The 112,302-nt window shown below is 74.4% G+C and carries 101 protein-coding genes, 1 tRNA gene, 1 pseudogene and 2 riboswitches (1 of these 105 only partly in view); of the genes and pseudogenes, 21 read left to right on the forward strand and 82 right to left on the reverse strand.

The genetic code is table 11. The features are described 5' to 3' along the window. Together ACIBPC_RS12350 and ACIBPC_RS12355 are read right to left on the reverse strand one after the other, a co-directional pair. Positions 1-843, reverse strand: an 843-nt coding sequence (locus tag ACIBPC_RS12350; RefSeq protein WP_398843498.1) for a cyclic nucleotide-binding domain-containing protein, incomplete at its 3' end; no start/stop codon positions are given. A gap of 256 nt (positions 844-1,099) precedes the next feature. Then, entirely contained in the window at positions 1,100-2,521 is a 1,422-nt protein-coding gene (locus ACIBPC_RS12355; RefSeq protein ID WP_398843500.1) for a family 2B encapsulin nanocompartment shell protein, read from the reverse strand. Between the two features lie 394 nt (positions 2,522-2,915). Between ACIBPC_RS12355 and ACIBPC_RS12360 the strand changes: the two genes are divergently transcribed. Then, on the forward strand, positions 2,916-5,348 hold the full coding sequence (locus ACIBPC_RS12360) for a right-handed parallel beta-helix repeat-containing protein (RefSeq protein WP_398843503.1): 2,433 nt from the start codon (positions 2,916-2,918) through the stop codon (positions 5,346-5,348). Positions 5,349-5,364: 16 nt separating this feature from the next. On the opposite strand, the gene ACIBPC_RS12365 is transcribed toward ACIBPC_RS12360, so the two are convergent. Then, positions 5,365-7,764, reverse strand: coding sequence for a hypothetical protein (locus ACIBPC_RS12365; protein ID WP_398843505.1), 2,400 nt, complete (start codon positions 7,762-7,764; stop codon positions 5,365-5,367). A 129-nt stretch (positions 7,765-7,893) separates the two neighbouring features. Between ACIBPC_RS12365 and ACIBPC_RS12370 the strand changes: the two genes are divergently transcribed. The 3 genes from ACIBPC_RS12370 (at position 7,894) to ACIBPC_RS12380 (ending at position 11,086) form a co-directional block, all read left to right on the forward strand. Continuing rightward, entirely contained in the window at positions 7,894-8,730 is an 837-nt protein-coding gene (locus ACIBPC_RS12370) for a DeoR/GlpR family DNA-binding transcription regulator (protein ID WP_362958814.1), read from the forward strand. A gap of 127 nt (positions 8,731-8,857) precedes the next feature. Beyond that, a complete protein-coding gene (locus ACIBPC_RS12375; protein ID WP_398843507.1) occupies positions 8,858-9,307 on the forward strand; it encodes an ATP-binding protein in 450 nt (149 codons plus the stop codon). A gap of 69 nt (positions 9,308-9,376) precedes the next feature. Further along, on the forward strand, positions 9,377-11,086 hold the full coding sequence (locus tag ACIBPC_RS12380; protein WP_398843510.1) for a bifunctional 3'-5' exonuclease/DNA polymerase: 1,710 nt from the start codon (positions 9,377-9,379) through the stop codon (positions 11,084-11,086). On the opposite strand, the gene ACIBPC_RS12385 is transcribed toward ACIBPC_RS12380, so the two are convergent. Beyond that, positions 11,065-12,621, reverse strand: coding sequence for a serine hydrolase domain-containing protein (locus ACIBPC_RS12385; protein WP_398843512.1), 1,557 nt, complete (start codon positions 12,619-12,621; stop codon positions 11,065-11,067). The two genes, ACIBPC_RS12380 and ACIBPC_RS12385, sit on opposite strands and share 22 nt — an antisense overlap. A gap of 73 nt (positions 12,622-12,694) precedes the next feature. Between ACIBPC_RS12385 and ACIBPC_RS12390 the strand changes: the two genes are divergently transcribed. Beyond that, a complete protein-coding gene (locus tag ACIBPC_RS12390) occupies positions 12,695-13,348 on the forward strand; it encodes a TetR/AcrR family transcriptional regulator (RefSeq protein WP_398843514.1) in 654 nt (217 codons plus the stop codon). A 9-nt stretch (positions 13,349-13,357) separates the two neighbouring features. On the opposite strand, the gene ACIBPC_RS12395 is transcribed toward ACIBPC_RS12390, so the two are convergent. Continuing rightward, positions 13,358-14,854, reverse strand: coding sequence for a PLP-dependent aminotransferase family protein (locus ACIBPC_RS12395; RefSeq protein ID WP_362958802.1), 1,497 nt, complete (start codon positions 14,852-14,854; stop codon positions 13,358-13,360). A 99-nt stretch (positions 14,855-14,953) separates the two neighbouring features. Here ACIBPC_RS12395 and ACIBPC_RS12400 point away from each other — a divergent pair, with 99 nt between their 5' ends. Together ACIBPC_RS12400 and ACIBPC_RS12405 are read left to right on the forward strand one after the other, a co-directional pair. Next, positions 14,954-15,679, forward strand: a complete 726-nt coding sequence (locus ACIBPC_RS12400) for a YitT family protein (RefSeq protein ID WP_398843518.1) — start codon at positions 14,954-14,956, stop codon at positions 15,677-15,679. A gap of 168 nt (positions 15,680-15,847) precedes the next feature. Further along, positions 15,848-16,222: an RNA polymerase-binding protein RbpA gene (locus ACIBPC_RS12405; protein ID WP_052850867.1), complete on the forward strand. Its 375-nt coding sequence runs from the start codon at positions 15,848-15,850 to the stop codon at positions 16,220-16,222. A gap of 92 nt (positions 16,223-16,314) precedes the next feature. On the opposite strand, the gene fxsA is transcribed toward ACIBPC_RS12405, so the two are convergent. The 5 genes from fxsA to ACIBPC_RS12430 form a co-directional block, all read right to left on the reverse strand. After that, positions 16,315-16,911, reverse strand: coding sequence for an FxsA family membrane protein (fxsA, locus tag ACIBPC_RS12410; protein ID WP_398843520.1), 597 nt, complete (start codon positions 16,909-16,911; stop codon positions 16,315-16,317). Beyond that, positions 16,908-17,687, reverse strand: coding sequence for a polyprenol monophosphomannose synthase (locus ACIBPC_RS12415; RefSeq protein ID WP_398843524.1), 780 nt, complete (start codon positions 17,685-17,687; stop codon positions 16,908-16,910). Before ACIBPC_RS12415 ends, fxsA begins: the two co-directional genes overlap by 4 nt. Next, entirely contained in the window at positions 17,680-19,359 is a 1,680-nt protein-coding gene (lnt, locus tag ACIBPC_RS12420) for an apolipoprotein N-acyltransferase (protein WP_398844349.1), read from the reverse strand. The genes ACIBPC_RS12415 and lnt overlap by 8 nt, the downstream gene beginning before the upstream one ends. A gap of 498 nt (positions 19,360-19,857) precedes the next feature. Then, positions 19,858-21,507: an amidohydrolase gene (locus tag ACIBPC_RS12425; RefSeq protein WP_398843526.1), complete on the reverse strand. Its 1,650-nt coding sequence runs from the start codon at positions 21,505-21,507 to the stop codon at positions 19,858-19,860. A gap of 57 nt (positions 21,508-21,564) precedes the next feature. Next, the gene (locus tag ACIBPC_RS12430; protein ID WP_129838285.1) at positions 21,565-22,005 is read right to left on the reverse strand and encodes an Lrp/AsnC family transcriptional regulator; all 441 of its coding nucleotides are present in this window, start codon (positions 22,003-22,005) and stop codon (positions 21,565-21,567) included. 194 nt (positions 22,006-22,199) lie between these two features. Here ACIBPC_RS12430 and ACIBPC_RS12435 point away from each other — a divergent pair, with 194 nt between their 5' ends. Then, the gene (locus tag ACIBPC_RS12435; protein WP_362958786.1) at positions 22,200-22,604 is read left to right on the forward strand and encodes a hypothetical protein; all 405 of its coding nucleotides are present in this window, start codon (positions 22,200-22,202) and stop codon (positions 22,602-22,604) included. 58 nt (positions 22,605-22,662) lie between these two features. On the opposite strand, the pseudogene ACIBPC_RS12440 reads toward ACIBPC_RS12435, so the two are convergent. The 3 genes and pseudogenes from ACIBPC_RS12440 to ACIBPC_RS12450 all read right to left on the reverse strand — a co-directional run. Then, a pseudogene (locus ACIBPC_RS12440) lies at positions 22,663-23,826 on the reverse strand (acyl-CoA dehydrogenase family protein); the annotation flags it as partial. Between the two features lie 78 nt (positions 23,827-23,904). Further along, positions 23,905-24,387: a cupin domain-containing protein gene (locus ACIBPC_RS12445; protein WP_398843530.1), complete on the reverse strand. Its 483-nt coding sequence runs from the start codon at positions 24,385-24,387 to the stop codon at positions 23,905-23,907. Positions 24,388-24,389: 2 nt separating this feature from the next. Then, entirely contained in the window at positions 24,390-25,766 is a 1,377-nt protein-coding gene (locus tag ACIBPC_RS12450; protein WP_398843532.1) for a peptidase C39 family protein, read from the reverse strand. 169 nt (positions 25,767-25,935) lie between these two features. Here ACIBPC_RS12450 and ACIBPC_RS12455 point away from each other — a divergent pair, with 169 nt between their 5' ends. Both ACIBPC_RS12455 and ACIBPC_RS12460 read left to right on the forward strand, forming a co-directional pair. Further along, on the forward strand, positions 25,936-26,553 hold the full coding sequence (locus ACIBPC_RS12455) for a hypothetical protein (RefSeq protein ID WP_362958780.1): 618 nt from the start codon (positions 25,936-25,938) through the stop codon (positions 26,551-26,553). A gap of 33 nt (positions 26,554-26,586) precedes the next feature. After that, a complete protein-coding gene (locus ACIBPC_RS12460) occupies positions 26,587-28,443 on the forward strand; it encodes an AAA family ATPase (RefSeq protein WP_398843535.1) in 1,857 nt (618 codons plus the stop codon). Positions 28,444-28,661: 218 nt separating this feature from the next. Here ACIBPC_RS12460 and ACIBPC_RS12465 read toward each other — a convergent pair whose 3' ends face one another. The 8 genes from ACIBPC_RS12465 to ribD form a co-directional block, all read right to left on the reverse strand. Then, positions 28,662-29,129, reverse strand: coding sequence for a PH domain-containing protein (locus ACIBPC_RS12465; protein WP_398843537.1), 468 nt, complete (start codon positions 29,127-29,129; stop codon positions 28,662-28,664). Continuing rightward, on the reverse strand, positions 29,126-29,974 hold the full coding sequence (hisG, locus tag ACIBPC_RS12470) for an ATP phosphoribosyltransferase (RefSeq protein WP_362958771.1): 849 nt from the start codon (positions 29,972-29,974) through the stop codon (positions 29,126-29,128). Before hisG ends, ACIBPC_RS12465 begins: the two co-directional genes overlap by 4 nt. A 71-nt stretch (positions 29,975-30,045) precedes the next feature. Next, a complete protein-coding gene (locus ACIBPC_RS12475) occupies positions 30,046-30,318 on the reverse strand; it encodes a phosphoribosyl-ATP diphosphatase (protein WP_362958768.1) in 273 nt (90 codons plus the stop codon). Between the two features lie 13 nt (positions 30,319-30,331). After that, positions 30,332-30,844 carry a 6,7-dimethyl-8-ribityllumazine synthase gene (gene ribH / locus ACIBPC_RS12480; protein ID WP_362958765.1) on the reverse strand — a complete coding sequence of 171 codons (513 nt, stop codon included), beginning with the start codon at positions 30,842-30,844 and terminating at the stop codon, positions 30,332-30,334. Positions 30,845-30,878: 34 nt separating this feature from the next. After that, positions 30,879-32,201: a bifunctional 3,4-dihydroxy-2-butanone-4-phosphate synthase/GTP cyclohydrolase II gene (locus tag ACIBPC_RS12485; RefSeq protein ID WP_398843540.1), complete on the reverse strand. Its 1,323-nt coding sequence runs from the start codon at positions 32,199-32,201 to the stop codon at positions 30,879-30,881. Next, positions 32,198-32,860 carry a nicotinamide mononucleotide transporter family protein gene (locus ACIBPC_RS12490; protein WP_362958760.1) on the reverse strand — a complete coding sequence of 221 codons (663 nt, stop codon included), beginning with the start codon at positions 32,858-32,860 and terminating at the stop codon, positions 32,198-32,200. Before ACIBPC_RS12490 ends, ACIBPC_RS12485 begins: the two co-directional genes overlap by 4 nt. Continuing rightward, positions 32,857-33,501 carry a riboflavin synthase gene (locus ACIBPC_RS12495; RefSeq protein WP_398843543.1) on the reverse strand — a complete coding sequence of 215 codons (645 nt, stop codon included), beginning with the start codon at positions 33,499-33,501 and terminating at the stop codon, positions 32,857-32,859. Before ACIBPC_RS12495 ends, ACIBPC_RS12490 begins: the two co-directional genes overlap by 4 nt. A 1-nt stretch (position 33,502) precedes the next feature. Continuing rightward, a complete protein-coding gene (gene ribD, locus ACIBPC_RS12500) occupies positions 33,503-34,612 on the reverse strand; it encodes a bifunctional diaminohydroxyphosphoribosylaminopyrimidine deaminase/5-amino-6-(5-phosphoribosylamino)uracil reductase RibD (protein ID WP_398844351.1) in 1,110 nt (369 codons plus the stop codon). A gap of 169 nt (positions 34,613-34,781) precedes the next feature. Continuing rightward, a riboswitch (FMN riboswitch) is annotated at positions 34,782-34,912 on the reverse strand. A 107-nt stretch (positions 34,913-35,019) separates the two neighbouring features. Further along, a riboswitch (ZMP/ZTP riboswitch) is annotated at positions 35,020-35,109 on the forward strand. A gap of 21 nt (positions 35,110-35,130) precedes the next feature. Between ribD and ACIBPC_RS12505 the strand changes: the two genes are divergently transcribed. Continuing rightward, the gene (locus ACIBPC_RS12505) at positions 35,131-36,015 is read left to right on the forward strand and encodes a bifunctional 5,10-methylenetetrahydrofolate dehydrogenase/5,10-methenyltetrahydrofolate cyclohydrolase (protein WP_398843545.1); all 885 of its coding nucleotides are present in this window, start codon (positions 35,131-35,133) and stop codon (positions 36,013-36,015) included. Here the strand turns inward: ACIBPC_RS12505 and ACIBPC_RS12510 are convergent. Further along, positions 36,005-37,207 carry an ROK family transcriptional regulator gene (locus tag ACIBPC_RS12510; RefSeq protein WP_398843547.1) on the reverse strand — a complete coding sequence of 401 codons (1,203 nt, stop codon included), beginning with the start codon at positions 37,205-37,207 and terminating at the stop codon, positions 36,005-36,007. The two genes, ACIBPC_RS12505 and ACIBPC_RS12510, sit on opposite strands and share 11 nt — an antisense overlap. 112 nt (positions 37,208-37,319) lie before the next feature. Between ACIBPC_RS12510 and ACIBPC_RS12515 the strand changes: the two genes are divergently transcribed. Further along, positions 37,320-38,546 (forward strand): MFS transporter, encoded by a 1,227-nt coding sequence (locus ACIBPC_RS12515; protein ID WP_398843549.1) that lies wholly within the window; start codon positions 37,320-37,322, stop codon positions 38,544-38,546. Between the two features lie 46 nt (positions 38,547-38,592). On the opposite strand, the gene ACIBPC_RS12520 is transcribed toward ACIBPC_RS12515, so the two are convergent. From ACIBPC_RS12520 to ACIBPC_RS12530, 3 genes are all read right to left on the reverse strand, one after another. Beyond that, complete coding sequence (locus ACIBPC_RS12520; RefSeq protein WP_362958748.1) at positions 38,593-39,051, reverse strand: phospholipase A2; 459 nt, start codon at positions 39,049-39,051, stop codon at positions 38,593-38,595. A gap of 230 nt (positions 39,052-39,281) precedes the next feature. Beyond that, positions 39,282-39,974 (reverse strand): class I SAM-dependent methyltransferase, encoded by a 693-nt coding sequence (locus ACIBPC_RS12525; RefSeq protein ID WP_398844354.1) that lies wholly within the window; start codon positions 39,972-39,974, stop codon positions 39,282-39,284. 73 nt (positions 39,975-40,047) lie between these two features. Next, positions 40,048-41,487, reverse strand: a complete 1,440-nt coding sequence (locus ACIBPC_RS12530; protein ID WP_398843552.1) for a GuaB1 family IMP dehydrogenase-related protein — start codon at positions 41,485-41,487, stop codon at positions 40,048-40,050. Positions 41,488-41,731: 244 nt separating this feature from the next. Between ACIBPC_RS12530 and ACIBPC_RS12535 the strand changes: the two genes are divergently transcribed. After that, positions 41,732-42,682, forward strand: a complete 951-nt coding sequence (locus ACIBPC_RS12535) for an LLM class flavin-dependent oxidoreductase (protein WP_398843556.1) — start codon at positions 41,732-41,734, stop codon at positions 42,680-42,682. Positions 42,683-43,673: 991 nt separating this feature from the next. On the opposite strand, the gene ACIBPC_RS12540 is transcribed toward ACIBPC_RS12535, so the two are convergent. From ACIBPC_RS12540 to fmt, 4 genes are all read right to left on the reverse strand, one after another. Further along, positions 43,674-44,660: a sugar-binding domain-containing protein gene (locus ACIBPC_RS12540; RefSeq protein ID WP_362958738.1), complete on the reverse strand. Its 987-nt coding sequence runs from the start codon at positions 44,658-44,660 to the stop codon at positions 43,674-43,676. 160 nt (positions 44,661-44,820) lie between these two features. Further along, a complete protein-coding gene (gene rpe, locus ACIBPC_RS12545) occupies positions 44,821-45,495 on the reverse strand; it encodes a ribulose-phosphate 3-epimerase (protein WP_398843559.1) in 675 nt (224 codons plus the stop codon). Positions 45,496-45,539: 44 nt separating this feature from the next. Next, positions 45,540-46,967 (reverse strand): RsmB/NOP family class I SAM-dependent RNA methyltransferase, encoded by a 1,428-nt coding sequence (locus ACIBPC_RS12550; RefSeq protein ID WP_398843560.1) that lies wholly within the window; start codon positions 46,965-46,967, stop codon positions 45,540-45,542. Between the two features lie 116 nt (positions 46,968-47,083). Beyond that, complete coding sequence (gene fmt, locus ACIBPC_RS12555; RefSeq protein WP_362958730.1) at positions 47,084-48,016, reverse strand: methionyl-tRNA formyltransferase; 933 nt, start codon at positions 48,014-48,016, stop codon at positions 47,084-47,086. A gap of 278 nt (positions 48,017-48,294) precedes the next feature. Here fmt and ACIBPC_RS12560 point away from each other — a divergent pair, with 278 nt between their 5' ends. Beyond that, complete coding sequence (locus tag ACIBPC_RS12560; protein ID WP_362958727.1) at positions 48,295-48,801, forward strand: hypothetical protein; 507 nt, start codon at positions 48,295-48,297, stop codon at positions 48,799-48,801. A 66-nt stretch (positions 48,802-48,867) separates the two neighbouring features. Here ACIBPC_RS12560 and ACIBPC_RS12565 read toward each other — a convergent pair whose 3' ends face one another. From ACIBPC_RS12565 to pyrR, 15 genes are all read right to left on the reverse strand, one after another. Next, on the reverse strand, positions 48,868-49,218 hold the full coding sequence (locus ACIBPC_RS12565; protein WP_398843564.1) for a hypothetical protein: 351 nt from the start codon (positions 49,216-49,218) through the stop codon (positions 48,868-48,870). 24 nt (positions 49,219-49,242) lie between these two features. Further along, positions 49,243-51,369, reverse strand: coding sequence for a primosomal protein N' (locus ACIBPC_RS12570; protein WP_398843566.1), 2,127 nt, complete (start codon positions 51,367-51,369; stop codon positions 49,243-49,245). Between the two features lie 73 nt (positions 51,370-51,442). Further along, positions 51,443-52,651 (reverse strand): methionine adenosyltransferase, encoded by a 1,209-nt coding sequence (metK, locus tag ACIBPC_RS12575; protein ID WP_362958721.1) that lies wholly within the window; start codon positions 52,649-52,651, stop codon positions 51,443-51,445. 230 nt (positions 52,652-52,881) lie between these two features. Beyond that, the gene (coaBC, locus tag ACIBPC_RS12580; protein ID WP_362958719.1) at positions 52,882-54,105 is read right to left on the reverse strand and encodes a bifunctional phosphopantothenoylcysteine decarboxylase/phosphopantothenate--cysteine ligase CoaBC; all 1,224 of its coding nucleotides are present in this window, start codon (positions 54,103-54,105) and stop codon (positions 52,882-52,884) included. A gap of 138 nt (positions 54,106-54,243) precedes the next feature. Then, positions 54,244-54,516: a DNA-directed RNA polymerase subunit omega gene (gene rpoZ, locus ACIBPC_RS12585; RefSeq protein ID WP_052850834.1), complete on the reverse strand. Its 273-nt coding sequence runs from the start codon at positions 54,514-54,516 to the stop codon at positions 54,244-54,246. Positions 54,517-54,540: 24 nt separating this feature from the next. After that, entirely contained in the window at positions 54,541-55,092 is a 552-nt protein-coding gene (gene gmk, locus ACIBPC_RS12590; RefSeq protein WP_398843570.1) for a guanylate kinase, read from the reverse strand. A gap of 38 nt (positions 55,093-55,130) precedes the next feature. Continuing rightward, on the reverse strand, positions 55,131-55,454 hold the full coding sequence (locus tag ACIBPC_RS12595) for an integration host factor (RefSeq protein WP_362958712.1): 324 nt from the start codon (positions 55,452-55,454) through the stop codon (positions 55,131-55,133). A gap of 247 nt (positions 55,455-55,701) precedes the next feature. Continuing rightward, a complete protein-coding gene (gene pyrF, locus ACIBPC_RS12600; RefSeq protein ID WP_398843573.1) occupies positions 55,702-56,562 on the reverse strand; it encodes an orotidine-5'-phosphate decarboxylase in 861 nt (286 codons plus the stop codon). Then, on the reverse strand, positions 56,559-57,677 hold the full coding sequence (locus ACIBPC_RS12605; protein ID WP_398843576.1) for a quinone-dependent dihydroorotate dehydrogenase: 1,119 nt from the start codon (positions 57,675-57,677) through the stop codon (positions 56,559-56,561). Before ACIBPC_RS12605 ends, pyrF begins: the two co-directional genes overlap by 4 nt. A 5-nt stretch (positions 57,678-57,682) precedes the next feature. Beyond that, positions 57,683-61,018 (reverse strand): carbamoyl-phosphate synthase large subunit, encoded by a 3,336-nt coding sequence (gene carB / locus ACIBPC_RS12610; RefSeq protein ID WP_398843578.1) that lies wholly within the window; start codon positions 61,016-61,018, stop codon positions 57,683-57,685. Continuing rightward, positions 61,011-62,144, reverse strand: a complete 1,134-nt coding sequence (carA, locus tag ACIBPC_RS12615; protein ID WP_362958701.1) for a glutamine-hydrolyzing carbamoyl-phosphate synthase small subunit — start codon at positions 62,142-62,144, stop codon at positions 61,011-61,013. Before carA ends, carB begins: the two co-directional genes overlap by 8 nt. Beyond that, a complete protein-coding gene (locus tag ACIBPC_RS12620) occupies positions 62,141-62,779 on the reverse strand; it encodes a hypothetical protein (RefSeq protein ID WP_398843581.1) in 639 nt (212 codons plus the stop codon). Before ACIBPC_RS12620 ends, carA begins: the two co-directional genes overlap by 4 nt. Then, a complete protein-coding gene (locus tag ACIBPC_RS12625; protein ID WP_398843582.1) occupies positions 62,776-64,083 on the reverse strand; it encodes a dihydroorotase in 1,308 nt (435 codons plus the stop codon). Before ACIBPC_RS12625 ends, ACIBPC_RS12620 begins: the two co-directional genes overlap by 4 nt. Next, positions 64,080-65,069 carry an aspartate carbamoyltransferase catalytic subunit gene (locus ACIBPC_RS12630; protein WP_398843583.1) on the reverse strand — a complete coding sequence of 330 codons (990 nt, stop codon included), beginning with the start codon at positions 65,067-65,069 and terminating at the stop codon, positions 64,080-64,082. The genes ACIBPC_RS12625 and ACIBPC_RS12630 overlap by 4 nt, the downstream gene beginning before the upstream one ends. A 111-nt stretch (positions 65,070-65,180) precedes the next feature. Next, positions 65,181-65,789, reverse strand: a complete 609-nt coding sequence (pyrR, locus tag ACIBPC_RS12635) for a bifunctional pyr operon transcriptional regulator/uracil phosphoribosyltransferase PyrR (RefSeq protein ID WP_362958690.1) — start codon at positions 65,787-65,789, stop codon at positions 65,181-65,183. Positions 65,790-65,982: 193 nt separating this feature from the next. On the opposite strand from pyrR, the gene bldD reads away from it, so the two are divergent. Beyond that, positions 65,983-66,483, forward strand: coding sequence for a transcriptional regulator BldD (gene bldD, locus ACIBPC_RS12640; protein ID WP_052850825.1), 501 nt, complete (start codon positions 65,983-65,985; stop codon positions 66,481-66,483). 295 nt (positions 66,484-66,778) lie between these two features. On the opposite strand, the gene nusB is transcribed toward bldD, so the two are convergent. From nusB to ACIBPC_RS12710, 14 genes are all read right to left on the reverse strand, one after another. Beyond that, complete coding sequence (gene nusB / locus ACIBPC_RS12645; protein WP_362968471.1) at positions 66,779-67,204, reverse strand: transcription antitermination factor NusB; 426 nt, start codon at positions 67,202-67,204, stop codon at positions 66,779-66,781. 2 nt (positions 67,205-67,206) lie between these two features. Continuing rightward, positions 67,207-67,773: an elongation factor P gene (efp, locus tag ACIBPC_RS12650; protein WP_362968472.1), complete on the reverse strand. Its 567-nt coding sequence runs from the start codon at positions 67,771-67,773 to the stop codon at positions 67,207-67,209. Between the two features lie 72 nt (positions 67,774-67,845). Next, positions 67,846-68,988 carry an aminopeptidase P family protein gene (locus tag ACIBPC_RS12655; RefSeq protein WP_398843588.1) on the reverse strand — a complete coding sequence of 381 codons (1,143 nt, stop codon included), beginning with the start codon at positions 68,986-68,988 and terminating at the stop codon, positions 67,846-67,848. Between the two features lie 89 nt (positions 68,989-69,077). After that, complete coding sequence (locus ACIBPC_RS12660) at positions 69,078-69,860, reverse strand: AAA family ATPase (RefSeq protein ID WP_398844357.1); 783 nt, start codon at positions 69,858-69,860, stop codon at positions 69,078-69,080. Between the two features lie 85 nt (positions 69,861-69,945). Next, positions 69,946-70,386, reverse strand: a complete 441-nt coding sequence (gene aroQ / locus ACIBPC_RS12665) for a type II 3-dehydroquinate dehydratase (RefSeq protein WP_398843589.1) — start codon at positions 70,384-70,386, stop codon at positions 69,946-69,948. Then, on the reverse strand, positions 70,383-71,483 hold the full coding sequence (gene aroB, locus ACIBPC_RS12670; RefSeq protein ID WP_398843591.1) for a 3-dehydroquinate synthase: 1,101 nt from the start codon (positions 71,481-71,483) through the stop codon (positions 70,383-70,385). The genes aroQ and aroB overlap by 4 nt, the downstream gene beginning before the upstream one ends. Then, the gene (locus ACIBPC_RS12675; RefSeq protein WP_362968477.1) at positions 71,480-71,998 is read right to left on the reverse strand and encodes a shikimate kinase; all 519 of its coding nucleotides are present in this window, start codon (positions 71,996-71,998) and stop codon (positions 71,480-71,482) included. The genes aroB and ACIBPC_RS12675 overlap by 4 nt, the downstream gene beginning before the upstream one ends. Further along, positions 71,995-73,179, reverse strand: coding sequence for a chorismate synthase (gene aroC / locus ACIBPC_RS12680; protein ID WP_398843595.1), 1,185 nt, complete (start codon positions 73,177-73,179; stop codon positions 71,995-71,997). The genes ACIBPC_RS12675 and aroC overlap by 4 nt, the downstream gene beginning before the upstream one ends. 126 nt (positions 73,180-73,305) lie before the next feature. Next, entirely contained in the window at positions 73,306-74,127 is an 822-nt protein-coding gene (locus ACIBPC_RS12685; protein ID WP_362968479.1) for a shikimate dehydrogenase, read from the reverse strand. Then, positions 74,124-75,902 (reverse strand): endolytic transglycosylase MltG, encoded by a 1,779-nt coding sequence (gene mltG / locus ACIBPC_RS12690; RefSeq protein ID WP_398843598.1) that lies wholly within the window; start codon positions 75,900-75,902, stop codon positions 74,124-74,126. Before mltG ends, ACIBPC_RS12685 begins: the two co-directional genes overlap by 4 nt. Positions 75,903-75,990: 88 nt before the next feature. Beyond that, complete coding sequence (gene ruvX / locus ACIBPC_RS12695; protein ID WP_362968481.1) at positions 75,991-76,455, reverse strand: Holliday junction resolvase RuvX; 465 nt, start codon at positions 76,453-76,455, stop codon at positions 75,991-75,993. Beyond that, entirely contained in the window at positions 76,455-79,124 is a 2,670-nt protein-coding gene (gene alaS, locus ACIBPC_RS12700; protein ID WP_398843601.1) for an alanine--tRNA ligase, read from the reverse strand. Before alaS ends, ruvX begins: the two co-directional genes overlap by 1 nt. Then, on the reverse strand, positions 79,124-79,438 hold the full coding sequence (locus ACIBPC_RS12705) for a DUF6167 family protein (RefSeq protein ID WP_362968484.1): 315 nt from the start codon (positions 79,436-79,438) through the stop codon (positions 79,124-79,126). The genes alaS and ACIBPC_RS12705 overlap by 1 nt, the downstream gene beginning before the upstream one ends. A 6-nt stretch (positions 79,439-79,444) precedes the next feature. Next, complete coding sequence (locus ACIBPC_RS12710) at positions 79,445-79,885, reverse strand: DUF948 domain-containing protein (RefSeq protein ID WP_362968485.1); 441 nt, start codon at positions 79,883-79,885, stop codon at positions 79,445-79,447. A gap of 220 nt (positions 79,886-80,105) precedes the next feature. Here ACIBPC_RS12710 and ACIBPC_RS12715 point away from each other — a divergent pair, with 220 nt between their 5' ends. Continuing rightward, the gene (locus ACIBPC_RS12715) at positions 80,106-82,397 is read left to right on the forward strand and encodes an AAA family ATPase (protein WP_362968486.1); all 2,292 of its coding nucleotides are present in this window, start codon (positions 80,106-80,108) and stop codon (positions 82,395-82,397) included. On the opposite strand, the gene rpsD is transcribed toward ACIBPC_RS12715, so the two are convergent. Then, positions 82,385-82,996: a 30S ribosomal protein S4 gene (gene rpsD / locus ACIBPC_RS12720; RefSeq protein ID WP_362968487.1), complete on the reverse strand. Its 612-nt coding sequence runs from the start codon at positions 82,994-82,996 to the stop codon at positions 82,385-82,387. The two genes, ACIBPC_RS12715 and rpsD, sit on opposite strands and share 13 nt — an antisense overlap. Before the next feature lie 262 nt (positions 82,997-83,258). On the opposite strand from rpsD, the gene ACIBPC_RS12725 reads away from it, so the two are divergent. Next, positions 83,259-83,918 carry a DUF2470 domain-containing protein gene (locus ACIBPC_RS12725; protein ID WP_398843606.1) on the forward strand — a complete coding sequence of 220 codons (660 nt, stop codon included), beginning with the start codon at positions 83,259-83,261 and terminating at the stop codon, positions 83,916-83,918. Between the two features lie 70 nt (positions 83,919-83,988). Here ACIBPC_RS12725 and ACIBPC_RS12730 read toward each other — a convergent pair whose 3' ends face one another. The 4 genes from ACIBPC_RS12730 to ACIBPC_RS12745 all read right to left on the reverse strand — a co-directional run bounded on the left by ACIBPC_RS12730 (position 83,989) and on the right by ACIBPC_RS12745 (position 88,187). Next, positions 83,989-85,341, reverse strand: coding sequence for a replication-associated recombination protein A (locus tag ACIBPC_RS12730; RefSeq protein ID WP_362968489.1), 1,353 nt, complete (start codon positions 85,339-85,341; stop codon positions 83,989-83,991). Positions 85,342-85,408: 67 nt separating this feature from the next. Beyond that, the gene (locus tag ACIBPC_RS12735; protein ID WP_398843608.1) at positions 85,409-86,050 is read right to left on the reverse strand and encodes a vitamin K epoxide reductase family protein; all 642 of its coding nucleotides are present in this window, start codon (positions 86,048-86,050) and stop codon (positions 85,409-85,411) included. A 137-nt stretch (positions 86,051-86,187) separates the two neighbouring features. Then, positions 86,188-87,468 (reverse strand): histidine--tRNA ligase, encoded by a 1,281-nt coding sequence (gene hisS, locus ACIBPC_RS12740; protein WP_398843610.1) that lies wholly within the window; start codon positions 87,466-87,468, stop codon positions 86,188-86,190. Positions 87,469-87,479: 11 nt separating this feature from the next. Further along, positions 87,480-88,187, reverse strand: a complete 708-nt coding sequence (locus tag ACIBPC_RS12745; RefSeq protein ID WP_362968492.1) for an MBL fold metallo-hydrolase — start codon at positions 88,185-88,187, stop codon at positions 87,480-87,482. A gap of 140 nt (positions 88,188-88,327) precedes the next feature. On the opposite strand from ACIBPC_RS12745, the gene ACIBPC_RS12750 reads away from it, so the two are divergent. Then, on the forward strand, positions 88,328-89,188 hold the full coding sequence (locus tag ACIBPC_RS12750) for a peptidylprolyl isomerase (protein WP_362968493.1): 861 nt from the start codon (positions 88,328-88,330) through the stop codon (positions 89,186-89,188). Positions 89,189-89,395: 207 nt separating this feature from the next. Continuing rightward, positions 89,396-90,625 carry a DUF349 domain-containing protein gene (locus ACIBPC_RS12755; protein WP_398843614.1) on the forward strand — a complete coding sequence of 410 codons (1,230 nt, stop codon included), beginning with the start codon at positions 89,396-89,398 and terminating at the stop codon, positions 90,623-90,625. Between the two features lie 138 nt (positions 90,626-90,763). Here ACIBPC_RS12755 and ACIBPC_RS12760 read toward each other — a convergent pair whose 3' ends face one another. From ACIBPC_RS12760 to pgsA, 15 genes are all read right to left on the reverse strand, one after another. Beyond that, positions 90,764-93,319, reverse strand: a complete 2,556-nt coding sequence (locus ACIBPC_RS12760; RefSeq protein ID WP_398843616.1) for a RelA/SpoT family protein — start codon at positions 93,317-93,319, stop codon at positions 90,764-90,766. A gap of 104 nt (positions 93,320-93,423) precedes the next feature. Next, a complete protein-coding gene (locus ACIBPC_RS12765; protein WP_398843619.1) occupies positions 93,424-94,011 on the reverse strand; it encodes an adenine phosphoribosyltransferase in 588 nt (195 codons plus the stop codon). Further along, positions 94,008-95,213 (reverse strand): protein translocase subunit SecF, encoded by a 1,206-nt coding sequence (gene secF / locus ACIBPC_RS12770; protein ID WP_362967339.1) that lies wholly within the window; start codon positions 95,211-95,213, stop codon positions 94,008-94,010. The genes ACIBPC_RS12765 and secF overlap by 4 nt, the downstream gene beginning before the upstream one ends. Before the next feature lies 1 nt (position 95,214). Continuing rightward, entirely contained in the window at positions 95,215-97,149 is a 1,935-nt protein-coding gene (gene secD / locus ACIBPC_RS12775) for a protein translocase subunit SecD (protein WP_398843621.1), read from the reverse strand. Positions 97,150-97,239: 90 nt separating this feature from the next. Then, positions 97,240-97,710, reverse strand: a complete 471-nt coding sequence (yajC, locus tag ACIBPC_RS12780) for a preprotein translocase subunit YajC (protein WP_362967341.1) — start codon at positions 97,708-97,710, stop codon at positions 97,240-97,242. A 164-nt stretch (positions 97,711-97,874) separates the two neighbouring features. Beyond that, positions 97,875-98,942 carry a Holliday junction branch migration DNA helicase RuvB gene (gene ruvB / locus ACIBPC_RS12785; protein ID WP_362967343.1) on the reverse strand — a complete coding sequence of 356 codons (1,068 nt, stop codon included), beginning with the start codon at positions 98,940-98,942 and terminating at the stop codon, positions 97,875-97,877. Between the two features lie 32 nt (positions 98,943-98,974). Continuing rightward, positions 98,975-99,595 carry a Holliday junction branch migration protein RuvA gene (gene ruvA, locus ACIBPC_RS12790; protein WP_362967345.1) on the reverse strand — a complete coding sequence of 207 codons (621 nt, stop codon included), beginning with the start codon at positions 99,593-99,595 and terminating at the stop codon, positions 98,975-98,977. Next, positions 99,592-100,143, reverse strand: coding sequence for a crossover junction endodeoxyribonuclease RuvC (gene ruvC / locus ACIBPC_RS12795; protein WP_362967348.1), 552 nt, complete (start codon positions 100,141-100,143; stop codon positions 99,592-99,594). Before ruvC ends, ruvA begins: the two co-directional genes overlap by 4 nt. Positions 100,144-100,283: 140 nt before the next feature. Next, positions 100,284-101,036, reverse strand: a complete 753-nt coding sequence (locus ACIBPC_RS12800) for a YebC/PmpR family DNA-binding transcriptional regulator (protein ID WP_362967350.1) — start codon at positions 101,034-101,036, stop codon at positions 100,284-100,286. 72 nt (positions 101,037-101,108) lie between these two features. Beyond that, positions 101,109-101,750, reverse strand: a complete 642-nt coding sequence (gene pdxT / locus ACIBPC_RS12805; RefSeq protein WP_362967352.1) for a pyridoxal 5'-phosphate synthase glutaminase subunit PdxT — start codon at positions 101,748-101,750, stop codon at positions 101,109-101,111. A gap of 16 nt (positions 101,751-101,766) precedes the next feature. Further along, positions 101,767-102,678: a pyridoxal 5'-phosphate synthase lyase subunit PdxS gene (gene pdxS / locus ACIBPC_RS12810; protein WP_362967354.1), complete on the reverse strand. Its 912-nt coding sequence runs from the start codon at positions 102,676-102,678 to the stop codon at positions 101,767-101,769. Positions 102,679-102,923: 245 nt separating this feature from the next. Next, positions 102,924-103,478, reverse strand: a complete 555-nt coding sequence (locus tag ACIBPC_RS12815) for a hypothetical protein (protein WP_362967356.1) — start codon at positions 103,476-103,478, stop codon at positions 102,924-102,926. Between the two features lie 22 nt (positions 103,479-103,500). Continuing rightward, positions 103,501-104,661: a glycosyltransferase family 4 protein gene (locus ACIBPC_RS12820; protein WP_362967358.1), complete on the reverse strand. Its 1,161-nt coding sequence runs from the start codon at positions 104,659-104,661 to the stop codon at positions 103,501-103,503. Positions 104,662-104,730: 69 nt separating this feature from the next. Next, the gene (locus tag ACIBPC_RS12825) at positions 104,731-105,630 is read right to left on the reverse strand and encodes a phosphatidylinositol mannoside acyltransferase (RefSeq protein WP_362967360.1); all 900 of its coding nucleotides are present in this window, start codon (positions 105,628-105,630) and stop codon (positions 104,731-104,733) included. Then, positions 105,627-106,304 (reverse strand): phosphatidylinositol phosphate synthase, encoded by a 678-nt coding sequence (gene pgsA, locus ACIBPC_RS12830; RefSeq protein ID WP_362967363.1) that lies wholly within the window; start codon positions 106,302-106,304, stop codon positions 105,627-105,629. The genes ACIBPC_RS12825 and pgsA overlap by 4 nt, the downstream gene beginning before the upstream one ends. Positions 106,305-106,628: 324 nt before the next feature. Between pgsA and ACIBPC_RS12835 the strand changes: the two genes are divergently transcribed. After that, positions 106,629-108,299: a hypothetical protein gene (locus ACIBPC_RS12835; protein ID WP_362967365.1), complete on the forward strand. Its 1,671-nt coding sequence runs from the start codon at positions 106,629-106,631 to the stop codon at positions 108,297-108,299. A 39-nt stretch (positions 108,300-108,338) separates the two neighbouring features. Here the strand turns inward: ACIBPC_RS12835 and ACIBPC_RS12840 are convergent, their stop codons facing one another. From ACIBPC_RS12840 to ACIBPC_RS12855, 4 genes are all read right to left on the reverse strand, one after another. Continuing rightward, complete coding sequence (locus ACIBPC_RS12840) at positions 108,339-108,899, reverse strand: HIT domain-containing protein (protein ID WP_362967367.1); 561 nt, start codon at positions 108,897-108,899, stop codon at positions 108,339-108,341. 67 nt (positions 108,900-108,966) lie between these two features. After that, positions 108,967-110,946, reverse strand: coding sequence for a threonine--tRNA ligase (thrS, locus tag ACIBPC_RS12845; protein ID WP_362967370.1), 1,980 nt, complete (start codon positions 110,944-110,946; stop codon positions 108,967-108,969). A 210-nt stretch (positions 110,947-111,156) separates the two neighbouring features. Further along, positions 111,157-111,228, reverse strand: a tRNA-Val gene (locus ACIBPC_RS12850). A 46-nt stretch (positions 111,229-111,274) separates the two neighbouring features. After that, positions 111,275-111,748: an SRPBCC family protein gene (locus ACIBPC_RS12855; protein ID WP_398843629.1), complete on the reverse strand. Its 474-nt coding sequence runs from the start codon at positions 111,746-111,748 to the stop codon at positions 111,275-111,277. 159 nt (positions 111,749-111,907) lie between these two features. Between ACIBPC_RS12855 and ACIBPC_RS12860 the strand changes: the two genes are divergently transcribed. Next, positions 111,908-112,302: the 5' portion of an SsgA family sporulation/cell division regulator gene (locus tag ACIBPC_RS12860; protein WP_052850787.1), read on the forward strand. It continues 19 nt past the right edge of the window; 395 of the gene's 414 nt are visible here — the first part of the coding sequence; the start codon lies at positions 111,908-111,910; its stop codon lies off the right edge, out of view.

Below are 112,302 nucleotides of genomic sequence, written 5' to 3' on the forward strand. Positions count from 1 at the left end.
CGTCAGCCGCAGCTGCTCCTCCACCTGGTTCATCGGCTCGTTGTACAGATCAGCCACCCGCGAATGCACCCGCAACACCGTCTGCGCCACACTCAACTCATACTCACGCGGCGACAACTCGTAATCCACGAACGTCCCCGGCAACACCGGCTCACCCACATGCCCCGACACCAACTCGATCGCCGCCTCACCGCGCCGGTTCTGGCGCGGGACGGGGCGCGACGCGACGCCGTCGAGGTGCGCGCGGAGGGCGGCGGAGCGGTCGGCGACGGCGGAGACGGCGTCGAGGGGCAGCGCGAGGACGGTGCAGCGGGTGCGGGCCGTGAGACCGTGCGGCCACTCGGCGGGGCCGCCGGTGAGGGCGCGGTCGCCGTCGTACTCGCCGTCCGCGAGGATGCCGAGGCTGCGCTCGGCGTCGTACGGGCCGGGGGCGAGCCGCTGCACCTTGCCGTGCGCGATCAGCAGGACCTCGGTGACGGGGGTGCCGCCCGCGACGACGACGTCGCCCGCGGCGTACTCGCGCTGGACGCAGCGCTCGGCGAGCGCGGCGAGGGCCTCCTCGTCGTCGAAGCCCTGGAGCGCGGGGAGTTCGGTCAGTTCGGCGGGGATGACGGAGACCTGGCGGCCGGTGGTGACGAACTCGACACGGCCGTTGCCGAGCGTGTGGGTGAGGCGCCGGTTCACGCGGAACGTGCCGCCGGACACCTGCGTCCACGGGAGGATCTTGAGCAGCCACCGGGAGGAGACCGCCTGCATCTGCGGCGGCGTCTTGGTGGTGGTCGCGAGGTTGCGTGCGGCGGCTGTGTCCAGGCTGGACAGCGGCGGGTTCTGCTGGGCGTTCACGGGATGTGCCTTCCATGGGCGGGCCGGGACGCGGCGGTGCGCGGCGGCCGGATGCGCGGTGCTGTGCTGTGTCTGAGGCGTGCTGTGTCGAGCCGTGCTGGGAGATGGGGCGCGAAGAATGCATTCTTCGTACGGTGCGGAACAGGCCCGGGAATTCCCGGCGGCGGACGCACCGGAAATCCGAACAGGGGTGCGCCGGACGGAAATGCGAGCGGAACGGCGGAATGCGCTCCGGGGGAAAAGAGGCGGCCGCGGCTCAGTGGCCGATCTCGACGTCCTCCAGGATGCCGAGGGCGTCGGGCACGAGGACGGCGGTGGAATAGTAGGCGCTGACCAGGTAGGAGATCACCGCCTGGTCGTTCACCCCCATGTACCGGACGGACAGGCCGGGTTCGTACTCGTCGGGGATGCCGGTGCGGTGGAGTCCCACGACGCCCTGCCGTTCCCCGGTGCGCAGGGCGAGCACGGAGCTGGTGCCCTCGGCGGTGACGGGGATCTTGTTGCACGGCAGCACCGGCACGCCGCGCCAGGCCGGCACCGCGTGCCCGCCCAGGGAGACGGTGTCCGGGTAGAGGCCGCGGCTGCTGCACTCGCGGCCGAACGCGGCGATGGCCTTGGGATGGGCCAGGACGACGCTCGGCTCCTTCCAGACGGTCGCGAGGAGTTCGTCGAGGTCGTCGGGGGTGGGCGGGCCGGTGCGGGTGTGGATGCGCTGGCGCACGTCCGCGTTGTGCAGCAGCCCGAACTCCCGGTTGTTCACCAGCTCGTGCTCCTGCCGCTCACGCAACGCCTCGATCGTCAGCCGCAGCTGCTCCTCCACCTGGTTCATCGGCTCGTTGTACAGATCAGCCACCCGCGAATGCACCCGCAACACCGTCTGCGCCACACTCAACTCGTACTCACGCGGCGACAACTCGTAATCCACGAACGTCCCCGGCAACACCGGCTCACCCACATGCCCCGACACCAACTCGATCGCCGCCTCACCCGCGGCGTTGCGCGGCGCGGCCTCGGCGGCGCGTGCGGAGTCCAGGTGGGCGGCCAGCCCCGGGGCGCCGTCCACGACCTCCCGGAGCGCCTGGGCGTCGGCGGTGAGCACGGTGCCGCCGGTGAGGGCCACCAGGCTGTACGGCCAGCCGCCGGGGTCGTCCTCGGTCAGCAGCCGGTCGCCCTCGAAGTCGCCGCCGGCCAGCACGCCGTGCTCGGTCTCGCCGTCGTAGCGGCCGGGGCCGCGCCGGCCGACCTTGCCGTGCGCGACGAGTACCACCTGGTCGGCGGGGTCGCCGGCGCGGGTGAGGACGTCGCCGGGGCGGAAGTCGTGCTGGGTGAAGACCGCGGCGAGCCGTTCGAGCACGGCGGTGTCGTCGTATCCGGCGAGGGCGGGCAGTTCGCCCAGCTCGGCCGGGATGACGCGGATCTCGGTGCCGGTCGAGACGAATTCGACGCGCCCGTTGCCGAGCGTGTGGGTGAGGCGCCGGTTCACGCGGAACGTGCCGCCGGACACCTGCACCCAGGGCAGGACCCGCAGCAGCCAGCGGGAGCTGATCTCCTGCATCTGCGGCGGCGTCTTGGTGGTGGTCGCGAGATTCCGCGCCGCGGCCGTCGTCAGGCTCGACGGGCCGTTCGGCGCGGTGTTCCGCGCCGCGTTCTCCGGCGCGTTACCGGTTGCAGTCGTCATGTGTCGTGTCGCCAATCCACGGTGCTTTCGCCCTTTCCGTTCAAGGGCCAATCGGGGGAGATCCCGCGAAGAAACTAGAGGGTGCGCGCAGACGCGGCAATCACTCGAAAGAGCGGTCAACTACTGGATTTCCCAAGGGAATTGCGGGGTATCCCGGCGCGGCCTTCCTGCACGTCTCCACACAGAGCGACGAGTTGATGACTTATCGTGACGGGCTAGGGTGTGAGGGCGCGCAGGCGCACTTCCGGAGCGCGGAGGCACGCGCGGGGCGCACGCCCAGTGCTGTCGCTCCGGTCATACCGGCAGCCCGCGGCGCGCTACGGTGGAGCGGCCAAGACGCCAGTACGCGTGGTAAAAAGCGCGGTCATCGCACGAGGTTGGGGCACAGCGGTCCATGACTAAGGGCTCGGTCCAGGTGACGCACACCGGTACGGGACGCTGGCGGCGGCGGACCGCCGTCTACAGCACGGTCACCGAAGCCCTCGCCGCCGCGGCCGACGGGGACGTGCTGGTCCTGGCCCCGGGCACGTACCGCGAGAACCTCGTCGTCGAACAGGCCGTCACCCTGCGCGGCCCCGCCGACGACCGGGACGGCCCGGCCCGCGTCGCCCCGCTGGACGGCGTGCCGCTGACCGTGCGCGGCTCCGCCACGGTGCAGGGGCTGCGGATCGAGGGCCAGGACACGACGGCGCCCGCCGTGCTCGTCGAGAACAGCATGCCGGAGCTGACCGGCCTCCAGATCCACACCTCCTCCGCGTCCGGCGTGGAGGTGCGCGGCGGCGCGCGGCCGACCGTGCGGCAGTGCACGGTGAGCAACCCGACGGGCACCGGCATCAGCGTCACGGACGGCGCGGGCGGCCTGTTCGAGGAGTGCGAGGTCACCGAGTCGGGGCAGCCGGGCATCGCGGTGCGCGGCCCGGCGCACCTGCGCCTCGAACGCTGCGCCGTGCGGCGTTCGCGCGGGGCGGGTCTCTCGGTGACCGGCGACGGCTCGGCGGTGGACGCGCTGGCGTGCGTCTTCGAGGAGGTGCGCGGCCCCGGCGTACGGCTCGCGGAGCGCGCCACGGCGCACCTCACCGAGTGCCGGGTCGCCGCGACCACGGGCGACGGCATCACGCTGGACACCGAGGCCGTGCTCACGCTCACCGACAGCGCGGTGACCGACATCCCGGAGAACGCGCTCGACCTGCGGTCCCGCTCGGTGCTGACCCTGGTCCGCACGGCGGTGCACGGCTTCGGGCGCAACGGGATGTCCGTCTGGGACCCGGGCACGCACGCGGACGCGCACGACTGCGAGATCCACGGCAGCACCGGCGACTACCCGGCGGTGTGGGTCAGCGACGGCGCGACGGCCGTCCTGGAGTCCTGCCGGGTGCACGACGTGCCGGACGCGCTGTTCGTCCTGGACGCCGGGTCCAGGGCGGACGTGGTGGACAGCCGGGTGGAGGACGTGCGCGGCTCGGCGGTCTCGGTGAGCGACGGCGCGACGGCCCGCCTCGACGCCTGCCGTATACGGCGGGTGGGGACCGGCGCCTGGTTCCGCGACGAGGGCAGCGGCGGCACGGTGACGGGCACCACCGTCGAGGAGGCCAGGACGGGCTTCATCGTCACGAAGGGCGCCGACCCCTCGGTGGAGGACTGCACGGTCACGGGCCCGTCCGAGGCGGGGGTCTACGTGTCGGCGGGCGGCAGGGGACGGTTCACGCGCTGCCGGATCTCCGGCTCGGGCGGCTACGGCTTCCACATCATCGACGGCTGCAGGACCGAGCTGAACCGCTGCCGCACCGAGCGGTGCGCGCGCGGCGGCTACGTGTTCACGGAGGACAGCCCGGTCCTGACCGACTGCCACAGCGACGAGTCCACCGCGCCCGGGGCGGACGTGCGGCTCAAGACGCCGGAGCCCGCGCCCACGCCCGTCGCGGACACGGCCGTCGCCAGATCGACGGCCGCCGCGCCCCCGGCACGCGCCGCCGCGCCGGTCACGCCCGCGGCCCCGCCGCCCCCGGCGCCCGACGCGCGCTCCTCCGACGACGTGCTCGGCGAACTGGAGTCGCTGGTCGGCCTGGACACCGTCAAGCGCGAGGTCAGGGCGCTGATCGACATGATCGAGGTCGGCAGGCGCCGCGAGGCGGCCGGGCTCAAGGCCGCCTCGCCGCGCCGCCACCTCGTCTTCACCGGCTCCCCCGGCACCGGCAAGACCACCGTGGCGCGGCTGTACGGGGAGATCCTCGCCGCGCTGGGCGTGCTGGAGCGCGGCCACCTGGTGGAGGTCTCGCGTGTCGACCTGGTCGGCGAGCACATCGGTTCGACGGCGATCCGCACCCAGGACGCGTTCGAACGGGCGCGCGGCGGCGTGCTGTTCATCGACGAGGCGTACGCCCTCTCGCCGGAGGACGCCGGGCGCGACTTCGGGCGCGAGGCGATCGACACGCTGGTGAAGCTGATGGAGGACCACCGCGACGCGGTCGTCGTCATCGTGGCCGGCTACACGGCGGAGATGGAACGTTTCCTACTGGTCAACCCGGGTGTCGCCTCGCGTTTCTCCCGCACCATCAGCTTCGGCGACTACTCGCCGGAGGAGCTGCTCAGCATCGTCGGGCAGCAGGCGGGCGAGCAGCAGTACGAGCTGGGCGAGGGCACGCGCGAGGCGCTGCTGAAGTACTTCACGACGCTCGACCGCGGCCCGTCGTTCGGCAACGGGCGCACCGCGCGGCAGACGTTCGAGGCGATGGTCGAGCGGCACGCCGGGCGCGTCGCCCGGCTCGCCGACCCCAGCACGGCCGACCTGTCCGTGCTCTACCCGGACGACCTGCCGCCGCTGCGCTGAGGCGGTCGCGCCGCCCTCACGCGCCGCCGCCCGCGTCCGTCCGCCGCGCCTTGCGCCCCGTGTCCGGCGCGGCCTGCCCCGGCAGGGCGATGGGCGCGGCGGCCTGGCCGCGCAGGAGGCGGCGGAACAGCGCGGAGCGCTCCTCGGCGAAGGCGGGGTCCTCGGGGTAGTCGCCGTGCCCGAGGACGGGTTCGGGCAGCGGGCGCAGGAGGTTGCGGCCGTAGAACAGCGGGTCGGACAGCGGCCCCCGGTCGACGGGCGCCATGCCGGGGCCGCCGAGCACCAGGACGGGCCCGCCGATGGGGTCGGTGGCACGCCACAGGTTGCGCCAGCAGGGCACGTCCTGGTGGAGGGAGCGCAGCGCCGTCGGCCCGAAGTAGGCGGGGAACCAGCGGCCGTAGAGCCGTTCCAGCGGCGAGCCGTGCGTGAGCAGGGCGATGCGGCTGCGCGTGGCGGCGTCGAGCTGCCAGACGGCCGCCGCCGCGAGGACGCTGCCCTGGGAGTGCCCCGAGATGATGAGCCGCCCCGCCGTGGCGTCGATGTAGGTGCCCATGCGCCAGGAGAGGTCGGGCACGGCGCGCTCGGCGTAGCAGGGCGGCGCGAACGGGTGCGCGGCGCGCGGCCAGAACGTGCCGACGTCCCACAGTATGCCGACGGTCCGCCTGGCCCCGCTGTCCGCGTACGCCCGGCGCCCCACCGCCAGCAGGACGACGACTCCTATGCCCATCAGCCACGAGCCGAGCACCTGGCTGATGTCCGTCACGGCGCTGACGAGGGCGGGCGCGCCCTCCACGAGTTCGGCGGGCGACTCGCCGGTGAGGGAGCCGCCCACGACCACGAGGCCCAGCAGGAGGCAGCTCCCGGCGATCCAGCCGACGAGGGCGGGCGCCGAGTCCGTGAGCCGCGCGCGGGCGACGGAGGCGGCGATCCGGGCGCTGCGCTCGCGCAGCGGGGCGCAGCTCTCGTCCGGGTAGCCGCTCCTGACGCCGGGCGCGAGCCGTGCGGCGAGGCGCCGGGTGCGCACGGCGGCGGCGACGGCGAGGACGAGGACGACCGCGAGCAGCGCGGGGATCACGGCGGCCTCCCAGCTGAGGACGACGGGCGGCCCGGTGATCGTGGCGCCCTCCTCGCCCGGCGCGGCCGAGGGGTCGAGCCAGTCGGCGACGCGGTCGGCGACGCCGCCGGTGAAGACGCCGCCGATGCCGCAGGCCAGCATGGCGACGGCCGGGCCGCCGAGGCCGAGCAGCGCGCCGCGTTCGCGCCGGGGGGTGTGGCGGTGCAGCCAGTAGGCGGTCAGCGCGAGGCCGACGACGAGGAAGCCCTGGAGGATCATCAGCGAGGGGAACGTGCCGCCGCCCGCCGGGAGCCGTCCGCCGCTGGTCCACCGGGGGCGGCTCCACGCGGTGTGGAGCACGACGGCGGCCAGCAGCGCGACCGCGCCCCAGGGCAGCGTGCGGGTCATCGGCGGGTCGGGGCGTTCGTCGGGCTCCTGCTCGGTCCTGCCGTGGAGGATCTGCTGGACGAGCACGACGCCCCAGCCGAGGACCGTGAGGACCAGCAGGACGCGGCCGGTGGCGTCGAGTGCCGCGCTGCCGCGCCCGCTCTGGTCGAAGGGGGCGGTGGCCAGCAGCAGCGCGGTGGTGACGGTGAACAGCGCGGCGGCGGTGTGCGTGGCGCGCAGCCGGGCCACCGAACGCCGCCCGTACCAGAAGCCGGGCAGGCTGAGCGCGGCGCGTTCGCCGCCGTCGGGCCGGGGGCGTACGGGGGGCGACGCGGATTCGTAGCTGCTCCAGGTGCGGTGGGAGAGCCACCACAGCAGGGCCGTGAGCGCGACGGGCAGGGCGGCGGCGACGGCCAGGCGGCGTCCCGGCTGGGCCCACCAGCTGTCGCCGGAGACCGGTTCGAGCCAGGACGTGCGCGCGGCGCAGGGCTCGGAACCGGCGCACTGCCAGGCGATGAGGTCGAGCGCGACGGCGCACGCCCCCGCGGTGAACAGGACGGTGAGGGTGAGCGCGACGAGGCGGACGAGGACGGCGTGGACGTCCTGCGCGCGCCGGGCGCCGCCCGGCGCGGTGGGGCGCATCCAGTGGGCGAGGTTCACGATCATGAAGGGCAGCAGGAGCAGCCAGAGGGCGCGGGCGCCGTTGCCCGAGGTGAGTCCTGACCAGCAGTAGGCCTCGCGCTGCGGGTCGTCGTCGTCCCAGGGCCGTTCCGCCAGGTCGTCGGCGCGGCGGTGGATGCTCGCGGTGCCGTCGCCGGTGACGCGGGTGGTCCAGGTGGACTCCAGCATCTCCTGCGGGGTGGTGCCGCCGACGCCGTGGACGAGGAGTTCGAGGGCGGGTTCCGGCGGCGCGTGCCGCGGTTCGGGCGCGGGCCCGGCCGTGTGGCCGCCGTCCGTCGTGTGATCGGTCGTCATGGTCCGCTCCCCCGGGGTCGCGTGCTGTCCCACGTCTGTGTCTCTCCGTTGCCGGGCGGGGTGAACCGTCCACGGTCGGTGGAAGTTGGGGCGTGCGAGGATGACCCTTCCGGAGACGAGGGAGGCCCTGTGAGCGACAACCAGAATCTGCTGGCCGGGCAGCGGCGGGCGCTCATCCTGGAGGAGGTGCGGCGGCGCGGCGGTATCCGGGTGAGCGAACTGACGCGGATGCTCCAGGTGTCGGACATGACGGTGCGCCGCGATCTGGACGTGCTGGCACGGCAGGGCGCGCTGGAGAAGGTGCACGGCGGCGCGGTGCCGGTCGCGGAGCAGCGGACGCACGAGCCGGGGTTCGAGGCGAAGTCGTCGCTCGAACCGTCGGCGAAGAGCGCGATCGCCAGGTCCGCGGCGGCCCTGGCGTCACCGGGCAGCGCGGTGGCGCTCTCCGGCGGGACGACGACGTACGCGGTGGCGCGTGAGCTGCTCGACGTGCCGGGTCTGACGGTGGTCACCAACTCGGTGCGGGTCGCGGACGTCTTCCACGACGCGCGGCGTGCGGACCCGGCGGCGGCCGGGGCGCCGCAGACGGCGACGGTGGTGCTGACCGGCGGGGTGCGCACGCCCTCGGACGCGCTGGTGGGGCCGGTGGCCGACGCGGCGATCGGGTCGCTGCACTTCGACGTGCTGTTCCTGGGGGTGCACGGGATCTCCGTCGAGGCGGGGCTGTCCACGCCCAACCTGGCGGAGGCGGAGACGAACCGGCACTTCATCCGCTCGGCGCGCCGGGTGGTGGTGGTCGCCGACCACACCAAGTGGGGGACGACGGGCCTGAGTTCGTTCGCCTCGCTGGACGAGGTGGACACGCTGGTGACGGACTCGGGGCTGCCGGGCGCCGACCGCGAGGAGATCGCCGAGCACCTGGCGGAGCTGATCATCGCGGGGCCGGGCGAGGGCGCGGGGCGCTGAAGCCTTCCTTCGGGAAGAACCACACGTTCGTGTGACAGGACGCCCCGAAGGGCGCAAGCGGTGCCATAATCGGACACTTCACCCGTTCTTCGAGCCGCCGCGCGGCGGCAGATCGGTGAGGCGCCCCGTGACCCGTCCCCCGGCCGAGCCCGGCCACCACCGTGCAGTCGCCTTCCATGTGCCGCCGGACTGCGAGGAGCGGGCGCGGCGGATCGTTTCCGCCCAGCTCCGCTACTGGCGGGTCCCCGAGGTCGTCGAGGCGGCGGAGGAGGGCATGGGCCTCCTGCTCGCCGCCATGCGGCGGCACGCGGACGCGGCGCCGCGCTGCCGGGTCCAGCTGGTCCTCCTGTGGGACCGGCTCGCGCTGTCGGTGTGCGACCATCCGCCGGACGCCTGCGGCAGGACGGGCGGCGGCCCCGCGGGCCAGGACGGGGTGGCCGGGGTGAGGGACAGCGGCGGGGTGCGGACGTTCCAGGACGAGTCGGGCCGCACGCTGTGGCTGACCGTCCCCGTGCCGGTGCCGGAAGGCCCGGCCGAGGCCCGCGGCCTGCGGCTGCCGTGGTCCGCCCACGCCTGACCCTCCGTCCGGGGGACAGCCGCCGCGCGGCCGGCGGCAGTGTCAGTGCCCGGTGCGAGAATCGCACGCATGAGCGATTCAGGTGCCGGCTCCGGGCGCTGGGCCATGGCGGACTACCCCGACGGCTCGGTCCGCGTGTGCCCGCTCGACGCCCACGGGCGGCAGGCCGGTCCCGTCACCGCCGAGCCAGGACCCGGCGCCGCCGTACGCGCCAGGCCGTGGGTGGCGCGGTGGGTCTGGCGGTCCACGACCGCCGCACTCCCCCGCGTCCTGGACGACGGCGGGTACGTGGACCGGTGCTACGACGTCGAGGCCGCCGAGGCGCTGCTGCTGGGCCACGAGGGCACGCACCACCTCCCCCGCTCGCTCGGCGCCGCCTACGCCAGGCTGCACGGCCTCCCGGTGCCCCCCGATCTCCCGGCGGGCGTCCCCGACTCGGGCCAGCCGTCGCTCTTCGAGGCCGCCCCCGCCCCCCTGCCGGGCGACGCCGACCCGCTCACCGCGCTCCTGGACGTCTACGCGGCCCAGCTCGCCCGTACGGCGGCCGTCGCCGAGTCGGGCCGCATGCGGCTGCTCCTCGCCGCCGAGTCGGCGGGCACACTGGTCGCCGCCGAGATGGGCCGCACGGGCCTGCCCTGGCGGGCCGACCTGCACGAACGGCTGCTGGACGAGCTGCTCGGCGAACGCTTCCCCGGCGGCGCCCCGCCCCGGCGGCTCGGCGAGCTGGCGGCCGAGGTCTCGGCCGCGTTCGGCCCCGGCGTCCACGTGCGGCCCGACCAGCCGGCCGACGTCCTCAAGGCGTTCGCGGGCGCGGGCATCAGGCTGAACTCGACGCGGGCCTGGGAGCTGCAGCGGATCGACCACCCTGCCGTCGAACCGCTGCTCCGCTACAAGAAGCTCTACCGCATCCACACCGCCCACGGCCGCGCGTGGCTCCGCTCGTGGGTGCGGGACGGGCGCTTCCGCTCGGAGTACGTCCCGGGCGGCGCGCCGTCCGGGCGGTGGACGACCAACGGCGGCGGCGCGCTCCAGATCCCCCGCGTGATCAGGCGGGCCGTGGTCGCCGACCCCGGCTGGCGCCTGGTGGTCGCCGACGCCGACCAGCTGGAACCCCGCGTGCTCGCCGCCATCTCACGCGATCCAGGACTGATGGCGGCGGCCGGGGACAGCGGCGACCTGTACACGTCGCTCGCCAGGCGCGGCTTCTCCGGGGACCGGGCCGCCGCCAAGCTGGCGCTGCTCGGCGCCGTCTACGGGCAGACGTCCGGCGACGGCCTGGCGCAGCTCGCCGACCTGCGCCGCCGTTTCCCGCGCGCCGTGGCGTACGTGGACGACGCCGCGCGCGCGGGCGAGCAGGGCCGCCTCGTCCGCACCTGGCTGGGACGCACCTCACCTGCCCCCGGCTCCGGCACGGTCAGCGGCGACCCCGACGAGGTGCCCGACGGCGGGGCGGCCGACCCGCCGCGCGCGGGGACGACACCGGCCGCCCGCGCCTGGGGCCGGTTCACGCGGAACTTCGTGGTCCAGGGCAGCGCCGCCGAGTGGGCCCTGCTGATGCTGGCCGCGCTGCGCCGCTCGCTGCGCGGCATGCGGGCCGAGCTGGTGTTCTTCCAGCACGACGAGGTGATCGTGCACTGCCCCGAGGAGGAGGCGGCGGCGGTCGCCGCGGCGATCACCGCGGCGGCCGACTCGGCCGGGGAAACGGCGTTCGGCCCCACCCCCGTCCGCTTCGCCTGCACCACGGCGGTCGTGGAGTGCTACGCCGACGCGAAGGACTGACGCGCACGGCCGGCCGCCCGCCGCCCGGTCCCGCCGCGCCGGAGCGGCGGGGCGCGGAAGGCGAGGACGAGGCGGAGGACGGCGGTGGCCGCACCGGCGAGGACGGCGGCCCAGAGGGCGAGGGTGACGTCCGGCACCCAGGTCATGAGCTGGTCGCGGCTCATCCGGCTCAGGAGCGGCACGGCGATCCCCCACGGCAGGGCGCCCGCCAGGCACCACAGGAACGTGAGCGTGACGCGGCGCGGCAGCGTGGACGGCGCCGGGCGGCGCAGCAGCAGGGCGGAGCGGACGGCGGCGAGGAGGAGGGCGAGGGCGAGGACGGTGCTGCCCCAGACCGCCGCGCGGTAGAACGACGCGGAGGGGGCGTCCGCGGGGGCCTCGCCGCCCGCCAGGATCCGGGCCGCGCCGAAGGCGACCTGGAGGACGGCCTCGTCCGCGAGGAGGCCGTAGAGGTTCTGCTGGAGGACGAGCGCGGTGTCCTGCTCCGGCAGCAGGAAGAGCGCCGCCGAGTACCCGGGTGTGGCACCGGTGTGCCAGACGGCCGTGTCGAGCGGCGCGTCCAGGCCGCCGGTCCGCCAGCCCATCCCGTAGCCGGTGCGCGTGCCGTCGGGGAGTGTGGCCTCCGCACGCGTCAGCCGTACGGAGTCCGGGGTCAGGACGGCCGCGCCGTCCGCGGTCGTCCCCGACCGGAGCTGGAGGGCGGCGAAGGCGGCGAGGTCGTCCAGGTCGCCGCCCAGGTAGCCGTAGGCCGCGCCGTCGTCGTCCACGCCGTCCGCGACGGCGGCGGGCCTGCCCCACAGCAGCTGGTGGCCCGGCGGGAGTTCCTCGCGCCGGGCGGACGCCTGGTCGGTGACGGCGGAGTCCATGCCCGCCGGGCCGAGCACGGACGCGCGGAGCTGGTCGCCGAAGGACCGGCCGGTCACGGCCTCGACCACCGCGGCGAGGATCAGGTAGTCGGCGCTGGTGTACTCGTACACGCTGCCGGGAGGCCCGAGCGGTGCGACGTCGTCCAGGGCGGAGAGGCGTTCCGCCGGGCCGGGGCAGTCCGCGTCGAAGCAGTCGGTCACGGTGAAGCCGGCCCGCTCGGGCAGGCCCGCGGTGTGCCGCAGGAGGTCGCGGACCGTGACCCGGGAGGCGTGCCCGGCGCCGCCGAACCGGAACCGCGGCAGGTGGTCGGCGACCCGGTCGTCCAGGCCGAGCCGCCCGTCCTGGACGAGGACCATGGCGGCCGTCGCGGCCACCGGCTTGGAGAGCGACCCCCAGAGGAAGGGGGTCTCGGCCGTGACCGGGGCGCCCCGGCCGTCGGTGCCCCAGGCGCGCCGGTGGACGGGGCCGTCGGGACCGACCACGGCGTAGGCGAGCCCGGGGGTGTGGGTGGCTTCCATCCGGTCCTGGATGTACGCGTCGAGGTCCGCGAAGCGGCCGGGTCGTGGGGTCCCGGCTGCGGAGGCCGCCGGGGCCGCCACCGCGCCCAGGAGCAGGCACAGCGGGAGGATCAGCGCGCGCAGGACGGCGCGCCGTGGACGGAGGTGCATGCAGGGCCCGCCGATCGGGAGGAGATAACCATATGACCGTATGGTTTTTACCGTACGGTGGTACGGTTATCAAGTGCCGAGGACAGCCGACCACGACGAACGCCGCCGCCAGATCGCCGACGCCGTCTGCCTGCTGATCGCCGGCCACGGCCTCGACGCGGTCACGGTCGCCCGCACCGCCGCGGCCGCGGGCATGTCGGTCGGACTGGTGCAGCACTACTTCCGCAGCAAGGACGACATGCTGCTCCACGCGTTCCAGGTGGTCAGCGCACGCATCCGCGCCCGCGCCGACGAGCGGGTGAGGGAAGGCGTCGGGCACCGGCGGCCCATCGCGGGAGTGCTGGCCGACGTGCTGGCCGAGATGATCCCGCTGGACGAGACGCGGCGCACCGAGTTCCGCGTCACGCGGGCGTTCGCGGGCCGCGCCCTGGACGCGCCCGCCCTGGCCGAGGTGGACGTGACGACGGCGCGGCAGATCCGCGCGGACATCGAACAGGGTGTGCGCAACGGCAAGGAGTGCGGCGAGGTCGCGCCCGGCCTGGCCACCTGGCCGGCCGCCGTCCGGCTCACCGCCGTGACGGAGGGGCTCGCGCTCCAGGTCTACCGCGACCCCGGCGGCGTGGACGGCACACCGGCCGCCGAGCTGGTCGCGTCCGTCCTCGGCGCCGAGCTGGCCGCCGTCTTCACCGGCGAGTGCCGCCAGTACGCCGCGCGCACCGGCGGCTGAACCGTTCCCTCAGGAGATGTAGCCCGCCGGGGTGGCCAGGCCGATGCCCGCCGCTCCCCCGGCGACCAGGTCCGCCGCCGCCGCGAGCCGGTCCGCCGCCTCCCGCGCGACGGGACCGCCCACGACGAACGGCACCCGCACATACCCCTCGAACGCGCCGTCCACCCCGAAGCGCGGCCCGGACGCGACCCGCACCCCGAGCCGTTCGGCCGCCTCGGCGATCCGCGACCCGGACAGCCCGCCCGTCCGCACCCACAGCGTCATCCCGCCCGCGGGCACGGCGAACTCCCAGCCGGGCAGCCGGTCGCGCAGCGCCGCCACCATGTCGGCGCGGTGCCCCCGCAGCTCGGCGCGCCGCTCGTCGAGCGCCTCGGCCCAGCCGCCCTCGGTCAGCAGCCAGGCGACCGCCAGCTGCTCCATGACGGGGCTGCCCAGGTCGGCCCACGCCCGCGCGGCCACCAGCCGCCGGATCACCTCGGGCGCGGCCCGCAGCCACCCGATCCGCAGGCCCGCCCAGATCGCCTTGCTCGCCGACCCGATGGTGATCACCGTGGACCCGCCGTGGTCGAACGCCGCCATCGGCCTCGGCCGCCCGCCGGGCACGGGATCGAGCCCCAGGTCGACCATGGTCTCGTCGGCGATCAGCACGGTCCCCGACGCCCGCGCGGCCGCGATCAGGCCGCGCCGCCGCTCGTCGTCCGCGAGCGCGCCGGTCGGGTTGTGGTAGTCCGCGACCACGTACGCCAGCCGGGGCGACGCCTCCGCCAGCACGTGGCGCCACACGGGAAGGTCCCAGCCGCTCAGCCCGTCCCCCATCGGGACGGGGACGAGCCGCGCGCCCGCCTCGCGGAAGAGCTGGAGGACGTTGGCGTACGAGGGCTGCTCCACGGCGACGCGTTCCCCTGCCGGGGCGAACATGCGGCAGATCGCCCCGACCGCGCCCATCGCCCCGGTGGTGATCATGATCTGCTCCGGCATCGTCGGGACACCGCGCTCGGTGTAGCGGTCCGCCAGGGCGGCGCGCAGCGCGGGCAGTCCGGCGGGGAAGTCGCCATGGGTACGGGCGGCCTGGGGCAGCGAGCCCAGTGCGGCCTGGAACGCGCGGCTGAGCCACGGCTCGGGGGCCGGGAGCTGGGCGCAGCCGAGGTCGATCGTGGTGCCACCCGCCTCGGGCGGCAGGGGGTCGAGCCCCCTGGCGGGCAGGGCGCGCCCGGCCGGGACGGCGGTCCAGCTGCCGGAGCCGCGCCGCGACCGCAGGAACCCGTCGGCCCGCAGGCTCTCGAACGCGGTGGCGACGGTGGTGCGGCTCACCGCCAGGGCGGCGGCCAGTTCGCGTTCGGCGGGCAGCCGGGCGGCGACGGGCAGCCTGCCTTCGAGGACCAGCAGCCGGATGCCGTCCGCGAGCGCGCGGTACGCGGGGCCGCGCCGCCGCCCGGACGCCGCCTCCTGGGAGCCGAGGAGCCGGGCGAGCTGACCGGCCCCGACCGTGGAGGTCCACTCGCTCATGATTCCGATCCACCTTCCGCGAATTGGCCCTGTGCCGCGCCGCGTTCCAGGCCACAGGCTGTCACGGACCAGGCCGCACGCGCCAGAGGAGACCACCGGATGAAACGGCTGCCACGCCGCCTGACCCAGCTGTACTGCGGTCTGGTGCTCTGTGGGGTGAGCATGGCCATGATGGTGCGGGCGGGGCTCGGCCTCGACCCGTGGGACGTCTTCCACCAGGGCATGGCCGAGCGCACGGGCCTCTCGATGGGCATGGTGACCAACCTCACGGGCCTCGCCGTGCTCCTGCTGTGGATCCCCCTGCGGGAGCGCCCGGGACTGGGCACGGTGTCGAACGTGCTGCTCGTCGGGACCACGATGGACCTCACCCTGCCCCTGTTCCCCCACCCGTCCGAACCGGTGGCGCAGGTGGCGCTGATGCTCGCGGCCGTCCTGCTGAACGGGGTGGCGACGGGCCTCTACATCACCGGCCGCTTCGGCCCCGGGCCCCGGGACGGGGTGATGACCGCGCTGCACCGGCGCACCGGCAGGTCCGTGCGCCTGGTGCGCACGGGCATCGAGATCACGGTGCTGGCGGTGGGGGTGGTGCTCGGCGGCACGGCGGGAGTCGGTACGGTCGTGTACGCCCTCGCCATCGGACCGCTGAGCCAGATCTTCCTCAGGCTGTTCGCCGTCCCGGACGCAGGGTATCCGGAGAGGTACAGGGTGGAACCGGGAGGGGAATCCGGAATGGATTTCGAGGAGCGGCGCAGGGCGGGTATCCTTCGCCTTCGGTCCCGCCGGACGGACCGTTACCCCGAGCCATCCCGCGCGGACGCCGGGTGACATCTCCTACCAGACGTGACAAACCGGACGCCGGTGGGTACAAGGAGGGGCGGCGCGACGGGCGACGCGGAACCCCCTCGGGAATCTTCACCGCCGACCGGACGTTGACCCGATTGATGACGACAGCGACACATGTCCTGTGGGCGACCAGCCCGGGAGGCACGATTCATGAGTGAGCGAGCTCTTCGCGGCACGCGGCTCGTGGTGACCAGCTACGAGACGGACCGCGGCATCGACCTGGCGCCGCGTCAGGCGGTGGAGTACGCATGCGGGAACGGGCATCGGTTCGAGATGCCGTTCTCGGTGGAGGCAGAGATCCCGCCGGAGTGGGAGTGCAAGGTATGCGGCTCCCAGGCCCTGCTGGTGGACGGCGAGGGGCCGGAGGAGAAGAAGGGCAAGCCCGCGCGCACGCACTGGGACATGCTCATGGAGCGGCGTACCCGGGAGGAGCTGGAGGAGGTGCTCGCCGAGCGGCTCGCCGTCCTGCGCTCCGGTGCGATGAACATCGCGGTGCATCCGCGCGACAGCCGCAAGACGGCCTGACCCGGCCGGACGCCCGCCCGGACGGAAGGGGCCGGGACACCACAGCTGTGGTGTCCCGGCCCCTTCGCCGTTCTGCCGTTTTCTCCGCCGCCCTACCGGCCGTCCTGCCCGCGGGGCCCGTCCCCGTCCGGCCGGTCGTCCTCGCGGATGACCTCGCCCTCCACGACCTTTCCGTCGGGACGCCGGGCGCGCATCTGGTCGCGGAGGCCCTGGGCGTCCTGGAACGCCGCGCCGAGCGGCCCGCTCCTGCGCGTCAGGTACCGCCGCGCCCGGCGCCGCAGCAGCCCGGCCGTGGGCGGGAAGACGCACAGCAGCCCGACGACGTCGGAGATCAGCCCCGGGATCATCAGCAGCAGCCCGCCGAGCATCGTCAGCCCGTTGCCGCCCCGCGCCGCCGTGGCACCGCCCGCGCCGTCCGGCGGCGGGGGCCGCAGGCCCTCGGTGAGCCGGGCCCAGGCACGCCGCCCCGCCTGCTTGATCACGATCGCGCCCACGACGACACCGGCGACCAGCAGCAGGAAGACCGTCAGCCCGCCCGCGGCGCGGCCGACGACGATCAGCAGCCAGATCTCCAGCACCGCCCACGCGGCGACGGCGAGCGGCAGCAGCGGACGCGCACGGCGGCGGCGCGGTGGCGGTGACGGCCGCCGGCCGTCGCCTCGGTACGGGTTCGGGGAACCGGTCGTCATGACCCCAGTCTGCCCTGAGCCCGCCCGCGGCGTGCGGCGGGCCGCCTGAGCCTGGCGGCGACGCCCCACACGGTGACGCGCCACAGCGCCTCCACCACGATCTCCCGGCTCATCTTGCTGTCGCCCACCCGGCGCTCGACGAAGGTGATGGGCACCTCGGCCACCCGGTACCCGGCGCGCACCGCCCGGTGGGCCAGGTCGACCTGGAAGCAGTAGCCCTGCGACGCCACCCCGGTGAGCAGCCCGCTCTCCAGGACGTGCCGCCGGAACGCGCGGAAGCCGCCCGTCACGTCGCGCACCGGCACGCCGAGCAGCAGCCGGGCGTACGCGCTGCCGCCCCGGGACAGCAGCTCGCGGTACTTCGGCCAGTGCACGATGCGCCCGCCCGGCACCCAGCGCGAGCCGAGCGCCACGTCGGCGCCGCTCGCCAGCGCCGTGAGCAGCCGGGGCAGCTCCTCCGGCTGGTGCGAGGCGTCGCCGTCCATCTCGACGAGCACGTCGTAGCCGCGGTCGAGGCCCCAGGCGAAGCCCGCCAGGTACGCGGCGCCGAGGCCCTCCTTGCCCGCGCGGTGCAGCACGTGGACGTGCGGGTCGTCCCCGGCGATCTCGTCGGCCACCTTGCCGGTGCCGTCCGGGCTGTCGTCGTCCGCGACCAGGACGTGCACGGCGGGGCATGCGGCGCGCAGCCGGTCGAGGAGGGGCGGCAGGTTGTCGGCCTCGTTGTAGGTCGGGATGATCACCAGCACCCGGCCGAGGGCGTCCACGGCGTCACTCACCGGCCGCTCCCGCGGGGGCGGCCCGGCGCACGTCCCGCCGCGCGGCGCGGCGGCGCACGAGGACGAGGGCCCAGGCGGCGAGCCCGGCCCCGGCCAGCAGCCACTCGGGCAGCGCGCCGACGCGGTCGGCGACCGTCCGGCCGTCGCGCAGCGGCAGGTCGGCGGTCAGCACGTCCTGCGTGAACTCCTCGGTCTGCTGCTCGACGGTCCCGTCGGGGGCGACCACGGCGCTGATGCCGCTGGTGGCGGCGGTGACGATCGCCCGGCCGTGCTCGACGGCCCGCAGCCGCGACATGGCGAGCTGCTGCTCGGGCTGCCCGGTGCGGCCGTACGTGGCGTTGTTGGTCTGGACGACGAGCGCGCGGGCACCGGCGTTGACGGTGTCGCGGACGATGCCGTCGTAGGCCACCTCGAAGCAGATGACGTCGCCCATGCGGGCGGGGCCGATGTCGAGGACGCCGGTGTGGTCGCCGGGGTAGAAGTCGCGGGGGACGCGCTCCAGGCGCGTGATCACGGCGCTGAGCTGCTCGCGGAAGGGCACGTACTCGCCGAACGGCACGGGGTGCTGCTTGGTGTACGACTCGCCGGGGCCGCGCTCGGGGTCCCAGACGATGCCCTGGTTCTCGACGTACCCGTCCTTGGTCGGGTGGTCCACGAGGGCGCCGACGAGGATGGGGACGCCGACGGCCTGCACGGCCCGTTCGATGGCGGCGGCGGCCTCGGCGTCGCGGTACGGGTCGAGGTCCGAGGAGTTCTCCGGCCACAGCACCAGGTCGGGGCGTTCGACACGGCCCGCGTCGATGTCCTCGGCCAGCTGCAGCGTGGCGTCGACGTGGTTGTTGAGGATCATCATCGGGCGCCCGAGGAAGTCCATCCCGGCCTGCTGCACGTTGCCCTGCACCACGGCTATGGACACGGTGTCGTCCGCGTCCGTGGGGATGGGCACCGCGTAGCCCGCGGCGCCGACCGCGACGGCCAGCGCGGTGGCACCGGCGGCGGGCCGCCAGGACAGCGCGGTCCGCGCCTCAGCCGGGGTGCGCAGGCGCGTCACGAGCCGCAGCGCCGCCCAGGCCAGCAGCGCGCCGGAGAGCGCGACGGCGAACGTCACCAGCGGCGCGCCGCCCAGCGCGGCGAGCGGCGTGAAGGGCGTGCCGGTGTTGGCGAAGGCGAGGCGGCCCCAGGGGAAGCCGCCGAACGGCACGCGGTCCCTCGCCCACTCCTGCGCGACCCACAGGCAGGCCGTCCACAGCGGCCACAGCCGCAGCCGGGACGTGGCGGCGAGTCCCGCGCCGAGCGGGAGGAAGAACGCCGCCTCGGCGACGGACAGGCCCACCGTGGCGTCCCAGCCGATCACGCGCAGCCAGCTGAGCAGGGAGACGAAGAACGGCAGGGCGAACGCGAAGCCGAGCCACGCGCCCTGCCGCCCGGTCCTGCCGTGCGTGAGCAGGGAGAGCGCGGCGACGGCGGCCGGCGACAGGAGCCAGACGTCGTACGGCGGGAACGCGGCCGTCAGCGCGAGCCCGGCCACGGCGGCCACCAGGCTCGCCCGCCAGTGCCGCCTGCCGGAGGCGGCGATCCGGCGGAGGCGGCCGGGGCGGCGCGCGCCGGGGGGACCGGCCGTGTCGGCGGCGGCGCCGGGGGCGTCGGCTCTGCCGGCCGCGTCGTCGGCCATGGTCGTCTCGGAGCCCGTTGGCACAGTCGTGGCCTCTCTGCATGAGCGGGCGATGATGAACGACCGTACCTCGTACGGGTGGGTGTCTGCGGACCGGGACCGGCGCTCTTCGGTCCGACCCGGGGCCCGCTGGCTGCGGGTCGTCCGAAAGCCGTTGTCTACTGAGCGTCCGGGCCCGGCCCGGGTCGCACCAGCCGGCCGGACGGAACCTTCCGCCCCCGTGCCGCAGGCGCACTGGACCTGGCTCCCGGTGGCGCGCCTGCGCGGCGCCCCGCCCTCTGGCCCAGCGGCGTTCGACGACTGCGCGGAGGGGAGCGCCGGCCGGACGTCCTGTGGTGGACCCGGCCGAACCTACCTCCCGACGACCGCAGCCTGTCAACAGTCCTCTGACCTGCGATTTCGCCCCACTTTCCGGCAAACCGGCTGGTCAGTGCGGAGCTTGCGGGACGGCGGGCGCGCGGGATCGCACGTCGTTCGGCGGTATCGGCGCGTGCTGGATCACTCGTTCGGCCGGTCGTACACGGTCCGGCCGCCGACGACGGTCCGCAGGCAGGTGGGAAGCGGTTCGCCGGGGGCCAGATCGGGCAGTCCCGGGGTGCCTGAGCGGGGGTCGGTGGACCAGCGGGCGACCCGGTCGTCGGGCGCCTGGACGACGAGGGCGCCGGTCTCCCAGAGCGCGTAGTCGGCGGGGGCGCCGGGGACGAGGACGCCGCCGTCGTCGCGGCCGATCGCGCGCCAGCCGCCGCGCGTGTGGGCGGTGAACGCGGCCCGCACGGAGACGCGGTGCTCCTCCGTGCGGTGGTACGCCGCCGCGCGGACGGCGGCCCAGGGCCCGAGCGGAGTGACGGGCGCGTCGGAGCCGAAGGCCAGCGGGACACCCGCGCGCAGCAGGGCGGCGAACGGGTTGAGCGCGCGGGCGCGGTCCGCGCCGAGGCGGCGCGCGTACATCCCGTCGGGGCCGCCCCAGGCCGCGTCGAAGCCGGGCTGGACGCTGGCGGTGAGCGCCAGGTCGGCGAAGGCGGCGACGGCGTCGGGGCCGAGCAGCTCGGCGTGCTCGACGCGGTGGCGCAGGGCGCGGACGGGGCCGGTGCCGAGGCGGTCGGCGGCGGCCCGTACGCCGCGGACGACCGCGTCCACGGCGGCGTCGCCGATGGCGTGGAACCCGGCCTGCAGCCCGGCCTCGGTGCAGGCGGTGACGTGGGCCGCGACGTCGTCGGCGGACAGGTGGGCCGTGCCGGTGTGGGGGGCGTCGGCGTAGGGGGCGTGGAGGTGGGCGGTGTGGGAGCCGAGGGAGCCGTCGGCGAAGAGGTCGCCCGCGGCGCCGATCGCGCCCAGCGCCCGGACGCGCGCGGCGTCCTCGGGGCCGCCGACGAGGGAGGCCCAGTAGCCGTGGACGCGGGGGCCCGGCTCGGCGGCGGCGAGGGCGAGCAGGGCGGTGAGGTCCTCCTCGCTGGAGATCTCGGGGCCCGCGCACTCGTGGACGCTGCCGATGCCGAGGGAGGCGGCGTGCCGCAGCGCCGCGCGCTGGGCGGCGGCGCGCTGGGCGGGGCCGAGGGCGGCGTCGGCGGCGCAGCGTACGGCGTGGTGGGCGTCGCCCGTCAAGGGGCCGTCCGGGACGTAGCCGGGCAGCGCGGTGATGCCGGGGACCCTGCCGAGGAGCGCCGTGGTGGCGAGCGCCGAGTGGGCGTCCACGCGGACGAGGTAGAGGGGACGGCCGCCGGCGGCGCGGTCGAGTTCGTCGCGCGTCGGGGGGCGCCGTTCCGGCCAGCGGGTCGCGTCCCAGCCCTGGCCGAGGAGGACGTCGTCCGCCGGATGGGCGGCGGCGTGGGCGGTGACGCGGGCGAGCGCGTCGGGCAGGGAGGCGGCGTCCGCGAGGTCGAGGCCGGTGAGGGCGAGCCCGGTGGCCGTCGTGTGCACGTGTGCGTCGGTGAACGCGGACGTGACGAGGGCGCCGTCGAGGTCCACCACCTCGTCCGCCGTCGGGGCGAGGGAGTCGGCGGCGGCCTCGGAGCCGATCCAGGCGATGCGGTCGCCCTCGACGGCCATGGCCGTGGCGAACGGGTCGGCCGGGCTGTGGACCTCGCCGCGGCGCAGGAGGACGGTGCGGGGCCGCTCGCCCGGGGCGCCCGGGGTGGTGCTGTCGGTCATGGGGCCAGTCTTCCGGCCCGGCGGGCGGGCCCCTGCGGCGGGGTGGGGGCGCGGGCGTCAGACGCGCGGCGGGCGTGACTCGTAGGGCGTGGAGAGGACGACCGTGGTGCGCGTGGAGACACCGGCCAGGGAGCGGATGCGTGCGAGCAGCAGCTCCAGCTCCGCCGGCTCGGCGACGCGGACCTTGAGGATGTAGTTCTCGTCGCCCGCGACGCTGTGGCACGCCTCGATCTCGGGGACGCCCGCGAGCCGGTCGGCGATGTCGTCGGGCGCGCTGGGGTCGAAGGGCTTGACGGAGATGAACGCGGTCAGCGGCAGGCCCACCGCCTCCGGCGCGACGATGGCCGCGTAGCCGCGGATGACGCCGCGCTGTTCGAGACGGCGCACGCGCTGGTGCACGGCCGAGGTGGACAGGCCGGTGGCCTTGCCGAGGTCGGTGTAGCTCATGCGCCCGTCCCTGACGAGCAGTTCCACGATGCGCCGGTCGAGTTCCTCCACGGTCCGTAACCTACCCGGCGGAACGGCCCCGCGCGGTGCCGGGCGTACGCGGCGGCGGGGCCGTTCCGGGGGCCGCGCTGTGATGAACGCCACAAACCAGTACCGGTGTCCTGTTCGACTGCGCGATTATCAACGGAAAGGGGCGGGAAGTGCTTGCTGTGGCCAACGCCACTGCGCCGTCCGAGGGGGATTACATGCGCAATGTGAAGGCACTCCACCGTCCCGGGCCCGATCCGGTGCCCGTCGAGGACGACGAGGAGCAGCTCTTCTCCGACGAGGCCGAGGCGGACGACGACCTGCCTCGTGTCCTGTGCCCCGGCTGCGCCCGCCCGGTCGCGCTGGAGGAGCCCGGCGGCCCGGTGCCGCAGCACGCGGTGTGCCCCTCGCCGTTCGACCCGTTCGGGCTGACGGTCTGCCCGGGGTCGGGCCGCGCGGCGGCGGACGACGGCGTGCTGCCGCTGCCCGCCGCGTCGTTCGCCGTCGAGCCGGTGGCCCTGGCGGCGCTGCCGGAGAGCCTGCACTGGCGGCTCCAGCCCTTCTCGCACGCGGTGCGCCACGCGGCGCGGTCCGCGGCGGTCACCCTGCGGCAGGCGGCGTAGCGGCGGCGGCCCGTCCCCCGTCCTGCGCGGTCCCGTCGGGCGCGGCCGTGTGCGGTGCCGGGGGGACGAGGTGGCGTGCGATGACCGAGCGCTGGATCTGGTTGGTGCCCTCCACGATCTGGAGCACCTTGGCCTCGCGCAGATAGCGCTCCGCCGGGAAGTCGGCGGTGTAGCCGTAGCCGCCCATCAGCTGGACGGCTTCGGTCGCCGCCTGCATGGCGGTGTCCGAGCAGAACAGCTTGGCCATCGCCGCGTGCCTGCCGAACGGGCGGCCCTCGTCCCGCAGCCGCGCCGCCTCCAGGTACAGGGCGCGCCCGGCCTCGATCCGGGTGGCCATGTCGGCGAGCGTGAAGCGCAGGCCCTGGAAGTCGGCCACCCGCCGCCCGAACTGCCGCCGCCCCACCGTGAAGGCGAGCGCCTCGTCAAGGGCCGCCTGGGCGAGCCCGACGGCGCAGGCGGCGATGCCGAGCCTGCCCGCGTCCAGGGCCTCCAGCGCGAGGGCGAAGCCCTGGCCCTCGGCGCCGAGGCGGCGCGCGTCGGGGACGCGCACGCCGTCGAGGTGGACCTGGGCGGTGGGCGACCCGTTCATGCCCATCTTGCGTTCGGGGCGGCTCGCGGTGAGCCCGGGGGCGTCGCCCGGCACGAGGAACGCGGTGATGCCCTGCCGCCCGTCCCCGCCCGTCCTGGCGAAGACAGTGCAGAAGTCGGCGACGCCGCCGTGGGTGATCCACGCCTTGGTGCCGTTGAGGACCCACGCGTCGCCGTCCCGTTCTGCGCGGGTGCGCAGGGACGCGGCGTCGGAGCCCGAGGCGGGCTCGGAGAGGCAGTACGCGCCGAGCAGGCCGCCGCCGAGCATGCCGGGCAGGTGCTCGGCGCGCTGGTCCTTGCTGCCGTGCGCGGCCAGGGCGTGGCAGGCGAGGGTGTGGACGCTGACGCCGAGGCCCACGGTGAGCCGGGCGGCGGCCAGTTCCTCGACCACCTGGAGGTAGACCTCGTACGGCTGGCCCCCGCCGCCGTTCTCGGGCGGGTAGGGCAGGCCGAGGAGGCCGGTCTCGGAGAGGAGGCGGAACGCGGCGCGGGGGAACGTTCCTTCCGCTTCCTCGCGGGCGGCGTGCGGCGCGATCTCGCGCCGCGCCAGGTCGCGGGCGAGGCCGAGGAGGTCCCGGGCCTCCTGGGACGGCAGGCGGCGGCTCACGGGCTCACCGGCGGCTTCTGCGGGCATGGTCGGGTCCTCCACTCGTCGGGCACGGCGCTGTGCGCAGCGGCGGGATGGGGGCGGCCAGGGGGCAGCGGTACGGCGTCAGCGGGCGCAGGCGGGCGCGTCGGCGTCGACCGAGAGGGGACTGCCCTCGGGCACCACGTAGGTCGCATGGAGAACGACCGGCTCGTTCCCCAGGTTTCGCCCGATGTGGACGTGCCCGTCGCCGGGGGTCTCCACGAGCGTGTCGCCGGCCGTGGAGACCTCGACCGAGCAGTCGTCGAGGGTGCGGGTCAGGGTTCCCGAGACGACGACGCCGAGGAGCGGGCCGTCGTGGTAGTGCCAGCCGGTGGAGCCGCCCGGTTCGATGACGATCACGCGGACGGTCACGTCGGTGGGGCCTTCGGCACGGATGTCGAGGCCGTGCGGCGCGGCGCCTTCCGCGAGCGTGTGCGCGGTGACGCCCTCGCCGGGTGTGAGGGCGGCGGGCGCGGTGGCGGCGGCCCCGGCGGGCAGGAGTGCCAGGGCCGCCGCGCAGAGGGAGGCCGGAAGTGCCCGTAAGGGCCGTCGGCCGGAGGCGGCCACGGTCACCGGATCCCGGCGGCGGCGAGCGCGGAGCGCTGCGCGGACGAGGGCCTGACCGGGAAGTAGAGGTAGCAGACGCCGCCCGTGCCGCTGCGGACGGCGCCGTTCGCGTCGTACCGCTTGGTCCGCAGCCAGATGTTCTCGAACTGCCGCCGGGGATAGACGCGGCGGACCTCCGCGTTGCTGTCGCTGGCGGGGTCGTTGGCGATGACGTCGCCGTCCGCGGTGAAGCCGACGACCGTCATCAGGTGCCCGGATGTGCCGTAGCCGGCGCCGTCGAGCTCGGCCTCGAAGAACGACTGGGACGTTATCAACGGGATGCCCGCCGCGACGAGCCGCTCGGCGTCGGCCAGCGAGGCGATGCGGGTGACGACGCCCTGGAGGCCGTCGTAGGTCGCGGCGTAGGCGGCGTTGAAGGGCCAGTTGCCGCAGCCGCCGTACTGGTAGTCGTAGGTGAAGCGGGCCGCGTGGCAGACCTGGGGGTCGGCGAAGTCCGGGTTGACCCAGGCGAGTTGCTCGGGGGTCGGGCGCTTGCCGAAGGACTCGATGATCATCTGCGACGAGGTCGGGCTGCACCACGCCTCGCCGCCGTTGTCGTACTCGGGGTACTGGCCGACGTGGATGTTCTGCGAGTAGTCAGGGACGGTCAGCTCGGTACCGGCGGCCGCGCCGGGCGCCGTCGCGGGGACCTCGAAGCGGTCGGGCACGGCGGACGTCATCGCGCCCAGCCGCCAGACCGTCGGCGCCGCGCCGGAACCGGGGGCGCGGTGGAGGGTGAGCCGCAGCCGGTAGGAGGTGAACCGCAGGCCGCTCGCGGCGTCGTCCACGGCGAGGGTGTCGGTCCAGACGGTCGCCTTGCCGTCCTCCTGGCCGTCCACGGAGGTCCGGCGGATGTCCTCGTCCCCGGCCGCCCAGACGCCGAGGGTCCACCAGGGCGTCTGCGTGCCGTCCGAGTAGCCGGCCTGCACCTCGACGCGCAGGAAGGTCCCGGCGGGGGTGTGGGCGTTCCAGGAGGCGATCAGCTCGGTCGCGGGGACGGCGGGCCTGCGGACCGGGGAGAGCCAGGTGGCGTACTGCCAGGAGGCGGTGGTGCCGGTGTGCGGGTCGGTGTAGTCCAGCGTGCCGCGCGGGCGGGTCAGGACGACACCGGCGCGGCCTGTGGTGACGACGGAGACACCCTGCGCGGTACCGGCGCGCCAGTCGGCGGCGGTCACCCAGCCGTGGTAGGCGATGGTCGAGTCCGGGTCGGCGCCGTGGTGGCCCCGGCCTCCGCCGCGGCCCTGCGGCGCGGCCCCGGCGTCCCCGCCGAGGGATACGGACGAACCGACGGCGGCGGCTACGGCGGCGGCGAGTACGGTGCGGCGTGGCGTCGTGGTCACGAGGCGGTCTCCCGGTCGTCTCCGGACATGCGGGGATGCGCCGGACGGGGTGGGCCGGCGCGGCAGGCCACCCCACTATCGCCGCTCCGGCCCGTGACGGCCAGTAATTCCCCCCGAACGCGCGGAAAGAATATTGGTGTCTACCAGTGGCGCCGCTACGCTGACCGCGATGTCCGACACCGCCCCTCCCCCGCCCGCGGGCCCGCTCGCGGACGTGCTCGCGCGGACACGGGCGGCGCCGCCCCGGCTGGGCCGGGTGCGGCTGGTGGGGATCGACGGGCACGCGGGGTCAGGCAAGAGCACCCTCGCGCGGCGCCTGTCGGCGGCCCTGGGCGGGGCGCCCGTCGTCCACCTGGACGACCTGGCGAGCCACGCCTCGTTCTTCGGCTGGACGGAGACCCTCGCCCGCGACGTGCTCGGGCCGCTGGCGCGCGGCGGGACCGCGCGCTACCGGGGGTACGACTGGGAGCGCGGCGGGTTCGCGCGCGACCTGACGTGCTCCGCCGCGCCCGTGGTGCTCCTGGAAGGCGTCGGCGCGGGGCGGCGGGCGGTGCGGCCGTACCTGTCGCTGCTGGTGTGGATGGACGTCCCGGCGCCTGCGGCGTGGGCCAGGGGCCGCCGCAGGGACGGGCCTGGGCTCGCGGATTTCTGGCGCGCGTGGGAGGCGGAGGAGCTGCGGCACTTCGCCGACGACCCGTCATGTCCGCACGCCGATATGCTGATCACTCCCGCTGCCGCCGGTGAGGGATGGACGTCGCAGGAGTCGCGAACCGGTCGGGGTGGGTAGGAAAGGCCCCAGGGGCAGGCGTGGTTACCCGTTGTGGGGGTCGTCATGATTTCTGGCACACACGGCGCACGTGACACTCACGATCACATTCCCCGCCACGCGGCCGACCTCGCCTGGCTGCGCGGCGTGGACGCGTACGCGGCCGGGGCCTACCCGGAGGCGGAGGAGGAGTTCCGCGCGGCCGTGCGGGAGGACCCGGGCATGGCCGACGCCTGGCTGGGGCTGCACGCGCTGCGCACCGACGTGCCGGTGGCGCTGCGGCAGATGCACCGGCACCGCGCGCGGTTCGGCGAGCAGCGGCGGCGGCACGGGCGCCCCCTGACGTCCTGGTACTGGCTCGGCTGGTGGGTGCAGCCCGTGCTGGAGACCGAGCGCGACCTGCTGCTCGCCCACGCGTCGCAGTTGCTCGACGGGCGGCGGATGGCGGAGCTTGACCAGGCGCTCACCGACTGCCCGCCGCCCGAGTCGGACCCGTACGCCCGCTTCCTGCACGCCTGCCGGTGCTACCTGTCGAAGGACTGGGAGGGGCTGTACCGCTACACGGCCTCGCTCACCGAGGATCCGCAACTCGGCGTGGAGGCCGGGCTATTCGCTGGCATGGCCCGCGTGCGGCTGGAGATGTACGACCAGGCGGAGCCGCTGCTCGCCACCGCGCTGACGCGCTGCCGCAGCGAGCTGCCGCAGCGCAAGGAGCTGCGCTACTGGCTCGGCCGCGCCCGCGAGGGCACCGGGCGCACCGCGTCGGCGATACCGCTCTACCGGGCGGTGCACCACGCCGACCCCGAGTTCATGGACACCGCGCTGCGGCTGGCCGCGCTGACGGCGGAGGACCCGGACGCGGCCCAGATGCCCGCGCCCGGCGGGGCCGTGCGCATGCCGTCGCCCGGCACACCGGCGGGCGACGGGCGGTCGCGGACGGCCGCGAACGGCGGCGCGGGCGGCCACGGCGGCACCGCCCCCGCCGCGGCCGCGTCCCCCGCCGCCGACCCGGCGCTGCTGGCACGGACGCTGGACGAGCTGGACCGCATGGTGGGCCTCGAACCGGTGAAGGAGCAGGTACGCGCGCTGTCCGCGCAGCTGCGGATGGCGCGGCTGCGCTCGGGCCAGGGCCTGCCGGTGCAGCCGCCGAAGCGGCACTTCGTGTTCTCCGGCCCGTCCGGCACGGGCAAGACGACCGTGGCGCGCCTGCTCGGCCGGGTGTTCCACGCGCTGGGGCTGCTGGCGTCCGACCGGCTGGTGGAGGCGCAACGGGCGGACCTCGTCGGGGAGTTCCTCGGGCAGACGGCGGTGAAGGCCAACCGGCTGATCGACTCGGCGCTCGGCGGCGTCCTCTTCATCGACGAGGCGTACAGCCTGGCGCACTCGGGCTACAGCAAGGGCGACGCGTACGGCGACGAGGCGCTCCAGGTGCTGCTGAAGCGGGCCGAGGACAGCCGGGAGCACCTGGTGGTGATCCTGGCGGGCTACCCGGAGGGGATGGACCGGCTGCTGGTGGCGAACCCGGGGCTCGGTTCGCGCTTCTCGACGCGGGTGGAGTTCCCGAGCTACCGGCCGTCCGAACTGACCGCGATCGGCGAGCTGCTGGCCGCCGGGCAGGGCGACGTGTGGGACGCGGAGGCGCTGGAGGAGCTGCGCAGCATCGCCGGGCACGTGGTGGCCGAGGGGTGGATCGACGAGCTGGGGAACGGCCGTTTCCTGCGCACGCTGTACGAGACGTCCTGCGCGTTCCGCGACATGCGGCTGTCCGAGTCGAGCGGGGCGCCCACGCGCCAGGAGCTGTCCACGCTGCGGCTGCCCGACCTGATGCAGGCGTACGGCGAGGTGCTCCCGGCGCGCGGCAGGACCACCCGCCCGCCCGAGGGCGAACTCCCGCCGCTCGGCCCGGCGTGACGGAAACGGATGCCGTTCCCCGCCCCTGGGCCCGGACCGGCGGCGGCACCGTCGGTCGCGGAAGCACGCACCGCCCGCCTCGGCCAGAGCGCGCCGTGCAGGGGGCCCGCTCCACCGAGCATGCGCGCGGGTCGGACCGGCGGCGGGAGTGCGTGGCGCCCGTCCCGGTGCATTCCCGCCGCTCGGCCGCCGCGACAGTGCGGCGCCTGTCGGTGCCGTCAGTCCCTGGGGGACGCGCCGCCGGTCTCGGCGAGGGCCCGCAGCGTGCGGGCCTGTTCCATGGAGCGTGCGCGCGAGACGCCCGGCTGGATCGCCATGACGGCGAGGACCGTGCCGTCGGCGAGGTCGAGCGTCACCCAGGGGTCGCCAGGACGCAGCGTGACGCGGACGATCTGGGCCCAGGCGAGCCGCCGGGTCGTGGTGAGGTTGACGACGGTGACGCCGTCGCGGTCGGCGGTGACGCGCGGCCTGGCCAGGAGGAGGGTCACGCCGAGGACGAGCAGCCCGCTGCCGACGAACGCGGCGCGGTCCCCCGTCCCCCAGACGACGGCGCCCTGGGCCGGGAGGAGGAAGGCGATCACCGTCATGACGGCGAGGACGCTGAAGCCGATGGCGAGCAGGACGACCCGCGTCACGGTCGGCCGGAACGTGACGGGCAGCGGTGCGGCGGCGGCCTGGGCGCTCACAGGCGGGCGGCGTGGATGCCGGTGGTCAGGATGGCGCGGGCGCCGAGGTCGTACAGCTCGTCCATGACGCGCTGGGCGTCCTGCACCGGGACCATCGAGCGGACGGCGAGCCAGCCCTGGTCGTGCAGCGGCGAGACGGTCGGGGATTCGAGGCCGGGCGTGAGGGAGACGGCCTTGTCGACCAGTTCGGCGCGGATGTCGTAGTCCATCATCACGTAGCGCCGCGCGACGAGGACGCCCTGGAGGCGGCGCAGGAACTGGCGGACCTTGACCTCCTGCGACTCCCCGCCGACGCGGCGGATGACGACCGCCTCGGACTCCAGGATGGGCGTGCCGATGATCTCCAGGCCCGCGTTGCGCAGGGTCGTGCCGGTCTCCACGACGTCGGCGATGACCTCGGCGACGCCGAGCTGGATGGCCGTCTCGACGGCGCCGTCGAGGTGGACGACGGACGCGTCCACGTGGTGCTCGGCGAGGTGGCCCGTGACGACCCCGGCGAACGAGGTGGCGATCGACAGGCCGCCGAACTCGCGGACGTCGGTCACGCCGCCCGGCCGGGTCGCGTACCGCAGCGTGGAGGCGGCGAAGCCGAGCTGCATGATCTCCTCGGCGTCGGCGCGGGAGTCGAGCAGCAGGTCGCGCCCGGTGATGCCGATGTCGAGGCGGCCGGAGCCGACGTAGATGGCGATGTCGCGGGGCCGCAGGTAGAAGAACTCGACCTGGTTCTCCTGGTCGATGAGGACCAGTTCCCTGCGGTCCTTGCGCTGCCGGTAGCCCGCCTCATGGAGCATGGCCGCCGCAGGCTCGGAGAGAGACCCCTTGTTGGGAACGGCGATGCGCAGCATGGACGGGCTTCTTCCTTCGCGTGGCGGGAACGGGGGTGTGCGGGGCGCGCCGTACGGCTCGGACGGGCGGCTCAGAGGTGAGCGTATACGTCGGCCGGGGAGATGCCCCGGGCGACCATCATGACCTGGAGGTGGTAGAGGAGCTGGGAGATCTCCTCGGCGGTGCGGTCGGCGCTCTCGTGCTCGGCGGCCATCCACACCTCCGCCGCCTCCTCGACGACCTTCTTGCCGATCGTATGGACCCCGGCGGCCACCAGTTCGGCCGTCCGGGAGGTACTGGGGTCCGCGGTGGCGGCCTTGTGCCGCAGCTCGGCGTACAGCTCGTCGAAAGTCTTGTTGGCCATGGTGGGTCCAACCCTACGGCCTGCCGGCGGTCGCGACGCGCGCGGGTCGGGGCAGCTCGCGCAGCAGCGCGGCGGTCGCGACGGCGGCGGTGGCGGCCTCGTGCCCCTTGTCCTCGGCGGAGCCCGGCAGTCCGGCGCGGTCGAGCGCCTGCTCCTCGGTGTCGCAGGTGAGGACGCCGAAGCCGACCGGGACGGCGTGCTCGACGCTGACGCGGGTCAGGCCCTCGGTGACGCCCTGGCAGACGTAGTCGAAGTGCGGGGTGCCGCCGCGGATGACGACGCCGAGCGCGACCACGGCGTCGTACCCGCCGCGTGCCAGCGCCTCGGCGGCGACGGGCAGTTCGAAGCTGCCGGGCACGCGCAGGACGGTGGTCTCGGCGACGCCGATCTCGTCCAGGGCGCGGCGCGCTCCGGCGAGCAGGCCGTCCATGACGGTCTCGTGCCACTGGGCGGCGACGACGCCGACGCGCAGGGGCGCCGCGCCGGTCGTGTCGGGGGTGATCTGGGGGGCTCCCTTGCCGCTCACGGCTTCTCCTCGGGGCTGGGTGGGGTGGATGGGCTCACTGGTTGGCGCAGGCGCAGGCGCCGACGGGGGCGGGCGCCTGGTCGAGCCAGGGCAGGTCGTGGCCCATGCGGTCGCGCTTGGTGCGCAGGTAGCGGAGGTTGTGCTCGCCGGGGGTGACGGGCACGGGCTCGCGGCCCGTGACGCGCAGGCCGTGGCGGGTGAGGGCGGTGGCCTTGTCGGGGTTGTTGGTCAGCAGGCGGAGGGAGCGGACGCCGAGGTCGGCGAGGATGCGGGCACCGGCGGCGTAGTCCCTGGCGTCGGCGGGCAGGCCGAGGTCGAGGTTGGCGTCGAGGGTGTCGCGGCCGCGTTCCTGGAGTTCGTAGGCGCGCAGCTTGGAGAGCAGGCCGATGCCGCGCCCCTCGTGGCCGCGGAGGTAGAGGACGACGCCGCGGCCCTCGGCCTGGACCCGTTCCATGGAGGCGCGCAGCTGCGGGCCGCAGTCGCAGCGCTGGGAGCCGAGGACGTCGCCGGTGAGGCATTCGGAGTGGACGCGGACGAGGACGTTCTCGCCGTCGCCGATGTCGCCCGCGACGAGGGCGAGGTGCTCGGCGCCGTCGGCGGCGGCGCGGTAGCCGTACGCGCGGAACGGGCCGTGCTCGGTCGGCAGGGACGTCTCGGCCTCGCGCCGCACGGCGGGCGTGGCCTCGGCGCCGTCGGCGAGGGCGCGCCGGTGGGCGATGAGGTCCTCGATGGAGATGAGGGCGAGGCCGTGCCTGCGGGCGAACGCGCGGAGGGCGGGCAGCCGCAGCATCGTGCCGTCCTCGCCCGCGATCTCGACGACGGCGGCGGCCGGGCGCAGGCCCGCGAGGCGCGCGAGGTCGACGCCCGCCTCGGTGTGTCCCGGGCGGACGAGGACGCCGCCGGTGCGGGCGCGCAGCGGGAAGACGTGTCCCGGCCTGGCGAAGTCGCCCGGGTCGGCGGCGGGGTCGGCGAGGAGGCGGATGGTGGCGGCGCGGTCGGCGGCGGAGATGCCGGTGGTGACGCCGTGGGCGGCGGTCGCGTCGACGGAGACGGTGAAGGCGGTGGCCATCGACTCGGTGTTCTTGTCGACCATCTGCGGCAGGTCGAGGCGGTCGAGGTCGTCCGGTTCCATGGGCACGCAGATCAGGCCGCGGCACTCGGACATCATGAACGCGACAGTCTCGGGCGTGATCCGCTCGGCGGCGACGACGAGGTCGCCCTCGTTCTCCCGGTCGGCGCGGTCCACGACGACGACGGGGCGTCCGGCGGCGATGTCGGCGACGGCGCGCTCCACCGGGTCGAGGGGGGCCTCGGCCGGGTCGCCCGGGGTGGCGGGGTGCGGGGCTGCGGTGGTCATGCGGGGGCTCCCTCCAGCGGTGCGTGCACGGGCTGTGCGGCGGTACGGGAGCGCCGCCACCAGTCGCGCATGCCCCACAGGACGAGGACGAAGTAGACGATGTAGACGAGTCCTGAGAACGCCAGGCCGCTGTGGAAGTTCAGCGGGACGCCGACGAGGTCGACCAGCAGCCAGGCGAACCAGAACTCCACCAGGCCGCGCGCCTGCGCGACCATCGCGACGAGCGTGCCGACGAAGATGTACGCGTCGGGCCACGGGTTCCACGACAGGTCGGGGTAGGCGGTGAACAGGCCGCCGACCAGCGCCGTCCCGCCCGCGGCTCCGGCCAGGAGCAGGGCGCGCTCGCGCCAGGTGGCGAAGCGTACGGTGATCGCGCCGTCGCCCGTGTCCCGGCGTCCGGCGCGCCACTGCTGCCAGCCCCACAGGGCGAGGGTGATGACGACGAGCTGCTTGCCGACGCCGCCGCCGAGGTTCGCCGACGTGTAGGCGGCGATCAGGATGACGCCGGAGAGGAACTGGACGGGCCAGGTGAGGACGGAGCGGCGCCAGCCGAGGGCGAGCGCGGCGAGCCCGGCCAGGTTGCCGATCATGTCGGACCAGATGACGTGCTGGCCGAACGCCTCGAACGCCGTGGAGTTGAGGGAGTCGACGAAGCTCACCGCGCGCTCCCCTCGGGCACGGCCGCGTCGTACGGGTGGGCGGGCGCCTGCGCGCCGTGGGCCAGGAGGCGTTCGACGTACTTGGCGAGGACGTCCACCTCCAGGTTCACCGCGTCGCCCGGCTGCCTGCGGCCGAGGGTGGTCAGCGCGAGGGTGGTGGGGATGAGGCCGAGGGTGAAGCGGTCGGCGCCCGCCTCGACCACGGTGAGGCTGACGCCGTCCACCGTGATGGAGCCCTTGTCCACGACGTAGCGGGCGAGGTGCGCGGGGAGCGAGACGGTGACGCTGTCCCACTGGTCGCCCGGTGTGCGGTCGAGGAGGGTCGCGACGCCGTCCACGTGGCCCTGCACCAAGTGGCCGCCGAGCCGGCCGCCGAGGGCGACGGGGCGTTCGAGGTTGACGGGGTCGCCGGGCGCGAGGCCGCCGAGCGTGGAGCGGCGGAGTGTCTCGGCCATCACGTCGGCCGTGAACGCGTGCTCGCCTGGCTCGACGACGGTGAGGCAGACGCCGTTGACGGCGATGGAGTCGCCGTGGCCGCTGCCCTGGGTGACGACGCTGCCGCGCAGCCGCAGCCTGGCCGAGTCCCCGATGTGTTCGAGGGCGATGACCTCGCCCAGTTCTTCGACGATGCCGGTGAACAAGTCAGTTCTCCTTGGCGGGCTCGTGGCGGGTGGGAGCGGCGGCGGCGAGCGGGGCGGCGCTGACCCGCAGGTCGGGGCCGACGCGGGCGACGTCGGTCACGCGCAGGCGCAACGCCTCGGTGATCGTCGTGATTCCCGCGCCGTTCAGGACGGTGGGCCCCGCGCCGAGCAGCGCGGGGGCGAGGTAGGCGGTGACGGCGTCCACGGCCCCGGCGGCGGCGAACGCCCCGGCGAGCGTGGGGCCGCCCTCCAGCAGGACCGCGCGGACGTCGCGCTCGTGCAGCGCGGCGAGGAGTGCGGTGACGTCGAGGCCGGGGCCGTGGGCGGCGCGCGGCAGGCGGACGACCTCGGCGTGCGCGGCGAGGTGGTCCGTACGGTCGCTGGGCACGTCGTCGGCGACGGCGACCAGGGTCGGGGCGGCGCCGTCGAGGACGCGGGCGCCCGGCGGGACGGCGCGGGCCTCGGTGTCGGTGACGACGCGCAGCGGCTGGCGGGCGCCGGGGACGCCGCGGACGGCGAGGTGCGGGTCGTCGGCGCGGGCCGTTCCCGAGCCGACGAGGACGGCGTCGGCCTCGGCGCGCAACCGGTGCACGTCGGCGCGGGCCTCGGGGGAGGTGATCCAGCGGCTGGTGCCGTCGGCGGCGGCGACGCGGCCGTCGAGCGTGGCGGCGTACTTCCAGCGCACGTGGGGGCGGCCGAGGCGGACGGCGGTGAGCCAGGCGGCGTTGACGGCCTCCGCCTCGTCGGCGAGCAGGCCGCCGCGCACGTCGATCCCGGCCTCGGCGAGGAGGGCGGCGCCGCCGCGCGCGACCGGGTTCGGGTCGGCGACGGCGTAGACGACGCGGGCGATCCCGGCGTCGGCGAGGGCGCGGGCGCAGGGGCCGGTGCGTCCGGTGTGGGCGCAGGGTTCGAGGGTGACGAGGGCCGTGCCGCCGCGGGCGCGGCCGCCCGCCGCCGCGAGGGCGTGGACCTCGGCGTGCGGGCCGCCGGCGCGCTGGTGCCACCCCTCCCCCACCGGGACGCCGTGCGCGTCGAGCACGACGCAGCCGACGACGGGGTTGGGGCTGGTGGCGCCGAGGCCGCGCGCGGCGAGCGTGACGGCGCGCCGCATCGCCTCGGCCTCCGGGCCTGCGGGGGGCTGCGCTGCTGGGGCGGCCACCGGGTCTCCTGCCTCTCAGGGCACGACTCCGGGGCTTCCTGGACCGACGGAACGGACGCGGGGCCACGCGGGAGCCACCGGGCGGACCCGGGGCGTCACGGCGGACACCGCACCTGTTCCGCCGCGCACTGCCTCCCATCCGGACTTTAACCGTCGGTCCAGGAATCTCACCTGGTCAACCGGCCGCTGGCAGCGGCCGGGTCGCGGACTGTAACCGCCGGTTCGGACTTTCACCGACCCCGGAGTGCGCGTTCGTCACTGGTACGCCTCCAGTCTGCCACGCGCGTCACGCGGCCATGCGGGCGTGTGGTCCGCGTCACAGACGACCTCGTGAGGTCGCGCGTGCGGGGATAGGCTGTGCGGCGGGCCGCGACTGGCGCTGAGGTGGAGCACCACCGGGGAGCGGCCCGGCACCCGACTGCCTGCTGCCGCGCGCCTGGGCGACTCGTGACGAGGCCCGGGAGTACGCCATGACGCTGGATTCCGCACCCCCCACCGCCCGCCTGATGGACGGCACGGGACCGGCCCGCCGCATCGTGGCCGAGAGCGCCGCGGCGGCCGACCGGATCACGCGCCTGACGGGTACCGCGCCCTGCCTGGCGACCGTGCTGGTCGGCGAGGACCCCGCGTCGGTGACGTACGTCCGGATGAAGCGCGCCCGCTGCGCGAAGGCCGGCATCCGCTCCGTGCACGTGGCGCTGCCCGCCTCGGTGACGACGCGTCGACTGGTGGCGGCGGTCGAGGAGTTGTCGCGTGACCCGGCGGTGCACGGCATCCTGCTCCAGCACCCGGTGGGCGCGGGGATCGACGAGCGGGCGGCCTTCGAGGCGATCGCGCCGGAGAAGGACGTGGACGGTGTGACGGCCCGTTCGTTCGCCGCCGCGGGCCTCGGCCTGCCCGGCTTCGCCTCGTGCACGCCCGGCGGGATCATGCGGCTGCTGGACGAGTACGGCGTGGAACCGGCCGGGAAGCACGCGGTGGTGGTCGGGCGCAGCCCGATCCTGGGCAGGCCGGTCGGGATGCTGCTGCTCGGCAGGGACGCGACGGTGACGTACTGCCACTCGCGGACGGTGGACCTCGCCTCGCGCGTGCGGGAGGCGGACGTGCTCGTCGCGGCGGTCGGGAAGCCGCGGTTCCTGCGCGGGGAGGACGTCAAGCCGGGGGCCGTCGTGATCGACGCGGGCTACAACCCGGGGAACGTCGGGGACGTCGACTTCGAGTCGGCGGCCCGCCGGGCGTCGCTGATCACGCCGGTGCCCGGCGGTGTCGGACCGATGACGATCGCCGTGCTGCTGGAGCAGACCGTACGGGCGGCGGCGCGGCAGCTGGGCGTGCCGGAGGCCGTCAGCGGGTGACGGCCGGGCCGAACAGGTCGTCGCGCGCCGCGTCGAGCGCCGTCACGAGGCCGCCGCCGAGCACCGCGCTGCCGCTGACGGTCGCGGGTCGGATCTCCGTCTCCAGCGGGGAGAACGCGCACAGCCGCCGGGCCACGAGGTCCGCGAGCGTCCGCCCTCCCGCACGGCCGATCTCCCCGCCGAGCACGACGCACCCCGGGTCGACGACGGCGACGAGGCCCGCGATGCCCATGGCGACCCGTTCGGCCAGCTCGCCGAGGAACGCCCCGGCCGGTCCTCCGCCCGGCGCGGCGGCGGCCTCGCGGACCAGGGCCTCGGCGGCCGTCACGTGGTCGCCCGGCGCGTCGAGGCCGTGCCCGCGGGCGAGCCGCCTGACGACGGGGGCGGCGGCGAGCGCGTGGAAGCCCGCGTCGCAGTCGACGGCCGACGGCATCCCGCCGGTGCCGGGGACGGGAAGGAAGGCGACCTCGCCCGCGCCGCCCGTGACGCCGCGCCACAGCGTGCCGCGCAGGACGAGAGCGGCGCCGAGGCCGTGCCCGAGCCACAGGAGGGCGAAGGTCTCGCGGTCGCGCGCGGCGCCGACGCGGTGTTCGGCGATCCCCGCGAGGTTGACCTCGTTCTCCAGGTGGACGGGGCCGTCGAGGCGGGCGCGGAGTTCGGCCAGCAGCGCGGAGTGCCAGCCGGCGAGCGAGGTGCACTGCCGCAGGGCGCCCGTGGCCGGGTCGGCGAGCCCCGGGGCGCCGAGGACGGCGGTGTGGACGGTGGGGATGCCGTGGCCCTCCAGGGTCTCCTCCAGCGCGGCCAGGACGGTGCCGACCGTGGACGCGCCCGTGTCGTCGCCGTCCTGGGGAACGGGCAGGGTGCGGCGGGCGACGGTGTGCCCCGCGAGGTCGGCGAGGGCGAAGGCGACGCTGTCGGTGCGCACGTCGAACGCCGCGACGTGCGCGCGTTCCGCCGCCAGTCCGTAGAGCCGTGCCTTGGGGCCGCGGCGCTCCTCCCCCGCCTCGCCGACGTCCCGGACCAGGCCGTCGCGTCCGAGGCGGCCGAGGAGGTCGGCGACGCTGGGGCGTGACAGGCCCGTCAGGTCCCGCAGCCTGGCCGCCGTGAGGGGGCCCTCCTCGGCCAACAGGTCAAGGGCGATGCGGTCGTTGATGGCGCGGGCCGTTCTCGGCGTCGCGGTGCGCGCGGTCATGCGGTGATCCTCGCAGACGGAAACGGGTTTTCTATCAGGAAGCCTTCCTGATAATTTACCTCCGACCGGCGCACCGGTCGCTCCGCGCCCTCACGAGAGAGTCGAACGCCTCATGTCGCAGCCCCTCGCCGCGCCCGACCGGGACCGGATACGCCGTGCCCGGCTGGCCGTCGGCGTCGTGTTCACCCTCCACGGCTCCGTCAGCGGCAGCTTCGCCACCCGCCTCCCCTGGCTCAAGGACCAGCTGGACCTGAGCACCGCCGCCCTGGGCCTCGCCCTGGCCTTCCCCGCCGTCGGCGCCGCCCTCGCGATGCCGCTGGCCAGCAGCGTCATGCACCGCTTCGGCGCACGGGCAGCGGTCCGCGCGCTGCTCGCCCTGTGGACCTGCTCCCTCACCCTCCCGGCGCTCGCGCCGAACATGCCGGTGCTCTGCCTGGCCCTGTTCGCCTTCGGCGCGACCGCCGGCATGGCCGACGTGGCGATGAACGCGCAGGGCGTCGAGGTCGAGCAGCGCTTCGGCCGGTCGATCATGTCAGGACTGCACGGCCTGTGGAGCGTGGGCGCCCTGCTCGGCTCAGCCGTCGGCGTCGGCGCCGTGCACGCCGGTCTCGACGCGCGCGTCCACCTGCCGCTCGTGGCACTCCTGCTGACGGTGGCCGTGCCCCTGGCGTGCCGGAGCCTGCTGGACACACGCCCGGCGCCGGACGAGGAGCCCCCGCCGCGCTTCGCCCTGCCGCCGCGTTCCGCCCTGCTCATCGGGGCCGTCGGGATGTGCGCCATCCTCGCCGAGGGCGCCAGCATGGACTGGTCCGGCATCTACCTGCGGGACATCACCGACGCGTCGGAGACGATCGCGGCGGCGAGCTTCACCGCGTTCGCCTGCACGATGGCCCTGGCGCGGCTGGCCGGGGACGCGGCGGTACGGCGGATGGGCGCCGTGCGCACGGTGCGCTTCAGCGGCGTACTGGCGGTCACCGGCGGGCTGTTGATCGTCACCGCCCGGAACCCGGTGCAGGGCACGGCCGGTTTCGCGCTGCTGGGCATCGGGATCGCGGTGGTCGTGCCGCTGGCCTTCGCCGCCGCCGGGCGCAGCGGACCGAACCCGAGCCAGGCCATCGCCGGTGTGGCCACGGTGACCTACACGACCGGGCTGATCGCTCCCACGCTCATGGGGATGATCGGCGATCTGGCCTCGCTGCGCGCCTCGTTCGCGGTGGTCACGGCGGGGGTGGCGGTCTTCGGGCTGGCGGCGGGCGTCCTGGGCACCGGGTCGCGCGGCGGGGCCCCGGTCGCGTCCGACCGGAGCGCGGCGGACGACGGCCGCCGGGTGGCGGGCTGACGGCAGCGGGGGCCGGCGGTCGTCCGCGCCGGCCCCCGTACCCGCGTCACCCGAAGGCGCGGACCGCCTGGTAGTACGTCCAGGCGAGGCCGTCGCAGGCGGTGCCGGTCGCTCCCGAGTAGCGGTCGCAGACCCGCTGGAGGTCGGCGTAGAAGGCGCTGTCGAGCCGGGACTTGTTGGCGTCGAAGGTGCCGAGCGCCTTGTAGTTCCGGTAGCCGAAGTCATGTCGTGCGCATGACACCTCAAAGGGGAAGCCGAACGGGTTGTCCGGCGAGGTGGAGCAGTAGTCGGTGCTCCAGTCGAAGGCGTAGGACGCCCAGGACGACTGGCTGCCCCTGGCGGAGAGCCAGGAGTTGTAGCTGGCCGCGCTGGTCTGGGTGAAGCCGGACAGCACCTGCGGCTTGTCGGCGGGGGCGGCGGTCGCGGGACCGGTCGAGGCGGCGACGGCCCCGAGGGAGAGGAGTGCGGTCGTGAGAGCGGTGACGAGCCGGCGGCGTACGCGCATGGGGGGACCTCCGGGAGTCGGGACGGCCCGCTGCAACGGGCCGCGCTTCCGGACTCCGAAGCTACGGGGCGGTAACCCGATGCTCAACCCCTTGGACGTGCACAACAGTTGGACTCGCGTAGAACTCCGGGCGCGCGGCACCGGTGCCGTACTCCGCGCAACCGCCGTACGCAGGACCGCCGTTGCTGTCGCGACCGGGTACGCCCCCTCCCCCCGGGGCCGTGCCGCGCTCAGGCGGCCGGGCGCGCCCGCAGCCAGGTGCGGTCGGGCGCGAGGTACCGGTCGAGCGCCAACCCCGCCTCGGCCAGCGCCCGTTCGAGCCCTTCGTCGGTCCAGCGGTAGGACAGGAAGGTCTGCGTCCACGTCGCGTCGGGGAACTCGTACTCCACCCGGACCGATGACAGGGCGGGGCCCGCCGGGTCCGCCGCGGCGACCCGGACGAGCCCGTCGCCGGTGCGGCGCTCGCGCGGCACGTCCAGGTGCCAGTCCGCGCCCTCGCGCTGGATCAGCACGCAGCCGCCCTCCGCCGCGTACCGGCGGCAGGTCCGCAGCATGCCGCGCCGCACGGCGGGGTCGCCGTTGTGGACGAGGAAGGAGCCGAGGACGACGGCGTCGAAGCGCTCCTCCCCCAGGTCGAGCGTCTCGATGGCGGAGCGCACGGTCCTGGCGCCGCGCACGTGGGCCAGCATCTCGGGTGACTCGTCCACCGCCGTGACGGTGAAGCCGCGTTCCACCAGCGGGTGGGTGATCCGGCCGACGCCGCAGCCCAGTTCGAGGAGCGTCGCGCCGGGCGGCACGGCCGACGCGATCACGTCCGGCTCGTCGCCGGGCGCGACGCGGAGGTACATGTCGACGGCGCAGCCGTCCGGTGTGATGGCGCCCGGGCCGGTCCCGCCGTACCCGGGGCGCTGGTTTCCGTCCATGCGCTCCAGCACACCACGGGCCACGCGCGGCACGGAAGTACCGGGCGCGGCCCTGGTGTTCACCGGCGGGGGGTCACTGCCAGCTGGCGTGCAGCGGCTTGCCCTCCGCGAAGCCCGCCGCGCTCTGCACGCCGATGACGGCCCGCTCGGCGAACTCCTCCAGCGTCGCCGCCCCCGCGTAGGTGCACGAGGAGCGGACGCCCGCCACGATCGAGTCGATCAGGTCCTCGACGCCGGGCCGCGCGGGGTCGAGGAACATGCGGGAGGTCGAGATGCCCTCCTCGAACAGGCCCTTGCGCGCCCGGTCGTACGCCGACTCGTCGCTGGTGCGGTTGCGCACGGCGCGCGCCGACGCCATGCCGAAGCTCTCCTTGTACAGCCGCCCGTCCGCCGCCTGCTGGAGGTCGCCGGGCGACTCGTGGGTCCCAGCGAGCCAGGAGCCGATCATCACGTTGGACGCGCCCGCCGCGAGGGCCATCGCCACGTCGCGCGGGTGCCGCACGCCGCCGTCGGCCCAGACGTGCTTGCCGTGCCGCCGCGCCTCGGCGGCGCACTCGAGCACCGCCGAGAACTGCGGGCGGCCGACGCCGGTCATCATCCGCGTCGTGCACATCGCGCCGGGGCCCACGCCGACCTTGACGATGTCGGCGCCCGCCTCGATCAGGTCGCGCGTCCCCTCGGCCGACACGACGTTGCCCGCGACGACCGGGACCGCCGGGTCGAGGGCGCGGACGCCGCGCAGCGTGGAGATCATCGACTCCTGGTGGCCGTGCGCCGTGTCCACGACCAGGGTGTCCACCCCGGCCGCGAGCAGCGCCTCGGCACGCCCGGCGACGTCCCCGTTGATCCCGACGGCGGCGGCGACGCGCAGCCGCCCGCCCGCGTCGGTGGCGGGCGTGTAGAGCGTGGCGCGCAGGGCGCCCTTGCGGCTGAGGATGCCGACGAGGCGGCCGTCGGGGCCGACGGCGGGGGCGATCTTGCGGTGCGCGGCGTCCAGGATGCCGAACGCCTCGCGCGGGTCGAGCGCCGCGTCGATGACGAGGAGATCCTTCGACATGACCTCGCCGAGCTGCGTGAAGCGGTCCACGCCGGTCAGGTCCGACTCGGTGACGATGCCCACCGGCCGCTCGGCGGAGACGACGACGCCCGCGCCGTGCGCCCGCTTCGGCAGCAGGGCGAGCGCGTCGCCGACCGTCTGCGTCGGCGCGAGGGTGATGGGGGTGTCCAGGACGAGGTGGCGCCGCTTGATCCAGCCGATGACCTCGGTGACCACGTCGAGCGGGATGTCCTGGGGAATCACGGCCAGTCCGCCGCGCCGGGCGACCGTCTCGGCCATCCGGCGGCCCGCGACGGCCGTCATGTTCGCGACGACGAGCGGGATGGTGGTGCCGGTGCCGTCCGGGGTGGCGAGGTCCACGGCGAGGCGGGAGCCGACCGCGGAGCGGCGCGGGACCATGAACACGTCGTCGTAGGTCAGGTCGTACGGGGGTGCGGAGTCGTTCAGGAACTTCATGCTCGCTCTCACCTGCTGCTGGTTCGTTCTGGCGGGTGGGGAGCTGCGGCTCCTAGGCCATTATCACCGATGACCGTACAGACGGACGAACGGTTGATATGGCCGATTCGGGACCGGCCGGGCGGAGGGGGCGCCGGCCGTCATCGCCCGTTCGGGTGAGTCTGGCCCGTGGACGCGCCGGGTAGGCATCGGCGGCCGGTGGAACGGCGGCCGGCGCGACCAGGGGACGGAAAGGCGCAGCGACATGAGCGGTACACAGGCACACCCCCGCCGGCTCAGCTTCGGCATCAAGACCACCCCGGCGCACATCGGGTACGAGGACATCGTGCGCGTGTGGCGCGAGGCCGACCGTGTGCCGTCCATCGAGCACGCCTGGCTCTGGGACCACCTGGTGCCGATGTTCGGCCCGGCGGACGGCCCGGTGCTGGAGGGCTGGACGCTGCTGTCGGCGCTCGCCGCGCGCACCGAGCGGCTCGGCCTCGGCCTCCTCGTCTCGGGCAACCGGGTCAGGCCGCCCGCGCTGCTGGCCAAGATGGCCGCGACCGTCGACGTGATCGCGGGCGGGCGGCTGACCGTCGGCCTCGGCGTCGGGGCGACCCGGCGGGCGGACGGCGGCAGCGGCGGCGTTCCGGCGAAGAACGCGGCGGTGGACGAGTACGCGGCGTACGGCATCACGCCGGTGGGTCCCGCCGAGGGCGTCGCCAGGCTCGCCGAGTCCTGCGCGATCCTGCGGCGCCTGTGGACCGAGGAGCGGGTGGACTTCGACGGCGCGTACTACCGGCTCGCCGGTGGCCACTGCGAGCCGCGCCCCGCCCGGCACCTGCCGCTGCTCGTCGGCGGCACGGGCACCCGTACGCTCCGGGTGGCCGCCGAGCACGCCGACGTGTGGAACGCGCCGGGCCCGCCGCACAACGACGTCGCGTTCCTCCGGGAGCGCGCGGCCGTGCTCGACCGGCACTGCGCGGACATCGGCAGGCCGCCGGAGGACATCGTGCGCTCGGTCCAGACCCATGTGTTCTGGGCCGACCCCGAGCGGACGCGCGCGACCGTGCGGGAGCTGGTGGACGCCGGGTTCGGCCACATCGTGCTGAGCCTGACGCTGCCCCTCCCGGCATCCGCCGCGCACCGGGTGGCCGAGGAGATCATCGAGCCGGTCCTCGCCGAGCACCGGACGGTGCCCGCGCACGCAGGCTGAGGCGCCGCCGCGGCGGTGCGCACGGCCGTGGCAAGCGAAGCCGAAGCACGCTGTGTCGAGAACCGGGACCCCCCGAGCGCCGCGCGGCGGCACCCCCACCGGGTGTTCTCCGGAGCACTTGTCCTTGCGGCCGGGGCGGCCCGCCTGGCCTCCCCGCGCCTGGTTTGCGCGGGCGTTGCCTGCGCTGCTGCGGGGATCCGCCCTGCGGGGGTCTCCTGCGGGTCTTCTCTTCCCGGGAGGCGGGGTACGGGGTAGTGCCCGCCTGTGCCGCGCCGCACGCCCCGCAGCGGCAGTCGTACGCAGCGCAACGCCGTTGGGGCGGCCCGGTAATTGACCCGGGCCGGTCCCGTGCGAGAGGCGGGGGCCGCGGCGTGTGCGCCGTACCCTCAGCGGCGCGGCGTCACTGCGGCGGGCCGCCAGTGGGTGCCCTTGGCCGGGCGTGCGCGGGGGAAGGGCGGTGGCGGGTCCGCGCCACACTCCGCAGTGGCCCCCGGCACGCGGCGCAACAGCATTGCGGCCCGGCAGTCGACCTGGGCCGGTCCTGCGCCGACGCCTGCCGCGGGTCCACGGCTTACGGCGGTCTCAGGGGCCGGGCACCGCGACCGCCGGGCCGGCTGTGCGCGGCGGGGCGGGGCGCGCGGTCCCCGACCGCCGCGGCGATCGCCGTCCCGCCGCCGAACGGCTCACGACGTGATCCGGCCCCTGGCACGACAGGCGCCCGGCCACGGCCCCTTCGGCCAGGGCAGCAGTTGCTGTGCCGTCACATCGCGCGTACGCGGGCCGAGTGGGATCCGCGACGCTGCGACGCATCCGACAACGCGGTCCGGCCCGACGAGATCCGGAGGACGGACTCCGGGGCTCGTCTTCCCCCACGCCCCCTCAGGTGCGTGCGAGCGCCCGGCACCGGACCGTCCTCGCAGCGGCCGTACGGGGGGCGATGCGGCAGCACAGCGAAGCGCGTCGCGCACAGGACGCCCCCCGGAGCGGGACCCTAGGCCGCGTCGGGGTCCACGCGTTCCAGCGCCGGGCGGCGGCCGGGCGGCTGGGCCAGCAGCCGGTCGGCCGCGGTGATGTCGGTGACCAGGCTGGTCACCAGGCCGGAACGCAGCACGGCGCCGATCGCGTCCGCCTTGCGCCGGCCCCCGGCGATCGCGACGACCTCGGGTATCCGGCGCAACCGCTCCGCCTCGACGGTGATGCAGCGCTCGCCGAGGTCCCGGCCGATGCGGCGGCCGTCCGCCGCGAAGAGGTGCGCGGACATCTCCGCGGCGATGCCGAGCGACGCGTAGTGCCGCCGCTCGTCGTCGCCCAGCATGTCGAGGACCGTGGAGACGCCCGGCTCCCAGGAGCCGATGGACACGGCCGCGATGGTGACCTTGTCGAAGTACTCGAACGCCGACGCGATCCCGGTCTGCCGCCGCAGCGCCGCCGCCGTGGTCGTGTCGGGCAGCAGCATCGGCGCGTAGATCGGGTGCGCCTCGCCCCCGGAGACCGCCGCCGCGCGGCGCACCGCCTCGACGGAGCCACGCTCGGCGGTGCCCGCGTCGTACACACCCGTCAGCTGCACGACCGTGCAGGGCGGCAGCGAGCGCAGCGCCTGCGCCATGTGGATGGTGGAGCGGCCCCAGGCGAGGCCGAGGACGTCGCCCTCGCTGACCAGTTCGCCGAGCAGCTCCGCCGCCACCTCCCCGAGGTGCTCGGGGTCGGGGGTGTCGTCCGCGGTCTCGGCCTGGGACTCGGCGACGACGACGTGCCGCAGGCCGTAACGGGCGCGCAGGGCGTCGGAGCGCTCCGCGTCCAGCTCGGCGGGGACCCGGATCTCGATGCGGACCAGGTCGTGCTCCACGGCCGATTCGAGGACCCGCGCCACCTTGAACCGGCTCACGCCGAACTCGTCGGCGATCTGGATCTTCGACTTGCCCTCCAGATAGAAGCGGCGTGCCATGGCCGCCGCCTGCATCAGTTCGGCGGGCCCCATCCGTGGGGCTGACCTCCCGGTCGGCACCGCACTCACCTCACTGTCCTCCGCTCCCGTGTCCCCGCTCACACACCGTTTCCTCATCCTCGCAGATCCGGGGAGCGCCTGGTCCGTACCGGGCGCGGCGGGGGCGGCGCGCTGCCGGATCGACGTCCGCCGTTCACCCCCCGGTGGCCCGTGCGGCCGCCTCCTCGGCCTGGCGCCGCAGCGCGCCGACGGCGGCGGCCGGGTCGTCGGCGCCGTAGACGGCCGACCCGGCGACGAAGACGTCCGCGCCCGCCTCGGCGCAGCGCTCGATGGTCGTGGCCGAGACGCCGCCGTCCACCTGGAGCCACAGCGGCAGTCCGTGGCGCTCGATGAGCTGCCGGGTGCGGCGGATCTTCGGCAGCATGACGTCGAGGAACGCCTGCCCGCCGAACCCCGGCTCGACCGTCATGATCAGCACCATGTCCAGCTCGGGCAGCAGGTCCTCGTACGGCTCGATCGGGGTGGCGGGCCGCAGTGCCAGCGAGGCGCGCGCGCCCTTGGCGCGGATCTCCCTGGCGAGCCGCACCGGCGCCGCGGCGGCCTCGGCGTGGAAGGTGACGGACCCGGCGCCCGCCTCCACGAACGCCGGGGCCCAGCGGTCGGGCTCCTCGATCATCAGGTGGCAGTCCAGCGGGATGTCGGTGGCCTTGGCCAGGGCCTCGACGACCGGGACGCCGAGCGTGAGGTTGGGGACGAAGTGGTTGTCCATGACGTCGACGTGGAGCCAGTCGGCGCCCCGGACGGCCTCGGCCTCCTCGGCGAGCCTGGCGAAGTCGGCGGACAGCAAGCTGGGGTTGATCTGTGCCATGGGCCAAGTATCCCCGCAGTGCGCGGCCTTCCGGCGCCGGGTGATCACGCGGTGCGGCGCAGCAGGGTCAGGTGCATCGCGTCGGTGCCGTGGCGGTGGGGCCACAGCTGGATGTCCGGGCCCTCGCCGAGGCCGGGGACGCCGGGCAGCACCGGCCGGGCGTCGATGCGTTCGGCCGCCGTACCGCCGGGCTCGTCCAGCACGTCGGACACGACGAACCGGGTCTCGGCCAGGTGCGGCGAGCAGGTCGCGTAGCCGACGACGCCGCCCGGCCTGACGGCGGCCAGGGCCTCGCGCAGCAGGCGCCGCTGGACGGCGACGAGTCCGTCGATGTCCTCGGGACGGCGGCGCCAGCGCGACTCGGGGCGCCGCCGCAGGGCCCCGAGGCCGGTGCACGGGACGTCCACGAGGACGCGGTCGAACGAGCCGGGCCGCCACGCGGGACGGGTGCTGTCGGCCGTGACGACCTGGTAGGGGCCCGGGTTGCCCGCCAGGGCGCGCGCGACGAGGCGGGCGCGGTGCGGCTGCCGCTCCGCGGCGACCAGGGCGGCGCCCCGTTCGGCCGCCAGCGCGGCGAGCAGCGCGGCCTTGCCGCCGGGGCCCGCGCAGCCGTCGAGCCAGCGGGTGTCGGGGCCGGTCAGCGGCGCGTTGGCGAGCGCGAGGGCGACGAGCTGGCTGCCCTCGTCCTGCACCCCGGCCCGCCCCTCGTGCACGGCGGGCAGCGCGCCCGGCTCCCCGCCGTCCGCGAGCCGCACGGCGTACGGGGACCAGCTGCCGGGTTCGGCGCTCGGCTCCTTCAGCAGCTCGTCCACGGTGCTGCGGCCGGGGCGGGCCGCCAGGGTGACGAGCGGCCGCTCGTTGTCGGCCGCGAGCAGCGCCTCGATCTCCTCCCGGCCGCCGCCGAGCGCGTCCCACAGAGCGGAGACGACCCAGCGCGGGTGGGCGTGGACGAGCGCGAGGTGGGCCTCCGGGTCGTCGTCGTACGGCGGCGCGACGCGGTCGAGCCAGGCGTCGAGGTCGTGCGCGGCGACGCGGCGCAGCACCGCGTTGACGAACTTGGCGCGCCCGTCACCCACGACGCAGCGGGCCAGTTCGACGGTGGCGCTGACGGCGGCGTGGGACGGGATGCGGGTGCCGAGCAGCTGGTGGGCGCCCAGGGACAGCACGTCCAGCACGGGCGGGTCCACGTCGCGCAGCGGCCGGTCCACGCACGCGGCGAGGACCGCGTCGTACGTGCCCTGGCGGCGCAGCGTCCCGTAGACCAGCTCGGTGGCCAGGGCGGCGTCCCGCGCGTCGAAGCCACCGTCGCCCGGCGCCTCCTCCTTCGCCCGCGCGAGCAGCGGCGGGAGCACCAGGTTGGCGTAGGCGCCGCGTTCGGCGACGGCGCGCAGGGCGTCGAAGGCGAGGATGCGGACCGGGTCGCGGCGGGGGCGGCGGTAGGGCCTGGGCTGGCGGCTTTGCCGGCTGCTCACGTGAGGGGTCACTCCGGTGGGTGCGCGGGCTGGTCCCGCTCGGATGGTCAAGCCTACGACCACACGAACGGCGCGGGCTGTGGGGGCGGTGCGGGCGGTGGGGGGCCTTGCCGGGGTCAGCCGCCGAGGCGTTCGCCGGGCTCGACGCGGACGCCGCGCGCCCAGTCGGCGGCGCGCATCGGCTTCTTGCCCTGGGGCTGCACCCACTCCAGCTCGACGGCGTGCGAGCCGGTGCCGACGTGGACGTGCTGTTTGCCCGCCTCGATCTCGCCTGGCGCCCCGCCCGCCCGGTCGGGAGCGGGGGTCACCTGCCGCAGCTTGAGCCGTTCGCCGCGGAACGTCGTCCACGCGCCGGGGGCGGGCGTGCAGGCGCGCACCCGGCGGTGGACCGCGAGGGCGGGCGCCGACCAGTCCACGGCGGCGTCGTCGACCGTGAGCTTGGGCGCCAGGGTGACGCCCTCGGTGGGCTGCGGCACGGCCTGGAGGGTGCCGTCCTCGATGCCGTCCATGGTCGCGGCGAGCAGTCCCGCGCCCGCGAGCGCCAGGCGGGTGAGCAGGTCGCCGCTGGTGTCCTGGGGGCGGATCTCCTCGGTGAGGACGCCGAAGACCGGACCAGAGTCGAGCCCCTCCTCGATGAGGAACGTGCTGGCGCCGGTCACCTCGTCACCGGCCATGACGGCGTGCTGCACGGGGGCGGCGCCGCGCCAGGCGGGGAGCAGCGAGAAGTGCAGGTTGACCCAGCCGTGCCGGGGGATGCCGAGGGCCGGCTTGGGCAGCAGCGCGCCGTACGCGACGACCGGGCAGCAGTCGGGCGCGATGGCGCGCAGCCGCTCCTGGAAGTCGGGGTCGCGGGGGCGCTGCGGGCGCAGGATCTCGATCCCGGCCTCGGCGGCGCGCTCGGCGACCGGGCTGGCGACCAGGCGGCGGCCGCGGCCCGCCGGTGCGTCCGGACGGGTGACGACGGCGGCGACCTCGTGGCGGTCCGACGCGAGCAGGGCGTCCAGGGCGGGGACGGCGACCTCGGGGGTACCGGCGAAGACGAGCCTCATCGGGATGTGCGACCTCTCGTACAGCGGAAACGGCCTGCGGGCACGGGACTTTCCTGGTGGCGGCCGAACGGCCGGCGGACCAGTCTATGTCCGTTCCCCGGCGCGCCTCCCGGCCGTCCGGGCGGGGGACGCGCACGCGGCGCGGACCTCACGGGGTTGACGAAGCGCGCCCTTTGCGTGACTCCTGCACGCATGGCGCGTTGGTCAAAGGAGATTGACCGAGACGGGCCCGGTCAGGCCCGTTCCTTCCCCTAGACACCGGTTCGAGAGGCTTGTTCATGGCCGACAACGCCACCCCCGACGCTCAGGCACGGGCCAGTCTGCACCTGCTGGTGCGGGACATCGAGCGGGTGCGCCGACAGGTTGACGCGCTGCGTACGCTCACCGCACAGCTGGGCAATGTCTACCGCCCCCGCCGCACCGGCCCGTCCGCCGGGTTCGTCGTCTACGGCCGCGCCCCGGCCCCGACGGTCCGGCTCGCGCAGGAACTCCGCGACAGCGTGGAGGCCCTGGTCACGGCCGCGGTGGACTTCGACCGTTCGCTCGGGTTCTCCTGGGACGCCGTGGGCTCGGCGCTCGGGGTGACCAAACAGGCGGTGCACCGCCGCTACGGCGCGCGTCGCGCCCCCGCGCAGGGGCAGGTGCAGGGCCCCGCGCGCGAGGGCGGGCGGACCGAGCAGCTGTCGCCCGGTGTGCCGCAGGCGCGCCCGGTGGCCGGACGGCCGGGCCAGCCGGTGAGCGGCGACAGCAGGGCCGGGGTCTTCCCCGGCCAGCGCAACGCCTGACCCGTACCCCGGAGGTGCCGGGAGCAGCCTGCCGCGCGGGTCGTGCGCGACCCGCGCGGCGGTGCGTCAGAGCCAGCGCCGCGCCGCCTCGACGCTGTCGCCGCCGCTCGTGTTGAACGCGATGGCGGCCCGGGGCGCGTGGCGGCGGACGAGGTTGACGATCAGCTCGAAGAGCGGCAGCAGCTGCTCCGCCTTGCGGATGCCGCCGCCGATCACCACCACGTCCCAGGGCCGCTCGGTCAGCGAGGCGACGACGGCGGGCTCGGCCGCCTCGTCGTACACCACCAGCGCCATGGCCGCTTCGATGCCGTGCGTCGCGAAGCGCGCCAGTTCCGCGTCGAGGGCCGCGCGCAGCGCCGCCCCGTCCACACCGGGTACCGCCTGCGGGTCGTAGCCGATGACGAGTGCGGAAGGCATCCGGCCATCGTAGGCGGGCTCGTGTCAGCCGATGTCGCGCGGGTCGATCACCACGCGCGCCACGGCGGCGTCGCGCCTGGCCAGCCGGGCGGCACGGGCCGCCTTCAGCGCCGCGGCCAGCGCCCCTCCCCCGCCGGGCGGCACGCGGACCAGCGCCCGTTCCCACCGCTCCCCCGGCGGCGGGTCGCCGGTGCGGCGCGGGCGGCCCGGCGGGACGACGGGCAGCGGCACCGGCCCCAGCACCTCGGCGTCCGGCGGCAGCCCGGTCGCCGCGAGCAGGCCCGCGACCGCGTCCGGCGTCCCGCTGACCGCCGCCATCCGGGAGACCGGCGGGAAGCCGAGGGCCGCGCGGTCGGCCAGCTCGCGCAGCGCGAACCCGGCCGGGTCCCAGCGCACCAGCGCCTGCACCGGCCGCAGCACCGGCTCGCCGAGGACGACGACCGTCCCGCCCTCCGCGCGCGGCCGTACGAGCGCGGCGGCGTTCAGCCACAGCCGCAGCGCCTCCTCCCCCGCCCGCAGGTCCTGCCTGCCGAGCAGCGCCCAGCCGTCGAGCAGGAGCGCCGCCGTGTAGCCGGGCCCCTCGGGGACGGGCTCGGCGCCCGGTGTGCTGACGACCAGCGCGGGCCGGTCGGGGACGGTGTCGAGCACGTGGTCGCGGCCCGAGGTGCGCACGGGCACGGCGGGGAACGCCCGGCCCAGCTCCTCGGCGGTGCGCCGCGCGCCGATGACGACCGCGCGCAGCCGTACGCCGCCGCACTCGGCGCAGTGCCAGTCCGGCACCGGGGTGCCGCACCAGGCGCAGCCCAGCGCCTCGGCGGCCCCGCCCGAGGCGAGCGGTCCGTGGCAGCGGTCGCAGCGGGCGGGCGTACGGCAGCGGTCGCACGCGAGCCGGGGCGCGTACCCCCGGCGCGGCACCTGCACGAGCACCGGGCCGTCGGCGAGCCCGTCGCGCAGCGCCTGCCACGCCAGGCTGGGCAGGCGCGCCGTACGGGCCGCCGGGTCGCGTGCCTCGTCGCCGTCGCCGACCGTGCGGACCAGCGGCGCGACGGCCCGCACCGTCTCCCGCGCGGCGGCCAGCGGCCCGGCCCAGCCGGACTCGACGAGCTGGGCGGCCTCGGCGGTGTGCGCGTGGCCGCCGAGGAGGAGCCCGGCGCCCTCCTGCGCGGCGCGGAGCTTCAGGACCTCCCTGGCGTGCGGCTGCGGCGCGTTGATGTCGTGGTGCGCGGCGTCCCCGTCGTCCCAGAGGGCGACGAGGCCGAGGTCCGCGACGGGCGCGAACATCGCCGCGCGCGTGCCGACGACGCAGCGTACGGCGCCCCGGCGGACGGCGAGCCAGCGCCGGTAGCGCGCCTCGGGGCCCGCGTCGGCGGTGAGCAGGACGTGGTGGCCGGGGCCGGTGAGGGCGGTGAGGGCGGCGTCGGCGCGGGCGGCGGCGCGGCCGTCGGGGAGGACGGCGAGGGCGCCGCGCCCGGCGGCGAGCGCCGTCGCGAGGACGCGCGCCAGCTCGTCGGGCCAGTGCGGTCCCGGCAGGGCGGTCCAGACGGCGCGGGGGGCGCCGCCCGTCGCGAGCGAGGCGAGGTATCCGGCGGCGCGGGGGTAACGGGTCCACGTCCCGGGCTCAGGGGCCGGGGGCGGCGCCGGGGCGGGCGGGGAGGCGGCGCGCTCCGCCCTGGCCATGCGCGGGGGGACGGCGAGCTGCACCACGTCGGCGAGCGACCCCGCGTACCGGTCGGCGACCGCGCGGCACAGCCGCAGCAGACCGGGGCCGAGGACCGGTTCGGTGGAGAGCACCTGCGCGAGGGGGGCGAGGACGCCGGGGAAGTCGCTGCTCTCGCGGCGCTCGACGATGAAGCCGTTGATCAGCCGCCCGCCCTCGCGGCGGCCGTCGCGCTGCCCGGCGCCGAAGCGGACCCGGACGCGGACGCCCGGCTGCGCGTCGGCGTCCATGGCGGCCGGGACGGTGTAGTCGAAGAGGTGGTCGAGGTGCACCAGGCCCTTGTCCACGAGGACCCGGGCGACCGGCAGCCGCTCGGCCGGAGCGGCGCCGCGCCAGGTGCGGGGCCTGGCCTTCGGCTCCCCGCCGCGGCGGCCCGCCGCCCTGACGAGGGCGAGCTGTTCACCGCCCGGGGGGGCGCCGGCTTCCTGACTCACGGCGTCCAGTACAGCAGATGGGTCGGACAGGCCCCCCGCCCCGCGTCCCGGGGCCGGGGGGCCGTCGGCGTCGTCAGAGCCCGGTGACGGCCCGCAGGGCGTCCACGCGGTCGGTGCGCTCCCAGGTGAAGTCCGGCAGCTCGCGGCCGAAGTGGCCGTACGCGGCGGTCTGGGCGTAGATCGGGCGCAGCAGGTCGAGGTCGCGGATGATCGCGGCGGGCCGCAGGTCGAAGACCTCGGTGATGGCCTGCTCGATCTTCTCCACCGGGACGGTCGCCGTGCCGAAGGTCTCCACGAACAGGCCGACCGGCTCGGCCTTGCCGATCGCGTAGGCGACCTGCACCTCGCAGCGGGAGGCGAGCCCGGCGGCCACCACGTTCTTCGCCACCCAGCGCATCGCGTAGGCGGCGGACCGGTCCACCTTCGACGGGTCCTTGCCGGAGAACGCGCCGCCGCCGTGGCGGGCCATGCCGCCGTACGTGTCGATGATGATCTTGCGGCCGGTGAGGCCCGCGTCGCCCATCGGGCCGCCGATCTCGAAGCGGCCGGTGGGGTTCACCAGCAGGCGGTAGCCCTCGGTGTCGAGCTTGATGCCGTCGCCGATCAGGGCCTTCAGCTCGGGCTCGACCACGAACTCCTGGATGTCGGGCGCCAGGAGGGAGTCGAGGTCGATGTCCGAGGCGTGCTGGCTGGAGACGACCACGGTGTCGAGGCGGACGGCCTTGTCGCCGTCGTACTCGATGGTGACCTGCGTCTTGCCGTCGGGGCGCAGGTAGGGGATGGTCCCGTTCTTGCGGACCTCGGAGAGGCGGTGCGACAGCCGGTGCGCCAGCCGGATCGGCAGCGGCATCAGCTCGGGGGTCTCGTCGCAGGCGTAGCCGAACATCAGGCCCTGGTCGCCCGCGCCCTGCCGGTCCAGCTCGTCCTCGTCGCCCTCGACCCGGGACTCGTAGGCCGTGTCCACACCCTGCGCGATGTCCGGCGACTGCGAGCCGATGGACACCGAGACGCCGCAGGAGGCGCCGTCGAAGCCCTTCTTCGACGAGTCGTAGCCGATCTCCAGGATGCGGCCGCGCACCAGCGTCGCGATGTCCGCGTACGCCTGGGTGGTGACCTCACCCGCCACGTGCACCAGGCCCGTGGTGATCATCGTCTCGACGGCGACGCGCGAGGTGGGGTCCTCGCGGAGCAGGGCGTCGAGGATGGTGTCGCTGATCTGGTCGGCGATCTTGTCGGGGTGACCCTCGGTCACGGATTCCGAGGTGAACAGACGGCGGGACACATCGCTCCCTGGGTTGCAGCGGCTGCTGACTGGAATGGCTGACGACCGCCCGTGGCGAGCGCCCGGTCGGCGTCAGTCTAACCGGCGGGTGTCCGGCGTGACCCGAAGGCTCGACCGGCACCGTGCGGTGTCCGTACAGTATCCGTCGCGGTGCGCTCACCGGAAGGGAACGACCGCGGTTCGAGACAGCCGGTCCGGTGGGCGGGCACGCGGGGGACGGACGGGCGGGGTCAGCGGGCCGTGCCAGCGGGCGGGAGAAGGCGCACGACGGCGTCCCACACGCGGTCGGCCAGCTCCTCCTTGGGCCCGTGGGGCACCGGGGTCTCGGTGCCGCCCGCCTCGACGATCACGGCCTCGTTCTCCTCGGTGCCGAAGGCGAGGCCGTCGCCGACGCGGTTGACGACCAGCAGGTCGCAGCCCTTGCGGGCGAGCTTGGCCCGTCCGTTGGCCAGGACGTCCTCGGTCTCGGCGGCGAACCCGGCGACCACCTGGCCCGCCGGGCGGCCGGCGGCGAGCCCCGCGAGGATGTCCGGATTGCGTACCAGGGCGAGGGGCTCGGGATCGACGCCGTCGCGCTTCTTGATCTTCTGCCCGGCCCGGACGGCGGGCCGGAAATCGGCCACCGCGGCGGCCATCACGACGGCGTCGGCGTCGGCCGCCGCCTCCCGGACCGCCTTCTCCAGCTCGGCCGCGCTGCCGACCGGGACGACCCGGGCGCCCGCGGGGTCGGGCAGGGCGGTGTTCGCGGCGACCAGGGTGACGCGGGCGCCGCGCGCGACGGCGGTGCGGGCGAGCGCGTAGCCCTGCTTGCCGGAGGAGCGGTTGCCGAGGTAGCGCACCGGATCGAGGGGCTCGCGGGTGCCGCCCGCGCTGATCACGACGTGCCGTCCGGCCAGGTCGGCGGGCACCGGCGCGGTGCCGCGCGCCAGCACGCGGCGGCAGACGGCGAAGATCGCCTCCGGGTCCGGGAGGCGGCCCTTGCCGGTGTCGGCGCCGGTGAGGCGGCCCTCGGCCGGCTCGATGACGACGGCGCCGCGCGCGCGGAGGGTCGCGACGTTCTCGCGGGTCGCGGGGTGCTCCCACATCTCGGTGTGCATCGCGGGTGCGAAGACGACCGGGCAGCGCGCGGTGAGCAGCACATTGGTCAGCAGGTCGTCGGCGCGGCCGGTGGCGGCGCGGGAGAGCACGTCCGCGGTGGCCGGGGCGACGACGACGAGGTCCGCGGCCTTGCCGATGCGGACGTGCGGCACCTCGTGCACGTCGTCCCACACCTCGGTGGCCACCGGGGCGCCGGACAGCGCCGACCAGGTGGGGGCGCCGACGAACCGCAGAGCGGCCGCCGTGGGCACGACCCGGACGGCGTGCCCCGACTCGGTGAACCGCCGCAGCAGCTCGCACGCCTTGTACGCCGCGATCCCGCCGCCCACTCCGAGGACGACGCTGGGCTGATCCATCTCCGGCACCTTCACTGCTCGCTGCGGTACACGACACGACGGGCACGCGCCGTGGCACGGCATGCCTGGGGCCCGGCGGCACACAGGGCCGCCGGGCCCGGGACGAACTGCTTGGGGCGGGCACGCCCCGGTGCCACCTCAGTCGGTGGCGCCTTCGACGGCCTCGGAGGTGAGCAGACCCGCGTTGATCTCGCGCAGCGCGATGGACAGCGGCTTCTCGTGCACGTGCGTGTCCACGAGCGGCCCGACGTACTCCAGCAGCCCTTCACCGAGCTGGGAGTAGTAGGCGTTGATCTGCCGCGCGCGCTTGGCCGCGTAGATCACCAGGCTGTACTTCGAGTCGGTGGCCTCAAGCAGCTCGTCGATCGGCGGGTTGATGATGCCCTCGGGCGTGGTCATGGAGGAGGACACGCGTCGCCTTTCCCTGGTTGTGGCCTAACGAATCAAGGCTAGCAGCTCGGCCGCGACCGCCTCGACCGAGGTGTTCACGAGTGTGACGTCGAACTCGGTCTCGGCGGCCAGCTCGGTGCGGGCGACTGCGAGCCGCCGTTCGATCACCTCGGGGGGCTCGGTGCCGCGGCCGGTGAGGCGGCGGACCAGCTCGTCCCAGCTGGGCGGGGCGAGGAAGACGAGGCGCGCGTCCGGCATCGAGGCGCGGACCTGCCGCGCGCCCTGGAGGTCGATCTCCAGGAGCACCGGCTCGCCGCGCTCCAGCCGTTCGAGCACGGCGCGGCGGGGCGTGCCGTAGCGGTTGCCCGCGAACTCCGCCCATTCGAGGAGTTCGCCGTTGGCGACCAGCTTGTCGAACTCCCCGTCGTCCACGAAGTAGTACTGGACGCCGTGCCGTTCCCCGGGCCGTGGCCTGCGGGTGGTGGCCGAGACGGACAGCCACAGCTCGGGGTGGGCCTTGCGCAGATGGGCGACGACCGTGCTCTTGCCGACCCCGGAGGGGCCGGAGAGCACGGTCAGCCGCGGACGATCGGTCATACGGTGATTATCCCGGTTCCCGGCGGAGCGGGAAAACCTCAGGCGGCACCGGTGCCGAACTCGCGCTCCAGCGCGGCGATCTGGTTGGAGCCGAGACCGCGGACCCGGCGGCTCTCGGAGATGCCGAGCCGCTCCATGATCTGCCGCGCGCGGACCTTGCCGACGCCAGGCATCGACTCCAGGAGGGCGCTGACCTTCATCTTGCCGATGACATCGTTCTCCTGGCCCTGCTTGATGACCTCGTGCAGCGAGGCACCGGAGTGCTTGAGCCGATTCTTGACCTCGGCGCGCTCCCGGCGAGCCGCGGCGGCCTTCTCAAGCGCGGCTGCGCGCTGTTCAGGGGTAAGGGGCGGAAGAGCCACGCCTACGTCACCTCGGTTGTCGAACTGTCGGATACGGAACAAGGAACGGTGAGGAACCTAACGGCACCGCACCGGCGGGGCAACGAACAACGCGCTCGGCAGCCCCGCTCTCGGTGGAGACTAGCGGGGCTCACGGCGTTTAGTCAGCGGTAATCGACAAAAAGTCCTGGTCAGCTGTGAGGTCTTGGCGACATTTCCGACATATGCGCACGACCGTGCGACCCTTCCGCCCCCGCCGCGCGTCCCGCTACGCCCCCGCGCCCGTGAACTGCGCGATCTCCCCGGCCTCCCTGGCGGCCGCGTCCCGCAGCGCGGCGACGCCTGGACCGTGCCGCAGCACGCCCCGGCTGACGCTCGGCAGGACGTCGCCCACCGCGTCGCCGAAGACGCGCGGCAGGTCGGCGGCGGTCGCGCCCTGGGCGCCGATGCCGGGGGCGAGGAGCGGCCCGTTGATCGCCAGGCCGCCGGGTCCACCGCCCGGCCCGGCGGCGAGTGTCGCGCCGACGACGGCGCCGTACGAGCCGAGCGGCACGGCGCCCGCGTTCTCCGCGCGCAGCCGGTCGAGGACGTGGCGGCCGAGCGGTGTCCCGTCGGCGGTGACGGCCGACTGGACCTCGGGGCCCTCCGGGTTGGACGTCAGCGCGAGCACGAAGACGCCGGAGCCCGTCGCGGCGGCCAGGTCGAGCGCGGGGCGCAGGGCGCCGAAGCCGAGGTACGGGCTGAGGGTGACCGCGTCGGAGCGCAGGGGCGCGCCGGGGCCGAGGAACGCGGCGGCGTACGCGGCCATCGTCGAGCCGATGTCGCCGCGCTTGGCGTCCATCAGGACGAGCGCCCCGGCGTCGCGCGCGTCGGCGACCGCGCGCTCCAGCACGGCGATGCCGCGGGAGCCGAAGCGTTCGAAGAAGGCGCTCTGCGGCTTCAGGACGGCGACCCGGTCGGCCAGCGCCTCCACGACGGTGTGCGTGAAGCGTTCGAGACCGGCCACGTCGTCGCCGAGCCCCCAGTCGGCCAGGAGCGCGGCGTGCGGGTCGATGCCGACGCACAGCGGGCCGCGCGTGTCCATGGCGCGGCGCAGCCGGGCGCCGAAGGGTTCGGGCGCGGTGGTCATGCGGCGGCCCTCCGGGCGTCGGCGCCGACGGCGTCGGCGAGTGTGGCGTACGGGCTCGCGGCCAGGTGCCGGGCGAGCCCCTCGTTGATCGCGCGGGCCCATCCCGGACCGGCGTAGATGAAGCCGCTGTAGCCCTGGACGAGGGTGGCGCCGGCCAGGACGCGCGCCCAGGCGTCGTCCGCGTTCTCGACACCGCCGACGCCGACAAGGGTCACGCGCCCGCCGACGCGCGCGTACAGGCGCGCGAGGACGGCGAGGGAGCGTTCCTTCAGCGGGGCGCCCGAGATGCCTCCCGCGCCGAGTGCGGCGACGGCGTCCGCGGGGCTGCGCAGGCCGTCGCGGGAGACGGTGGTGTTGGTGGCGATGATGCCGTCGAGGCCCAGGTCGAGGGCGAGGTCCGCGACGGCGTCGATGTCCTCGTCGGCCAGGTCGGGGGCGATCTTGACCAGCAGCGGGACCCGGCGGTCCGGCACGGAGCGGTCGGCGGCCTCGCGGACGGCGGTCAGCAGGGGCCGCAGGCGGCTCGCGGCCTGGAGGTCGCGCAGCCCGGGGGTGTTGGGCGACGAGACGTTGACCACGAGGTAGTCGGCGTGGCGGGCGAGCCGCTCGGTCGAGGTGACGTAGTCGGCCACCGCGGCGTCGTCGGCGACCACCTTGGTCCTGCCGATGTTGACGCCCACGGCGGGGCCGCCGCGCGGCCTGCCGCGGCGGGCCAGCCGCGCGGCGACGGCGGCGGACCCGTCGTTGTTGAACCCCATGCGGTTGAGCAGCGCGCGGTCGCCGACGAGGCGGAACAGGCGCTTGCGCGGGTTGCCCGCCTGCGGCTGCCCGGTGACCGTGCCGACCTCGACGTGGTCGAAGCCGAGCATGCCGAGGCCGTCGACGCCGACCGCGTTCTTGTCGAACCCGGCGGCCAGGCCGAAGGGTCCCGGCAGGTCGAGCCCGAGGGCGGTGATCCGCAGCTCCGGGTGCGGCGGCGCGTACGCGGCGCGTACGGCCGACCGCAGCCCGGGGACGCGGGCGGCGGCCCTGATGAGGGCGAACGCGGCCCGGTGCGCCTGCTCGGCGTCGATCCGGCGCAGGACGGTGCGATAGAGGGCGTCGTAGGGTGCCACGCCGCTCACCGTTCGCGCGCGGCGGTCAGGTCGCGCGCGTGGTCCTGGAGCGAGCGGACGCCGATGTCGCCGCGCAGCAGCGCGTCGATGCCCTGCACGGCCGCCGCCAGCGCCTGGACGGTGGTGAGGATCGGCACGCCGCGCGCGACGGCGGCGGTGCGGATGTCGTAACCGTCGAGCCGTCCGCCGGTGCCGTAGGGGGTGTTGACGATCAGGTCGACCTGGCCGTCGTGGATGAGCTGGACGATGGTCGGCTGCCCCTCGGGGCCCGGGCCGTCGCTCTGCTTGCGGACGACGGTGGCGTGGATGCCGTTGCGCCGCAGGACCTCGGCGGTGCCCGAGGTGGCGAGCAGCTCGAAGCCGTGCTCCGCGAGGGCGCGCGCCGGGAAGATCATGGCGCGCTTGTCGCGGTTGGCGACCGAGACGAACGCCCGGCCCTTCGTGGGCAGCACGCCGTAGACGGCGGTCTGCGACTTGGCGTAGGCCGTGCCGAAGACGGTGTCGATGCCCATGACCTCACCGGTCGAGCGCATCTCCGGGCCGAGGACGGTGTCGACGCCGCGCCCGTGGATGTCGCGGAAGCGCGACCACGGCATCACGGCCTCCTTGACGGAGATCGGCGCGTCCAGCGGCAGGCTGCCGCCGTCGCCCTCGGCGGGCAGCAGGCCCTCGGCGCGCAGCTGCGCGACGGTGGCGCCCAGCGAGATGCGGGCCGCGGCCTTGGCGAGCGGCACGGCGGTGGCCTTGGAGGTGAACGGGACGGTGCGGGAGGCGCGCGGGTTGGCCTCCAGGACGTAGAGGATGTCCCCGGCCAGCGCGAACTGGATGTTGATCAGGCCGCGGACGCCGACGCCGCGGGCGATCGCCTCGGTGGAGGCGCGCAGGCGCTTGATGTCGTGCGCGCCGAGCGTCATCGGCGGGAGGGCGCAGGCGGAGTCGCCTGAGTGGATGCCGGCCTCCTCGATGTGCTCCATGACGCCGCCGAGGAACAGTTCCTCGCCGTCGTAGAGCGCGTCCACGTCGATCTCGATCGCGTCGTCGAGGAAGCGGTCGACCAGCACCGGGTGTTCGGCGATCAGTCCGGCGTGCTCGCGCAGGTACGCGGCGAGGGCGGGCTCGTCGTACACGATCTGCATGCCGCGTCCGCCCAGGACGTAGCTGGGGCGGACCATGACCGGGTAGCCGATCCCGGCGGCGGTGGCGGCGGCCTCCTCGAAGGAGAACGCGGTGCCGTACTTGGGGGCGGGCAGCCCGGCCTCCTCCAGCACGCGGCCGAACGCGCCGCGGTCCTCGGCCAGGTGGATCGCCTCGGGCGAGGTGCCGGCGATCGGTACGCCGTTGTCCTTCAGCGCCTGCGCGAGGCCGAGCGGCGTCTGGCCGCCGAGCTGCACGAGGACGCCCGCGACGGGACCGGCGAGGGTCTCGGCGTGGACGATCTCCAGGACGTCCTCCAGGGTGAGCGGCTCGAAGTACAGCCGGTCGGAGGTGTCGTAGTCGGTGGAGACGGTCTCCGGGTTGCAGTTGACCATCACGGTGTCGTAGCCGGCGTCGCTGAGCGCGAAGCAGGCGTGGACGCAGGAGTAGTCGAACTCGATGCCCTGCCCGATGCGGTTGGGGCCGGAGCCGAGGATCAGCACGGCGGGCCGCTCCCGCGGGGTGACCTCGGTCTCCTCGTCGTAGGAGGAGTAGAGGTACGGGGTGCGGGCGGCGAACTCGGCGGCGCACGTGTCGACCGTCTTGTAGACCGGCCGGATGCCGAGGGCGTGCCGCACCTGGCGGACGACCTCCTCGCGCAGGCCGCGGATGCCCGCGATCTGGGCGTCGGAGAAGCCGTGGCGCTTGGCGGTGCGCAGCAGCTCGGGGCCGAGCTGGTCGGCGTCGGCGATCTCGCGGGCGATCTCGTGGATCAGGAAGAGCTGGTCCACGAACCACGGGTCGATGCGGGTGGCCTCGAAGACCTCGTCGGGCGAGGCACCGGCGCCGATGGCGCGCATGACGGTGTTCAGCCGCCCGTCGGTGGGGACGGCGGCGAGGCGCAGCAGGGCGTCCTTGTCGGCCGTCTCCCCGGCGGCGGCGCCTGGCGCGAGGGCGGAGAAGTCGAAGGCGGCGTCCTTCTTCTCCAGGGAGCGCAGCGCCTTGTTGAGGGCCTCGGTGAAGTTGCGGCCGATGGCCATGGCCTCGCCGACGGACTTCATGGTCGTGGTCAGCGAGGAGTCGGCCGCCGGGAACTTCTCGAAGGCGAACCGCGGCACCTTGACGACCACGTAGTCGAGCGTCGGCTCGAAGGAGGCGGGCGTCTTCTCGGTGATGTCGTTCGGGATCTCGTCCAGCGTGTAGCCGATGGCCAGGCGGGCGGCGATCTTGGCGATCGGGAAGCCGGTGGCCTTGGAGGCGAGCGCGGAGGAGCGGGAGACGCGCGGGTTCATCTCGATGACGACGATCCGGCCGTCGTCGGGGTTGACGGCGAACTGGATGTTGCAGCCGCCGGTGTCCACGCCGACCTCGCGGATGACGGCGATGCCGATGTCCCGCAGGATCTGGTACTCGCGGTCGGTGAGCGTCATCGCGGGCGCGACCGTGATGGAGTCGCCGGTGTGGACGCCCATCGGGTCGAGGTTCTCGATGGAGCAGACGACGACCACGTTGTCGTTCCGGTCGCGCATCAGCTCCAGCTCGTACTCCTTCCAGCCCAGGATGGACTCCTCCAGGAGCACCTCGGTCGTCGGGGACAGGGCGAGGCCCTGCCCGGCGATGCGGCGCAGCTCGTCCTCGTCGTGCGCGAAGCCGGACCCGGCGCCGCCCATGGTGAACGAGGGGCGGACGACGACCGGGTAGCCGCCCAGCGTCTCCACGCCCGCCAGGATGTCGTCCATCGAGTGGCAGATGACGGAACGGGCCGACTCGCCGTGGCCGAGGAGGCCGCGTACGACCTCCACGACGCCCTTGAACGCCTCGCGGTCCTCGCCCTTCTGGATGGCGTCGACGCTGGCGCCGATCAGCTCCACGCCGTACCGCTCCAGCGTCCCCGCCTCGTGCAGGGCGATGGCGGCGTTCAGCGCGGTCTGGCCGCCGAGGGTGGGCAGCAGCGCGTCGGGGCGCTCCTTGGCGATGATCTTCTCGACGAACTCCGGGGTGATCGGCTCGACGTAGGTCGCGTCGGCGATCTCCGGGTCGGTCATGATCGTGGCCGGGTTGGAGTTGACGAGGACGACGCGCAGCCCCTCGGCCTTGAGCACGCGGCAGGCCTGCGTGCCCGAGTAGTCGAACTCGGCCGCCTGCCCGATCACGATCGGACCGGAGCCGATCACCAGTACGGACTTGATATCCGAACGCCTAGGCACGCCGGTCCTCCATCAGGGAAACAAAACGGTCGAACAGGTAGGCCGCGTCGTGCGGCCCGGCCGCGGCCTCGGGGTGGTACTGGACGCTGAACGCGGGCCGGTCGAGCAGCCGCAGCCCCTCGACGACGTCGTCGTTCAGGCAGACGTGCGAGACCTCCGCGCGGCCGAACGGCGTCTCGGACGGGCCGTCGAGCGGCGCGTCCACGGCGAAGCCGTGGTTGTGCGCGGTGACCTCGACCTTGCCGGTCGCCAGGTCCTTCACCGGCTGGTTGATGCCGCGGTGGCCGTACTTGAGCTTGAACGTGCCGAAGCCGAGGGCGCGGCCGAGCACCTGGTTGCCGAAGCAGATGCCGAACAGCGGCGTCTCGCGCTCCAGCACGCCGCGCATCAGCGCGACGGGGTGGTCGGCGGTCGCCGGGTCGCCGGGACCGTTGGAGAAGAACACCCCGTCGGGCGAGGACGCGTAGATCTCGTCCAGCGTCGCGGTGGCGGGCACGACGGTCACCTCGATGCCGCGTTCCGCCATGCGGTGCGGCGTCATGCCCTTGATGCCGAGGTCCACGGCGGTCACGGCCAGCCGCTTGGCGCCGAGGGCGGGGACGGTGTACGGCTCGGTGACGGCGACCTCGGCGGCCAGGTCGGCGCCGGTCATGGGCGGCGCGGACCGTACGCGGGCGAGGAGTTCGTCCTCCCCGGCGCCCAGCGCGGGCCCGGAGAAGATCCCGGCGCGCATCGCGCCGCGCTCGCGCAGGTGCCGGGTGAGGGCGCGGGTGTCCACGCCGCCGATGCCGACGACGCCCTGGGCGGCCAGCTCCTCGTCGAGCGTGCGGACCGAGCGCCAGTTGGAGGGCCTGCGGGCGGGGTCGCGGACGACGTACCCGGCGACCCAGATGCGGCGCGACTCGGGGTCCTCGTCGTTGACGCCGGTGTTGCCGATGTGCGGGGCCGTCATCACGACGATCTGGCGGTGGTACGAGGGGTCGGTCAGCGTCTCCTGGTAGCCGGTCATGCCGGTGGAGAAGACGGCTTCGCCGAAGGTCTCCCCCACAGCGCCGTACGCCTGGCCGCGGAAAGTGCGGCCGTCCTCCAGGACGAGCAGCGCGGGGGTCGGACTGGCTGTGGTCATCGTGCGCCTTCTTCGCTGTGGTGCGTGCTCGGGGTGGTGGATGGGCCGGGCGGGGCGGCGGCTCCGGCGCCCTCGGGGAGGTAGGTGCCGAGCGCCTCGACCCAGGCGGGGTGCTCGGCGGCGGTGTCCGAGCGGAAGCCGGAGTCGAGCAGCCGGTCGCCGTGCTCCCAGGTCAGCACGAGCAGGCCGCCCTCGGTGAGGACCTTGCCCGCGATGCCCTTGTCGAGGCGGGCGCCGCGCAGGCGTGCCGCCGGGATGAGGAAGTCGCCCGCGCCGGTGCCGCGCACGGTGACGCCCGCGTCCGTCAGGTCGAGCGTGACGCGGCTGCGGGCGCCGAGGCCGCGGGCCACGATCCGGTCGAGCCAGCGGCCCGCGGCGGTCGAGCCGTGGTAGCGGCCGGTCAGCGTCAGCCGGGGCGTGCCGCCCGCGCCGGGCTCCGGAGCCTGCGGCAGCTCCGGCAGGTCGGCCTGGAGCGCGGCGCGCCACTTCCAGCCCTGCCGCATGAGCCAGTAGACCAGGGCGATCAGGAGCACGATGCCGACGACCCAGGCGATGCGCGGGCCCCAGTCCGTGACCTCCTGCGACCTGCGGGTCTCCTCGGCCAGCGGGACGAGCAGCGTGGTGGGCGCGTTCATGCGAGCTTTCCGTCCCGGACGGTGGCCCGCCCGCGCAGGAACGTGTGGACCACCCTGCCCGGCAGCTCACGGCCGCGGTACGGGGTGTTGCGGCTGCGGGAGGCGAAGGCGGCGGGGTCCACGACGGCGCGGTGGCCGGGGTCGACCAGCGTCAGGTTCGCGGGCTCGCCCGCGGCGACCGGCCTGCCCTGGCCCGTCAGCCGTCCGATGGCGGCGGGGCGGTGGGACATCCGGTCGGCGACCCCGGCCCAGTCGAGCAGCCCGGTGTCCACCATCGTGTGCTGGACGACGGACAGCGCGGTCTCCAGGCCGATCATGCCCATGGCCGCCGCGCCCCACTCGCAGTCCTTGTCCTCGTGCGGGTGCGGGGCGTGGTCGGTGGCCACGCAGTCGATGGTGCCGTCCGCGAGCGCGGCGCGCAGGGCGAGGACGTCCTCCTCGGTGCGCAGCGGCGGGTTGACCTTGTAGACGGGGTCGTACGAACGGACCAGCTCGTCGGTCAGCAGCAGGTGGTGGGGCGTCACCTCGGCGGTGACCGGCCAGCCCTTCCCCTTGGCCCAGCGCACCAGTTCGACGGAACCGGCCGTGCTGAGGTGGCAGATGTGCAGGCGGGAGCCGACGTGGGCCGCGAGCAGGATGTCGCGGGCGATGATCGACTCCTCGGCGACGGCGGGCCAGCCGCCGAGGCCGAGGTCGGCGGAGACGGTGCCCTCGTTCATCTGCGCGCCCTCGGTGAGCCGGGGCTCCTGGGCGTGCTGGGCGATGACGCCGCCGAACGCCTTCACGTACTCCAGCGCGCGCCGCATGATCACCGCGTCGTCCACGCACTTGCCGTCGTCGGAGAAGACGGTGACGCCCGCCGCCGAGTCGTGCATGGCGCCCAGCTCGGCGAGCTGCTTGCCGCCGAGGCCGACGGTGACGGCGCCGACGGGCTGGACGTCGCAGTAGCCGGAGGCGCCGCCGAGGCGCCAGACCTGCTCGACGACCCCGGCGGTGTCGGCGACGGGGAAGGTGTTCGCCATCGCGTGCACGGCGGTGTAGCCGCCCGCGGCGGCGGCGCGGGTGCCGGTGAGGACCGTCTCGGAGTCCTCGCGGCCCGGCTCGCGCAGGTGGGTGTGCAGGTCGACGAGGCCGGGCAGCAGCACGAGGCCCGTGGCGTCGACGACCTCGGCGCCGTCCGCGGCGAGGTCCTCGCCGACTGCGGCGACGGTGCCGCCGTCGATCAGGACGTCGGCGGGCGCCCCGCCCAGGAGGCGGGCGCCGCGGATCAGGGTCCGGTTCCGGTCGGTCGTGTCAGCGCTCATGCCAGGGTGCTCTCCTCGGTGCGGGTGGTGCTCACGGCCGGCTCCGCGCCGCCGAGCAGCAGGTACAGGACGGCCATCCGGACGCTGACGCCGCCGGAGACCTGCTCGACGGCGGTGCAGCGTGGCGAGTCGGCGACCTCGGCGGTGATCTCCATGCCGCGGTTCATGGGGCCCGGGTGCATCACGATGGCGTGCTCGGGCATGCGCGCCATGCGGTCGCCGTCGAGCCCGTACCGGCGGGCGTACTCGCGCTCGGTCGGGAAGTAGGCGGCGTTCATGCGCTCGCGCTGGACGCGGAGCATCATCACGGCGTCGGAGTCCGGCAGGACGGCGTCGAGGTCGTAGGAGACCTCGCAGGGCCAGGCGCCCGCGCCGACCGGCAGCAGCGTCGGCGGCGCGACGACGGTGACCTGCGCGCCGAGCGTCGTGAGCAGGTGGATGTTGGAGCGGGCCACGCGGCTGTGGAGGATGTCGCCGACGATGGTGACCCGCCGCCCGGTCAGGTCCTTGCCCATGCCGCCGGCGGGTCCGGCGACGAGGCGGCGGCGGATGGCGAACGCGTCGAGGAGCGCCTGCGTGGGGTGCTCGTGCGTGCCGTCCCCCGCGTTGACGACGCAGCCGCCGATCCAGTTCGAGGTGGCGAGCCGGTGCGGGGCGCCCGAGTCCTGGTGCCGGATCACGACCGCGTCGGCGCCCATCGCCTCCAGCGTCAGGGCGGTGTCCTTCAGCGACTCGCCCTTGGAGACCGAGGACCCCTTGGCCGAGAAGTTGATGACGTCGGCGGAAAGACGTTTCGCCGCCGCCTCGAACGAGATCCGGGTGCGGGTCGAGTCCTCGAAGAACAGGTTGACGACCGTCCGGCCGCGCAGGGTGGGCAGCTTCTTGATCGGCCGGTCGGCGACGCGGGCGAGTTCCTCGGCGGTGTCCAGGACGAGGACGGCGTCGTCGCGCGTGAGATCGGCGGCCGAGATGAGGTGACGCTTCATCAGGTGCCTTCCGTGGGGCCGGGCGGTGCCTGGCCGTGGTCCGGTGGGTCCGGAACGGGTGGGATGCGGCGTGCTGGCATGGCGGGGCTAACGGCCTGTGCGGGACACGGTCTAGCGCCCGTCGGCGTCCTGGGCCTGCCCGCGCACGCCGAGGAGCACGCCGTCGCGGCCGTCCTCCTCGGTGAGCAGGACCCGGACGGTCTCACGCTGCGACGTGGGGATGTTCTTGCCGACGTAGTCGGCCCTGATCGGCAGCTCGCGGTGGCCCCGGTCGACGAGCACGGCGAGCTGGACGGCGCGGGGCCTGCCGATGTCGTTCAGCGCGTCGAGCGCGGCCCTGATGGTGCGGCCGGAGAAGAGCACGTCGTCGAGGAGGATCACCAGGCGGCCGTCGATGCCGTCGCCCGGGATCTCGGTCCTGGCGAGCGCCCGGGTGGGCCGCATCCGCAGGTCGTCCCGGTACATCGTGATGTCCAGGGAGCCGACGGGGACCGGGTGGCCGGTGATCTCGCGCAGCCGGGCGGCGAGCCGCCGGGCGAGGAAGACCCCTCGGGTCGGGATGCCGAGGAGCACCACGTCGTCGGCGCCCTTGGCGCGTTCGACGATCTCGTGGGCGATGCGGGTCAGGGCTCGCGCGATGTCCGGCGCCTCCAGCACGGGGCGGGGGGCGGACGGATCGGCGGCGCCGGAGGGGCCGGGCGTACCGGTGGGACTGTCCATGTGCAGGACCTCCTTCCCCGCCTCACGGGACGGGTGTTAAAGGACGTCGTTCGATCGTCGTCGAGCGTATCAGGCCGTTCGGCACGCTCCGCATCGCCCCAGGTCAGAGGCGACTCTGCGGTCCCGGCTTGACGGGATAAATTACGCTGCGTAACCTCACAGTGAGTTACCAAAAAGCCGTCCGGGGAGATACATGTCCAGCGAATACGCCAAACAGCTCGGAGCGAAGCTCCGTGCCATCCGCACCCAGCAGGGTCTGTCGCTCCATGGGGTCGAGGAGAAGTCGCAGGGCCGCTGGAAGGCGGTCGTGGTCGGTTCCTACGAGCGCGGCGACCGTGCCGTCACCGTGCAGCGCCTCGCGGAGCTGGCGGACTTCTACGGGGTGCCCGTCCAGGAACTGCTGCCCGGCTCGACGCCGGGCGGCGCCGCCGAGCCGCCGCCGAAACTGGTGCTCGACCTGGAGCGGCTCGCCACCGTGCCCAGCGAGAAGGCGGGCCCGCTGCAGCGCTACACCGCGACCATCCAGAGCCAGCGGGGCGACTACAACGGCAAGGTCCTCTCGATCCGCCAGGACGACCTGCGGACCCTTGCCGTGATCTACGACCAGTCGCCCTCTGTGCTGACCGAGCAGCTCATCAGCTGGGGCGTGCTGGGCGCGGACGCGCGCCGCGCGGTCCAGGCCGACGAGAGCTGACCGGCCGCCCAGCGGCACACCGGGTGGCGGGAGGCGCCGGACGGCGCTCCCCGCCACCCGGGGACCGGCGGTGCCGGGAGCGGCCGCTCCCTGCACCGTTGGCCCGAGCATGACCCGGTCCGCGGCGGTCACGGCCACCGGCCGGGGTGCCCGCCGCGGAGCGGGCCGTATGGCAGTACGGGGCCCCACCGCGCGGTGGGGCCCCGTACTGCCATACGGCCCGGTGAGGTCGTCCTGTGCTCGTCCCGTGCCCCTGGGGCCCGTGTGGAGGGCTCCTCGGCGGCTCCGGCGACGCTCAGCGACGCAGGGAGGGCTTGAGGTCCTTCAGACGGCCCAGCAGCCCGTTCACGAACGCCGGGGACTCGTCCGTCGAGAACTCGCGGGCGAGCTGCACGGCCTCGTCCAGCACCACGGCGTCGGGAGTGTCGTCCTCCCAGATCAGCTCGTAGGCGGAGAGCCGCAGGATGTTGCGGTCGACCACGGGCATGCGGTCGAGCGGCCAGCTGACGGCGTACTGGGCGAGCAGCTCGTCGATCCGCGCGGCGCGGGGCTCGTAGCCCTCCACCAGGGTGCGGGTGTACTCGCTGACGGGCGGCTGCCGCTCGTCGGAGCGCGACAGGGTGACCCAGCCGGCGAGCACCTCGGTCGGCGGGACGCCGCGCTGGTCGGCCTCGAAGAGGATCTGCAGGGCTCGTTTGCGGGCCTTGCTGCGGGCGGCCACGGTTAGCTGTTCACCCGGCCGAGGTAGTCGCCGGAGCGGGTGTCGACCTTGATCTTCTCGCCGGTGGTGATGAACAGCGGGACGCCGATCTCGTAACCGGTCTCCAGGCGCGCCGGCTTCGTGCCGCCGGTGGAGCGGTCGCCCTGCACACCGGGCTCGGTGTACTCGACGACGAGTTCGACGGCCGCGGGCAGTTCGACGAACAGCGGGTTCTCGTCGTGGATGGCCACGGTGCAGTCCTGGCCCTCCAGAAGGTAGTTGGCGGCCTCGCCCACGGTCTCCGGGGTGACGTAGAGCTGCTCGTACGTCTCGGTGTCCATGAAGACGAAGTCGGAGCCGTCCTTGTAGGAGAACTGCATCCCGCGCCGGTCCACCGTGGCCGTGTCCACCTTGGTGCCGGCGTTGAAGGTCTTGTCCACCACCTTGCCGGAGAGCACGTTCTTGAGCTTGGTGCGGACGAAGGCGCCGCCCTTGCCGGGCTTGACGTGCTGGAACTCGACTACGGACCACAACTGGCCGCTGTCGAGCTTGAGCACCATGCCGTTCTTGAGGTCGTTCGTGGTGGCCACGGTTGCGGAATCTCCTACGGACTGCTGCTGGGGGAGACCACGGTCCCCCCGCGCGGCTGTCCCCGGACGGGGTCACAGGGCGAGGAGTTCCTTGGTCGTGATGGTGAGTAGCTCGGGTCCGCCGTCCGCCGGTGGGCGGACGACGAGCGTGTCGTCGATCCGGACACCGCCCCGGCCTGGAAGATGGACCCCCGGCTCGACGGTGACCGGCACACAGGGGCCAAGTCTACCCATGGCGGCAGGGGACAGCCGAGGGTCCTCCCCGATCTCCAGGCCGACCCCGCGGCCCGTCACGGGCCCGAGGGCCCCGCCGTGCCCGGCCGCGGTGATGACGTCCCTGGCCGCCCGGTCCACGGCCCGCAGCTCCGCGCCGGGTGTGAGCGCCTCCCTGGCGGCCCGCTGGGCGGCGAAGACGACCTCGTACAGCTCGATCTGCCAGTCGGCCGGCGTCGTGCCGATGACGAACGTCCGTCCGATCTGGCACCGGTAGCCCCGGAAGCTGGCGCCGAGCCGCACGGTCAGGAAGTCGCCCTCCTCGACCCGCCGGTCCGTGGGCCGGTGCCCCGCGAGACCCGAGTGGCCGCCGGTGGCGACGGAGGTGGGGAACGCGGGGCCGTCCGCGCCGTGGTCGACCAGCCGCCGTTCCAGTTCGAGGGCCAGGTGACGCTCCGTCCGGCCGACGAGGATCGACTCCAGCAGCTCTCCCAGGGCGCGGTCGGTGATCTCGGCGGCGCCCCGCAGTGCGGCGATCTCGTCCTCGTCCTTCACGAGCCGCTGCCGCTCCACGGCGCGGTCCAGGTCCGTGAGGGCCGCGCCCGGCGCGACGGCGGCCAGCGCCCGGTGCCGCGCCACCGTCAGGTGGTGCTCCTCGACGGCGACCGAGGTCACGCCCGTCCCGGCGGCCATCCGCACGGCGGCGACGGCCGGGTCCTCGCCCGCCTCCAGGATCACCAGGCGCAGCCCGGAGTCCTCCGCCGCGCCCGGGTCGGGCCACCTGGCGCCCGGCTGGCGGGTGCCGACGGGGTCGACCGTGGGGTCGCGGTGGGCGAGCAGGACGTCGTCACCGCCGGGGCCGAGCAGCAGGACCGCCCCCTCGGGCGCCGGGCCCGCGAGGTAGCGGACGTTGGCCGGTCTTGTCACGACGACGGCGTCTGGGCCCGCCGGAGCGGAGCGGGCACGCAGCTGTGAGCGCCGGCCGGCGAGTACCTCGGACATGCACCGAGCCTACGCAGCGCGCGCCGGGACGGCCGTCCCGACGCGTCCGGACGAGCGGGCGCGCGGGCGCGTGTGCCGTCGTGCGCCCCTCACCACTGCGGCGGGCTGGTGAGGCTGCGGGCGACGGCCTCGTCGAGCATCCTCGCGGTGGTGGCCACGTCGTGCCGCGAGTTGTCGATGATGGGCAGGCCCGAGCCGTACCAGCCGGCCATGCGGCCGTGGATGGTGGCCACCTCCTCGTCGGAGAGGCGGCGGGTGCCGGTGCGGGCGGCGTTGCGTTCGAGGACCACGTCGAGCCCCGGCAGCAGCACGATGGGGATGAGCCCGGGGCCGACGTGCCGCTTCCAGCCGCCGAGGCCGACGGCGGGCCGGTCGGGGAAGACGGCGTCGTCGAGGATGCAGGAGATGCCGTTCGCCATGAAGTTCCGCGCGGCGAAGCCGCAGGTGCGGCGGGCGAGGCGGTACTGGGCCTCGGAGCGGTCGTTCCACCCGGCGCGCGGGTCGGCGAATCCGGCGCGCACCCACTCGCGCACGTCGTCGAGGCTGATGTGCGCGGTCGGGACGGGCCTGCGCTCCGCCCAGTGGCGGGCCACCGTGGTCTTCCCGGCGCCGGCCGGGCCGATCAGCAGGACCGCGACACCGGCGTGCGCGGCATCGGGCACGGCCGCGCCCGGTGCGGTCGCCGCGGCCGGGATCACGGCCCCGGGCGGCAGCTGGACGTGTCCGCTCGTCTGGCCGTCGGCCGGTGCCGCGGGCGGCACCGGCATGGCGCCGGGCTGGTGCATCAGCTCCCCCACCTGGGTGTCCGTGCGCGGCCGGACGGCTCGCGCATGTCTTCGAGCGCTCCACACGGTACCGGGCGTCCGTGTCAGCCCGTGATCGCTGTGATCCCTCTGATTCCCGCTCTCCCGTCCGGATCAACGCGCGGCACGGCCCCGGGGTGCCGCGCCGGGCGGGTCAGTCGGCCAGTTCCTCGGCGACGGCGCGCAGCGCGAGGACGTACGAGCCGATCCCGAAGCCCGCGACGGTGCCGCTGGCGACGGAGGCGACCACCGAGGTGTGCCGGAACTCCTCGCGCCGGTGCGGGTTGGAGATGTGCACCTCGACCAGCGGCGCCGTGCGCTGGGCGGCGGCGTCGCGCATGCCGTACGAGTAGTGGGTGAACGCGCCGGGGTTCAGGACGACGGGGAGCGCGCCGTCGGCGGCCTCGTGCAGCCAGCGGATCAGCTCGCCCTCGTCGTTCGTCTCGCGCACCTCGACGTCGAGCCCCAGCTCCTTCCCGGCCGCCGTGCAGCGCTCGACCAGCCCGGCGTACGAGGTGGAGCCGTAGACGTCCGGCTCGCGGGAGCCGAGGCGGCCGAGGTTGGGGCCGTTGATGACCAGGACGCGGCGGCTCATGCGGCGATCTCCGCGTGCGCGGCCAGCAGCATCGCCGGGTCGGGGCCCTCCAGGACGGCCGGTCTCGCCAGGCCGTCGAGGACGATGAAGCGCAGCCGGTCGCCGCGGGTCTTCTTGTCGATCCGCATGGTGTCCAGCAGCCGGGGCCACTGGTCGCCCCGGTAGGTGACGGGCAGGCCGACCGAGGTGAGGACGGCGCGGTGCCGGTCGGCGGTGGCGTCGTCGAGGCGGCCCGCGATGCGGCCCAGTTCGGCGGCGAACACCATGCCGACGGAGACGGCGGCGCCGTGCCGCCACGTGTAGCGCTCGTTCTTCTCGATGGCGTGGCCGAGGGTGTGCCCGTAGTTGAGGATCTCGCGGCGCCCGGACTCGCGCAGGTCCGCGCTGACGACCTCGGCCTTGACGCGGACCGACCGCTCGATCAGCTCGGCGGTGAACGGGGCGTCGGGCCGCCGCGCCGCCTGCGGGTCGGACTCGATCAGCCGCAGGATCTCCGGGTCGGCGATGAACCCGGCCTTGATGATCTCGGCGAGCCCGGACACGTAGTCGTGCACGGGCAGCGAGTCGAGCGCGGCGAGGTCGCACAGGACCCCGGCGGGCGGGTGGAAGGCGCCGACGAGGTTCTTGCCCTCGGCGGTGTTGATGCCCGTCTTGCCGCCGACCGCCGCGTCCACCATGCCGAGCACCGTCGTCGGGACGGCGATCCAGCGCACGCCGCGCAGCCATGTCGCGGCGACGAAGCCCGCCAGGTCGGTGGTCGCGCCGCCGCCGACGCCCACCACGACGTCGCTGCGCGTGAAGCCGGTCTGGCCGAGCGCCTTCCAGCAGTACGCGGCGACCTCGGCCGTCTTGCTCTCCTCGGCGTTCGGCAGCTGGACGGCGATGGCCTCGTACCCCTGGTCGGCGAGGTCCTGCCGCAGCACCTCGCCGGTCTCGGCGAGCGCCTCGGGGTGCAGGACGGCGACCCGGCGGGCGGCGGGGCCGATCAGCCCCGGCAGCTCGCCGAGCAGGCGCCGGCCGATGAGGACGTCGTACGGGGTGGTCCCGTCCTGGCCGCCGACGGTGACGGCGACCGGCTTCTCCTCGGGGGTGGTCATGCTGTCGTGGGCTCCAATGCGTCGAGCACCGCCTGGACGACCTCGTCCGGGGTGCGGTCGGCGGTCGTGACGACCGCGCGGGCGACCTCGGTGTACAGGGGGCGGCGCTCCTCCATGAGGGCGCGCCAGCGCTGGCGGGGGTTGATGGCCAGCAGGGGGCGGGAGGCGTCGAGCCCGACCCGCTTCATCGCCTCGGCGAGCGGCACGTCGAGGAAGACCACCGGCCGGCCGGTCAGCAGGGCGCGGGTGCCCGGGTCGAGCACGGCGCCGCCGCCGAGGGAGACGACGCCGTCGTGCCCGGTGACGGCGGCGCGGACGGCCGCCGCCTCCAGGGCGCGGAAGCGGGCCTCGCCGTCGTCCAGGAAGATCTCGGAGACGGTCTTGCCCGCGGCGCGCTCCACGTCCGCGTCGGTGTCGCGGACGGTGCGGCCGAGGCGTGCGGCCAGGAGCGCGCCGACGGTGGACTTGCCGGACCCCGGGGGGCCGACGAGGATCGCGGCGGGGCCGGCGGTCACCTGACCTCCAGGGAGCTGAGGAAGCCGGTGACGTTGCGCCGCGTCTCGGGGACGCTGTCGCCGCCGAACTTCTCGGCGACCGCGTCGGCGAGCACCAGCGCGACCATCGCCTCGGCGACGATGCCCGCGGCGGGCACCGCGCAGACGTCGGAGCGCTGGTGGTGCGCGCGGGCCGTCTCGCCGGTGGCGACGTCCACGGTGGCGAGGGCGCGCGGGACCGTCGCGATGGGCTTCATCGCGGCGCGTACGCGCAGGAGTTCGCCGGTGGTGAGGCCGCCCTCAGTGCCGCCGGAGCGGCCGGAGGCGCGGCGGATGCCGTCCGGGGTGGCGACGATCTCGTCGTGCGCCCGCGAGCCGGGGACGCGGGCGAGGCCGAAGCCGTCGCCGACCTCGACGCCCTTGATGGCCTGGATGCCCATCAGCGCGCCCGCCAGCCTGGCGTCGAGCCGCCGGTCCCAGTGGACGTGCGAGCCGAGGCCGACCGGGACGCCGTACGCGAGGACCTCCACAACGCCGCCCAGGGTGTCGCCGTCCTTGTGCGCCTGGTCGATCTCCGCGACCATCGCGGCGCTCGCGCCCGGGTCGAGGCAGCGCACCGGGTCGGCGTCGAGGCGCTCGGTGTCGGCGGGGGTCGGCAGGTCGCCGTACGGGGCCTCGGCCGCGCCGAGGCCGACCACGTGGGAGACGATCTCGACGCCCGTCGTCTCCTTGAGGTAGGAGCGGGCGACCGCGCCGAGGGCGACGCGGGCCGCCGTCTCACGGGCGGACGCGCGTTCCAGGATGGGGCGCGCCTCGGCGAAGCCGTACTTCTGCATGCCCGCGAGGTCGGCGTGGCCGGGGCGGGGGCGGGTGAGCGGCGCGTTGCGGGCGAGCGCGGCCAGCTCCTCCGGGTCCACCGGGTCGGCCGCCATGACCTGCTCCCACTTGGGCCACTCGGTGTTGCCGACCATGACGGCCACCGGGGAGCCGAGCGTCAGGCCATGGCGCACGCCGCCGAGGAAGGTGACCTCGTCCCGCTCGAACTTCATGCGGGCGCCCCGCCCGTAGCCGAGCCGACGCCGCGCCAGCGCGTCCGCCACCATGTCCGTGGTGACGGGGACGCCGGAGGGCAGCCCCTCCAGCGTCGCCACCAGTGCGGGTCCGTGCGACTCCCCCGCGGTCAGCCAGCGCAGCCTGCTCAACGGTGCTCCTTGGGATGCCTCGTGCGATTCCTCGGCCGGGACGACCCTGCCGGTCTTGCCGCACGATCCTCCCATGTCCGCCCGGGCGGCCCGCGGGCTGTCTGACCCGCGAGACGGCCCGGCGGGTCAGTGGGCCGCGAGCGCGCTCCCGCCCGCCTCGCGCATGGCGGCCAGCGGGGCGGCGGGGACGCCCGTCATCCGTTCGACCTGGAGGACGGCCTGGTGGACGAGGAGGTCGAGCCCGCCGACGACCTGGCCGCCCCGTTCCGCCCACGCGGCGGCCAGGGGGGTGGGCCAGGGGTCGTACAGCACGTCGAAGAGCGTGCCGGGGCGCTCGGGCACGGCGGCGGCCAGGGCGTCGGTGGCGCCCGCCGGGGTGGTGGCGACGACGAGGGGGGCTGTCAGGGCCTCGTGGGCGCGGGACCAGTCGGCGGTCGTGACGGGGACGCCGAGGCGTTCGCCCCAGCCGCGCATCTCGGCGGCGCGGGCGGGCGAGCGTACGTACGCGGTGACCTCGCCGTCGCAGACGCCCGCCAGGGCGGCGAGGGCCGAGGAGGCGGTGGCACCGGCGCCCAGGACGGCGGCGCGGCCGACGCGGGTGACGCCCCGTTCGCGCAGGGCGGCGGCGATGCCGGGGATGTCGGTGTTGTCGCCGACGCGGCGGCCGTCGGGGGTGAACAGGACGGTGTTCACGGCCTCGACGGACGCGGCGGCCGGGCCGATCTCGTCCAGCAGCGGTATGACGGCACGTTTCAGCGGCATGGTCAGCGACAGGCCGGCCCACTCGGGTCCGAGACCGGTGAGGAACGGCGCGAGCGTGCCCTCGTCGATCTCGAAGCGGTCGTAGGCCCAGTCGGTGAGGCCCAGCGCGCGGTAGGCGGCGCGGTGGAGCACCGGGGAGAGCGAGTGGGCGATCGGCGAGCCGAGGACGGCGGCGCGGCGGGTCATCCGTCGCCCTGCTGCTGCGCCTCGTTGAAGTCGTCTCGGTTGCGGTCGTGCTCTTCGTAGTCGTCGGTGAAGCGGGTGTCGCCCGGGGTGACGGTGACGAAGTAGAGCCAGGGGCCGTCCTCCGGGTTGAGCGCCGCCTCCAGCGCCTGGTGGCCCGGGTTCTCGATGGGTCCCGGCGGCAGGCCGTACTCCTCGTAGGTGTTGTACGGGGAGTCGACCTCGGTGTCCTCCAGCGAGACGTCGAGCGTGGAGCGGTTCAGCGCGTAGTTCACCGTCGAGTCGAACTGGAGCATCATGTCGATGTCGAGGCGGTTGTAGATCACGCGCGAGACCTTGCCGAACTCCTCGTCCGCCTGCGCCTCGGCCTGGATGAGGGACGCGATGGTGAGTATCTCGCGCGGGCTGCGGTCCAGTCCTGCCGCGGCGTCCTCCAGGTCGATCTCGGTGAACTCGGCCTCGGCACGCTGCACCATCTGCGTGAGCAGGTCCTCGGGGGTGGTGCCCTCGCCGACGTCGTAGCGCGCGGGCCACAGGAAGCCCTCGATGTCGCCCTCGGCCCAGTCGGGCAGGCCGAGGTCGGCGGTCTCCGCGACCTCGGCGGTGGTCCCCTCGTCGAGGCCGAGCCGTTCGTCGATGATGGTGTAGATGTCGGCGGCGCGCTCGCCCTCGGGGATGATGAGCGCGTTGGCGCCCGGCCCTTCGAGCAGCAGCGCGACGGCGGCCTCGGCGGACATCTCGCGGCGCAGCGTGTAGATGCCCACCTCGATGCCCTGGTCCCCGGCGGCGGCGACGAAGGCGTCGTGGCTGGCGACGACGCCCTCGTTGCGCAGCCGGTTGCCGATGTCGGAGAGGGTGTCGCCGTCCTCCACGGTGAACTCGACCTCGCCGGTGCCCTCGCCCGAGAAGTCCGCCGGGGGGCCGAAGCGGTCCTGGTAGAAGCCGTAGCCCCAGTACGCGACGCCGCCGAGGGCGCCGACGACGAGGACGGCGGCGACCATGCAGCCGCAGCCGCCGCGGCGGCGCTTCTGCTTGTCGCCCTTGTCGCCCTTGTCGGTCCTGCTCCCCCTGCGGTCGGCGCGGTCGTCGGTGTCGGACCAGTCGTCGTCGTCCCGCTTGGAGAAGAAGTCGCTCTCGCCCTGGTCCGGTCCCGGGTCCCAGCCCGTGTCGGGGTCGGGGGAGGTGTCGGGCGGGCTGTCGGGCGCGGTGTCGTGACGGCGCGGGGCCGGGGGCCTCGGCTCGGCGGCGGGCGCGCCGGGACCGGCCGCCGCCTCCTCCTGCTGCTGCTGGAACGCGGCCTGCTGGTAGGGATCCTGCGAGTAGGGCTGCTGTCCGTGCTGCTGCGGCTGCTGGCCCTGCTGGCCCTGCTGGTAGCCCTGCGCGGCGTACGGGTCCTGATACGCGTCGGCGCCGTACCCGGCGGCCTGCTGCCCGGCGTACGGGTCGTTGGCGTAGAACTGGCCCGTCTGGTCGTACTGGCCGTCCTGGTACTGGCCGCCGTACTGCTCGGCGCCGTACTGCCCGCCGTTGCCGCCCTGGTCCCAGCCGCCCTGCTGGCCGTAGTACTGCTGCTGGCCGTGCTGGTCCTGCTGCCCGTACTGGGGGTCGTACCCCTGGCCCTGCTGGTACTGCTGCTGGCCGTACTGGTCCCAGCCGTCCTGCTGCCCTGGCTGGGGGACCCCCTGGCCCTGCTCCGCCGCCCAGTCGCGCTCCCCGTACAGCGGATCGTTGTCCGGGTACCACGGTTCGGGGCCAGGCCCCCGGCCATACTCAGTCATCGATCCCCTTGAGACGCAAGACGGCGGTCGGCGCACCCCCCGGAAACCGGCACGACTGCCCTTGGCGCGGAACGTTACCGTACCGCGATCAGACAACCACTTCGACGCACTGCCCCGGCGGCTGCCCCGAAGCCCGTTCGCTCTCCAGCGCGCTCTGCAGGATAACGACCGCCGCGGCCTGGTCGATACGCGCACGGCCCTTGCGGGCGGAGACCCCCGCCGCCCGCATGTCACGGGCGGCGCTGACCGTGGACATCCGCTCGTCCACCAGCCGGACCGGCACCGGCGCGACCCGCCGCGCGGTCTCCCGCGCGAAGGCGCGGACCCGGGCGGCGGCGGGGCCCTCCCGGCCGTTCAGCGACCGGGGCAGGCCCATCACCACCTCGACCGGCTCGTACTCGGCGACGAGTTCCGCCAGCCGCCGCTGGGCGCCCTGGACGTCGCGCCCCGGCACCGTCTCCACCGGCGTGGCCAGGAGCCCGTCGGGGTCGCAGCTCGCGACCCCGATCCTGGCTTCGCCGACGTCGACGCCGAGCCGCCTGCCCCGTCGCATCACGCGGCTTCCGCGACCAGCCGCTCGACAGCGGCGAGCGCCTCGTCCACGGCGGCCGGGTCCTGCCCGCCGCCCTGCGCGACGTCCGGCTTGCCGCCGCCACCGCCGCCGAGCGCCTTCGCGGCGACGCGCACCAGGTCACCGGCCTTCAGGCCCCGTTCGCGCGCGGCCTCGTTGGTCGCGACGACGGTGAGCGGGCGCCCGTTCACCACGGTGAACAGCGCCACGACCGCGGCGCGCTCCCCCGGGATGCGGCCGCGCACGTCGAGGACGAGGCGGCGCAGGTCGTCGGCGGTCGTGCCGTCCGGCACCCGCCCGGCGGCGAACGCGACGCCGCCGATGTCCTGCGCGGCGGAGGCGAGGCCGCCCGCGGCCTCCAGCACCTTCTGGGCGCGGAACCGCTCGATCTCCTTCTCCGCGTCCCGCAGCCGCGTGAGCATCCCCGAGATGCGCTCGGGCAGCTCCTCGGGCCGCCCCTTCACCAGCTCGGTGAGCTGGGCGACCACCGTGTGCTCGCGGGCGAGGAAGCGGTACGCGTCGGCGCCGACCAGGGCCTCGACGCGGCGCACGCCCGAGCCGATGGACGACTCGCCGAGCAGCTTCACGAGGCCGAGCTGCGCGGTGTTGTGCACATGCGTGCCGCCGCACAGCTCCTTGGAGTAGTCGCCGATGGTGACGACGCGCACGCGCTCGCCGTACTTCTCGCCGAACTCGGCGATGGCGCCCTGCTTGCGGGCCTCGTCCATCGACATCACCTCGGCGGTGACGTCCAGTTCACGGGCCAGGACCTCGTTGATCTTCTGCTCGACGTCCGCGAGGACCGTGCCGGGCACGGCGGTCGGGGAGCCGAAGTCGAAGCGGAAGCGGCCGGGGCTGTTCTCCGAGCCCGCCTGGGCGGCGGTCGGGCCGAGGGCGTCGCGCAGCGCCTGGTGCGTCAGGTGCGTGGCGCTGTGGGCGCGGGCGATGGCGCGGCGGCGCGCGAGGTCGATGCGGCAGTCGGCGGCGGCGCCGAGGGTCACCTCGCCGACCTGCACCACGCCCTTGTGCACGAAGACCCCGGGTACCGGCTGCTGCACGTCGCGGACCTCGACCACGGCGCCGGAGGACAGCCGGATGCGGCCCGTGTCGGCGAGCTGGCCGCCGCCCTCGGCGTAGAACGGGGTCCGGTCGAGCACGACCTCCACCTCGTCGCCCTCGGTGGCGGCCGGGGCGGGCACACCGTCCACGAGGACGCCGACGACCGTCGCCTCGCCGCTGGTGTGCGCGTAGCCGATGAACTCGGAGGGGCCCGCCGAGTCCGCGACCTGCCGGTAGGCGGACAGGTCGGCGTGGCCCTGCTTCTTGGCGCGGGCGTCCGCCTTGGCGCGCTCCCGCTGCTCCTTCATCAGCCGCCGGAACCCGGCCTCGTCCACCGAGAGGCCCTGCTCGGCGGCCATCTCCAGGGTGAGGTCGATCGGGAAGCCCCAGGTGTCGTGCAGCAGGAACGCCTTGTCCCCCGCCAGCACGCTGCCCCCGGACGACTTGGTCTCGGTGACGGCGGTGTCGAGGATGTTGGTGCCGGCCTTGAGCGTCTTGAGGAACGCCGCCTCCTCCGCGAGGGCGACCGTCTCGATGCGCCTGCGGTCGGTGAGCAGGTCCGGGTACTGCTCCCCCATGGTGCCGAGCACGACGTCCACCAGGTCGCCGACGACCTCGCCGGTGGCGCCGAGGATGCGCATGTTGCGGACGGCGCGGCGCATGATGCGGCGCAGGACGTAGCCGCGGCCCTCGTTGCCGGGCGTGACGCCGTCGCCGATCAGCATCACGGAGGTGCGCATGTGGTCGGCGACCACGCGCAGGGACACGTCGCTGTCGTCCGCGGCGCCGTACGCGACGCCGGTCAGCTCCACGGCCCGGTCGATGACGGCGCGCAGGGTGTCCGTCTCGTACATGTTGCGGACGCCCTGGAGGACCATCGCCAGGCGTTCCAGGCCGAGGCCGGTGTCGATGTTCTTGGCGGGCAGCTCGCCGAGGATCGGGAAGTCCTCCTTGCCCTCGCCGGCGCCGCGCTCGTACTGCATGAACACGAGGTTCCACAGCTCGACGTAGCGCTCGTCGTTGACGGCGGGGCCGCCCTCGGGGCCGAACTCGGGGCCGCGGTCGTAGTTGATCTCGGAGCACGGGCCGCAGGGTCCAGGGACGCCCATCGACCAGAAGTTGGGGCCCATGCCGAGGCGCTGGATCCGCTCGGCCGGCACGCCGACGACGTCGCGCCAGATGCGCTCGGCCTCGTCGTCCTGCTCGTAGACGGTGATCCACAGGCGCTCGGGGTCGAGCCCGTAGCCGCCGTCGGCGACGGAGGACGTCAGCAGCTCCCAGGCGAGCGTGATGGCGCCCTCCTTGAAGTAGTCGCCGAACGAGAAGTTGCCGCACATCTGGAAGAACGTGCCGTGCCGCGTCGTCTTGCCGACCTCTTCGATGTCGGGCGTGCGCACGCACTTCTGCACGCTCACCGCGCGCGGGTGCGGCGGGGCCACCTCGCCGAGGAAGTACGGCTTGAACGGCACCATGCCCGCGGGGACCAGCAGCAGCGTCGGGTCGTCCGCGATCAGCGACGCCGAGGGCACGACCGTGTGCCCGCGCTTCTCGAAGAAGCTCAGCCAGCGGCGGCGGATTTCAGCCGACTCCATCAGTGGTCCCTCTTCTCGGTGTGACGGCTCGCGGGGTCTGACGACCCGCGGGGTGACGGGGGGAGCGCGCGGGCGGGCCCGGCGGCGTCGGCGCCGAGGCCCAGGGCGTCGTTCAGCTCCGACTCGCGCTGCGCCATGCCGGCCCGCACGTCCAGCGCGAAGCCGCGCGCGCGGCGGCCCGCCGCGGCGGCGCGGTCGGCGGCCCGGACGGCGAGGCTCTCGGGCGCGAGGCCGCGCAGCGTGCGCTGGACCTTGGTGGTGGCCCAGACGCCGGCGGCTGCGCCGGTCGTGAACCAGAAGGCGCGGCGGATCACGGTGGGTCAGTCCTTTCCTGGCCGCCCGGCACGGCGGCGCCGGGGTCCCGGCAGTACGCGGCCGGGCACGGTGCGGAGGGTGGGTGACGGCTCGTCGGCCGCGCGGCGGCGCGCCAGGGCGCGGCGCACGCCGTAGCCGAACGCGGCGACCTTCACGAGCGGGCCGCCGAACGTGGTGGCCACGGTGGCGGAGAGCGCGGAGGCGCTGGCGGCGACGTCCTCGACGTCGGCGGCGATGGTGTCCACCCGGTCCAGCTGCGTCTGCGCCGAACGGACGGTCGCGGACGCCTCGCCGAGGAGCGGCACGGCGCGGTCGGTGACCTCCTCCAGCATCCGCGTCGCGGCGCGCAGCGCCTGTGCGAGACGGACGAGCGCGACGGCGAGGAAGGAGACGAGGATGGCCCAGAAGACGGCCACCAGCAGGCCGGCCACTTCTCCACCGGACACGAGACGCACCGCTTCCCTCGTACGGGTTTCGGACAGGCATCGGGTGATGCCGGGTTCTGTCGCCGTCCGCCGGGGCCCGGCGGGCCGCTCCGCGCGGCGGCGGCAGGCCCCGACCCTATCGCGCCCGCCGCCCGCGCTCGTACCGCATTCCACCCGCCCGGGACAAGCGGCGCGACCAGAATTGTACGTTCTGCATATCGACCAGTACGCTGCGTGTTTCATGCGAGGCTTTCACGACTCAGAGTCGTCGGCCCGGGACGCTCCGGGTATCGGGCGCAGGCCGGGCAACATCCCGGCGGAACTGACGGCCTTCATCGGCCGCCGTGCCGAAACCACCACGGTGAAGCAGCAGTTGACGCGCTCGCGGCTGGTCACCGTGACCGGCGCGGGCGGCGTGGGGAAGACCAGGGCCGCGCTGCACGCCGCCCGCCAGTCCCAGGAGCGCTTCTGCGACGGCGTCTGGCTGGTGGAGCTGGCGTCGGTCCGGGACCCCGACCTGCTGGCGCACACCGTCGTCGAGGCGCTCGGCATCATCGACCATTCGAGGCGGCCGCCGCTCACCGTGCTGACGGACCACCTGGCGGACCGGCGGCTGCTGCTCGTGCTGGACTGCGTCGAGCACCTCGTGGAGCCGTGCGCGGAGCTGGTCCACGAGCTGCTGCGCCACGCGCCCCGGCTGCGGGTGCTGGCCACCGGGCGCAGGCCGCTCGGCGTGGCGGGCGAGACGCTGTTCCCGCTCGGGCCGCTCACCGCGACGCCGCCGGGGCCGCCGCCCGCCGCGGCGGCGGTGAGCGAGCCGGACGGCGGCCGCCCGCTGGAGGAGGCCGCCGAGCTGTTCGCGGCGCGGGCCGGGGCGGTCGTGCCCGGCTTCGCCGTGACGGACGACAACCGGCGGCTGGTCGAGGAGATCTGCCACCGCCTCGACGGCATCCCCCTGGCCCTCGAACTGGCGGCGGGGCGGCTGCGCAGCCTGTCGCTCGAACAGACCCTCACGCGTCTCGACGACCGGTTCCGGCTGCTGGTGGGCGGGGTCAGGGGCGCGCCCGCGCACCACCAGACGCTGCGTACCGCCGTCGGCTGGAGCCACGAGCTGTGCACACCGCAGGAACGCCTGCTGTGGGCCCGGCTCTCGGTCTTCGCCGGCGACTTCGACCTGGACGCGGTGGAGTACGTCTGCGGCGGCCCCGAACTGCCGCCGGACGAGGCGCTCGACGTGCTGTCCGAGCTGGTCGCGCAGTCCATCGTGAGCAAGGAGGAGACGCGCGCGGGGGTCCGCTACCGGATGCTCGACACGTTGCGCGCGTACGGCGCCGACTGGCTGGAGGCCACCGGGGACGCCGCCAGGATGCGCCGCAGGCACCGCGACTGGTGCACGGGGCTCGTCACCTACTGCGAGCTGGAGTGGTTCAGTTCGCGGCAGGCGGAGGTGGCGGTCCGGCTGGACGCCGAGATGCCCAACCTGCGGGCGGCGCTGGAGTACGCGCTGGAGGACGAGGAGGACGGCCGGTACGCGCTGCACCTCGCCGCCACCCTGTGGTTCTGCTGGGTGGGCTGCGGCCGGATCGCCGAGGGGCGGCACTGGCTGGACCGCGTGCTGGAGCTGGAGACCGACCACGAGGACGCCCGGCTGAACGCGCTGTGGGTCTACGGCTACGTCGCCGTCCTCCAGGGCGACACGGTGGGCGCGCTCAGCGTGCTCCAGGAGTGCGGCGAGGGCGCCGAGCGCACGGGCAACCAGCTCGCCGCCGCGTACGCCGTGCACCTCAACGGCTGCCTGGCGCTGATCAGCGACGAGATGCCGCGCGCCGAACTGCTGCTCGCCGAGGCGCTGCGGCGGTACGAGGACATGGGCACGTTCAACAGCAACGTGCTCGTGGGCCGTTCCGAGTACGCGATGGCCATCGCCTTCCAGGGCGACCTGGAGCGGGCCGTGGAGCTGTGCGAGGAGGTCAGGCAGGCGTGCGAGGACAGCGGGGAGCAGTGGGCCAGCGTCTACGCGCTGTACGTGCTCAGCTTCGCGGCCTGGCAGCGCAAGGAAACGGCGGCGGCGCGTGAGCTGATGGAGAACTCGCTGCGCGTCAGCCACACGTTCCGCGACCTGGTCGGCACGGTGCAGTCCGTCGAGATGATGGCGCTGATCACGGCGACCGAGGGCGACGCGGCCGAGGCGGCGGTGCTCCAGGGCGCGGCGAGCAGGCTGTGGCGCTCGGTGGGCATGCCGCTGTTCGGCTCCGAGTACTTCATGTACCCGCACAACGAGTGCGAGCGCATGGTGCGGGAGGCCCTGGGCGCGGCGCGGCAGCGCGAGCTGCAGAAGGAGGGCGAGCGGCTCGGCATGGACGAGGCCGTCGCCCGCGCGCTGTACCGCAGGTCGGTGGCGGGGGCGACGCGCGGCGCCGTGGCGGGGTCGCCGGTACGCCCCTCGCAGCTGGGCGGGAACCGGCTTCCCGCGCCCGCCGCGTCCCGTGCGGACGACGGGGAGGCGGCGGGCGGGGCGGCTCAGCGGGCGTAGTACTCGACGACGAGCTGCTCGTCGCAGATGACCGGGATCTCGGACCGGTTGGGGTCGCGGTCGAGGCGGAAGGCGAGGGCCTCCAGGTTGACCTGGAGGTAGCGGGGGGTCTCGCCCTCGCCCGCGTACCCGCCCTCGCGGGCGACCAGGAACGGGTGCTTCTCGCGGCTGCGCTCGCGGACGCTGACGACGTCCTCGGGCCGGACGCGGAAGGACGGCTTGTCCACCTTGCGGCCGTTGACCGCGATGTGGCCGTGCACGACCATCTGGCGCGCCTGGTAGATGGTGCGGGCGAGCCCGCTGCGCAGCACCAGGGCGTCGAGGCGGCGCTCCAGCTCGATGATCAGGGCCTCGCCGGTCTTGCCCACCACCTTGCGGGCGCGGTCGTAGGCGCGGGCCATCTGGCGCTCGCTGATGTCGTACTGGGCACGGAGCCGCTGCTTCTCCAGCAGGCGGACCTTGTAGTCGCTGTTCTGCTTGCGGCCACGCCCGTGCTCGCCCGGCGGGTAGGGGCGCTTCTCGAAGTACTTGACGGCCTTCGGGGTGAGCGCGATACCGAGGGCGCGCGACTTCTTGACCTTGGGACGCGACTGGTTCACGTTGAACGAACCTCCGTGTAAGTTAGGTGAGGCTTACCTTAGCTGAGGAGTGCGCATGATTCGACCTGGGAGCCCCATGTCCGGCATCGGGAATCGAAGCCGGGAGGAGGGTCAGCCGCGTCCCGGTGGCGAAGCGGTCGCCCGGCAGCCTTCGGCGGCCGAGCGTGTACGCACCCTGGTCGAGTCAACCGCATCCGCGGCCCTCACCATTCCGGGCGCCGACCTCGGAGACCTCGGGCACGGGGTGCCGCAGGCCCGCGTCGTGACCCCCTCGGGAGACGTGTTTCTGCTGGTCCCGGCCGATTCGCCGGTCGCCAGGGCCGTCGCGCACGCCCTGGACGACGACGTGACGGCAGTGATGGAGATCACGGATGTCGCACCCGTCTCGGTGCCCCACCGCATCCGCGGGCGGAGCTGGGTGGCGGGCTGGCTGACGGCCGTCCGCGACCACGAGGAGCACTGCGCCGCCGCCCGGCTGCTGGCCGAGCGGCACCCGGCGGGGCCGGTGCCGGGCGAGGACTGGGCGCTGCTGCGCCTTGAGGTCGGCGAGGCCTACGCGGACGACCTGTGGGGCGAGGCGCACGTGGAGCCCGAGGAGTTCGCCGGGGCCGCGGCCGATCCGCTGGCGCGCCACGAGGCCGAGCTGCTCCAGCACCTCGCCGCGGCACACGCGGAGCAGCTGCGGACGCTGTGCACGCTGCTGGGAGACGTCGAGGGCGCGGACACGGCGGACGGCGCCGGGGGCGCGTGCCGGGCGTGGGACAGCATCGTCCCGCTGAGCCTGGACCGCTTCGGGCTGCGCGTGCGGCTGCGGGCGGCGGACTCGGTGTGGGACGCGCGCTTCGACTTCCCGGAGCCGGTGGGGGACATCACGGCGCTGCGCAGGGCGATGCACCGTCTGTTCGAGGCTGCGGCCTCCTGAAGAGCAGAGGCGGCAGCCTCCTGAGAGACAGAAGCCACGGCCTCCTGACGGCCGGGCGGTGCCCGGCCGGTCAGTCCTCGCCGGACAGGCGGCGGCGGACGCGCGCCAGGACCTCGGTGTACCGCGCCTCGGCGCCGTGCGTCGTCGGACGGTAGTAGCGCTTGTCGCGTACCGCGTCGGGCGCGTACTGCTGGGCGGCGATGCCGCCGGGGACGTCGTGCGGGTACTGGTAGCCGGCACCGTGCCCGAGCTTGGACGCGCCGCCGTAGTGGCTGTCCCGCAGGTGGGCGGGTACGGGTCCGGCGAGCCCGGCCCGTACGTCCGCCTGCGCCTCGCCGATGGCGACGACCGCCGCGTTCGACTTGGGCGCCAGCGCGAGGGCGATGGTGGCGTGGCTCAGCGTGATGGCGGCCTCGGGGAAGCCGATCATGGCCACGGCCTGGGCCGCCGCCACCGCCGTCTGGAGGGCCGTCGGGTCGGCCATGCCGATGTCCTCGCTGGCCGAGATCATCAGCCGCCTGGCGATGAAGCGCGGGTCCTCCCCCGCCTCGATCATCCGCGCCAGGTAGTGCAGGGCGGCGTCCGCATCGGAGCCCCTGATGGACTTGATGAGCGCGCTGGCGATGTCGTAGTGCTGGTCGCCGTCCCGGTCGTACGTGACGGCCGCGCGGTCCACGGCCTGCTCCATGGTGGCGAGCGTCAGCTCCCCCTCACTCTTGGCCAGCGCCGCGCCCGCCCCCGCCTCCAGCGCGGTCAGCGCGCGGCGCGCGTCGCCGCCGCCGATCCGCAGCAGGTGGGCCTCGGTGTCCTCAGGCAGCGACACGGCGCCGCCGAGGCCCCGTTCGTCGGCCACGGCGCGGCGCAGCAGGCCGCGCAGGTCGTCGTCGGTGAGCGGCTCCAGGGTGAGGAGCAGCGAGCGGGACAGGAGCGGGGAGATGACGGAGAAGTACGGGTTCTCCGTCGTGGCGGCGATCAGCGTCACCCAGCGGTTCTCGACGGCCGGGAGCAGGGAGTCCTGCTGCGCCTTGCTGAAGCGGTGGATCTCGTCCAGGAAGAGGACGGTGTCCTTCCCGTACGCCCCCGAGGAGCGCCGCGCGCCGTCGATGACGGCGCGCACCTCCTTGACGCCCGCGGTGATCGCGGACAGTTCCACGAAGCGCTTGTCGGTGGCCTGGCTGACGACGTGGGCCAGCGTCGTCTTGCCGGTGCCGGGCGGGCCCCAGAGGATCACGGACGAGGGGCCGGCCGGCCCTCCCCCGCCCTCGCCGACGAGACGGCGCAGCGGTGAACCGGGCCGCAGCAGGTGCCGCTGGCCCACGACCTCGTCGAGCGTGCGCGGGCGCATCCGTACGGCCAGGGGGCGCGCGGACGGGTCCTTCTCGGCACGTTCCTCGGCCGCGGCGGTGAACAGATCGGGCTCCACGACACCCGACCCTAAGCCACCCCGCTGACAGTCGGGCTCCCGGTGCCGTGACCTGCAGGGACGGCGCTCAGCTCGTCCAGAAGTCCCACCAGCGCGTCAGGATCAGCATGCCGATGATCCCGACGTGGAGCACGGGCAGGAGCCAGTGGAACTCGTCCAGGAACCGCCGGGCACCTGCCGGGGCGGGCAGCACGCCGTGCCGGACGTTGTGCACCGTCGTGTACCAGAACATGGTGATCGTCGCGACCCACGCGAGGCAGCACCACAGGCACAGCGCGTTGATCTCGTACAGCGACTGGTACTGGAGCCAGGTGCAGAAGGCGACGCCGAAGAACGTGCCGCCCTGGAGGCCGAGCCAGAACCAGCGCCCGTACCGCGCGCCCGCCAGGAGGCCCATGCCGATCGCGATCACCGCGCCGTAGGCGGCCAGGCCGAGCATCGGGTTCGGGAAGCCGAAGACCTCGGCCTGGTCGCTCTCCATGATCGAGCCGCAGGAGACGACCGGGTTGAGGCTGCACGCCGGGGTGAAGTCCGGGTCCTCCAGCAGGTGGAACTTGTCCAGCGTGATGACCCAGGACGCCAGCAGCCCGGCGGCGCCGGTGACCACCAGGAGCAGCGCGAGCCAGCGCGGCGCGCCCGTGCCCGGCCGCACGCCGGGCTCCGCCGCGGAACCGCTCGTCCGCACCTCGTCCACAGCCGAAGCCGCCATCCCGCCCATCCGTTCCTTCGACGTCACCGGTCGAGCCGGCCCCCGCCTGGCGGGACCGGGTACGGGGCGGCCGATCCGCCCGTACCCAGCCATTCTGCCCCAGTGACGGAGTGGTCGCGGAACGGTGGCGGCCCCCGTCAGGTGTCCGCGGCGCCGCCGGAGAGCCGGGCCGCCAGCTCGGCGGCGAGGCCGTCGAGCGCGACCGGCGCCTGCTCGCCGCTGTCGAGGTCCTTGACCTGGACGACGCCCTCGGCCAGGTCGCGCTCCCCCGCGACGACGGCGAAGCGCGCGCCGCTGCGGTTGGCGGCCTTCATGAACGCCTTGGCGCTCCGCCCGCCGTACGCGAAGTCCGCCGCGACACCGGCACGCCGCAGCTCCGTGACGACGCCGAACAGCGTCCGCCGTGCCTCCTCGCCCAGCGGCACCGCGAAGACGTCGGTACTGGCCGGCACCGGCAGCTCGACGCCCTCGGCCCGCAGCGCGAGCACGGTCCTGTCGACGCCGAGCGCCCAGCCCACCGACGGCAGGGGCGGGCCGCCGATCAGCTCGGACAGGCCGTCGTACCGCCCGCCGCCGCCGACCGCGGACTGGGAGCCGAGCCCGTCGTGGACGAACTCGAACGTGGTCCTCGTGTAGTAGTCGAGGCCGCGCACGAGCCTCGGGTCGTCGGTGAACGCGACGCCCGCCGCGGTGAGCAGTTCGCGCACCCGCTCGTGGTACTCCTTGCACGACTCGCACAGGTGATCGACGAGGAGCGGCGCGCCGTCGAGCTGACGCTGCACGTCGGGCCGCTTGTCGTCGAGGACGCGCAGCGGGTTGATCTCGATGCGGGCGCGGGTCTCCTCGTCCAGGTCGAGGCCGCGCAGGAAGTCCTGGAGCGCGGCGCGGTACGCCGGGCGGCACTCGCGGTCGCCGAGGGAGTTGAGCAGGAGGCGTACACCGGACAGGCCGAGCGCGCGGTACGCGTCGGCCGCCAGGATGACCAGCTCGGCGTCGAGCGCCGGGTCCTCAGCGCCGATCGCCTCGGCGCCGACCTGCGAGAAGTGGCGGTAGCGGCCGGCCTGCGGGCGCTCGTACCGGTAGTAGGTGCCGGAGTACCAGAGCTTGACGGGCAGGTTCCCGGCCCGGTGGAGGTTGGCCTGGAGCGCGGCGCGCAGGACGGAGGCGGTGCCCTCGGGGCGCAGCGCGAGGTCCGTGCCGCCCTTGGTGGTGAGGGTGTACATCTCCTTGGTCACGATGTCGGTGGACTGGCCGACGCCTCGGGAGAACAGCTCGACGTGCTCGAATCCCGGCGTCTCCACGTAGCCGTAGCCGGAGCGCCGCAGCGGCGCGGCGATGGCCTCGCGCACCGCGAGGAACGTCGCGGAGTCGGGCGGCAGCAGGTCGTACGTGCCCTTGGGGGCGGAGAAGGTGCTCACGGAAGGGGTCTTCACATTCCTCGTCGCGGGGGCGCGGCAGCGCCCTGGCCGGCGGCCGTGTCCCGCAGGTACGGGTTGGTGGCGCGCTCGCGGCCGATGGTGGTCTGCGGACCGTGCCCTGACAGGACCACCGTCGAGTCGTCCAGCGGGAGGCACACGCGCGCCAGGGACCGCAGGATCTCGTCGGGGTCGCCGCCGGGGAAGTCGGTGCGTCCGATGGAGCCGGCGAACAGCAGGTCGCCCGAGAACAGGACCGGCGGGATGTCGGGCCGTTCGGGCAGCCGGAAGGTCACCGACCCCTTGGTATGGCCGGGCGCGTGCGCGACGGAGAACGAGAGGCCGGCCAGGTCGAGGCGCGCGCCGTCGGCCAGTTCCCGCAGGTCGTCGGGCTCGCCGACGGTCAGCTCGCCCATCAGGGGTTGCCCGATGCGGGCGCCGAGGGCCTTCTCCGGGTCGGACAGCATGTACCGGTCCTCCGGGTGGAGCCACGCGGGGACGCCGTGCGCGCCGCAGACCGGGACCACCGAGGCGACATGATCGACGTGCCCATGGGTGAGAATGACGGCGACGGGCTTGAGCCGGTGTCTGGCGACGGCCTCCTCGACACCGGGCGCGGCCCGGTGGCCGGGATCGATGATCACGCACTCCTCGCCGGCGGCGGGCGCGACCAGGTAGCAGTTGGTCCCCCAGGCTCCGGCGGGGAAGCCAGCGATGAGCACGGTCGTCCTTCGGTCGTCGGCGGCGGTCCTGTCGTGACAGGAGCCTACCGGCGGCGGTGCAGCGCGGGCGAACCCGTATACGGTGACGCCACGACGGGTCCAGTCGCCGGTCGAGGACCGGCTGAGAGAGGGAGAGCGCGGTGTCCACCAGAGATCAACGGCGCAAGCAGCTCGCACGGGCCAAATGGGAGCGGCAGCGGCAGCGCAGGGCCGTCAGGGCGCGGCGGAGCCGCCTGTTCCGGGTGCTCCTGTCGGCCCTGCTGGTGATCGTCGTGGCCGGGGGCGTGACCGCCCTCGTGCTGGTGAACCAGGACGACGAGGACCCGGCGCAGGACGCCGCGGCCGCGGCGTCGGAGGAGCCCACCGCCGAGGCGAGCGACCCGCCCGAGGACCCGTGCGCGGCACCCGCCGAGGGCGAGCCGTCCGGGGACCAGTGGGAGGAGGAGCCCGAGATGACGGTGGACACCGACGCCACGTACACGATGGCGCTGTCCACCACCTGCGGCGACATCGAGATCACGATGGACGCGTCCGTGGCGCCCCGCACCGTCAACTCGTTCAGCTTCCTCGCCGGCGAGGGCTTCTTCGACCACACGCGCTGCCACCGTCTCGTCACCGAGGGCATCTACGTCCTCCAGTGCGGCGACCCCCAGGGCACCGGCGCGGGCGGTCCCGGCTACACCATCCCGGACGAGAACCTGGACGCCCCCGAGATCGCCGACAGCGTCTACCCGGCGGGCACCGTCGCGATGGCCAACCAGTACGACCCGACGCAGGACCAGGGCCGCGACACCGGCGGCAGCCAGTTCTTCCTGGTCTACGAGGACAGCCAGCTCCCGCCGGACTACACCCCCTTCGGCACGGTGACGGCCGGCATGGACGTGCTGCAGACCATCGCGGAGACGGGCGCGGCCCCGGCGGACCCGACGTCGGGCAACACCGCGCCGTACGCGACGGTGGTCATCGACCAGGCGACGGTGTCCAGGACCGAGGGCGACTGAGGCCCCTCACCGGGGCGTACGGCGGGTGGTCCGCCCGGAAGTTCCGCCCGGCAAGGTGCGGACAGCCGGGCGGGCTGTCGCCTATGTTGGCCTCTGCAAGGTGTCGGCACCGGCCGGGGGGACCCGGCAGCCGGTGGGACCGGGCGAGAAGTGTGGACGATGCCGGGGGCGTCACGCCCTGTCGTGCGCATCAAACGAGGAGGCGCTGTGAGCAGCGAGCCATGGGGCCGCGTCGATGAGACGGGGACCGTTTACGTACGGACGGCGGAGGGCGAGAAGACCGTCGGCTCCTGGCAGGCCGGGTCGCCCGACGAGGCCCTCGCCTATTACGAGCGCAAGTACGAGGGCCTCGTGGTGGAGATCGACCTCCTGGAGCGCAGGGTCCGGACGACCGATCTGTCCGCGAAGGACGCGACGGCCGCCATCGGGCACCTGCGCGCGCAGGTGGACGAGGGGCACGCGGTGGGGGACCTCGCGGCGCTCGCCGCGCGGCTCGACGGGCTGGTCGCGGTCGTGGACTCCCGGCGCGAGGAGCGCAGGGCCGCCAGGGCACGGCAGACCGAGGAGGCCAGGACCGCCAAGGAGGCGCTGGTCGCCGAGGCCGAGGAGCTGGCCGGGAGCGAGCAGTGGCGCAGCGCGGGCGACCGGCTGCGCGCCCTGGTGGACACGTGGAAGGGCCTGCCCCGGCTCGACCGGAAGGCCGACGACGAGCTGTGGCACCGCTTCTCCCAGGCGCGGTCGGCCTTCTCGAAGCGCCGCAAGACGCACTTCGCCGCGCTGGACTCGCAGCGCGAGGAGACGCGGCGGCGCAAGGAGAAGCTGATCGCCGAGGCCGAGTCGCTCTCGGGGTCGACGGACTGGGGACCGACGGCCGCCAGGTACCGCGAGCTGATGACGGAGTGGAAGGCGGCGGGCCGGGCGCAGCGTGACGCGGAGGAGGACCTGTGGACCCGCTTCCGCGCGGCGCAGGACGTCTTCTTCCAGGCGCGCGGCGGCGCGTTCGCCGAGCGGGACGCCGAGCAGCGGGACAACCTGGCGCGGAAGGAGGAGCTGGCGGCCGAGGCCGAGAAGCTCCTGCCGATCACAGACATGCGGGCCGCGCGTGCCGCGCTGCGGTCGATCGGTGAGCGCTGGGAGGCCGTGGGGCATGTGCCGCGGGACGCGCGGGCCGGGATCGAGGGCCGTATCCACGCCGTCGAGCGCGCCGTCGCCGAGGCGGAGGACGCCGAGTGGCGCCGGAGCAACCCGGAGGCGCGTGCGCGTGCCGCGGGGCTGACCGGTCAGCTGCAGGACGCGGTGGACCGGCTGCGGGAGCAGGCGGAGCGCGCCCGCGCGGCGGGCAACAACGCCAAGGCGGACAAGCTGGAGCAGGAACTGGCCGGGCGGCAGGCGCTGCTCGACCAGGCGCTCAAGGGTCTGCAGGAGTTCGGCGGCTGACGCGGGGGCTCCCCGCGGGGTATACGGAGAACGGCGGTGGGGGGGGGCCCGGGGGGGGGGGCGGCCCCCCCCGCCCCCCCCGCGGGGGGGGGGGGGGCGGGGCGCGGGGGGGGCCCCCCCCCACCGCCGTTCCGCCGCTCAGGGCCTGCGGGGCGAGGTGACGCGGTAGACGTCGTACACGCCCTCCACGCCGCGCACCGCCTTCAGGACGTGCCCCAGGTGCTTGGGGTCGCCCATCTCGAACGTGAACCGCGAGGTGGCCACCCGGTCCCGCGACGTCTGGACGGCGGCGGACAGGATGTTCACGTGCTGGTCCGACAGGACGCGCGTGACGTCCGACAGCAGCCGGGAGCGGTCCAGCGCCTCCACCTGGATGGCGACCAGGAAGACCGACGACTGGGTGGGCGCCCACTCGACGTCCAGGATGCGTTCGGGCTCGCGGGACAGCTCGTCCACGTTGAGGCAGTCCGCGCGGTGCACGGAGACGCCGCTGCCGCGCGTGACGAAGCCGATGATCGGGTCGCCGGGCACCGGCGTGCAGCAGCGCGCCAGCTTGACCCAGACGTCGTCCACGCCCTTGACGACCACGCCAGGGTCGGCCGTGCTGCGCCGCCTGGCACGGGTCGGCATCGGCGGCGCGGACTCGGCGACGTCCTCGTTGGCCGCCTCCTCGCCGCCGACCGCCTGGACCAGCTTCCGCACGACGTTGGGCGCCGAGACATGGCCCTCGCCGATGGCCGCGTAGAGCGACGAGATGTCGGGGTAGCGCATCTCGTGGGCCAGGGTGACGAGCGCGTCGCCGCTGAGGACGTGCTGGATCGGCAGGTTCTGCTTGCGCACGGCGCGGGCGATGGAGTCCTTGCCCTGCTCGATCGCCTCGTCGCGCCGCTCCTTGGAGAACCAGCCGCGGATCTTGTTCCTGGCGCGGGGCGACTTGACGAAGCCGAGCCAGTCGCGGGAGGGCCCGGCGCCGTCCGCCTTCGAGGTGAAGATCTCGACGGTGTCGCCGTTGTCCAGCGTGGACTCCAGCGGGACCAGGCGCCCGTTGACCTTGGCCCCTATGGTCCGGTGCCCGACCTCCGTGTGGACGGCGTACGCGTAGTCCACCGGGGTCGCGCCCGCGGGCAGCGCGATGACGTCGCCCTTCGGCGTGAAGACGAACACCTCGTTGCGCGACAGGTCGAAGCGCAGCGACTCCAGGAACTCGCCCGGGTCCTCCGTCTCCTTCTGCCAGTCCAGGAGCTGCCGCAGCCACGTCATGTCGTCGACCGCGTTGCCGTTGCGCTTCTCGCCCTTGCGCGGCGTGTCCGAGCGGACCTTGGAGGAGCCGGCGACGGCCTGCTGCTTGTACTTCCAGTGCGCGGCGATGCCGAACTCCGCGCGCCGGTGCATGTCGAACGTGCGGATCTGCAGCTCCACGGGCTTGCCGCCGGGCCCTATGACCGTCGTGTGCAGCGACTGGTACATGTTGAACTTGGGCATCGCGATGTAGTCCTTGAAGCGGCCCGGCACCGGGTTCCACCGCGCGTGGACCGTGCCGAGCGCCGCGTAGCAGTCGCGGACGGTGTCCACCAGGACGCGGATGCCCACCAGGTCGTAGATCTCCGCGAAGTCGCGGCCGCGGACGATCATCTTCTGGTACACGCTGTAGTAGTGCTTCGGACGGCCGGTGACCGTGGCCTTGATCCGGGCGCCCCGCAGGTCGGCCTGCACCTCGTCGATGACCGTCGCCAGGTACTCGTCGCGCTTCGGGGCGCGCTCGGCGACGAGGCGGACGATCTCGTCGTACATCTTCGGGTAGAGGATGGCGAAGGCCAGGTCCTCCAGCTCCCACTTGATGGTGTTCATGCCCAGCCGGTGGGCCAGCGGGGCGTAGATCTCCAGCGTCTCGCGCGCCTTCTGCTCCTGCTTCTCCCGCTTGAGGAAGCGCATGGTGCGCATGTTGTGGAGCCGGTCCGCGAGCTTGATCACCAGGACGCGCGGGTCCTTGGCCATGGCGACGACCATCTTGCGGACGGTCTCCGCCTGCGCCGCCTCGCCGAACTTGACCTTGTCCAGCTTCGTGACGCCGTCCACCAGCAGCGCCACCTGGTCGCCGAAGTCGCGGCGCAGCGTGTCGAGGCCGTACTCGGTGTCCTCGACCGTGTCGTGGAGCAGGCCCGCCATCAGGGTGGCCGGGTCCATGCCCAGCTCGGCCAGGATGGTCGTGACGGCGAGCGGGTGCGTGATGTACGGGTCGCCGCTCTTGCGCTTCTGCCCCCGGTGCCACCGCTCCGCGACCTGGTAGGCGCGCTCGATCTGCCGCAGGACGGCGGTGTCGGCCTTGGGGTCGCCCGCGCGCACGACCCGCAGCAGCGGTTCGAGGACGGGGTTGTACGGGCTGGAGCGCTGGACGCCGAGCCGGGCGAGGCGGGCCCGTACGCGGTTGGACGAGCCGGAGCGGCCGGAGACGCCGGAGACGGTCGGGCTGGACGGCGGGGCGGGCGGCTGCGGGCGGCCGTCACCGCCGTCCCTGCGCAGGGACACCGGCGGCTTGGCGGTCTTCCGCTGCGTCGAGGTCTGCGGCTTGGCGTCGTCAGGCAAGGGCACTCCTTTGCGAGGCCCCTCCCCGCCATGGGCGGCCGGGGAGGGAGCGGTCCTCCGGGGCCGCGGCGGCCGTGGGAGAGTCCGGCCGGAAAACGATCGGACTGCCATGGTAACGAGCCCGCGGCGAACCCTCCCGCTCACGTACGCGATCGGCCCGGACCGCCCGCGGGGAGCGGGGGTCCGGGCCGGTGTCCGCGGGTGGCGGCGCGCTGTCAGACGGTGAGCAGCGCCTGGTAGGGCGCCCCGTCGAGGGCCGGCTCGATCCGGGCGCGGCCCGGGAGGAAGCTCAGCTCCATGAGCACGGCCAGTCCGGCGATCCCGGCGCCGGTGCGCCGGATCAGCTGGATGGCCGCCTCGGCCGTGCCGCCGGTGGCCAGGACGTCGTCCACGATGAGGACGCGGTCCTGCGGCGTGAGGTCCTCGGCGTGGATCTCCACCTCGGCGGTGCCGTACTCCAGCTCGTACGACTGGGACAGCGTGGCGCCCGGCAGCTTCCCCGCCTTGCGGACGGGGACGAAGCCGAGGCCGGCGCGGACCGCCACCGGCGCGCCGAGGATGAAGCCGCGTGCCTCCAGGCCGACGACCTTGGTGGCGCCGTGGGCGGTGCCGAACGCGGCGAGCGCGTCGGTGAGCGCCGTGAGCGCGACGGGGTCGGCGAGCAGCGGGGTGATGTCCTTGAAGACGATGCCGGGCTTCGGGTGGTCCCGCACGTCCCGGATGCGGCTGCCGAGCAGGTCCGCCAGCCCGTCCCCGGCGACCGGGGACGGGGACTGGGCGGACTGTGGTTCCGTGCCGGTCATCGGCGCTTCCCCGAGGGGCGGCCGCGTCCGCGGTTGCGGGCGGGCGGCTGCCTGCGGGGGGCGCGCGGCGCGCGCGGGGCTCCCGCGCCCGCTCCGGCGTGCTCCGGCTCGTCGTACTCCTCGGCGTCGGCCGGGGCGGGCACCGCGGAGGTCCCGGAGTCGGCATCCTCCGCGTCGGCGTCGGCCGGCTCGTCCGCGAGGTCGTCGGCGAAGCCGTCGTCGGGGGCGTCGCCGCGCTTGGCACGGCGGCTCAGGACACGGCGGTCCTGCGCCCGGATCAGGGGCTCGCGCGACTTCAGGTCGGAGACCAGCGGCGTCGCGATGACGATGGACGAGTACGCGCCGGCCGTGAGGCCGACGAACAGCGACAGCGCGATGTCGTTCAGCATGCCGCCGCCGAGGAGGCCGCCGCCGATGAACAGCAGCGCGCCGACCGGCAGGAGGGCGACCACCGAGGTATTGATGGAGCGCACCAGCGTGCCGTTGAGGCTCCGGTTGGCCAGCTCGGCGTAGGTGAAGCGCGTCTGCCGCGTGAAGTTCTTCGTCGTCTCCTTGAGGCCGTCGAAGACGACGACGGTGTCGTAGAGCGAGTAACCGAGGATCGTCAGCAGGCCGATGACCGTACCGGGGGTGACCTCGAAGCCGACGAGCGCGTAGACGCCGACGGTGATCGTGATGTCGTGGATCAGCGCGATCAGGGCGGCGACGGCCATGCGCCACTCGAAGGCGATGGCGAGGTAGATCACCACCAGCACCATGAAGATGCCGAGGCCCTGCCACGCCTTGTCGGCGATCTGGTCGCCCCAGCTGGGGCCGATCACCTCGGCGTTGAGGTCGTCCACCGGGATGTCGAGCCGCTCGGCGAGGGCTTCGCGGGTCTCGTTCGACTGGTCGGTGTCCAGGCCGCTGACCTGGATGCGCATCGACCCGTCGTTCCCGAGCGTCTGCACGAGCGCCTCGTGGCCCGCGGTCTCCTCGGCGACGGTCCGCGCCTCCTCCTCGGAGACGGAGGTCGGCGGGGTGGTGAAGACCGCGCCGCCCTCGAACTCGACGCCCATGGTGAGGCCACGCAGCAGCAGGGCCGCGAAGGCGAGGACGGTGATGGCGACCGAGACGAGGTACCAGATCTTCCGGTGGCCGACGAAGTCGAGGCCGACCTCGCCTCGGTAGAGCCTGGCACCGAACGCTCCGAGTCGTGACATCTCACGCCTCCTTCGGGTCGGACGGGACGGGGGCGGGCCGGCCGGTGCGGCGCAGGGGCGGCCTGGCGCCGAGCCGCTTCGGGTCGAGACCGGACCACGAGTGGCCCGAGGAGAAGAACTTCCGGCGGGCCAGGAGCGTCATCAGCGGCTTCGTGAAGAGGAAGACCACCGCGACGTCGAGCGCCGTCGTCAGGCCGAGCGTGAACGCGAAGCCCTGCACCTTGCCGACCGTGACCACGAACAGGACCGCGGCGGCGAGGAACGACACGAAGTCGGAGACGAGGATGGTGCGCCGGGCGCGGGGCCAGGCCCGTTCGACGGCGGGCCGCAGCGTGCGTCCCTCGCGGACCTCGTCCCTGATCCGTTCGAAGTAGACGATGAACGAGTCCGCCGTGATGCCGATGGCGACGATCGCACCGCAGACGGCCGGGAGGTTCAGCGCGAAGCCGATGGCCGGGCCGAGCAGGGCCATGATCGTGTAGGTGAAGATGCTGGAGACCGCGAGGCTCGCGAAGGCGATCAGGGCGAGGCCGCGGTAGTAGACCAGCATGTACAGCACGACCAGCGCGAGGCCGATGGCGCCGGCGATCAGACCGGCGCGCAGCTGCTCGCCACCGAGCGTCGGGGAGACGGTCGAGACGCTGGCCTCGTCGAAGCTCAGCGGCAGGGCGCCGTAGCGGAGCATGTTGGACAGGTCCTCGGCGGACTCCTGCGTGAAGCTGCCGGAGATCTCGGCGCTGCCGCCGCCGAGGCGCGTGGAGACGCTGGGCGCGGAGACGACCTCGCCGTCGAGCACGATCGCGAACTGGTTCTGCGGCTGCGGCTGGCTCGCGAGCTGGCCGGTCACGTCGCCGAACTTGTCGGCGCCCGCGTCGGTGAACCGCATCTGCACGATCCAGCCCTGGCCGCGCTGGGTGTCGAAGACGGCGCTGGAGTCCTCGATGTCGGTGCCGGGGACGGCGACCGGGCCGAGGGCGTACTTCCACTGGCCCTCGGAGTCACAGGTGATGATGCTGTCGCCGTCCTCCGCGGCGGCGGCCGTCCGGTCCGCCTCGAGCCGGGACTCGGGGGTGGAGCAGTCGAGCGCGTCGAGCTGGGCCTGGACGTCGGCCGCCGCGGCGGCCGCGGCGTCGCCGTCCTCGGTCGCGCCGTCGGCCGGGGCCTCCTCGGCGGGCGTCTCCTCGGCGGCGGGGGCCTCGGTGTCGCCCTCGTCGGTGCGGTAGGACGCGAAGCTCGCGGCGTTCGCGGTGGTGGCGCCGCCGGGGGCCGGCATGCCCTGGGCGTCGGGCGACTCCTCGTCGCTCGCGCCGCCCTCGTCCGCGGCACCCTCGTCGGTGGCCTCCTCCCCGGTGGCGCCCTCGTCCGCCGCGCCCTCGTCACCGGTCTCGGCGGAAGGGTCGTCGGAGGGGGTGTCGGCGGAGGGGTCGTCCGTCGGCTCCTCGGCCGGGTCCTCCGAGCCCTCCTCGGGCGCCGGGGACTCGCTGCCGTCCGGCACCGCCTGGGCGGGGACGGCGGTCATGACCGGCCGGAAGCCGAGCTGCGCCGTGGTGCCGACCTGCTCCCGCGCCTGCTGCTCGTCCGCACCCTTGGGGATGTTGACGATGATGTTGCGATCGCCCTGGGTCTGGACCTCCGCCTCCGAGACACCGAGGCCGTTGACCCGGCGCTCGATGATGTTGACGGCGGTGTTCATGTTGGTCGTGTTGATCGCTTCGCCACCGTCCTCGGAGCGGGCCTCGAGCGTGATGCTCGTGCCGCCGGCGAGGTCGATGCCCAGGCGCGGCGTGGTGTGACCGGAGAGGAACATGCCCCCGGTGAGCGCCACGATCGCCAGGAGCACGAACAGCAGGGACCTGCCCGGGTGCCCGTGGGCACCACGGGAGGCGGAGCCCCTTTTCCTCGGGGAGGGCCTGACGCCCTTCTTCGGTGTCGCCACCTTGTCGTCTTCTCTCTGTCCAACGACCGCGCCAGGGGGATCGCCGCGCGGCTCAGCGGGGTGACTGACGAACGGACCGTGCCGTCGTCGTCAGGACTTGGGTCCGTGCTCGCTGTCGTCGTCCGCGCGGGCGGCCGTCTCCTCGGTCTCGGACTTGCCGAGGTCCACGCGCCGGTCACCGGCGGCGGGGGCCGGGTCGGCGTCGTCGGCGGCGGAGTCCTCGGTCAGCGAGGAGGCGTCGTCGGGGACGAGGGGGGCGTCGTCGGCGTCGTAGGCCGGCTCGTCGTTGACGATGCGCTCGTACTCCTCCGCGTCGAGCACGGCGGCGACGGACCCCTTGGCGTAGACGGCGTGCACGCCGGGGGTGATCTCCAGGAGCAGCGTGTCCTCGCGGACCTCCTTGATCTGCGCGTACAGACCGCCGGCCGTGCGGACACCGGCGCCGGGCTCCATCGCGTTCCGCATCTCCATGAACTGGCGCTGCCGGGCTTTCGTGCCGCGCTGCATCATGAAGATGACGCCGACGATCATAATGAGGGGGAACAAAATCGCGATATCCACGATGCAGGAATTTCCTTCGCATGGCCGCTGACGCGGTCCGGCTATGGGGGGTGGGCATGCCGTCCTGTGCAGTGGATGGCATCGGCGGAGTCTAGGCGAGGCTTCGCCGCCGGAACAACGTCCAGGATGCTATCCGAGTTCCGGTACGGCGAAATCCGACGGTGTCACGGTCCGAACAATCCTTCTTGTCCGCCGTTCCCGCCGCCGGGAACCGGTGGTTCCAGGCCCATGTGCCGCCAGGCCGCCGGAGTGGCGACCCGCCCCCTGGGGGTGCGGGCCAGCAGTCCCTCGCGGACGAGGAACGGCTCGGCGACCTCTTCCACTGTCTCACGCTCCTCGCCGACCGCGACGGACAGCGTGGACAGGCCCACGGGCCCGCCGCCGAAGAGGTGCAGCAGCGCGTGCAGCACGGCGCGGTCGAGGCGGTCGAGGCCGCGCTCGTCCACCTCGTAGACCGCGAGGGCGCGGGTGGCGGCGTCCTCGGTGATCACGCCGTCGGCCCTGACCTGGGCGTAGTCGCGGACGCGGCGCAGCAGCCGGTTGGCGATGCGGGGGGTGCCGCGGGAGCGGCCCGCGATCTCGGCGGCGCCGCCCTCGGTGATCCGGACGTCGAGGAGTCCCGCGGAGCGGTGGATGACGCGTTCGAGTTCCGCGGTGTCGTAGAACTCCATGTGCCCGGTGAAACCGAACCTGTCGCGCAGCGGGGGCGGCAGCAGTCCCGCCCTGGTCGTGGCCCCGACGAGGGTGAACGGCGGCAGTTCCAGCGGAATGGCCGTGGCCCCCGGGCCCTTGCCGACGACCACGTCGACCCGGAAGTCCTCCATCGCCATGTAGAGCATTTCCTCGGCGGGACGCGACATGCGGTGGATCTCGTCGAGGAAGAGGACCTCGCCCTCGGTGAGCGAGGAGAGGATCGAGGCCAGGTCCCCGGCGTGCTGGATGGCCGGGCCGGAGGTGATGCGGATGGGCGCGTTCATCTCGGCCGCGATGATCATGGAGAGCGTCGTCTTGCCGAGTCCTGGCGCCCCGGACAGCAGGACGTGGTCGGCGGTGGCGCCCCGGGCGCGCGCGGCGCGCAGGACGAGGTCGAGCTGCTCGCGGACCCGGCCCTGGCCGATGAACTCGCCGAGGTCCCGGGGGCGCAGGGCCGCTTCGACGGCGAGGTCGTCCCCGTCCGCAGCCGACCGGACGAGACGGTCCTCGTCCTCGGTCGCGTACTCGTCCCGGGTCACGGGGATCGCCTCCTGGGGGGTGGGTGTGCGGGTCAGCGGGCGCGGTTGAGGGTCTGGAGGGCGGCGCGCAGCAGGGACGGGACGGACGGCTGGCCGCCCGCCGCCGTGACGGCCTCGGCGTCGGGGGTGACGGCGGTGACGGCCCGGTCGGCCTCGCGCTGGGCGTAGCCGAGGCCGACGAGCGCGTCGAGCAGCTGGTCGCGCCAGCCCGCCGGGGCCTGGGCGGGCAGACCGGCCGGGTGGGTGCCGACCGGTGCGCCGAGCCGGTCCTTGAGGTCGAGCAGGAGCTTCTGGGCGCCCTTCTTGCCGATGCCGGGGACGGCGGTGAGCGCCTTCTCGTCCCCGGTGGCGACCGCGCGCCGCAGCGCGTCGGGGCTGTGGACGGCGAGCATGGCCTGGGCGAGCCGGGGGCCGACGCCGCTGGCGGTCTGGAGGAGTTCGAAGACCTGGCGCTCGTCCTCGTCGGCGAAGCCGTAGAGGGTGAGCGAGTCCTCGCGGACGACGAGGGAGGTGGCGAGCCTGGCCTGTTCGCCCGCGCGGAGTCCGGCGAGGGTGCCGGGGGTGCAGTGCACGGCGACGCCGATGCCGCCGACCTCCACCACGGCGGTGTCGGGGGCCAGGGCGGCGACCGGTCCTGAGACGAAGGCGATCATGACGGGAGGGTGCCCTTCCGAGCGGGGGCCGTGGCGCGGCGGGCGGCGGCGTGGGCCTGTTGGAGGCGGGAGACCGCCGGAGCCCGCCACAGGTGGCAGATGGCGAGGGCGAGGGCGTCGGCCGCGTCGGCGGGCTTGGGGGGCGCGTCGAGCCGCAGCAGGCGGGTGACCATCGCGCCCACCTGGTCCTTGTCGGCGCGGCCCGAGCCGGTGACGGCGGCCTTGACCTCGCTGGGGGTGTGGAGGGCGACGGGCAGGCCGCGCCGGGCCGCGCAGAGCATCGCGACGGCGCTCGCCTGGGCGGTGCCCATGACGGTGCGGACGTTGTGCTGGCTGAACACCCGCTCCACGGCGACCGCTTCGGGCCGGTGGGTGTCCAGCCACTCCTCTATGCCGCGCTCGACGAGGACGAGGCGCCGTGCCGTGTCGAGGTCGGCCGGGGTGCGCACCACGCCCACGCCGACCATGCTGAGCCGGCGGCCCGCGAGGCCGTCGACGACGCCGATGCCGCAGCGGGTCAGTCCTGGATCCACGCCGAGCACGCGCACCGACGGCCTCCCTCGTTCGCCCGTTCCGGCCAGGTCGCGACCGGTCCGTCCGGCTCCTCCGGCCGGTCTGCCCGGCAGGCTACCGGCCCGCACTGACAACGCCGGGCAGCGGCGCGTGACCGGCGCCGCGGCGGGGTGGGTCAGGCCTCGACCTTGGCCATGATCTCGTCGGTGACGTCGAAGTTGGCGAAGACGTTCTGCACGTCGTCGCTGTCCTCCAGGGCGTCGATCAGGCGGAAGATCTTGCGCGCGCCGTCCTCGTCCAGCTCGACCTGCATGGTGGGGACGAAGCTCGCCTCGGCCGAGTCGTAGTCGATACCGGCCTCCTGCAGCGCGGTGCGGACGGCGACCAGGTCGCCTGCCTCGCTGACGACCTCGAACGAGTCGCCCAGGTCGTTGACCTCCTCGGCGCCCGCGTCGAGCACGGCGCCGAGCACGTCGTCCTCGGCGAGGCCGTTCTTTGGGACGAGGACGACGCCCTTGCGGTTGAAGAGGTACGAGACCGAGCCGGGGTCGGCCATCGAGCCGCCGTTGCGGGTCATGGCGACCCGGACGTCGGAGGCGGCGCGGTTGCGGTTGTCGGTGAGGCACTCGACGAGGACCGCGACGCCGTTGGGCCCGTAGCCCTCGTACGTGATCGCCTGGTAGTCGGCGCCGCCGGCCTCGAGTCCCGCGCCGCGCTTGACGGCGCGGTCGATGTTCGTGTTCGGGACGGAGCTGCGCTTGGCCTTCTGGATGGCGTCGTAGAGGGTGGGGTTGCCGTCCGGGTCACCGCCGCCCGTGCGGGCCGCGACCTCGATGTTCTTGATCAGCTTCGCGAACAGCTTGCCGCGCTTGGCATCGATCACGGCCTTCTTGTGCTTGGTGGTTGCCCACTTGGAGTGGCCGGACACAGCGCTGCTCCTTCGATGTCACCGAGTACTTCAACCGACGTGGTGATCCTACCGGCAGCCCGCTACCGCGGGTCACGCACCGTCGGCGCCCGCCGCGCGTCCGACCATCCCGACGAACAGCCGGTGCACCCGGTGGTCGCCGGTCAGCTCGGGGTGGAACGCGGTGGCGAGCAGGTTCCCCTGCCGCACGGCCACCGGGTGGCCCTCGTGCTCGGCGAGCACCTCGGCCGCGGCGCCGGTGGACTCGACCCAGGGCGCCCGGATGAAGACGCCCTCGACCGGCCCGCCCGGCACGCCCGCCACCTCCACCGCGGCCTCGAACGACTCGTTCTGCCGCCCGAAGGCGTTGCGCCGCACGATCATGTCGATGCCGCCGACGGTCTCCTGGCCCGAACGCGGGTCGAGGATCTTGTCGGCGAGCATGATCATCCCGGCGCAGGAGCCGTACACGGGCATCCCGGCCCGTACGCGCTCGCGCAGCGGTTCGAGGAGGCCGAAGGCGGCGGCGAGCTTGGAGATGGTGGTGGACTCGCCGCCCGGGATCACCAGGGCGTCCACGGCGGCGAGTTCATCGGGCCTGCGGACCTGCCGGGGCTCGGCCCCGGCGGCGGCCAGGGCGGCGAAGTGCTCGCGGACGTCCCCCTGGAGTGCGAGGACGCCGACGACGGGCCCCGCGGCGGCGGACGTGGCGGTGGCGGTGGCGGGCTCGGTCACGTGCGCGGGCTTCCCCTCACCAGCCGCGGGTGGCGTAGCGCTCACCCTCGGGCAGGACGTCGATGTTGATGCCGACCATGGCCTCGCCGAGGCCGCGCGAGACGTCGGCGATCACCTTCGGGTCGTCGAAGAAGGTCGTGGCCTTGACGATGGCGGCGGCGCGCTTGGCCGGGTCGCCGGACTTGAAGATGCCGGAGCCGACGAAGACGCCCTCGGCGCCCAACTGGCGCATCAGCGCGGCGTCGGCGGGGGTGGCCACGCCGCCGGCGGAGAAGAGGACGACGGGCAGCTTGCCCAGCTCGGCGACCTCGCGGACCAGCTCGTACGGGGCGCGCAGCTCCTTGGCGGCGGCGAACAGCTCGTTGTTGTCGAGCGCGCGCAGGCGGCCGATGTCGCCCTTGATCTGGCGCATGTGGCGGACGGCCTCGACGACGTTGCCGGTGCCCGCCTCGCCCTTGGAGCGGATCATCGCGGCGCCCTCGGCGATGCGGCGCAGGGCCTCGCCGAGGTTGGTGGCGCCGCAGACGAACGGCGTGGTGAAGGCCCACTTGTCGGTGTGGTTGACCTCGTCGGCCGGGGTGAGGACCTCGGACTCGTCGATGTAGTCGACGCCGAGCGCCTGGAGGACCTGGGCCTCGACGAGGTGGCCGATGCGGGACTTGGCCATCACGGGGATGGAGACGGCCTCGATGATGCCGTCGATCATGTCGGGGTCGGACATGCGGGCCACGCCGCCGTCCTTGCGGATGTCGGCCGGTACGCGCTCCAGCGCCATGACGGCCACGGCGCCCGCGTCCTCGGCGATCCTGGCCTGCTCGGGCGTGACGACATCCATGATCACCCCGCCCTTGAGCTGCTCGGCCATGCCGCGCTTGACGCGGGCGGTGCCGGTCTCGGGGGTACGGGGAGTGCTGGGGGACGTGCTCACGGATTCGACCTCACTCGGCGGTTTCGGCGGTACGGGCGGTGTTCTGCGAGGGGCGCGGCGGTGCGAACGGGACGGACGGCCGCGAACGTGACGGGACGGTCACTCCATCGTAAGCCCGTTCGGATGCCGTCCCGCGGGGCCCGGCGAGGGGCGCGAAACGGCGGACGGCTGATGCCACACGTCCAGGAAACCGCGCGGTGGCCTCCGGGAAAAGGGCCAATCGTCCCCAGGTGGACCGCTGCCGGTCAGGAACCGACGCGCCCGGCCGCGTACTCGACCAGGACGGGCGGCGGCTCGTCGTCCATCTCGAACGCCATGGGGAACGGCGCGTGCCCCGCCAGCCGGAACCACCGGACCATCCGGTGCCGCCGCAGGGCCCGCGCGGCGCGCACCGCGTCGTTGTGGAAGCGGCGGGCCATGGGGACGCGGCGGACGGCGGCGGCCAGTTCGTCGGCGGTGTCGTCGCCGCCGGGCGCGTCCCGTACGACGCGCAGCTGCGTGGTGTCCGCGAGCACGGCGCGCAGGGCCTGGCTGAGCTCGTTCTCGGCGACCTCGCGCTGCTCCTCCGGGGCGAGCCTGGCGCCGTGCGCGGCCTGGTAGAGGACCATCGAGGCGGCGGGGTCGAAGATCCCGGCGGTCGCGACTTCCTGGGCGATGGACGCGCGGCGCAGCAGCTGGGCGTCGAGGGCGGCGCGGGCGGCGTCCATGCGGGCGTGCAGGCGGTCGAGCCGGCCGGCGGTCCAGCTGAGGTAGCCCGCGAAGAGGACGAGCACGACGGCGATCCAGATGACGGTGGTCACGCCGGGTCACCCTAGTGCCAGGTCAGTCGCGGGCGAAGCCGAGCCTCCCCAGCAGGCCCGTCCTGTCGTCGGGCGCGACGGCGCCCGCACCGGCCGCCACCGTCTCGTAGACGGCGAGGATGTCGGCGCCGACCGTGGCCCAGTCGAAGCGGCGGACGTGCGCGCTGCCGCGTTCGCGCAGCTCGGCGAGCCGGTCGGGCGCCCCGAGCAGGCGCACGGCCGCCGCGGCGAGCGCGTCGGCGTCCTCGTTGGGGAACAGCTCCCCCGCCTCGCCGCCGTCGAGCACCTGCGCGAAGGCGTCCAGGTCGCTGGCCAGGACGGGCGCGCCCGCCGACAGCGCCTCGACCAGGATGATGCCGAAGCTCTCACCGCCCGTGTTGGGCGCCACGTACAGGTCGACGCTGCGCAGCAGCCGCGCCTTGTCCTCGTCGCTGATCATGCCGAGGAACTCGACGCGGTCCCGCATCCCGCGGGGCAGCCCGGCGACGGCCTCCTCCGTGTCGCCCCGGCCCGCCACGAGGAGCCGGGCCCCGGGCCGCTCGGCGAGGATGCGGGGCAGGGCGCGCATCAGGACGGGCAGGCCCTTGCGCGGCTCGTCGATGCGGCCGATGAAGCCGATCGTGTCGCCCTGCCACTCCGGCCTGGGCTCGGCGCGGGCGAAGAAGCCGACGTCCACGCCGTTCGGGATGACGACGGCGTCGCCGCCGAGGTGCTCGACGAGCGTGCGGCGGGCGTACTCGCTCACCGCGATGCGGGCGCTGATCTTCTCCAGCGCGGGCTGGAGGATGGGGTAGGCGGCGATCATGGCGCGGGAGCGCGGGTTGGACGTGTGGAAGGTCGCGACGATGGGGCCGCGCGCCGCCCAGCAGGTCAGCAGGGCGAGGGAGGGTGTGGCGGGCTCGTGGACGTGGAGGACGTCGAAGTCGCCCTCGTGCACCCAGCGGCGGACGCGCGCGGCGGAGAGGAAGCCGAAGTTGAGCCGCGCGACGGACCCGTTGTACGGGACGGGCACGGCGCGCCCGGCGCACACGGCGTACGGCGGCAGGGGCGTGTCGTCGTCGGCGGGCGCGAGGACGGAGACCGTGTGGCCGAGTCTGATCAGGTGCTCCGCCAGGTCCCTGACGTGGAACTGCACGCCGCCCGGGACGTCCCAGGAGTACGGGCAGACGATGCCGATCCTCATGCCGTGCTCCCTCTCACCCGCGTCTCACCCGCACCGTCCTGTCCATCCGCTCCGCCCGCCGCCCCCGCCTCATGCTCCGGCACGCGGCGGGATGTCGCCCGGCCACATCCGCTGGAGCATGTGCCAGTCCTCGGGGTGCGCGGCGATGGCTCCGGCGAAGGTGTCCGCCAGGGCCTGCGTCATGACGGCGGTCTTCTCCGCACGCGTACCAGTGTCGGGCACGGGGACGGGCGGGTGGACGCGTCCCTGCATGACCGGTGAGTCGTCGTACCACAGGCTCACCGGCAGGAGCAGCGCGCCGGTCTGCTGGGCGAGCAGCGCGGGCCCGGCGGGCATCCTGGCGGTGTCGCCGAAGAAGTCGACCTCGACGCCGGAGCGGGTCAGGTCGCGGTCGGCGACGAGGCAGACGAGGCCGCCGGTCCGCAGCCGCCGCGCGAGGGTGCCGAACGAGGCGCCGCCGGTGTGCGGCAGCACCTGCATGCCGAGGCCCTCGCGGTAGGCGACGAAGCGGTCGAACAGCGACTCGGGCTTCAGGCGCTCCTGCACGGTCGCGAACGGCGTGCCGAGCGCGGTGACGACCCAGGCGCCGGCGAGGTCCCAGTTGCCCATGTGCGGGAGGGCGAGGACGACGCCGCGCCCGGAGGCGAGCCCGTCGGTGAGCAGGTGCGCGTCGGCGGGCGCGAAGGCGGTCCTTATCCGGTCGGCGCCGTAGACGGGCAGCCGGAAGGACTCGATCCAGTAGCGCAGGTAGCTGCGCATCCCGGCCCGGGACAGCTCGCGCAGGCGGTGGGGGCCCGCGTCGGGGACGACGCGGGCGAGGTTCGACTCCAGCCGCAGGACGCCCTTGCCCCGGCGGCGCCACGCGGTGTCGGCGATGCGGCGGCCGAGCGCCATGGCGGCGGGTTCCGGGAGGCGTTTGACGGCGCTCCAGCCGAGGCCGTAGAGGGCGTCCGAGAGGCGTTCCCTCATGCGGTGCCGTGCCCCTTCGCCGCGGCCTCGGCCGCCTCCGCAGCGTCCGCCTCGGCGGCCTCCCGGCGCACGGTGACCATGCGCTGGACGAGGGTGACCAGGCTGCCCGCCGCGACGACCCACAGCGCGATCGGCAGGAGGACGCCGATGTGCGGCACGTCGAACGTGCGCTCCCAGCCGGCGAAGCCCGCGAGGACGAGAGTGATGACGAGGCGCTCGGCGCGTTCCACCAGGCCGTTGACCTTCACCGGCATGCCGATGCTCTCGCCGCGCGCCTTGGTGTAGGAGACGACCTGGCCGCTGGCGAGGCAGAAGAGGGTGACGGCGCACAGCATCTCGTTGTCGCCCTGGCCCGCGTACCACAGCGCGATGCCGGAGAAGATCGCGGCGTCCGCGACCCGGTCGAGCGTGGAGTCGAGGAACGCGCCCCAGCGGCTGGACGTGCCGATCTGGCGCGCCATGTTGCCGTCCACGAGGTCCGAGAAGACGAACAGCGTGATAACGACCGTGCCCCAGAAGAACTCGCCCCTGGGGAAGAAGGCCAGCGCGCCCGCCATCACTCCGGCCGTCCCTATCAGGGTGACCATGTCGGGGGTCACGCGCAGGCGGATCAGCAGGGCGGCGAACGGCGTGAGGACACGCGTGAAAAAGGCACGCGCGTACTTGTTGAGCATGTCCTTCCCAGGGGTCGGAGCGGCCGCGTGGTCGGGCGGCCACCGGAAGGGCCCATCGTAGTCACGCCGCCGCCGGGCCCGTGCGGCGCCCGTGGGCCGGGCGGGGACATGGCCGGGTGCAGGGGCGGGGACGTGGGCCGGGAGGCGGGTGGGGAGGACGGGGCGGCGGGTGCCGGGAAGTTGGCCGGAGATGGTCCGCGGGCCGGGTGGGGCGGGCCGCGCGCCGCTAGGCTTGCGGCCGTTCAGGTGTGTGCCGCGCCCGGCCCTGGGGAACTGCCCTGTCAGCGGCCGGTGTTCGGCGGCGGTCGAGAGCTGGGGGTGCCCATGGCGGGTCTGGACGGCGGCGGGACGGGAGTCGAGTTCGATTTCGCGCCCGGCGCCCAGGTGCCCCTGTCCGGGGCGAGCAGCGGGCTGACGGGCGTGGCGAACGCCATCGCGTCCGTGGCGTACCGGGACACTCCGCCCGAGGAGATCAGGACGCCGAACGAGGCGGCCGAGGTGAAGACCGGGCGCTTCTCGCTGCTGGAGCCGAACCTGGGCGAGGCGTTCACCCGGGCCGTGGAGAAGCGGATGCTGGCGGACGGCCGCAAGCCGCTCGTCCAGTCGTTCGGCGTCGATCCGCAGACGGTGGTCGAGCACGCGCTCAACGCGAAGCGCATCCGCAAGCAGCGCGACCGGCAGCTGACGGCGATCATGGTGGCGTTCGGCGTGCTGTTCCTGCCGGGTGTGCTGTTCTGGCTGGGGCTGTTCCAGCTGCGGCGGACGTTCGCCGGGTCGCAGGGCCGCCGCGCGGGCGCGCTGGGCACGGTGCTGCTGTTCCTGCTGGCCGGGGTCGCCGTGCTCGCGGTGCTGGCCATCCCGGCGGACGGCGTCGTGCAGCTGTACGTATGGGCCATGCTCCCCGCGCCCGTGCTCGGCTGGTTCCTGGCGCGGGAGGTCTGCGAGCGGACGGCCAAGAACCTGCGGGCCCACTGGTCGGCGCTGCTCGGCGGCGGCGGGGCGGGCGCCCGTATCCCCGAGGCGGTGCCGCGCAACCCGAACGACGCCGAGGCCGAGCGCCTGCGCGTCGGCCTCGCGAAGCTCAGGGCGGAGCAGGCCAGCAACATGGTCCACTACGCCGGGCCCAAGGGGATACTGGGCATGGGCGTGCGCTGGGGCAGCTGGCAGCTGGCGGAGGAGCTGCGGCCGAAGGATTCCGGCCGGGAGATCGACCCGTTCCGCAGCTGGGACGTGGCGCGGGCGATCGGCGACCAGCTCAGGATGCTGGAGCGCGGGCCGCTGCACACGGGCGGGTTCACGCCGCCGTCGATAGTGCACTGGGTCGTGCGGCACGTGGGCGAGGGCGCGGGCGAGGTGTCGCGCCCGGACGGTCCCGCGGCCGACGGGTTCAGCTTCAGCAACATCGAGGTCCAGCGGATCTGCAACGAGCAGCAGTACGACAAGGGCGACCGGCACTATGTCGGCGCGCAGTTCATCCTCTGGGACGGCGAGCTGATCATCACCATGATGATCAGCGTGACCGTGCTGCACCACACGCTGCGCATCGAGGTGACCGGGCACGCGCTCGGGCCGCTGCACGGCTGGTTCAGGAAGGGCCCGGACACGCCGACCCGCGAGTTCCGCGACCCGCTGCGGCCGTGGAAGAAGCGCAAGCAGAACCTGCCGCTGGTCAAACCGCGCGAGGTGGTGCGGCTGGCGGCGCGGGCGCCGCTGACGTGGTTCCCCGACCGGCTGGACAAGTGGGGCGGGACGATCAGCCTGCCGGAGCCGTTCGGCCTGCGGCACACGTGGGCGGAGAAGCCGTGGCGGCACCGCTTCATGGTGGACGACGTGCTGCGCACGGCGACGCCGGTACTGCGCGTGGCGCACGCGGCGGCGATAAAGGTGCTGGCGGAGAACGGCGTGGAGATCGCCCCGTTCGACAGCCGCTCGCAGGCGCTCAGCGGCCAGGTGGAGGCGGCGGAGCCGCGCCAGGCGGACGAGTACAACATGTGACCCCGCGCTCCGGCCGCGCGCGGCCGGAGTCGCGCGGGATCAGGCCGGCGGCCAGGCCGCGGCGAGCATCCGCCGGGTGTCGGCGAGCAGTTGGGGCAGCACGCGGGTGTGGCCGACGACCGGCATGAAGTTCGCGTCACCGCCCCACCGCGGCACGACGTGCTGGTGCAGGTGGGGCGCGATGCCCGCCCCGGCCGCCACGCCCTGGTTGATGCCGATGTTGAAGCCGTGGGCCCCGGAGGCGACGCGGATGGCGGTCATGGCGCGCTTCGTCATCTCCGCCAGCTCGGCGGTCTCCGGGCCGGTGAGGTCGGTGTAGTCGGCGACGTGCCGGTAGGGCACCACGAGGAGGTGCCCGCCGTTGTACGGGTAGAGGTTGAGGACGGCGTAGACGCTCTCGCCGCGCGCCGCGATCAGCCCGTCCTCGTCGCTCTTGCCGGGGATCGAGCAGAACGGGCAGCCGTCGTCGGCACCGGGCCCCGTCGGCCTGCCCTCGCCCTGGATGTACGCCATCCGGTGAGGGGTCCACAGGCGTTGGAACGCGTCCGGCGTCCCGACTCCGATCTGCTGCTCCGGCTCGCTGCTCATGGCGGCCAGCATATGGCGTGCGGGCGGCGCGCGGACCGGGGCCCGGGGACGGCGGACGCCGCCCCGGGCCCGGTGGCGCTCAGACCTGGGCGCGGGTGCTGACGGCCTCGGCGATCTCGCGGAGCGCGTCGGCGCGCGGGATGCCGTTCTTCTGGGAGCCGTCGCGGTAGCGGAAGCTGACCGCGCCCTGGGCGATGTCGTCGTCACCCGCGATGACCATGAAGGGGATCTTGGCCTTCTGCGCGTTCCTGATCTTCTTCTGCATGCGGTCGGACGAGCTGTCGACCTCGACGCGCAGCCCGGCGGCCTTCGCCTCGGCGGCGAACTCCTCCAGGTAGGACACGTGCCCGTCGCCGATCGGGATGCCGACCGCCTGGACCGGCGCGAGCCACGGCGGGAAGACGCCCGCGTAGTGCTCCAGCAGGACGGCGAAGAAGCGCTCGATCGAGCCGAACAGCGCGCGGTGGATCATCACCGGCGTCTGCCGGGAGCCGTCCGCCGCGGTGTACTCCAGGCCGAAGCGCTTGGGCTGCTGGAAGTCCACCTGGATGGTGGACATCTGCCAGGTGCGGCCGATCGCGTCCCTGGCCTGCACGGAGATCTTCGGCCCGTAGTACGCGGCGCCGCCGGGGTCGAGGACGAGTTCGAGGCCCTGCTTGCCGGCCGCCTGGCGCAGCGCCTCGGTGGCCTCGGCCCACTCCTCGGGCTCGCCGATGAACTTCTCCGAGTCGCCCCGGGTGGACAGTTCGAGGTAGAAGTCGTCGAGGCCGTAGTCGCGCAGCAGGTTCAGGACGAAGGTGAGCAGGGCGTCCAGCTCGTCCGGCATCTGCTCCTTGGTGGCGTAGATGTGGGAGTCGTCCTGGGTGAAGCCGCGGGTGCGGGTGAGGCCGTGGACGACGCCCGACTTCTCGTACCGGTAGACGGTGCCGAACTCGAACAGTCGCAGCGGCAATTCACGGTAGGAGCGGCCGCGTGCCCGGAAGATCAGATTGTGCATCGGGCAGTTCATGGCCTTGAGATAATAATCCTGGCCTTCGAATTCCATGGGCGGGAACATGGATTCCGCGTAGTTCGGCAGATGCCCGGAGATCTCGAAGAGCTTCCGCTTGCTGATGTGCGGGGTGTTGACGAATTCGTAGCCGGATTCCTCGTGCCGGCGGCGCGAGTAGTCCTCCATGACCCGGCGGACCGTGCCGCCCTTGGGGTGGAAGACGGCGAGCCCCGAGCCGAGCTCCTCGGGGATCGAGAAGAGGTCCAGCTCGGTGCCGAGCCTGCGGTGGTCGCGCTTCTCGGCCTCGGCGAGGAACGCGAGGTGGGCCTTGAGCTCGTCCCGCGACGGCCACGCGGTGCCGTAGATGCGCTGGAGCTGCGGATTGCGCTCGCTGCCGCGCCAGTAGGCGGCGGCGCTGCGCATCAGCTTGAACGCCGGGATCAGCCGGGTGCTGGGCAGGTGCGGGCCGCGGCACAGGTCCTTCCAGCACAGCTCGCCCGTCTTGGCGTCCACGTTGTCGTAGACGGTCAGTTCGCCCGCGCCGACCTCGGCACCGGCGCCGTCCGCCGCGTCGGCGGCGGCGCCCTTGAGGCCGATCAGCTCCAGCTTGTAGGGCTCGCCCGCGAGTTCGGCGCGCGCCTCGTCGTCGGTGACGACGCGGCGGGCGAAGCGCTGGCCCTGCTTCTGGATCTGCTGCATGCGCTTCTCGATGCGCCCGAGGTCCTCCGGGGTGAACGGCTCGGCGACGTCGAAGTCGTAGTAGAAGCCGTCCTTGATGGGCGGGCCGATGCCCAGCTTGGCCTCGGGGAACAGCTCCTGGACGGCCTGGGCCATCACATGGGCGGTCGAGTGCCGCAGGATGTCCAGTCCGTCCGGGGAGTCGATGGCGACGGGCTCGACGACGTCGCCGTCGGCGGGCTCCCAGGCGAGGTCGCGGAGCCGGTCACCGGTACGGACGGCGACGACGGAGCGGTCGCCCTCGAAGAGCGCGGCGGCCGTAGTGCCCGTGGTCACCACGCGTTCTTCCCGCTCGGAATCGCGCTGGATGACCACACGGACGTCTGACACCGGTCTCTCCTGACTCATGGCTGCTGGGGCGCGGCGTGGGGCCGCGCAGTTCCGCATCGTACCGAGCGGGCGCCCTCGCGGGCGAAGCGGTCGGACGGCGGCCCCGGAGGGCCGGGCGCCGGGCCGCGCGCGGGCGTGCGGAGGGAGGGGACAAAGAGAAAGTGGCCCGTTCCTCACCTTCTCGGTGAGGAACGGGCCACCTCGCACATGTGGGCGATACTGGGATCGAACCAGTGACCTCTTCGGTGTGAACGAAGCGCTCTCCCGCTGAGCTAATCGCCCCTGTGGGCTTGCGCCTTGCGGCACGGGAAGAACCATACAGGGCAGGTCACCCGTCGTCCAAATGCGTCCGCAGCCAGGCGCGCAGGCCCCTCTCCCCCGAGCGCATCATCACCGCGTGGTTGGCGCGGAACACGGGGCGTGCGGGCCGGGGGAAGCGGCGCAGGAGGGGGTGCAGCAGGGCGGTGTCCTGCTCGATGCGCACGTACGCGCCCCCGCCCCCGTCGCCGGTGACGGTCCAGCTCAGCCAGCCGTCGAGGTGGCCGCCGAGCCCGACCAGCAGGACGCCCGCCGCCGCGTCGCGGCGGACCGCCCGCACGGTGACGCGCAGGGCGACGGGCAGGACCGAGCGGAAGCGGCAGCGCCCGCTGTCCGGACCCGTGGGCGTCACCTCCCGCACCTCCCGCCACCACAGCGGGTAGCCCTCCGGCTCCGCGAGGACACGGAACACGGCGGGCGGCGGAGCGGGGAGCGACCACCCGGTGGTGAACCGATAGCGGCCGGCGGACGCGCGTCCGTTCAAGTCGTCTCCTGCTATATCGCTTATCTCTATTCGCCCATTGGAATGAGATTATCCGGCGCATTGAGGGCGGAGGTGTTTACAACCGACGGGTACGTGGCATGTCGATTTGGCCGACGTGCGAATCCCCGAGCGCACACTGAGCGAAAGGCCCTGGCGCTTATGAACACCACGGTCAGCTGCGAGCTGCACCTGCGCCTCGTCGTATCGAGCGAGTCCTCACTACCTGTACCCGCGGGGCTGCGGTATGACACGGCGGATCCCTACGCCGTACATGCGACGTTTCACACCGGAGCCGAAGAAACCGTCGAATGGGTTTTCGCCCGCGATCTCCTGGCCGAGGGGCTGCACCGGCCCACCGGCACGGGAGACGTCCGGGTGTGGCCCTCCAGGAGCCACGGCCAGGGCGTCGTCTGCATCGCCCTCAGCTCGCCGGAGGGCGAGGCACTGCTGGAGGCCCCGGCCCGAGCACTGGAATCGTTCCTGAAGCGGACGGACGCCGCTGTCCCGCCCGGCACGGAACACCGCCACTTCGACCTCGATTCGGAACTCTCGCA

This window comes from Streptomyces sp. NPDC049879 (genome assembly GCF_044461265.1).
Taxonomy (GTDB): domain Bacteria; phylum Actinomycetota; class Actinomycetes; order Streptomycetales; family Streptomycetaceae; genus Streptomyces.

Excerpts from the sequence above, each read along its gene's own strand:
- ACIBPC_RS12355 (WP_398843500.1), bottom strand. The coding sequence starts at position 2,521 with ATGACGACTGCAACCGGTAACGCGCCGGAGAACGCGGCGCGGAACACC.
- ACIBPC_RS12360 (WP_398843503.1), top strand. The coding sequence starts at position 2,916 with ATGACTAAGGGCTCGGTCCAGGTGACGCACACCGGTACGGGACGCTGG.
- ACIBPC_RS12365 (WP_398843505.1), bottom strand. The coding sequence starts at position 7,764 with ATGACGACCGATCACACGACGGACGGCGGCCACACGGCCGGGCCCGCG.
- ACIBPC_RS12380 (WP_398843510.1), top strand. The coding sequence starts at position 9,377 with ATGAGCGATTCAGGTGCCGGCTCCGGGCGCTGGGCCATGGCGGACTAC.
- ACIBPC_RS12385 (WP_398843512.1), bottom strand. The coding sequence starts at position 12,621 with ATGCACCTCCGTCCACGGCGCGCCGTCCTGCGCGCGCTGATCCTCCCG.
- ACIBPC_RS12395 (WP_362958802.1), bottom strand. The coding sequence starts at position 14,854 with ATGAGCGAGTGGACCTCCACGGTCGGGGCCGGTCAGCTCGCCCGGCTC.
- ACIBPC_RS12400 (WP_398843518.1), top strand. The coding sequence starts at position 14,954 with ATGAAACGGCTGCCACGCCGCCTGACCCAGCTGTACTGCGGTCTGGTG.
- ACIBPC_RS12405 (WP_052850867.1), top strand. The coding sequence starts at position 15,848 with ATGAGTGAGCGAGCTCTTCGCGGCACGCGGCTCGTGGTGACCAGCTAC.
- fxsA (WP_398843520.1), bottom strand. The coding sequence starts at position 16,911 with ATGACGACCGGTTCCCCGAACCCGTACCGAGGCGACGGCCGGCGGCCG.
- lnt (WP_398844349.1), bottom strand. The coding sequence starts at position 19,359 with ATGGCCGACGACGCGGCCGGCAGAGCCGACGCCCCCGGCGCCGCCGCC.
- ACIBPC_RS12425 (WP_398843526.1), bottom strand. The coding sequence starts at position 21,507 with ATGACCGACAGCACCACCCCGGGCGCCCCGGGCGAGCGGCCCCGCACC.
- ACIBPC_RS12435 (WP_362958786.1), top strand. The coding sequence starts at position 22,200 with ATGCGCAATGTGAAGGCACTCCACCGTCCCGGGCCCGATCCGGTGCCC.
- ACIBPC_RS12455 (WP_362958780.1), top strand. The coding sequence starts at position 25,936 with ATGTCCGACACCGCCCCTCCCCCGCCCGCGGGCCCGCTCGCGGACGTG.
- hisG (WP_362958771.1), bottom strand. The coding sequence starts at position 29,974 with ATGCTGCGCATCGCCGTTCCCAACAAGGGGTCTCTCTCCGAGCCTGCG.
- ACIBPC_RS12475 (WP_362958768.1), bottom strand. The coding sequence starts at position 30,318 with ATGGCCAACAAGACTTTCGACGAGCTGTACGCCGAGCTGCGGCACAAG.
- ACIBPC_RS12485 (WP_398843540.1), bottom strand. The coding sequence starts at position 32,201 with ATGACCACCGCAGCCCCGCACCCCGCCACCCCGGGCGACCCGGCCGAG.
- ribD (WP_398844351.1), bottom strand. The coding sequence starts at position 34,612 with ATGCGGCGCGCCGTCACGCTCGCCGCGCGCGGCCTCGGCGCCACCAGC.
- ACIBPC_RS12505 (WP_398843545.1), top strand. The coding sequence starts at position 35,131 with ATGACGCTGGATTCCGCACCCCCCACCGCCCGCCTGATGGACGGCACG.
- ACIBPC_RS12510 (WP_398843547.1), bottom strand. The coding sequence starts at position 37,207 with ATGACCGCGCGCACCGCGACGCCGAGAACGGCCCGCGCCATCAACGAC.
- ACIBPC_RS12515 (WP_398843549.1), top strand. The coding sequence starts at position 37,320 with ATGTCGCAGCCCCTCGCCGCGCCCGACCGGGACCGGATACGCCGTGCC.
- ACIBPC_RS12520 (WP_362958748.1), bottom strand. The coding sequence starts at position 39,051 with ATGCGCGTACGCCGCCGGCTCGTCACCGCTCTCACGACCGCACTCCTC.
- ACIBPC_RS12525 (WP_398844354.1), bottom strand. The coding sequence starts at position 39,974 with ATGGACGGAAACCAGCGCCCCGGGTACGGCGGGACCGGCCCGGGCGCC.
- ACIBPC_RS12530 (WP_398843552.1), bottom strand. The coding sequence starts at position 41,487 with ATGAAGTTCCTGAACGACTCCGCACCCCCGTACGACCTGACCTACGAC.
- ACIBPC_RS12535 (WP_398843556.1), top strand. The coding sequence starts at position 41,732 with ATGAGCGGTACACAGGCACACCCCCGCCGGCTCAGCTTCGGCATCAAG.
- ACIBPC_RS12540 (WP_362958738.1), bottom strand. The coding sequence starts at position 44,660 with ATGGGGCCCGCCGAACTGATGCAGGCGGCGGCCATGGCACGCCGCTTC.
- rpe (WP_398843559.1), bottom strand. The coding sequence starts at position 45,495 with ATGGCACAGATCAACCCCAGCTTGCTGTCCGCCGACTTCGCCAGGCTC.
- fmt (WP_362958730.1), bottom strand. The coding sequence starts at position 48,016 with ATGAGGCTCGTCTTCGCCGGTACCCCCGAGGTCGCCGTCCCCGCCCTG.
- ACIBPC_RS12560 (WP_362958727.1), top strand. The coding sequence starts at position 48,295 with ATGGCCGACAACGCCACCCCCGACGCTCAGGCACGGGCCAGTCTGCAC.
- ACIBPC_RS12565 (WP_398843564.1), bottom strand. The coding sequence starts at position 49,218 with ATGCCTTCCGCACTCGTCATCGGCTACGACCCGCAGGCGGTACCCGGT.
- coaBC (WP_362958719.1), bottom strand. The coding sequence starts at position 54,105 with ATGGATCAGCCCAGCGTCGTCCTCGGAGTGGGCGGCGGGATCGCGGCG.
- gmk (WP_398843570.1), bottom strand. The coding sequence starts at position 55,092 with ATGACCGATCGTCCGCGGCTGACCGTGCTCTCCGGCCCCTCCGGGGTC.
- pyrF (WP_398843573.1), bottom strand. The coding sequence starts at position 56,562 with ATGACCACCGCGCCCGAACCCTTCGGCGCCCGGCTGCGCCGCGCCATG.
- carA (WP_362958701.1), bottom strand. The coding sequence starts at position 62,144 with ATGACCACAGCCAGTCCGACCCCCGCGCTGCTCGTCCTGGAGGACGGC.
- ACIBPC_RS12620 (WP_398843581.1), bottom strand. The coding sequence starts at position 62,779 with ATGAACGCGCCCACCACGCTGCTCGTCCCGCTGGCCGAGGAGACCCGC.
- ACIBPC_RS12625 (WP_398843582.1), bottom strand. The coding sequence starts at position 64,083 with ATGAGCGCTGACACGACCGACCGGAACCGGACCCTGATCCGCGGCGCC.
- ACIBPC_RS12630 (WP_398843583.1), bottom strand. The coding sequence starts at position 65,069 with ATGAAGCGTCACCTCATCTCGGCCGCCGATCTCACGCGCGACGACGCC.
- pyrR (WP_362958690.1), bottom strand. The coding sequence starts at position 65,789 with ATGGACAGTCCCACCGGTACGCCCGGCCCCTCCGGCGCCGCCGATCCG.
- bldD (WP_052850825.1), top strand. The coding sequence starts at position 65,983 with ATGTCCAGCGAATACGCCAAACAGCTCGGAGCGAAGCTCCGTGCCATC.
- ACIBPC_RS12655 (WP_398843588.1), bottom strand. The coding sequence starts at position 68,988 with ATGTCCGAGGTACTCGCCGGCCGGCGCTCACAGCTGCGTGCCCGCTCC.
- aroQ (WP_398843589.1), bottom strand. The coding sequence starts at position 70,386 with ATGAGCCGCCGCGTCCTGGTCATCAACGGCCCCAACCTCGGCCGCCTC.
- aroB (WP_398843591.1), bottom strand. The coding sequence starts at position 71,483 with ATGACCACCCCCGAGGAGAAGCCGGTCGCCGTCACCGTCGGCGGCCAG.
- ACIBPC_RS12685 (WP_362968479.1), bottom strand. The coding sequence starts at position 74,127 with ATGACCCGCCGCGCCGCCGTCCTCGGCTCGCCGATCGCCCACTCGCTC.
- mltG (WP_398843598.1), bottom strand. The coding sequence starts at position 75,902 with ATGACTGAGTATGGCCGGGGGCCTGGCCCCGAACCGTGGTACCCGGAC.
- ruvX (WP_362968481.1), bottom strand. The coding sequence starts at position 76,455 with ATGCGACGGGGCAGGCGGCTCGGCGTCGACGTCGGCGAAGCCAGGATC.
- alaS (WP_398843601.1), bottom strand. The coding sequence starts at position 79,124 with ATGGAGTCGGCTGAAATCCGCCGCCGCTGGCTGAGCTTCTTCGAGAAG.
- ACIBPC_RS12715 (WP_362968486.1), top strand. The coding sequence starts at position 80,106 with ATGCGAGGCTTTCACGACTCAGAGTCGTCGGCCCGGGACGCTCCGGGT.
- ACIBPC_RS12735 (WP_398843608.1), bottom strand. The coding sequence starts at position 86,050 with ATGGCGGCTTCGGCTGTGGACGAGGTGCGGACGAGCGGTTCCGCGGCG.
- ACIBPC_RS12760 (WP_398843616.1), bottom strand. The coding sequence starts at position 93,319 with ATGGCAGTCCGATCGTTTTCCGGCCGGACTCTCCCACGGCCGCCGCGG.
- ACIBPC_RS12765 (WP_398843619.1), bottom strand. The coding sequence starts at position 94,011 with ATGACCGGCACGGAACCACAGTCCGCCCAGTCCCCGTCCCCGGTCGCC.
- secF (WP_362967339.1), bottom strand. The coding sequence starts at position 95,213 with ATGTCACGACTCGGAGCGTTCGGTGCCAGGCTCTACCGAGGCGAGGTC.
- ruvA (WP_362967345.1), bottom strand. The coding sequence starts at position 99,595 with ATGATCGCCTTCGTCTCAGGACCGGTCGCCGCCCTGGCCCCCGACACC.
- ACIBPC_RS12820 (WP_362967358.1), bottom strand. The coding sequence starts at position 104,661 with ATGAGGATCGGCATCGTCTGCCCGTACTCCTGGGACGTCCCGGGCGGC.
- ACIBPC_RS12825 (WP_362967360.1), bottom strand. The coding sequence starts at position 105,630 with ATGAGGGAACGCCTCTCGGACGCCCTCTACGGCCTCGGCTGGAGCGCC.
- pgsA (WP_362967363.1), bottom strand. The coding sequence starts at position 106,304 with ATGCTCAACAAGTACGCGCGTGCCTTTTTCACGCGTGTCCTCACGCCG.
- ACIBPC_RS12835 (WP_362967365.1), top strand. The coding sequence starts at position 106,629 with ATGGCGGGTCTGGACGGCGGCGGGACGGGAGTCGAGTTCGATTTCGCG.
- ACIBPC_RS12840 (WP_362967367.1), bottom strand. The coding sequence starts at position 108,899 with ATGCTGGCCGCCATGAGCAGCGAGCCGGAGCAGCAGATCGGAGTCGGG.